At 64.2% G+C, this 115,343-nt stretch carries 73 protein-coding genes and 1 other RNA gene (2 of these 74 cut by a window edge); 33 read left to right on the forward strand and 41 right to left on the reverse strand.

What is annotated here, in order from left to right:
- On the reverse strand, positions 1-379 hold the 5' portion of the coding sequence (locus OIU19_RS10720) for an electron transfer flavoprotein subunit beta/FixA family protein (RefSeq protein ID WP_264234974.1). Its footprint begins 371 nt before the window's first position; 379 of the gene's 750 nt are visible here — the first part of the coding sequence; the start codon lies at positions 377-379; the stop codon falls past the left edge of the window.
- Between the two features lie 543 nt (positions 380-922).
- Between OIU19_RS10720 and OIU19_RS10725 the strand changes: the two genes are divergently transcribed.
- A complete protein-coding gene (locus tag OIU19_RS10725) occupies positions 923-2,587 on the forward strand; it encodes an electron transfer flavoprotein-ubiquinone oxidoreductase (protein ID WP_264234975.1) in 1,665 nt (554 codons plus the stop codon).
- A 123-nt stretch (positions 2,588-2,710) separates the two neighbouring features.
- Here OIU19_RS10725 and OIU19_RS10730 read toward each other — a convergent pair whose 3' ends face one another.
- The 3 genes from OIU19_RS10730 to OIU19_RS10740 all read right to left on the reverse strand — a co-directional run bounded on the left by OIU19_RS10730 (position 2,711) and on the right by OIU19_RS10740 (position 5,235).
- Complete coding sequence (locus OIU19_RS10730) at positions 2,711-4,036, reverse strand: MFS transporter (protein ID WP_186555690.1); 1,326 nt, start codon at positions 4,034-4,036, stop codon at positions 2,711-2,713.
- A 69-nt stretch (positions 4,037-4,105) separates the two neighbouring features.
- Positions 4,106-4,591, reverse strand: a complete 486-nt coding sequence (locus OIU19_RS10735; RefSeq protein WP_264234976.1) for a histidine kinase — start codon at positions 4,589-4,591, stop codon at positions 4,106-4,108.
- Positions 4,592-4,758: 167 nt separating this feature from the next.
- Complete coding sequence (locus OIU19_RS10740; RefSeq protein WP_264234977.1) at positions 4,759-5,235, reverse strand: sigma-70 family RNA polymerase sigma factor; 477 nt, start codon at positions 5,233-5,235, stop codon at positions 4,759-4,761.
- Between the two features lie 208 nt (positions 5,236-5,443).
- Between OIU19_RS10740 and OIU19_RS10745 the strand changes: the two genes are divergently transcribed.
- The 3 genes from OIU19_RS10745 to OIU19_RS10755 are packed head-to-tail and all read left to right on the forward strand — an operon-like array spanning position 5,444 to position 10,003.
- A complete protein-coding gene (locus OIU19_RS10745) occupies positions 5,444-6,622 on the forward strand; it encodes an efflux RND transporter periplasmic adaptor subunit (RefSeq protein ID WP_264234978.1) in 1,179 nt (392 codons plus the stop codon).
- Complete coding sequence (locus tag OIU19_RS10750) at positions 6,623-8,587, forward strand: MacB family efflux pump subunit (RefSeq protein WP_264234979.1); 1,965 nt, start codon at positions 6,623-6,625, stop codon at positions 8,585-8,587.
- A gap of 3 nt (positions 8,588-8,590) precedes the next feature.
- On the forward strand, positions 8,591-10,003 hold the full coding sequence (locus OIU19_RS10755) for an efflux transporter outer membrane subunit (RefSeq protein ID WP_264234980.1): 1,413 nt from the start codon (positions 8,591-8,593) through the stop codon (positions 10,001-10,003).
- 29 nt (positions 10,004-10,032) lie between these two features.
- Here the strand turns inward: OIU19_RS10755 and OIU19_RS10760 are convergent, their stop codons facing one another.
- Positions 10,033-11,661, reverse strand: coding sequence for a PvdJ/PvdD/PvdP-like protein (locus OIU19_RS10760; protein WP_264234981.1), 1,629 nt, complete (start codon positions 11,659-11,661; stop codon positions 10,033-10,035).
- A gap of 221 nt (positions 11,662-11,882) precedes the next feature.
- Between OIU19_RS10760 and pvdM the strand changes: the two genes are divergently transcribed.
- The 5 genes from pvdM to OIU19_RS10785 all read left to right on the forward strand — a co-directional run bounded on the left by pvdM (position 11,883) and on the right by OIU19_RS10785 (position 19,704).
- On the forward strand, positions 11,883-13,226 hold the full coding sequence (gene pvdM, locus OIU19_RS10765) for a pyoverdine-tailoring dipeptidase-like protein PvdM (protein WP_186555683.1): 1,344 nt from the start codon (positions 11,883-11,885) through the stop codon (positions 13,224-13,226).
- A 14-nt stretch (positions 13,227-13,240) separates the two neighbouring features.
- The gene (locus tag OIU19_RS10770) at positions 13,241-14,527 is read left to right on the forward strand and encodes an aminotransferase class V-fold PLP-dependent enzyme (protein ID WP_264234982.1); all 1,287 of its coding nucleotides are present in this window, start codon (positions 13,241-13,243) and stop codon (positions 14,525-14,527) included.
- A 47-nt stretch (positions 14,528-14,574) separates the two neighbouring features.
- On the forward strand, positions 14,575-15,474 hold the full coding sequence (locus OIU19_RS10775; RefSeq protein WP_264234983.1) for a formylglycine-generating enzyme family protein: 900 nt from the start codon (positions 14,575-14,577) through the stop codon (positions 15,472-15,474).
- Between the two features lie 34 nt (positions 15,475-15,508).
- On the forward strand, positions 15,509-17,167 hold the full coding sequence (locus tag OIU19_RS10780) for a cyclic peptide export ABC transporter (RefSeq protein WP_264234984.1): 1,659 nt from the start codon (positions 15,509-15,511) through the stop codon (positions 17,165-17,167).
- A gap of 89 nt (positions 17,168-17,256) precedes the next feature.
- Positions 17,257-19,704: a TonB-dependent receptor gene (locus OIU19_RS10785; RefSeq protein WP_264234985.1), complete on the forward strand. Its 2,448-nt coding sequence runs from the start codon at positions 17,257-17,259 to the stop codon at positions 19,702-19,704.
- Positions 19,705-19,777: 73 nt separating this feature from the next.
- Here the strand turns inward: OIU19_RS10785 and OIU19_RS10790 are convergent, their stop codons facing one another.
- The 7 genes from OIU19_RS10790 to OIU19_RS10820 form a co-directional block, all read right to left on the reverse strand.
- The gene (locus OIU19_RS10790; RefSeq protein ID WP_264234986.1) at positions 19,778-20,734 is read right to left on the reverse strand and encodes an alpha/beta hydrolase; all 957 of its coding nucleotides are present in this window, start codon (positions 20,732-20,734) and stop codon (positions 19,778-19,780) included.
- 60 nt (positions 20,735-20,794) lie between these two features.
- The gene (locus tag OIU19_RS10795) at positions 20,795-31,198 is read right to left on the reverse strand and encodes a non-ribosomal peptide synthetase (protein ID WP_264234987.1); all 10,404 of its coding nucleotides are present in this window, start codon (positions 31,196-31,198) and stop codon (positions 20,795-20,797) included.
- A 170-nt stretch (positions 31,199-31,368) separates the two neighbouring features.
- Positions 31,369-39,255, reverse strand: coding sequence for a non-ribosomal peptide synthetase (locus OIU19_RS10800; RefSeq protein WP_264234988.1), 7,887 nt, complete (start codon positions 39,253-39,255; stop codon positions 31,369-31,371).
- Positions 39,256-39,257: 2 nt separating this feature from the next.
- Positions 39,258-45,794: a non-ribosomal peptide synthetase gene (locus OIU19_RS10805; protein ID WP_264234989.1), complete on the reverse strand. Its 6,537-nt coding sequence runs from the start codon at positions 45,792-45,794 to the stop codon at positions 39,258-39,260.
- Positions 45,795-45,959: 165 nt separating this feature from the next.
- Positions 45,960-46,943: a TauD/TfdA family dioxygenase gene (locus tag OIU19_RS10810; protein WP_264234990.1), complete on the reverse strand. Its 984-nt coding sequence runs from the start codon at positions 46,941-46,943 to the stop codon at positions 45,960-45,962.
- 112 nt (positions 46,944-47,055) lie between these two features.
- A complete protein-coding gene (locus OIU19_RS10815; protein WP_264234991.1) occupies positions 47,056-48,456 on the reverse strand; it encodes an aspartate aminotransferase family protein in 1,401 nt (466 codons plus the stop codon).
- 299 nt (positions 48,457-48,755) lie between these two features.
- Positions 48,756-61,709, reverse strand: coding sequence for a non-ribosomal peptide synthetase (locus tag OIU19_RS10820; protein ID WP_264234992.1), 12,954 nt, complete (start codon positions 61,707-61,709; stop codon positions 48,756-48,758).
- Positions 61,710-62,026: 317 nt separating this feature from the next.
- Between OIU19_RS10820 and OIU19_RS10825 the strand changes: the two genes are divergently transcribed.
- A complete protein-coding gene (locus OIU19_RS10825; RefSeq protein ID WP_186555671.1) occupies positions 62,027-62,554 on the forward strand; it encodes an RNA polymerase factor sigma-70 in 528 nt (175 codons plus the stop codon).
- Positions 62,555-62,642: 88 nt separating this feature from the next.
- Here the strand turns inward: OIU19_RS10825 and OIU19_RS10830 are convergent, their stop codons facing one another.
- Together OIU19_RS10830 and OIU19_RS10835 are read right to left on the reverse strand one after the other, a co-directional pair.
- The gene (locus OIU19_RS10830) at positions 62,643-63,656 is read right to left on the reverse strand and encodes a GNAT family N-acetyltransferase (protein ID WP_264234993.1); all 1,014 of its coding nucleotides are present in this window, start codon (positions 63,654-63,656) and stop codon (positions 62,643-62,645) included.
- Positions 63,657-63,719: 63 nt separating this feature from the next.
- On the reverse strand, positions 63,720-64,517 hold the full coding sequence (locus OIU19_RS10835; protein ID WP_264234994.1) for an ABC transporter substrate-binding protein: 798 nt from the start codon (positions 64,515-64,517) through the stop codon (positions 63,720-63,722).
- Positions 64,518-64,669: 152 nt separating this feature from the next.
- On the opposite strand from OIU19_RS10835, the gene OIU19_RS10840 reads away from it, so the two are divergent.
- Together OIU19_RS10840 and OIU19_RS10845 are read left to right on the forward strand one after the other, a co-directional pair.
- Positions 64,670-65,221: an exonuclease domain-containing protein gene (locus OIU19_RS10840; RefSeq protein ID WP_264234995.1), complete on the forward strand. Its 552-nt coding sequence runs from the start codon at positions 64,670-64,672 to the stop codon at positions 65,219-65,221.
- A gap of 74 nt (positions 65,222-65,295) precedes the next feature.
- A complete protein-coding gene (locus OIU19_RS10845) occupies positions 65,296-65,580 on the forward strand; it encodes a pyrimidine/purine nucleoside phosphorylase (RefSeq protein WP_186555667.1) in 285 nt (94 codons plus the stop codon).
- A gap of 119 nt (positions 65,581-65,699) precedes the next feature.
- On the opposite strand, the gene OIU19_RS10850 is transcribed toward OIU19_RS10845, so the two are convergent.
- Positions 65,700-66,389: an alpha/beta family hydrolase gene (locus tag OIU19_RS10850; RefSeq protein ID WP_264234996.1), complete on the reverse strand. Its 690-nt coding sequence runs from the start codon at positions 66,387-66,389 to the stop codon at positions 65,700-65,702.
- A 49-nt stretch (positions 66,390-66,438) separates the two neighbouring features.
- Between OIU19_RS10850 and ccoN (OIU19_RS10855) the strand changes: the two genes are divergently transcribed.
- The 17 genes from ccoN (OIU19_RS10855) (at position 66,439) to OIU19_RS10935 (ending at position 83,199) form a co-directional block, all read left to right on the forward strand.
- Positions 66,439-67,863 (forward strand): cytochrome-c oxidase, cbb3-type subunit I, encoded by a 1,425-nt coding sequence (gene ccoN, locus OIU19_RS10855; protein WP_186555666.1) that lies wholly within the window; start codon positions 66,439-66,441, stop codon positions 67,861-67,863.
- Between the two features lie 13 nt (positions 67,864-67,876).
- A complete protein-coding gene (gene ccoO, locus OIU19_RS10860; RefSeq protein ID WP_186555665.1) occupies positions 67,877-68,485 on the forward strand; it encodes a cytochrome-c oxidase, cbb3-type subunit II in 609 nt (202 codons plus the stop codon).
- A 9-nt stretch (positions 68,486-68,494) separates the two neighbouring features.
- Complete coding sequence (locus OIU19_RS10865; protein WP_186555787.1) at positions 68,495-68,686, forward strand: cbb3-type cytochrome c oxidase subunit 3; 192 nt, start codon at positions 68,495-68,497, stop codon at positions 68,684-68,686.
- On the forward strand, positions 68,683-69,624 hold the full coding sequence (gene ccoP / locus OIU19_RS10870; RefSeq protein WP_264234997.1) for a cytochrome-c oxidase, cbb3-type subunit III: 942 nt from the start codon (positions 68,683-68,685) through the stop codon (positions 69,622-69,624). The genes OIU19_RS10865 and ccoP (OIU19_RS10870) overlap by 4 nt, the downstream gene beginning before the upstream one ends.
- Positions 69,625-70,084: 460 nt before the next feature.
- The gene (gene ccoN, locus OIU19_RS10875; RefSeq protein ID WP_186555663.1) at positions 70,085-71,527 is read left to right on the forward strand and encodes a cytochrome-c oxidase, cbb3-type subunit I; all 1,443 of its coding nucleotides are present in this window, start codon (positions 70,085-70,087) and stop codon (positions 71,525-71,527) included.
- Complete coding sequence (gene ccoO / locus OIU19_RS10880; RefSeq protein WP_186555662.1) at positions 71,527-72,135, forward strand: cytochrome-c oxidase, cbb3-type subunit II; 609 nt, start codon at positions 71,527-71,529, stop codon at positions 72,133-72,135. The genes ccoN (OIU19_RS10875) and ccoO (OIU19_RS10880) overlap by 1 nt, the downstream gene beginning before the upstream one ends.
- Before the next feature lie 5 nt (positions 72,136-72,140).
- Entirely contained in the window at positions 72,141-72,350 is a 210-nt protein-coding gene (locus OIU19_RS10885) for a cbb3-type cytochrome c oxidase subunit 3 (RefSeq protein ID WP_264235134.1), read from the forward strand.
- On the forward strand, positions 72,347-73,327 hold the full coding sequence (gene ccoP, locus OIU19_RS10890; protein ID WP_186555661.1) for a cytochrome-c oxidase, cbb3-type subunit III: 981 nt from the start codon (positions 72,347-72,349) through the stop codon (positions 73,325-73,327). The genes OIU19_RS10885 and ccoP (OIU19_RS10890) overlap by 4 nt, the downstream gene beginning before the upstream one ends.
- 167 nt (positions 73,328-73,494) lie before the next feature.
- The gene (locus tag OIU19_RS10895) at positions 73,495-74,502 is read left to right on the forward strand and encodes a metallophosphoesterase (RefSeq protein WP_264234998.1); all 1,008 of its coding nucleotides are present in this window, start codon (positions 73,495-73,497) and stop codon (positions 74,500-74,502) included.
- Positions 74,503-74,719: 217 nt separating this feature from the next.
- Positions 74,720-76,135: a cytochrome c oxidase accessory protein CcoG gene (gene ccoG, locus OIU19_RS10900; RefSeq protein WP_264234999.1), complete on the forward strand. Its 1,416-nt coding sequence runs from the start codon at positions 74,720-74,722 to the stop codon at positions 76,133-76,135.
- 11 nt (positions 76,136-76,146) lie between these two features.
- Positions 76,147-76,674: a FixH family protein gene (locus tag OIU19_RS10905; protein ID WP_264235000.1), complete on the forward strand. Its 528-nt coding sequence runs from the start codon at positions 76,147-76,149 to the stop codon at positions 76,672-76,674.
- A gap of 121 nt (positions 76,675-76,795) precedes the next feature.
- The gene (locus OIU19_RS10910; protein ID WP_264235001.1) at positions 76,796-79,249 is read left to right on the forward strand and encodes a heavy metal translocating P-type ATPase; all 2,454 of its coding nucleotides are present in this window, start codon (positions 76,796-76,798) and stop codon (positions 79,247-79,249) included.
- 36 nt (positions 79,250-79,285) lie between these two features.
- Positions 79,286-79,498 (forward strand): cbb3-type cytochrome oxidase assembly protein CcoS, encoded by a 213-nt coding sequence (gene ccoS, locus OIU19_RS10915; RefSeq protein WP_264235002.1) that lies wholly within the window; start codon positions 79,286-79,288, stop codon positions 79,496-79,498.
- Entirely contained in the window at positions 79,491-80,174 is a 684-nt protein-coding gene (locus OIU19_RS10920; protein ID WP_264235003.1) for a sulfite exporter TauE/SafE family protein, read from the forward strand. The genes ccoS and OIU19_RS10920 overlap by 8 nt, the downstream gene beginning before the upstream one ends.
- 119 nt (positions 80,175-80,293) lie before the next feature.
- Entirely contained in the window at positions 80,294-81,676 is a 1,383-nt protein-coding gene (hemN, locus tag OIU19_RS10925; protein WP_264235004.1) for an oxygen-independent coproporphyrinogen III oxidase, read from the forward strand.
- Positions 81,677-81,863: 187 nt separating this feature from the next.
- Positions 81,864-82,598 (forward strand): Crp/Fnr family transcriptional regulator FnrA, encoded by a 735-nt coding sequence (fnrA, locus tag OIU19_RS10930; RefSeq protein ID WP_186556035.1) that lies wholly within the window; start codon positions 81,864-81,866, stop codon positions 82,596-82,598.
- A gap of 52 nt (positions 82,599-82,650) precedes the next feature.
- Complete coding sequence (locus OIU19_RS10935; protein WP_186556034.1) at positions 82,651-83,199, forward strand: adenine phosphoribosyltransferase; 549 nt, start codon at positions 82,651-82,653, stop codon at positions 83,197-83,199.
- Between the two features lie 174 nt (positions 83,200-83,373).
- Here the strand turns inward: OIU19_RS10935 and OIU19_RS10940 are convergent, their stop codons facing one another.
- Genes OIU19_RS10940 through OIU19_RS10960 form a run of 5 tightly spaced genes read right to left on the reverse strand, consistent with a single transcriptional unit; the run spans position 83,374 to position 88,707 of the window.
- Positions 83,374-84,438, reverse strand: a complete 1,065-nt coding sequence (locus tag OIU19_RS10940; protein WP_264235135.1) for a 2,3-butanediol dehydrogenase — start codon at positions 84,436-84,438, stop codon at positions 83,374-83,376.
- 54 nt (positions 84,439-84,492) lie between these two features.
- Positions 84,493-85,599, reverse strand: a complete 1,107-nt coding sequence (locus tag OIU19_RS10945; RefSeq protein ID WP_264235005.1) for an acetoin dehydrogenase dihydrolipoyllysine-residue acetyltransferase subunit — start codon at positions 85,597-85,599, stop codon at positions 84,493-84,495.
- Entirely contained in the window at positions 85,596-86,618 is a 1,023-nt protein-coding gene (locus OIU19_RS10950) for an alpha-ketoacid dehydrogenase subunit beta (RefSeq protein WP_186556031.1), read from the reverse strand. Before OIU19_RS10950 ends, OIU19_RS10945 begins: the two co-directional genes overlap by 4 nt.
- Before the next feature lie 33 nt (positions 86,619-86,651).
- On the reverse strand, positions 86,652-87,629 hold the full coding sequence (locus tag OIU19_RS10955; RefSeq protein ID WP_264235006.1) for a thiamine pyrophosphate-dependent dehydrogenase E1 component subunit alpha: 978 nt from the start codon (positions 87,627-87,629) through the stop codon (positions 86,652-86,654).
- A gap of 22 nt (positions 87,630-87,651) precedes the next feature.
- Positions 87,652-88,707: an ATP-NAD kinase family protein gene (locus OIU19_RS10960; RefSeq protein WP_264235007.1), complete on the reverse strand. Its 1,056-nt coding sequence runs from the start codon at positions 88,705-88,707 to the stop codon at positions 87,652-87,654.
- 278 nt (positions 88,708-88,985) lie between these two features.
- Here OIU19_RS10960 and OIU19_RS10965 point away from each other — a divergent pair, with 278 nt between their 5' ends.
- Positions 88,986-90,839, forward strand: a complete 1,854-nt coding sequence (locus tag OIU19_RS10965; protein ID WP_264235008.1) for a sigma-54-dependent Fis family transcriptional regulator — start codon at positions 88,986-88,988, stop codon at positions 90,837-90,839.
- 297 nt (positions 90,840-91,136) lie between these two features.
- On the opposite strand, the gene recR is transcribed toward OIU19_RS10965, so the two are convergent.
- Together recR and OIU19_RS10975 are read right to left on the reverse strand one after the other, a co-directional pair.
- Positions 91,137-91,739 (reverse strand): recombination mediator RecR, encoded by a 603-nt coding sequence (recR, locus tag OIU19_RS10970; protein WP_264235009.1) that lies wholly within the window; start codon positions 91,737-91,739, stop codon positions 91,137-91,139.
- A gap of 163 nt (positions 91,740-91,902) precedes the next feature.
- Entirely contained in the window at positions 91,903-93,231 is a 1,329-nt protein-coding gene (locus OIU19_RS10975; protein ID WP_264235010.1) for an MFS transporter, read from the reverse strand.
- Positions 93,232-93,590: 359 nt separating this feature from the next.
- Here OIU19_RS10975 and proC point away from each other — a divergent pair, with 359 nt between their 5' ends.
- Positions 93,591-94,382 carry a pyrroline-5-carboxylate reductase gene (gene proC / locus OIU19_RS10980; RefSeq protein ID WP_264235011.1) on the forward strand — a complete coding sequence of 264 codons (792 nt, stop codon included), beginning with the start codon at positions 93,591-93,593 and terminating at the stop codon, positions 94,380-94,382.
- Between the two features lie 197 nt (positions 94,383-94,579).
- Here the strand turns inward: proC and OIU19_RS10985 are convergent, their stop codons facing one another.
- On the reverse strand, positions 94,580-94,906 hold the full coding sequence (locus tag OIU19_RS10985; protein ID WP_186556024.1) for a YbaB/EbfC family nucleoid-associated protein: 327 nt from the start codon (positions 94,904-94,906) through the stop codon (positions 94,580-94,582).
- 64 nt (positions 94,907-94,970) lie between these two features.
- On the reverse strand, positions 94,971-97,028 hold the full coding sequence (dnaX, locus tag OIU19_RS10990) for a DNA polymerase III subunit gamma/tau (protein ID WP_264235012.1): 2,058 nt from the start codon (positions 97,026-97,028) through the stop codon (positions 94,971-94,973).
- Positions 97,029-97,169: 141 nt separating this feature from the next.
- Between dnaX and OIU19_RS10995 the strand changes: the two genes are divergently transcribed.
- Positions 97,170-97,940, forward strand: a complete 771-nt coding sequence (locus OIU19_RS10995; protein WP_264235013.1) for an ABC transporter substrate-binding protein — start codon at positions 97,170-97,172, stop codon at positions 97,938-97,940.
- Here the strand turns inward: OIU19_RS10995 and OIU19_RS11000 are convergent.
- Complete coding sequence (locus OIU19_RS11000) at positions 97,929-98,417, reverse strand: DUF2938 domain-containing protein (protein ID WP_264235014.1); 489 nt, start codon at positions 98,415-98,417, stop codon at positions 97,929-97,931. The two genes, OIU19_RS10995 and OIU19_RS11000, sit on opposite strands and share 12 nt — an antisense overlap.
- 84 nt (positions 98,418-98,501) lie before the next feature.
- Here OIU19_RS11000 and OIU19_RS11005 point away from each other — a divergent pair, with 84 nt between their 5' ends.
- Entirely contained in the window at positions 98,502-98,909 is a 408-nt protein-coding gene (locus OIU19_RS11005) for a helix-turn-helix domain-containing protein (RefSeq protein ID WP_264235015.1), read from the forward strand.
- 174 nt (positions 98,910-99,083) lie between these two features.
- On the opposite strand, the gene ffs is transcribed toward OIU19_RS11005, so the two are convergent.
- The 16 genes from ffs to ccmB all read right to left on the reverse strand — a co-directional run.
- Positions 99,084-99,180: signal recognition particle sRNA small type (gene ffs / locus OIU19_RS11010), an RNA gene on the reverse strand.
- A 121-nt stretch (positions 99,181-99,301) separates the two neighbouring features.
- Positions 99,302-101,632 carry an NAD-dependent DNA ligase LigA gene (gene ligA, locus OIU19_RS11015; RefSeq protein ID WP_264235016.1) on the reverse strand — a complete coding sequence of 777 codons (2,331 nt, stop codon included), beginning with the start codon at positions 101,630-101,632 and terminating at the stop codon, positions 99,302-99,304.
- A gap of 115 nt (positions 101,633-101,747) precedes the next feature.
- On the reverse strand, positions 101,748-102,644 hold the full coding sequence (gene zipA, locus OIU19_RS11020) for a cell division protein ZipA (RefSeq protein ID WP_264235017.1): 897 nt from the start codon (positions 102,642-102,644) through the stop codon (positions 101,748-101,750).
- 205 nt (positions 102,645-102,849) lie between these two features.
- Positions 102,850-106,338, reverse strand: coding sequence for a chromosome segregation protein SMC (gene smc, locus OIU19_RS11025; RefSeq protein WP_264235018.1), 3,489 nt, complete (start codon positions 106,336-106,338; stop codon positions 102,850-102,852).
- Positions 106,339-106,341: 3 nt separating this feature from the next.
- Positions 106,342-107,001 carry a GntR family transcriptional regulator gene (locus tag OIU19_RS11030; protein ID WP_264235019.1) on the reverse strand — a complete coding sequence of 220 codons (660 nt, stop codon included), beginning with the start codon at positions 106,999-107,001 and terminating at the stop codon, positions 106,342-106,344.
- Positions 107,002-107,164: 163 nt separating this feature from the next.
- The gene (locus OIU19_RS11035) at positions 107,165-107,953 is read right to left on the reverse strand and encodes a PhzF family phenazine biosynthesis protein (RefSeq protein ID WP_264235020.1); all 789 of its coding nucleotides are present in this window, start codon (positions 107,951-107,953) and stop codon (positions 107,165-107,167) included.
- A gap of 33 nt (positions 107,954-107,986) precedes the next feature.
- Positions 107,987-108,925 carry a 2-hydroxyacid dehydrogenase gene (locus OIU19_RS11040; RefSeq protein WP_264235021.1) on the reverse strand — a complete coding sequence of 313 codons (939 nt, stop codon included), beginning with the start codon at positions 108,923-108,925 and terminating at the stop codon, positions 107,987-107,989.
- Positions 108,926-109,114: 189 nt separating this feature from the next.
- The gene (locus tag OIU19_RS11045) at positions 109,115-109,522 is read right to left on the reverse strand and encodes a hypothetical protein (protein ID WP_264235022.1); all 408 of its coding nucleotides are present in this window, start codon (positions 109,520-109,522) and stop codon (positions 109,115-109,117) included.
- Between the two features lie 12 nt (positions 109,523-109,534).
- The gene (gene ccmI, locus OIU19_RS11050) at positions 109,535-110,728 is read right to left on the reverse strand and encodes a c-type cytochrome biogenesis protein CcmI (RefSeq protein ID WP_264235023.1); all 1,194 of its coding nucleotides are present in this window, start codon (positions 110,726-110,728) and stop codon (positions 109,535-109,537) included.
- Entirely contained in the window at positions 110,721-111,209 is a 489-nt protein-coding gene (locus tag OIU19_RS11055; protein ID WP_264235024.1) for a cytochrome c-type biogenesis protein, read from the reverse strand. Before OIU19_RS11055 ends, ccmI begins: the two co-directional genes overlap by 8 nt.
- Positions 111,206-111,742, reverse strand: coding sequence for a DsbE family thiol:disulfide interchange protein (locus OIU19_RS11060; protein WP_264235025.1), 537 nt, complete (start codon positions 111,740-111,742; stop codon positions 111,206-111,208). Before OIU19_RS11060 ends, OIU19_RS11055 begins: the two co-directional genes overlap by 4 nt.
- Complete coding sequence (locus tag OIU19_RS11065) at positions 111,739-113,727, reverse strand: heme lyase CcmF/NrfE family subunit (RefSeq protein ID WP_264235026.1); 1,989 nt, start codon at positions 113,725-113,727, stop codon at positions 111,739-111,741. The genes OIU19_RS11060 and OIU19_RS11065 overlap by 4 nt, the downstream gene beginning before the upstream one ends.
- Positions 113,724-114,179, reverse strand: coding sequence for a cytochrome c maturation protein CcmE (gene ccmE, locus OIU19_RS11070; RefSeq protein ID WP_264235027.1), 456 nt, complete (start codon positions 114,177-114,179; stop codon positions 113,724-113,726). The genes OIU19_RS11065 and ccmE overlap by 4 nt, the downstream gene beginning before the upstream one ends.
- A complete protein-coding gene (gene ccmD / locus OIU19_RS11075) occupies positions 114,176-114,352 on the reverse strand; it encodes a heme exporter protein CcmD (protein ID WP_084858204.1) in 177 nt (58 codons plus the stop codon). Before ccmD ends, ccmE begins: the two co-directional genes overlap by 4 nt.
- Positions 114,349-115,116 (reverse strand): heme ABC transporter permease, encoded by a 768-nt coding sequence (locus OIU19_RS11080; RefSeq protein WP_264235029.1) that lies wholly within the window; start codon positions 115,114-115,116, stop codon positions 114,349-114,351. The genes ccmD and OIU19_RS11080 overlap by 4 nt, the downstream gene beginning before the upstream one ends.
- A gap of 57 nt (positions 115,117-115,173) precedes the next feature.
- On the reverse strand, positions 115,174-115,343 hold the end of the coding sequence (ccmB, locus tag OIU19_RS11085) for a heme exporter protein CcmB (RefSeq protein ID WP_264235030.1). 499 nt of this gene lie beyond the right edge of the window; 170 of the gene's 669 nt are visible here — the last part of the coding sequence; its start codon lies beyond the right edge, outside the window; it ends in the stop codon at positions 115,174-115,176.

The following is a 115,343-nucleotide window of genomic DNA, read 5'->3' on the forward strand; positions in this document are numbered from 1 at the left end:
TCTGGTTGTTGTCACTGTCGATGGCCTGCTTGCCGAGGATCACCAGCTGTGGCTGCTCCTTGTCTACCAGGGCCTTGAGCGCCTTGGCCACGGCCAGCGAGTTCAGCTCGTCGCTGGTCTCGACCAGGATGGCGCGATCAGCACCCAGCGCCAGCGCGGTGCGCAGTTGCTCTTGGGCTGCGGTCGGGCCGACGGCGACGGCGACGATCTCGGTCACAACGCCCTTCTCTTTCAGGCGCACGGCTTCTTCCACGGCGATTTCGCAGAAGGGGTTCATGGACATCTTGACGTTTGCAAGGTCGACGCCGGAGTTGTCCGCCTTGACGCGAACCTTGACGTTGTAGTCGACCACTCGTTTGACAGCTACAAGAACCTTCATGGATTCCTCGTTACTCTCCGGTGAAAAGAATGTCGCCTGGGGCTGGCCCGGCGATTGCGCGTGGGTACAAGGGCACCTCTAAAAACGTTGCGGGGCGAGCGATCTTCACAGTGACCAATCAGTCTTGTTCAGACCCTGCCGGCAAAACCCGCGAGTCATTTTCTGTCGTGGCGTGTAAACTCCACTACACAACGGGTTTTAGCTTCAAAACCCTGCTCTACGCCTGATCTTTAGGGGTGCACCTGCGCTCGACGGTCAGCCTACGGCGAGCGTAAAACCGCTCGTATCTTGACCGTAACACCCATCCCGGTCAATACGGCAAATCGGCCAGCCTCCAGCCGCGTCCCTGTGATTTTACTGGGCTGCGGCAAATTCAAACAAACGTTTGTATTGGACCCGCCGAGTGGTGTAGATATAATGCGCGCCAAGACAAAACGGTGTAGTCCGCCATCCGCAAAGCTACAGCATAGATAGCTGCGAGTGACCCACCGATAAAACCCACAAGACAAGCAACAGCGATGAGCCTTGAGTAGGAGAGAACCAGTGGAACGCGAATACATGGAATTCGACGTGGTCATTGTCGGCGCCGGGCCGGCAGGCCTGTCCGCCGCCTGCCGCCTGAAGCAGAAGGCCGCCGAAGCCGGTAGCGAGATCAGCGTCTGCGTGGTCGAGAAAGGCTCCGAAGTCGGTGCGCACATCCTCTCCGGTGCGGTGTTCGAGCCGCGCGCGCTCAACGAGCTGTTCCCAGACTGGAAAGAACTCGGCGCGCCACTGAACACCGAGGTCAAGCGCGACGATATCTATGTGCTCAAGGACCAGGGCAGTTCGGTCAAGGTACCCGACCTGTTCGTGCCCAAGACCATGCACAACCAAGGCAACTACATCATCTCGCTGGGTAACCTGTGCCGCTGGCTGGCCCAGCAGGCCGAGAACCTGGGCGTGGAAATCTACCCAGGCTTCGCTGCTCAAGAAGCCCTGTTCGATGAAAACGGCGTGGTTCGCGGCATCGTCACCGGCGACTTGGGCGTCGACCGCGAAGGCAACCCCAAAGACGGCCTGTACACCCCAGGCATGGAGCTGCGCGCCAAGTACACCCTGTTTGCCGAAGGCTGCCGTGGCCACATCGGCAAGCAGCTGATCAAGCGCTTCAACCTCGACAGCGAATCCGACGTCCAGCACTACGGCATCGGCATCAAGGAAATCTGGGAAATCGACGCGGCCAAGCATGAGCAAGGCCTGGTGGTGCACACCGCCGGCTGGCCGCTGGATGTGGTCAGCAGCGAAAACACCGGTGGCTCGTTCCTGTACCACCTGGAAAACAACCAGGTGGTGGTCGGTTTGATCGTCGACCTGTCCTACGCCAACCCGTACCTGTCGCCGTTCGACGAGTTCCAGCGGCTCAAGCACCACCCGGTGATCAGCCAGTACCTCGAAGGCGGCAAGCGCATCAGCTACGGCGCCCGCGCCATCTGCAAGGGCGGCTACAATTCGCTGCCCAAGATGGTCTTCAACGGTGGCGCGCTGATCGGTTGCGACCTGGGCACGCTGAACTTCGCCAAGATCAAAGGCAGCCACACGGCGATGAAATCCGGCATGCTCGCCGCCGATGCAGTGGCCGACGCGTTGATCGCCGGTAGCGAGGGCGGCGATGCGCTGAACGCTTACGTTGACGCCTTCAAAGCCAGCTGGCTGCATGACGAGCTGTTCGCCAGCCGTAACTTCGGCCCGGCCATGCACAAGTTCGGCCCGCTGTTTGGCGCAGCCTTCAACTATGTCGACCAGAACTGGTTCGGCGGCAAGCTGCCGTTCACCCTGCGCGACACCAAGCCCGATTACGCTTGCCTGAAGCTTGCGGCCGACTCGAAGAAGATCGACTACCCCAAACCCGACGGCAAGCTCAGTTTCGACAAGCTCAGCTCGGTATTCCTCTCCAGCACCAACCATGAAGAGGAACAACCCTGCCACCTGAAGCTGAGCGACCCGAACATCCCGATCGCCAGCAACCTGCCGCTGTACGACGAGCCGGCCCAGCGCTATTGCCCGGCCGGGGTCTACGAGGTGGTCACCCAGGAAGACGGCGCCAAGCGCTTCCAGATCAACGCGCAGAACTGCGTGCACTGCAAGACCTGCGACATCAAGGACCCGGCCCAGAACATTACTTGGGTCACCCCTGAAGGCGCTGGTGGGCCGAACTACCCGAACATGTAAGTGCATCGCGCTGTATGAAAAAGCCCCCTGGCCGCGAGGTCAGGGGGCTTTTTTGTCCGACTGGCGGTGGTCCGAGACGCATGCCCAAGTGTCTGCGTCGCGTGAGCGCGAGCGCCACCCGCTTTATTTTTCAGCACACATGACCGGCACCGCCTGCGAATCGAACACCAACCGCTCCCGCCCCTTGAAATAAAGAGCCGTAAGCAAGCCAACCATGCCCATCAGCAGACAAAAGCCGACACACACCCACGGGCTCCACGGCATCAAGGCAATCAGCGCCAACGGCGTGGTACTGGCCCACAAGGCGTAGGCGACGTTGTAGGTGAAGGAAATACCCGACACGCGGATCTGCGCCGGAAACAGCCCGACCATCACCGACGGCACCACGCCCACCACCCCACAGCACAGTCCGGCCAGGGCATAGGCCGGCCAGATCAGGCTCCACTGCCCCACCAGGCTGGCATACAGCGCGCCAATCCCAACAGGCAGCAACAGGCTGTAGATCTTCAGCGCCCGCCAGGCGCCCAGGCGGTCGACCAGCAACCCGGCCAACACGCAGCCGATATTCAAGAACACGATGCCGACGCTGCTCAAGGCAAAGGTCTGCCCGGCCGCAATGCCAAAGCGTTGCTGCATCACGGTCGGGGTGATCACCACCAGCACCACCACCGCCGAGGTCAATACACAGGTCAGCAACGCCGCCGGCAGCAACGCCCGGCGATGCTCGCGCAACACCTGGCGCAGCGGGAACGCCACCGGCTGCTCGCGACGCTCGCGCAAGGCGAGAAATACCGGCGTCTCGCTCAGCCAGCGGCGCAGCCACACCCCGATCACCCCGAACACCCCGCCCAGCAGGAACGGATAGCGCCAGGCGTAATCGAGAATCTCCTGCGGGCTGAACAGTTGCGCCAGCAAGGTCGCCGTCAGCGCGCCAAGCAGGTAACCGAAGGTCAGCCCCGCCTGCAGAAAGCCCAAGGCATAGCCGCGCCGCCCTTCGGGTGCATGCTCGGCGACGAAGGTCCAGGCACTGGGCACCTCCCCGCCCACGGCTGCGCCCTGCAAGATACGCAACGCCAACAGAATCAGCGGCGCCGCATAGCCGATGTCGGCATAGGTCGGCATCACTCCGATCAACAGGCATGGCAGGGCCATCATCAGGATGCTCAGGCTGAACACCCGCTTGCGCCCCAGATGATCGGCAAAGTGCGCCATGAGGATGCCGCCCAATGGGCGCGCAAGATAACCGGTGACGAAAATCCCGAAACTCTGCAGCAGGCGCAGCCACTCGGGCATCTCAGGCGGGAAGAACAATTGGCTGAGGGTCAGGGCGAAGAACACGAAGATGATGAAATCGTAGATCTCCAACGCCCCGCCCAACGCCGCCAGGCCCAGGGTCCGGTGGTCGCCACGGGTAAACCGGGGCTGGCGAGCGGTATCGATGGCAGTCATGACAGGGGTCCGCAGATCGGCAAAGGGCAAGAGGATAGCAAATGCCCGCGGCCTGTTGCCGCATGCCGTTCAGCTTGAGCGACTGAATACCGTCTGGGCGAAGTTCAGCCGCTGGCGCGGATAGGCCGAATGACCGGTCAGCCCCGGCGGCAGGGCCACCTGCCCGACCACCACCGGCAAGTCGATGATCGACATGAACGACTCCAGCGCCTCGCTATCTGGCACCTTGGGCAGGCTGATGCTCACCGCCTTGCGCTCGTTCTGCGCCACCGCCGGTACTTTCAGGTGTTGCGAGTGATATAGCAAGGCGTGCTGGATCTGCGTGCTGACCCGACAAAAGCGCGCCAGGTCGACACCGGCATGGCTGGCCAGCTCGATATTGCCAATCAGCAGGTTGAACGGCTGCAATGCGCATTGCACCAGGCGCTGCAGGTCATCGAAGTTGTCTACCGGGGCGATCCGGTAATAACCCAGGGCATTGAGCATCTTCTCCAGCTGCAAGCGTTGGCTGGGGTGCTCGTCGGCGATGAGGATGCGCATGCATTTGTTTGGCATCGATCGAACCTGGGCAGCAAGGTGATGGGAACTCCCTGACCATACTGCGCCAGTACAGGCAATCGCCAGGGCGATGCCTGGAGAGGGTCTTCATTGATAGTTGTCCTGAAACCCGGAGAAATCAAGTCGCCAGCACCGGGATTTGTCGCCCATCGCCCAGGTTTTGCTCAGGATTCCCACTGACGCATGCGCACCCGGCAGTGCTTCATGGCATTGACGATGTGCTTTTCCACGAGACTGCGCGAAATACCCAGGTGTTCGGCGATCTGCTGGTGCGACATGCCGTCGAGTTTACGTAACAGAAAACTGTCACGACACGGTGCACTGAGCTCATCCAAGGCGCGCTGCATCAGCGCCAGGCGCTGGTTCATTTGCATGCTCTGGGACGGGGCCGGGCTGTGCCAGCGCTCGTCAAGGTCGAGCACCTCCAGCGGTTCGGCCTTGCGTACCAGGTGGCGCCGATGGCGATCGATCACCAGGTTCATCGCCGTGCGATAGAGGAAGGCACGCGGGTTCTCGATCTGCTCAGGCTCGTTACGCTCCAGCACCCGCACGTAGGCATCATGGATGACATCTTCCGCCGCCTGACGATTACCCAGACGCGCACTGAGGAAGCTCACCAACTCGCGATAGTAATGTTCCACGACGGCACCTGGCATGTCCCTGCACAACGGCGAAGGAGGAAAAGCTCGAAGGAGTGATATCAAGCTGGAATCTTACAAATTATAATGATTCTCAGCAACAGACCGGCACTCGCCTAGGCTAAATCATCTGCGCTGCGCTTCGTTTATCTGGGACCTCCGTGCGCGTCCACTTGGCAGCGCGTGGCCATCCTTCTGGCTGGAAGTCCACATGAGTCGCACATCCAATACCCGCCGTCGTATCCTCCTCGGCGGCCTGGGCCTGCTTGGTCTGGGCAGCCTGCTGGCGTGGCAGGCGCTGCCCTTCGGCGCCCTGCCCGTCAGCACCGTCGCCGTGACCCGCGCCGACATAGAGAGCAGCGTCACCGCCCTTGGCACCTTGCAACCCAGGCGCTATGTCGATGTCGGCGCGCAGGCATCCGGGCAAATCCGCAAGCTGCACGTAGAAGCCGGGGATGAGGTGCGCCAAGGCCAGCTACTGGTCGAGATCGATCCTTCCACCCAGCAGGCGAAATTCGACGCCGCCCGTTTTGCGATCGACAATCTCAAGGCGCAACTGGCCGAGCAACGCGCCCAGTTCCAGCTGGCTCGCCAGCAGTACCAGCGCCAGCGCAGCCTCGCCGCAGCCGGCGCCAGCCGCGATGAAGACCTGCAGATCGCCGATGCCCAGCTCAAGGTGACGCAAGCGCGAATCGACATGTACCAGGCGCAGATCCACCAGGCCCAGGCCAGCGTGCGCAGCGATGAGGCCGAACTTGGCTACACCCGCATCTATGCCCCCATGGACGGAACCGTGGTCGCAGTGGATGCCCGCGAGGGCCAGACCCTCAACGCCCAACAGCAGACACCCCTGATCCTGCGCATAGCCAAGCTCTCGCCAATGACCGTCTGGGCCCAGGTGTCCGAGGCCGACATCGGCAAGGTCAAACCCGGCATGACCGCCTACTTCACCACCCTTGCCGGCGGCAAGCGGCGCTGGACCAGCACGGTCAGGCAGATCTTGCCGATCCCGCCCAAGCCGCTCGAACAGACCAGCCAAGGCGGCGGTAGCCCGATCAGTGCTAGCTCCGGAGGCAGCGCCAGCCAGGTAGTCCAGTACACCGTGCTGTTGGACGTGGACAACCCCGATGGCGCCCTGATGGCTGAGATGACGACCCAGGTGTTCTTTGTCGCAGGTCACGCCAGCCAGGTCCTCACGGCGCCGTTGGCCGCCCTCGACGACAGTGATGGCGACGGCCTGCGCCTGGCCCAGGTGCTCAACCGCCAGGGCAAGATCGAACAACGGCAGGTGCGCACCGGCCTTAGCGACCGGCTGCGGGTGCAGATCCTCGATGGCTTGAGCGAAGGCGAGCAACTGGTCATTGGCGCGCCTCGCGCCAGTGGAGGATAAATGTCAATTCCCCTGATCGAGCTGAGCGACATCCGCAAATCCTATGGCGGCCTCGACACCCCCACCGTCGAGGTGCTGCGCGGGGTCAGCCTGAGCATCTACCCTGGCGAGTTCGTCGCCATTGTCGGTGCGTCGGGCTCCGGCAAGTCGACCCTGATGAACATCCTTGGCTGCCTCGACCGGCCCACCAGCGGCACCTATCGCTTTGCCGGCAAGGATGTTGCCGAGCTGGGCAGCGACGAATTGGCCTGGCTCAGGCGCGAAGCCTTCGGCTTCGTGTTCCAGGGGTATCACCTGATCCCCTCGGGATCAGCCCAGGAAAATGTCGAGATGCCTGCCATCTATGCCGGCATCCCACCGGCCCAACGTCACAGCCGAGCCAGCGCCCTGCTCGAACGCCTGGGCCTGGCCAGCCGCACCGGCAACCGCCCCCACCAGCTCTCCGGCGGCCAGCAACAGCGCGTGTCGATTGCCCGGGCCTTGATGAACGGCGGCCACATCATCCTCGCCGACGAACCCACCGGCGCCCTGGACAGCCAGAGCGGCGCCGAAGTCATGGCCCTGCTGGACGAATTGGCCAGCCAAGGCCATGTGATCATCCTGATCACCCACGACCGCGAGGTGGCGGCCCGTGCACACCGGGTGATCGAGATCCGAGACGGCCTGATACTCAGTGATTCGGCCGCAGATCGGCTGCCCGACGCGCTCCACCCCGGCCTGCAAGCGCAGGAGCTACGCCAGCGCCTGGACCGCGGCGCGACCTTGCGCGGCGCCTGGAAGGGCGAACTGCTCGAAGCCCTGCAAGCCGCCTGGCGGGTGATGTGGATCAATCGCTTTCGCACCGCCCTGACCCTGCTCGGCATCGTCATCGGCGTTGCCTCGGTGGTGGTGATGCTGGCCGTCGGCGAAGGCAGCAAGCGCCAAGTCATGGCGCAAATGGCCGCGTTCGGCTCGAACATCCTCTACCTCAATGGCGCACCGGCCACCCTGCGCGAGCCCGCCGGCACCATCACCCTGGACGATGTCGCCGCCATCGGGGAACTGCCCCAGGTCAAGCACATCATGCCGGTCACCGGCGAGAAGATGATGGTCCGCCACGGCAACAACAGCCAGCAGTTCTACGTGGGGGGCAACAACACCTGGTTTCCCGAGATCTTCAACTGGCCGGTGGCCGAGGGCGCTTTCTTCAGCGAAGCCGACGAAGCCAGCGGCGCCGCTGTTGCAGTGATCGGGCAGAAAGTCCGGGAAAAAATGCTCGACCCCCAGGCCAACCCGCTGGGTCAGTACCTGCTGATCGGTAACGTGCCGTTCCAGGTAGTCGGCATTCTCGCCGGCAAGGGCGCCAGCTCCGGTGACCAGGATAGCGACGGGCGAATCGTCATACCCTACTCGTCGGCGGCCATGCGCCTGTTGGGTCATCGTGACCCGGACTACATCACCATCGCGGCAGCCGACTCCAGCCGGGTAAGCGAAACCGAGCGCGCCATCGATCACCTGCTGCGCCAGCGCCACCAAGGCAAGCACGACTTCGAACTGACCAACGACGCCGCCCTGATCCAGGCCGAGGCCCGTACCCAGAACAGCCTGTCGCTGATGCTCGGCGCCATTGCCGCCATCTCCCTGTTGGTGGGCGGAATCGGCGTGATGAACATCATGCTCATGACGGTGCGCGAACGCACCCGCGAGATCGGTATCCGCATGGCCACCGGCGCACGCCAGCGCGACATCTTGCGCCAGTTCCTCAGTGAGGCGGTGATGCTGTCGATGGTCGGCGGCGTGACCGGTATCGTCCTGGCGCTGAGCGTCGGCGCCGGCCTGATGCTGGCCGGCATCCCGGTGGCGTTCGCCCTGCCCTCGATCCTCGGCGCCTTTGCCTGCGCCGTGATTACCGGCGTGCTGTTCGGTTTCATGCCTGCCCGCAAGGCCGCCCGCCTCGACCCGGTCAAAGCCCTTACCAGCGAATAACCTATGACATTGCCAAGCCGCATCAGTCTGCTGACCCTGAGCCTGTCCCTGGCCGCCTGCAACAGCTCCCCTGCCCCCAGCGCCGCCATCGAGCCGCCCGCCACCTGGCAGGCGGCCACTGACCAGACGGCAGTCGGGCTTGTCGATGCCCAGTGGTGGCAAGCCTTTGCCAGTAGCGAGCTGGATCAGCTGATCGAACGCGCCCGGCGTGACAGTCACGACCTGGCCGCCGCCGCCGCCAGGGTGCGGCAAGCCCAAGCGCGGGCGACGATCGCCGGCGCACCGCTGCTGCCAGAACTGCAAGTGGGCCTGGACAGCAGCCGCCAACACCTGCTGCATGGCCAAGGCTACGAACAGCTCGATGTCGATAGCAGCGAGCGCACCAGCACCTCGTTCGATGCCCGCCTGAGCGCCAGCTACGAGATCGACTTCTGGGGCGGTGTACGCGCCGCCCGCGACAGCGCGCTGCGTAGCCTTGATGCCAGCCGCTTCGATCGCCAGACCGTCGAGCTGACCCTGCTCAGCTCGGTCGCCAACAGCTACCTGAGCGCCCTGGCGCTGCAGGAGCAACTGCGCATCGCCCGGCTGAACCTGGACAACGCGCGCAACGTCCTGCGCTTGGTCCAAGCCCGGCACAATTCAGGCTCGGCCACCCGCCTGGAACTTGCCCAGCAGCGCAGCCTGGTGGCGGCACAAGAACGCCAACTGCCCCTGTTGGAGCAACAGTGGCAAGACAGCCGCGTCACCCTGGCCACCTTGCTCGGCCAACCGGTTCAGCAACTGGGGCCAAGCCAAGCGTCGATCAACGCGCTGCGCTGGCCCCGGATCGGCAGCGGCGTGCCTAGCGAGTTGCTGGCGCGGCGCCCAGATATCGCCGCCGCCGAAGCGCGCCTGGCCGCCGCCAGCGCCAATGTGCAGGTCGCCAGGGCAGCCATGCTGCCCAAGTTGACCTTGGGTGCAGACCTGGGCAGCGGCGCACGAACGCTGGTCGATGTCTTCAGCAGCCCCTACTACACCTTGACTGCCGGTCTTGCCGCACCCATTTTCAACAACGGCCGGCTGCGCGCCTCGCATCAATTGGCGCAGGCCGAGCAAGCAGAACTGCTCGAAGATTATCGCGCCAGCATTGTCGCCGCCTTCGCCGATGTGGAAAAAGCCCTCAATGCCACCCATGGCGTCGAGCGCCAGAGGCAGTGGCAGGATCAAGAAGTGGAGCAATCGCGCATTGCCTTCGACCTGGCCCAGCAGCGTTACGCTGCCGGCGCCGAAACCCTGCTGACAGTGCTGGAAAGCCAACGCACCCTGTATCAGGCCCAGGACCAGCAGGCGCGGTTGCAGCTGAGCCAACTGCAAGCCAGCGTGGCCCTGTACAAAGCCCTCGGCGGCGGCTGGCAGGCCGCCCAGGCACCACGCTAGCGCGCGCCTATCAGTGGCTGTCGCCTGGGTCAGAGCGAGCGTTGCCTGACCTTCAGGTGCCGCGCATACCAAGGACGGCGCGGCACCTTGCGCAGCAGGCCGTCAAAGCGCTCTTCGTCGGCGTAGATGATGCGCAGGGCCAGCTTCATGGTTTCCGGGTCCATCTCCACGCTGCGCCCTGGGCGCAAGCCTGGGACGCTGCTGCAGCCATGGGTGTCGGGGCCCAACCAGGGGTCGGCCACCTGTACCCAGCGCCCCGCGGCGAACCAAGGCACGCCATTGACCTGCACGCGCACCACCTCCCCCGGGTGGAAACGTTCATGGGCGCGAAACCAGTCCTCGATGCGATCGTCGATCCAGCCATGGAAGCGCCAAAACACCGGGTTTACATGGGACGAGAACGGGTCGCCAAGAAAGTCGTTTTCAGCGCCGTACCAGCGCCCTGCGAAATCATCCGGCGTGCGCGCCATCGGCACCGGCATGCCGTTGACCGGGTCGCGCGGCACCGAAGCCCAGCGCATGTGCAACCAGTCATGCAGACCAAGCTCAAGCTCCGAGCCGAACTGCCCCAAGGTCAGTTTGGACAGGTATTGAGGGTCCGAGTAACGCGACTCCCAGACCTCGAAGTTGCCATGAAAGGTCTCGGCGCTCTTGATGTCCCTGACCCACTGGGTGTACTCGTCATCGTCCGAGGCCAGCCAGGTCGGGGGCAAGGCATTGCCATCATGGTTGTCGAAGTAACGCGCGAACCCCTGTCGATCACGCTCAAGCTCAGGCTGGGGTAGCGGGAAGCGGGTCCACGATGGCAGGTCCTGGATGGCCCGCGCCGCGCCGAGCATGTGCCGGTGCATGAACAGGAAATCTTCCCCCGAGCCATTGCGGTCTTTATGTCGACCACGGGCGTCGCGCTCGCGCTCACGTGGACCCGGCTGCCAGCCCAGGCCACGTAGCGCCTGATGCTTATCCTTGGCCAGCTTGTGCCACTTGTCTCGTGATGCATGCCATAGCTGGTGGAACAGTCGATGCTCAGGCGTGATCAGCCACTCGACCAGTGATGCAGACAGCGCCGTGCGCTCGCGCGCCTCGGGAAACACCTGCTTGCTGGCCAGGAAGCGGTTGTCCTGCTCGGGCAACGCCAGTGGACGATCCAGGCGCAGGATCCGCCCATTGAGGGTCGCCGGGCCGGCATTGCCGAACTCGCCCCAGACCTCATCCAGCACCACCTGGCACTCATAGCGTGGCAGCTGCCCCCCATCGTCGAGGGCAAACAGGCGCCAGCGCAGGGTCCCCGGCTTGTCTGCAGACAGGTCCCCGACGACCCGGTAGCGCGGCTGCTGATCACTGCGCAAGCGCTCGGGCGTGTCCAGGAAGCCACGAATGGCCCGGCCGCGCTGGGCAACATCGAGAAACAACTCCAACGGCTGATGCTCAAGACCCTCAAGGCCTGCATCGCTGCCCTTCAAGGTCCAGCGCCAGATCCCGCGCAAGGTATCGCCCAATTGCTGACCCGGCGTATCGGCAAGCTCCACGACCGCCTCACCGGCTGTTTCGGGAAACTCATCATCAGCTGTGAGCTGGCGCTGCGCGTACCACGCTCCAGGTACCGCCACACCTGCCAGCGCCACACTTGCGATGAAGCCTCGTCGAGAAATCGTCATTGAACTACCTGTGCCAGTCGTTATGGCCGCAAGCACGGCCCATCGAAGGCTAAAACGTTGTGCGCAGGGGAAAATTTAACCCTGCCCGGCCTCTGCACAGGCACACGCGCACGCGCGCCCAGCCCGCCGCCGAGCGCTAAATTTCTTGCCTTTGCGCTCGTTCTCTCCAGGTAGCAATGGCCTCGAGCCCGAACCTCTGCGGCGAACCTACTGAGACCGAGATGACGACACCACGCTGGAAAAAAGCCCTGTACATCAGCCTGGCCACTACCCTGACCGTAAGTGCCGGGCTTGCCGCCTGGTACTACCTGGACAAGGACGGTTACCCCAAGGAGGTGGTGCGCCAGGCCAATGATCTGCAGGAGCGGATTATTTCGTTTGATAGCCACATCACCCTGCCGCTGAGCTTCGGCACCGAAGGCAATGAAGCCGACCAGGACGGGCCGGGGCGCTTCGACCTGGTCAAGGCTGCCCGTGGGCGGCTGTCCGGCGCTGCACTGACGATATTCGCCTGGCCGGAATCCTGGACCGGCAACAATGGCCCGCACCGCCCTACCGACGGTTTTGTCGACGCCGCCCGGCACACCCAGGAGGTGCGCTACAACGCCATCACCGCCATGGTCCGCGACTTCCCCAACCAGGTTGGCATCGCCTATACCCCGCAGGACATGCGCCGGCTGCATGGCGAAGGCAAGTTCGCGGTATTCATCAGCATGCTCAATGCCTACGCCCTGGGCGATGACATCGACCTGCTGGACAAGTGGGCCGCACGCGGTGTGCGCATGTTCGGCTTCAGCTATGTCGGCAACAACAGCTGGGCTGACTCTTCGCGCCCGCTGCCGTTCTTCAATGACACGGTCGACGCGCTGGGAGGCCTGTCCCCCTTGGGTCGCCAGGCGGTTCAACGGCTCAATGACCTGGGCGTGATCATCGACGTGTCCCAGATGTCGGACCAGGCCCTGAGCCAGGTCGCCCAGCTCAGCCGCGCCCCGCTGGTCGCCTCGCACTCGGCGCCCAGGGCCGCGGTGGATATCCCACGCAACCTCAGCGACAAGGACATGCAACTGATCAAGGACAGCGGCGGCGTGGTGCAAATCGTCGCCTTCGGCACTTACCTGAAGCCGCTGAGCGAAAAATCCCAGGATCGGCTCAACGCCCTGCGGGCACGCTTCAGCCTGCCGCCATTGCCTAACCAGGCCTACGCACTGATGCCCGGCGACCCGATCATCGCCGGCTGGCCGGAGCAGAAAGTCGGCGAATATGCCGAAGCGCTGTACGCCATCCTCGATGAGGAACCGCAGGCAACCCTCAAGGACTATGGCGACGCCATCGACTACGCGGTGCGCAAGATCGGTATCGACCATGTCGGCCTCAGCTCCGACTTCAACGAAGGTGGCGGGATCGCCGGCTGGAACGATGCCAGCCAGGCGCGCAACGTCACTGCGGAGCTGATCGCCCGTGGCTACTCGGAGGCCGACATCACCAAGCTCTGGGGTGGCAACTTCCTGAGGGTCTGGGAGCAGGTGCAACACGCTGCCCGTCCGACCACCACCTCCTCCCGTTGAACTGCGAGCCTTGCATGAACGATCGCCGTACTTTTCTCAAGCATGCCGGACTGCTGGCGGCCAGTTTGCCCTTGGCCAGCCAGTTGCTGGGCTCGGCCCAGGCCAATCCAAGGCCGACCACCGGCAGCGACCTATGGGCCGCTTTTCGCCAGCTGTTCGACCTCGACCCTGACTACGCCCACTTCGCCAATTTCCTCATCACCTCACACCCCAAGCCTGTGCGCGAGGCCATCGAGGGCTACCGGGCCAAGCTCGATCGCCATCCGGCGCGCTGGGTGGACTGGGACACCCAGGAAGACTGGAAGCGCGAAGCCGAGGTCCGCGACTGGGCCGCTCGCTACCTGGAGGTCAAGCCGCGCCAGATCGCCCTCACCGGCAGCACCACCGAGGGCCTGGGGCTGATCTACGGCGGCCTGCGCCTGGCGCCTGGGCAAGAGATCCTGACCACCGAGCACGAACACTATTCAACCCGCAACATCCTCGCCTACCGGAGCCAGCGCGAAGGCACGCCGGTGCGCAAGGTGCGCCTGTTCCAGGATCCGACCAAGGTCTCCGACGACGAAGTGCTCGGCACCATTGCCGCAGCGATCCGCCCGCAGACCCGGGTGCTGGGCATGACCTGGGTGCACTCAGGCAGCGGCGTGAAACTGCCGGTGGGCGAAATCGGCGCACTGGTGCGCGAGCTCAACGGCAAGCGTGACGATAACCAGCGCATCCTCTACGTGATCGATGGCGTGCACGGCTTTGGCGTCGAAGACATGCGCTTCGCTGACCTGCAGTGCGACTACTTCATCTCCGGCACCCACAAGTGGATGTTCGGCCCCCGTGGCACCGGGATCATCTGCGCCGCCTCCACCGAGCTCAAGCACCTGACGCCGACCTTCGCGACCTTCTCGGAAAACGAAGACTTCGCCACCACCATGACCCCCGGTGGCTACCACGCCTTCGAACACCGCTGGGCGCTGGGCAAGGCATTCGAGCTGCACCTGCAACACGGCAAGGCCGCGATTGAGGCGCGCATCCACGGCTTGAACGACTACCTCAAGGAGCGCCTGGCCGAATTCCCCGCCATTGAGCTGGTGACGCCACGTAGCGCCCGGCATTCGGCGGGGTTCACCTTCTTCCGGATCAAGGGCCAGGACGCCGACGCCGTGGCCGCCGAGCTCAACCGCCAGCGCATCGTGGTCGATGCGGTTGATCGCGATGTCGGCCCGGTCGTGCGCACCGCCCCTGGTTTGCTCAATACCGAGACAGAAATCGATCGCCTGATCGAGGCGCTGCGCCAACGCCTGCGCAGCTGACTTTTCCACCCTTTTTCTTGTAGCCAAACGCTGACGGAAACCACTCCATGTCCGACGAACGCTTCACGTCATTGCCCTCTCCCGCGCGAACCTTGCGCCAGCTCAGCTGTTGCGCCGTCCTCGGCCTTGCCGCCAGCGCCCAGGCGGCGGACAGCCCCAAGCCGGGTAGCGTGTTCCAGGACTGCAAGAGCGCCTGCCCGCAAATGGTCGTGCTGCCTGCCGGCAGCTTCCTGATGGGCACTCCAGAGGATGAGCTCGGCCGCGAAGGCGATGAAGGCCCACAGCACACCGTGACCTTTGCCAAACCCTTTGCCATCAGCCGCTACCACGTCACTGCCGGCGAGCTGGATGCCTACATCCGCGAAAGCGGGGTAAAAATCGCCGACGGCGATACCCGCCCTGGGCGCTTCTGCGCAGCCAGCAAACCGACCTACAAGCAGGGCCCGCGTCAGCCCGCGGTGTGCGTCAGTTGGTTCGATGTACAGGATTACGCCAAATGGCTGTCGAAAAAGACCGGGCATCGCTACCGCATGGTCAGCGAAGCGCAGCGCGAATACGCCGCACGCGCAGGCTCCAGCGGCCCGTTCCCATTCCCCTTCGATGACAACGATCCGAGCAAATACAGCATCGCCCAGCACGCCAACACCTACGGCCCCACCGACGGCTACTCCTACACCGCTCCCGTAGGCAGCTACCCGGCCAATGCGTTCGGCGTCCATGACATGCACGGCAACGTCTACGAGTGGGTCGCCGATTGCTGGAACGATGGTTACCAGGGCGCGCCGACCGATGGCAGTGCCTGGACCACCGGTGACTGCAGCGTGCGGGTCATGCGCGGCAACGACTGGGGCGAAGCGCCGGTGTTCTCGCGTTCCGGCAACCGCAACAACCGCGCCCCTGACGTGCGCGGTGATTTCCTGGGCTTTCGGGTCGTTCGCGAACTCTGATGACCCTTAACCCCGTGTGATTCAGGAGATACCAATGACCCGCAAACCTCGTGGCGCCGTCAGGGAACTGTTCGGCCTGCTCAAACCCTTCTGGCCCCTGGTGACGGTATCGATCGCGCTGGGCATGGTCGGCGGCCTCAGTGTCACCGCGCTGCTCGCCACCATCAACAGCGCCTTGCACAGCGACAGCGGCCTTACCCAGGGCGTGGTCCTGGGTTTTGCCGGGCTGTGCGTGCTGGCGCTGTTCAGTTCGATCTTCTCCGACATCGGCACCAACTATGTCGGCCAGCACATCATCGCCAGGCTACGCCGCGAGCTTGGCGAAAAAGTCCTGGCCGCGCCCATCGACCAGATCGAGCGCTATCGCAGCCACCGGCTGATCCCGGTGCTGACCCACGACGTCGACACCATCAGCGACTTCGCCTTCGTCTTCGCGCCGCTGGCGGTCTCGCTGACCGTGACCCTGGGCTGCCTGGGCTACCTGGCGAGCCTGTCGTGGCCGATGTTCCTGGTCATCGTCGTGGCGATCGGCCTGGGTTCGGTCATGCAGTTCATCGCCCGCTCGTGGGGCGTGCGTGGCTTCGAGAGCGCGCGCGAGGCCGAGGACGACCTGCAAAAACACTACAGCGCCATTGCCGAAGGCGCCAAGGAGCTGCGCATCCATCGCCCGCGACGCAAGCGCATGTTCAGCCATGGCATCCAGGACACCGCCAACCGCATCTGCGCCACCCAGGTGCGTTCGATCAACATCTTCGTGGTCGCCAAGGCCCTTGGCTCGATGCTGTTCTTCGTGGTGATTGCCGTGGCCCTGGCCATGCAATCGTTGTGGCCCAGCGGCGACAAGAGCGTCACCAGTGGCTTCGTGCTGGTGTTGCTGTATATGAAAGGCCCGCTGGAACACCTGATTAGCACCCTGCCAATCATCAGCAAGGCGCAGATCGCCTTTCGCCGCATCGCCGAGCTATCGCGCCAATTCTCCTCGCCCGAACCGCACCTGCTGCTGGACGATAGCCGCCCTTCGGCAAAAACCCTCGACAGCCTGCAACTCAAGGACGTCAGTTATACCTTCCCACGGGTAGAAGGCTGCGAGCCGTTCCAGCTAGGCCCGGTGAACCTGACCATCAAGCAGGGCGAAATCGTCTTCGTGGTGGGTGAGAACGGCTGCGGCAAGACCACCCTGATCAAGCTGCTGCTGGGCCTGTATGCGCCGCAATCGGGCAGCGTCGTGGTCGATGGCCAGCCAGTGAGCGCGCAGAGCCGGGACGACTACCGCCAGCTGTTCACCACCATCTTCGCCGACTACTACCTGTTCGACGACGTCATCCAGGGCGACCAACCGGTGCCAGAGGATGCCACGCGCTATCTCAAGCGCCTGGAGATCGATCACAAGGTCAGTATCCGCGACGGCGTGTTCAGCACCACCGACCTCTCCACCGGCCAACGCAAACGCCTGGCCCTGGTCAGCGCCTGGCTCGAAGAGCGGCCGGTATTGGTGTTCGACGAGTGGGCGGCCGATCAGGACCCGACCTTCCGCCGGATCTTCTACACCGAGCTGCTACCTGACCTCAAACGCCTGGGCAAGACCATCATCGTGATCAGCCACGACGACCGTTACTTCGATGTCGCCGACCAGCTGATCCACATGGCCAATGGCAAGGTCAAGCTCGAATCACGGGTTGCCGATTGCATTTAGTTTTCCGGTTTTAGCCGATGGGTGCGTCCTAATCAATAACAAGAACCACTCACACTTAACACCAGACTCCTACATAGAGCTTTCGATAAATGCCAACACAACGCCTTCGTCCCCAGGCCTTGGCCCTGGTCATCCGCCGCACCCTGCGTCAAGCGGCGCCCGCCGCCCTGGGCCTGAGCGCCCTGATGCCGCTATCGGCCATGGTCCAGGCCCAGCAGGTGCAATTCAACATTCCGGCGCAGTCGCTGGCCAGCGCGCTGCTGGCGTTCGGCTCGCAATCGAACCTGCAGGTGCTCTATAGCCCGCAGGACGTCGAAGGCAAGCGCAGTGCCGCCATCTCCGGCGCCATGGAGCCAGCCCAAGCGCTGCCCAAGTTGCTCCAGGGCACCGGCGTCAGCTACCAGATCGAAGGCAACCAGGCCACCATCCATGCCCGGGAGGGGGGCAATGCGGTGGAACTGGGGGCGACCAACATCAACAGCCAAGGGCTGGGGCAAACCACCGAGAACACCGGTTCCTACACCACTGGCGCCATGCAGACCGCGACCAAACTGCCGCTGACACTGCGCGAAACGCCGCAGGCGGTCACAGTGATTACCCGCCAACGCATGGATGATCAGTCGATGCGCAGCCTCGACGACGTGGTCCAGGCCGCCCCTGGCCTGCGTATGTCGGCGGCGCGCCCGGCCAACAGCGAGTACTTTTCGCGCGGTTTCCCCATCAGCAACCTGATGTTCGATGGCCTGCCGACCACCTACAACGCCGACTGGGTCGCGGCGGCCGACATGGCCCCCTACGACCGCGTCGAGATCGTCCGTGGGGCAACCGGCATGATGCAGGGTGCCGGCAACCCGTCGGCGGCCATCAACATGGTGCGCAAGCGGCCCACCAAGGAGTTCCAGGGCAGCGTCACAGGCTCCGCGGGCAGCTGGGACAACTACCGTGGCGAGCTGGACCTGAGCGGCCCGCTCAATGACAGCGGCAGCGTGCGTGGCCGTTTCGTCGGCGCCTACAACGACAAGGACAGCTTCCAGGACTATGCCGGCCGCGAGCGAGGCTTGTTCTACGGCATCACCGAGTTCGACCTGACCGACGACACCACCCTCACCGTGGGTGCGTCGAACCAGAACGACAACAACAACATCAACTGGGGTGGCCTGCCGGTCAACCGTGATGGCAGCCATGTCGGCTACTCGCGCTCCACCAACGTCGGCTACGACTGGAGCTATCAGGACATCAACAACACCACGCTGTTCGCCGAGATCGATCATCACTTTGCCAATGACTGGCGCTTGCATGTGGCGGCGTCCAAGAACTGGTCCGATTTCGCTCTGCAAGGCGCCGTGTTCGAGCGCACCGGCTCACCGTCCGCCGAAGCATTCCGCCAGCGCGTGTTCAACCAGCGCCGGGACTACGACCAGTCCAGCTACGACATCTACGCAAACGGCCCTTTCAAGCTGTTCGACCGCCAGCATGAACTGGTGGTCGGTGCCAGCAAACGTGAAGTCAAGACATCCGCACACGGCGGTACCGTGTTCATCCCGGTCGACAACCTGTTTGCCGTCAACCCAAGCGGTATCGCCCGACCCAATGTCCCCGACGAGTACGACCTGAGCGAGCATGTCGAGCAGGAAGGTGTCTACGTCACCACGCGGCTGAACATCGCCGACCCTCTGAAGGTGATCATCGGCGCGCGCCTGGACTGGTATGACAATCAGTCAACCTACAACGCAATCGCCGACGGCTACTACACCAATAGCGATTACAAGATCACCCGTAACGTTACCCGTTACGCCGGGGTGATCTACGACCTGGATGACAACCACTCGGTGTATGCCAGCTACACCGACATCTTCATGCCGCAATCGGAGCAGGGCCAGGGCCGCTCCATCATTCGCCCGATCGAGGGCAAGAACTACGAGATCGGCATCAAGGGCGAGTATTTCGACGGTGCCCTCAATGCCAGCGCGGCGATCTTCCAAATCGACCAGGAAAACCGTGCAGCGGAGTCTGCCAATCAGCAAGGCTGCACCGACTACATCTGCTACGAGGCCTCCGGCAAGGTCAGGACCCAGGGTATCGACCTGGAGTTGATGGGCGCGCTGACGCCAAACTGGCAAGTGGGTGCCGGCTATACCTATTCGCAAACCAAGTTCTTGAAAGATGCCAACAAGGCCAAGGAAGGCAGCAAGTTCGACAGCGACCTGCCCGAGCACCTGTTCAAGCTCAGCACCACCTATACCCTGCCGGGTGAGCTGAACCAGTGGCGTGTCGGCGGTAACGTCTACGGCCAGAGCGGCATCTTCAACAAAGGTAGCAATGCCTTCGGTAACTACCGGATCGACCAGGGCTCGTACGCCGTGGTTGGGCTGATGGTGGGCTACAAGGTCAACAAGAATCTCGATACCCGCCTCAACCTCAACAACATCTTCGACCGCAAGTACTACCAGGGCATCGCCAGCAACAATACCTGGAGCCCATACGACGTATACGGCGACCCACGCAACTTCACCCTCACTGCCAAGTACAGCTTCTAAGCAGCGCCTGGGGTAAAAAAAATCCGCATCCCTCACAGGATGCGGATTTTTCATTTGCGCTTCGTGGGCGATCTCACAGCCTGTCGCGCAACGCCTCCACCACCAGCGCCAGCCCCTCTTCAGCCTCCTCGATGATCAAGCCCATGCGCATGAAGTCATGGGTCACGCCCGCCATCACCTGCAAGTTCACCGGCACCCCGCCCTCCTCCAGGTGACGCGCATAAGCCACGCCTTCGTCATGCAACGGATCGCACTCGGCCACCAGCAGCAAGGCCGGCGCCGCCTGTGGCGATACCGCGCCGAGCAACGGCGAGAAGCGCGGGTCGAGACGGTCCGCAGGTTGCCGGGCGTACTGTCGATAGAACCATTCGAGGGTCTGTTGTTCGAGCAGATAGCCGCTGGCATAGCGCTGCATCGAATCGCGGCTGCGGCTCGCATCGGTCACCGGGTAGACCAGCACCTGCAGCCGTGGCGCGGGCAGTTGCGCCTGCTCAGCCAACTGGCTTGCCAGCACGGTGGCCAGGCTGCCGCCGACACTGTCGCCCATCACCGCCAGACGGTTGCGGTCGATGCCCAGCTCAGCGGCGTGGTCGACCAGCCAGCGCCAGCCATCCAGCGCATCGTCGACCGCCGTCGGGAAACGCCACTGTGGCGCCAGGCGATAACCCACCGACAGCACGGGCACGCCCGCCTCTTGGGCCAGGTTCCAGCACAAGGCATCGTGGGAGTCGAGGCTGCCTACCACGTAGCCGCCACCATGCAGGTACATCACAGCCGCGCCCAACAGGTGCGGATCGGCCTCCGGTGGCCGGTAGAGGCGCGCCTGCAAGGCATGGCCATCGCGCGCGAGCAGGGTCAGGTCGTCGATCTGCTCGGGCTCCTCGGCCTTCGGCGCCATCAGCGCCGACGACTGCTCGAATTGCTCACGGGCTTGATCTGGAGTCAGCGCATGCATCGGCAACACCTTGCCAGTCGTGCGGCCCTCCTCCACCAATTTCAGGTAGGCAGCCAGGTCAGGGTTCAGCGACATCGGTATTCTCCAAAAGGGGCTGCACCCGGCAGCCCCGTCAGCTCAAGTAACAGCAACAGTTCAGGCCTGGCCAGTGCTCGGCAAGCGCCCAAGGGCCTGTTCCAGCGCGTCCAGCACGGCGGCGTCATGAGGAACCTGGAAGTGCCCGCAGGACAGCATCGGTGCCTGGTCCAGCGACTGCCCGAGCTGGGCGGCCAGCGCCGCACGCTCATCCTCACGGCCCGCGACCCACCAGCTGCGGGGCAGTACCTTGACCCCCTCGCACACCTGCAGCTCACGTGACAGGCGCTTGAGGGTGCGCGCGGTAAGGAACACTTGAAGCAGCTCCTCGACCCCCAAACCTGCGCCTTCGGGCACATCGCCAAGCGCCTGGACGATCAACTCACGGGCGCCAACCGCGCTCTCTTGACGCGGATCGCCGCGATCTACCGTACGCGCTGCCGGTAGCGTGGCCTGGAGCAGCTCGTTCAAGTCATCCAGCCAGTGATCCGCGTGCTGGGCGGATTGGCGGCTCGGCACGAAGCTGTCCAACAGCGCCAGCAACTGCACCTGTTCACCTTCGCGCTCCAGCTGCGCCGCCATCAACGCCGCCAAGGTGCCACCGAGCGACCACCCCAGCAGCCGGTAGGGCCCTTGCGCCTGGCGCTCGCGCAGGCAGGCCACGTAGTCACTCGCCAGGGCCTGCAACGATGCCGCCTGCCAGCTTGCATCGAGCAACTGCCGGGCCTGGATGCCGATCACCTGGCAGCGGCCGTTGAGTCGGCGTGCCAGTGGCTCGTAGTCGAACACCGTACCGAAGCCGGCATGCACGCAGAACAGCGGTGCCTGCCCGGCGACTTCGCCATTGAGCGACAACAGCGGCGTCTGCTTGGCAGATGCGGCGGTGAGCTGGGCGATGCTTGGCTTTTGCATCAAGTCACGCAGACGCAGGCTGAAGCCATGTTTCTTCAAGGCCCGCGACTTGGCCACCACCTGCATGCTGAGGATCGAGTCGCCACCGAGCTCGAAGAAGTTATCGGTGATACCGACCTGCTCGACCTTCAGCACTTGCTGCCAGATCTGCGCGATGGCCCGCTCCAGGTCGTTGCGCGGCGGGACATGCTCGCTGCGCGCCTCGATAGCCGGCAGTGCGTTGCGGTCGAGCTTGCCATTGGGGCTCAGTGGCAACTGCTCCAGTACCATCAGCTGGGCCGGCACCATGTACTCGGGCAACTCCCGCTTCAGCCGCTCGCGCAACTGCTCGGCAAGGTTGCCTTGCGCGTTGCCGACCAAGGTCACATAGCCCACCAACTGTTTACCGCCCGGGCCCTCCCTGACCACCACTGCGGCCTGGCGCACCTCCTCCATCTCGCTCAGGCGTGCCTCGATCTCACCCAGCTCGATGCGAAAACCCCGCACCTTGACCTGATTGTCCAAGCGCCCGAGGTAGTCGAAGGTGCCGTCAGGGCGCTGGCGCACCAGATCGCCAGTGCGGTACAGGCGTTGCCCCGGGCTGTTCGGGTCGGCCACGAATCGCTCTGCGGTAAGCCCTGGACGATTCAGGTAACCCCGTGCCACGCCCACTCCGCCCAGATACAGCTCTCCGGCCACACCGGGCGGCAGTGGATTGAGATCGGCATCCATGACATAGCCGCTGCGCTGGCCGACCAGGTGGCCAATGGGCGCGTAGACTGCGCCGCAGGGTTGCTCGGGGCCGGCTTTCCAGATCAGCGGGGTGACCACGGTCTCGGTCGGCCCGTAGCCGTTGATGATGTAGCGCGGCCGGAGGAACTGGTGGGCCTGCTCATAGCTGGCCTGCGGCACCGCATCGCCACCGAAACAGTAGATGCGCATCGCGGGCGGGTTGCCATCCTGGCGCACCTGCTCGATCAACTGCTGCAAATACACCGGCGGGAAGGCCGCTACGGTGACGCCATGGCGATGCATGGCCTGGCAGGTCTGCTCCGGCGTCCATAGCTCATCACCGCGCAGCAGCACGCTGGCACCGTGGGTCAAGGCGGTCAGCCAGCGTTCATGGGCGCCATCGAAGGCAAACGACATGAACAATAGCTCGCAGTCCGCCGGCGTCATCTCGTAACGCTCGCCCACTGCCTGGCAGTGCATGGCCAACGCCCCCTGGCTGACCACCACGCCCTTGGGCATACCGGTAGAGCCGGAGGTATAGATCACGTAGGCCAGGTTCTCGGGATCGACCGTGACCTGCGGCGCATGCTCCGGCCATTGCTCAGCCGCGAAAACGTCCAGATCAAGCGTGTGCAGGGTCGCCACTTTCGGCAAGTGGGCGATGGCCGCAGACTCGCAAAGCAACAGGGCGATACCCGAATCCTGCATCAGGTAGCTCAGGCGCTCCTTGGGGTAGGCGGTGTCGATCGGCACATAGGCCGCACCGGCCTTGAGCACCGCCAGCAACGCCACGATCAGTCGTTCACTGCGCTGCAAGGCAACCCCGACGCGAACCTCCGGGCCGACCCCTTCGGCGATCAAGGCATGGGCCAATTGGTTCGCCGCGCGATCGAGCTCGGCAAAGCTCAGGCTGCGCTGATCGACTTTGACCGCGGTGGCAGCGCCGTGCTGGGCTGCCCACTCCGCGATGCGCTGATGCACCAACTGCGCCGGCTGCGCGTGCTCGACCGGGGCCGGGTTCGCAGGTGCCTGAGCCAGCAACCCCAGGTTGCCCAGCGGCGCTTGCGCATCGAGGGTCAGCGCCTGCAACAGCGCCTCCATGTTCGCCCGGATACCTTCGACCGCCTCATCGCTGAAGCACTGGCGCAGGTACATGTACTCGATGATCAGCTGCTGCTCGACAATCACCATCAGGTCCATCGGGAAGTCAGTCAGGCCTGATCCGCCGACATCGCCGAACTGCAAGGTATCGTCCTGCCAATCACGCAGGGTGCGATCAAGCGGCTGGTTCTCGAAGACGATGATGCTGTCGAACAATGCCTGGCCACTGCGGCCCGACCAGCGCTGCAGATCGCCCAGCGGCGTGTACTCGTGATCGCGCAGCTCCAGGTTGATCCGCTGCAGCTCTTGCAGCCACTGGCCGACCCGAGCTTGCGGGTCGACCTGGTGAATCACGGGCAAGGTGTTGATGAACAGCCCGAGCATGCTCTGCGCCCCTGGCAAGGCAGCAGGGCGTCCCGCCACGGTGGCGCCGAAGGTGACGCTGCGCTGGCCACTGTAGCGACTGAGCAGCAACAGCCAAGCGCCTTGCACCAGGGTGTTGAGGGTAATCCGCTGATCCTGGGCGAACGCCTTCAACGCCTCGGTCTGCTGCTGGCTGAACCGGCTGTAGAGGGCTTGGTGTCCGCTGCCACGCTCACCACTTGCGAAGGCGTCCGCCAGGTAGGTTGGTTCCTGCAGAGCGGCCAGTTGCTGGCGCCAGAACACCTCGCTGTGGCGCGGGTCCTGCTGGCGCAACCAACCGATGTAGTCGCGGTAGGGCACCACCTCGCCCAACGCCTGCCCCGAGTAGCAGGCGAGCACTTCGCCCATCAACTGCGAGGTGCTCCAGCCATCGAGCAGGATGTGGTGATAGGTCCAGATCAGTTGCTGACGATCCTCGCCCAGGCGCACCAGCAACAGGCGCTGCAGCGGCGGCTGGTCAAGATCGAAACCACGCTGGCGCTCTTGCTCGGCCAGGGCTTTGAGGGCGTGCTCGGTATCGTCGCGCCCGCGCCAGTCCAGTTCGCGCAGCGGCACTGGCAGCTCGCGCAGGACGAACTGCAGCGGCTCGTCCAGGTCCTGCCAGAGGAAGCCGGTGCGCAGGATATCGTGGCGCGCCATCACCTGCTGCCACGCCTTTAGCAGACGCTCTGCCACCAACCCTTGCACCGGTACGCTCAGCTGGTTGACGTAAAGCTCATCCTCGCGACTGGCGTTGAGGCTCAGGAACAGCATGCCCTGCTGCATCGGCGACAGGCTGTACAGCCCATCCACCTGCGCATGCTCGAGCGCCAGTGCTTGCACCTGGGCCTCGCTCAAGCCATGCAGGGCCACCGGTTGCTGGGCAACCTCGCGCCATTGGCTGACGCTGTCGGCCAACTGCTCGATGGTCTGCTTCAGGAACAGGTCGCGGGGGGCGATGTCCAGGCCCAATTGACGGGCATGGCTGACCACCTGGATGGCGATGATCGAGTCACCGCCCAGGGCGAAGAAGTTGTCCTGGATACCGACTTGCGGCAGATCCAGCACCGTTTGCCAGATGTCCACCAGTTGCTGCTCCAGCGGCGTACGCGGCGCCACGTGAGCGGCCCTGGCAGCACTGAAGTCCGCTGCCGGCAGCAGATTGCGCGCCAACTTGCCATTGGCCGTCACTGGCATGCTAGCCAGCAGCAACAGGTGCGCCGGCACCATGTAGTCGGGCAAGCCCTGAGCGAGGAACTGGCGCAGCGCCTCGCGCCATTGCCGCCCAGTCTCGCCGTCATCGGCGACCCGCTGCGGATCGACCGGCACCAGGTAGGCGACCAACTGCTTGCCGCTCGGCCCGTCCTGAGCCAGCACCACCGCCTCGCGCACCTGCTCGTGCTCCATCAGGCGTGCCTCGATTTCCCCCAGTTCGATGCGCAGGCCACGGATCTTCACCTGGTGGTCGATCCGCCCCACGTAGTCGATCACGCCGCCCTCGCGGTAGCGCGCCAGATCGCCAGTACGGTACAGGCGGCCACCCTGGGCGTCGAAGGGGTTGGGGACAAAGCGCTCGGCGGTCAACGCCGCACGCCCATGATAACCGCGCGCCAGCCCCACACCGGCCAGGTACAACTCACCATTGACCCCACGCGCTGCCGGGCACAGGTCGGGTTCGAGGATGTGCGTGCGCAGGTTATCGATCGGTTGGCCGATCGGCACGCTCACGCCCTGCTTGCCGGCGCAGGTCCAGTGGGTCACATCGATTGCCGCCTCGGTCGGACCGTACAGGTTGTACAGGCCAGCTTGCGGCAAGCGCTCCAGGCATTGCTGGGCCAGCGGCGCCGACAACGCCTCGCCGCTGCAGACCACCCGGCGCACGCTCCGGCACTGCTCCACGCCTGTGCTGGCCATGAACGCCTGGAGCATCGACGGTACGAAGTGCAGGGTAGTGACTCGATGCTCGATGATGGTCTGGCACAACCGCTGCGGATCACGGTGATCACCCGGCAGCGCAATGGCCAGGCGAGCACCGGTCATCAGCGGCCAGAAGAACTCCCAGACCGAAACATCGAAGCTGAACGGGGTTTTCTGCAGCACCGTGTCGCTGGCATCCAGGCCATAGGCGCGCTGCATCCACTGCAAACGGTTGAGCAAGGCCTCGTGGGTATTGCCAGCGCCCTTCGGCCGCCCGGTCGAACCCGAGGTGTAGATCACATAGGCCAGGTTGCCCGGCGCTAGCGTCAGCTGCGGTGAGCTGTCGGCATAGGCCGCCAGCCAGCCTGACGGCTGGTCCAGGCACAGGCTACGTACCGTGCTCGGAATGGGCAGGCGCGCGACCAGCGCCTGCTGGGTCAGCAGCAGGCCGATGCCACTGTCCTGCATCATGTACGCCAGACGATCAGCAGGGTAATCCGGGTCCAGCGGCACATAGGCGCCGCCCGCCTTGAGCACGGCCAGCAAGCCGATCACCAACTCCAGGCTGCGCTCCAGCGCAACCCCCACCAGCACTTCCGGGCCAACCCCTTGTTCGCGCAGCTTGTGTGCCAGGCGGTTGGCGCGCTGATCCAGCTCGGCGTAGCTCAGGGTCTGTTCTGCGAAGACCAGCGCGGGCGCATGGGGATGGCGCTGGGCGTGGTCCTCGAACAGCTGATGGACCCAGCGCTCACCAGGATAGGCCACTTGGGTTCGATTCCACTCGCCGACGATGCGCAGCTGTTCGGCCTCATCGAGCATCGGCAGTTGCACCACCGGCAGGTGCGGGTCGCGGCTCACCGCCTGCAGCAGGTTGCGCCAATGCCGCGCCATCTGCTCGATGGTCTGGCGATCGTACAGTTCGGTGGCAAAGGTAAACGCCGCAGCAATGCCTGCGGCATGTTCGACGGTGTCCAGGGTCAGGTCGAACTGGGTGCTGTGCAGCGCCCAGTCCACCGCCTCGATACGCAGCCCACTGACCTCACGCGGCGCGCCCTTGGCCTCGGTCTGGTGGTTGAACATCACCTGGAACAATGGGCTGTGGTTGAGGCTGCGCTCCGGTTGCAGGGCATTGACCAACTGCTCGAAGGGCAGGTCCTGATGAGACTGGGCATCCAGGGCCGTCTGGCGCACCTGTTCGAGCAGCTCGCTGAAGCGCTGGCGCAGGTGGAACTGGGCCTTGAGCACCTGGGTGTTGACGAAGAAGCCGACCACCCCCTCGGTTTCGCCCCGGGTGCGGTTGGCCACAGGCACGCCCACGCGGATATCCTGCTGCGCCGAATAGCGGTGCAACAAGGCCTGGAAGCTGGCCAGCAACAGCATGAACACCGTCACGCCTTGGGCGCGCGCCTGGGCCTTGAGTGCCTGCACCAGTTCATCGTCGAGCACCAGCCGCACCTGGTCGCCCGCTCGACTCGGTTGCGCCGGGCGTGGACGGTCGGTCGGCAGTTCCAGCACCGGCTGCTGGTCACCCAACTGGCCCAGCCAGTAGTCCAGCTGCCGGGCCTGCTCGCCGGCCTCCATCCACTGGCGCTGCCAGGCGGCGTAGTCGGCGTACTGTACCGCCAGCGCGGGCAAGCTGACCTCGCGGCCCTGGCTATAGCCCTGGTACAGGCTGACCAGTTCGTCGACCAGTACCGCCATCGACCAACCGTCCGTGATGATGTGGTGCAGGTTGAGCACCAGCACGTGCTCCTGCGCACCCAGACGCAGCAGGTCGACCCGCAGCAGCGGACCGCGCTCCAGGTCGAACGGCTGGCGGGTCAGCGTTTCCACTGCCTCGCGCAATCCATCGGCGCAGACCTGCGCGTGGCCGATCTTCCACTCCAACGCCTGTGCTGCATGGATGACCTGGCGCACTTCGCCGGCCTCCTGGGCGAAGGTGGTGCGCAGGCTTTCGTGGCGCGCCAGCAGGGTCTGGAAGGCACGGCTGAGCGCAGCAACGTCCAGCGCCCCTTGCAGGCGCAAGGCCGAGGCGATGTTGTAGGCGCTACTGTGCGGTTCCAACTGCCAGAGCACCCACTGCCGTTGCTGGGCGTAGGACAGCGCCAGCGGCGCACCGCGCTCGAGCACGACCATCGCCGGCTGCGTTTGCCTGCCAGCGGCGCGGGCGACCCGCTCGGCGAAGCCGGCCAGGTCCTGGGCCTCGAACAGGCTGCGCAGCGGCACTTCGATGGACAGTTGCTGACGCACCCGGCCGACCATCTGCGAGGCCAGCAGCGAATGGCCACCCAGTTCGAAGAAATTATCGCCTAGCCCGACCTGCTCAACCTTGAGCACACTGGCCCAGATCGCTGCCAGCTGCTGCTCAAGGGGTGTACGCGGCGCCTGGTGCACGCGCTGCTGACGACTGAGGTCGACCGCCGGCAGCGCCTTGCGGTCGAGCTTGCCGTTGGGCGTCAGCGGCATGCATTCGAGGAATGTCAGGTAAGTCGGCACCATGTAGTCCGGCATCTGCCCCAGCGCATGGGTTCTGAGTGCCTGGCGCAAGGCCTCCAGTTGCGCATCCTCCAACCGCAAGGTGGCCGGATCATGCGCGACGATGTAGGCCGCCAGTTGCTTGCCCAGCGGTCCATCGACATCGATCACGGCAATCTCGCGCACGGCCTCATGCCCCTGCAGGCAGGCCTCGATTTCGCCAAGCTCGATGCGGAACCCGCGAATCTTCAACTGATGGTCGATACGCCCCATGTACTCGAGCACACCGTCATCACGATAACGCACCAGATCACCCGTGCGGTACAGACGTCCGGCACCGAACGGATCCGGGATGAACCGCTCGGCGGTAAGGCCTGGGCGGTTCAGATAACCCCGTGCCAAGCCATCGCCAGCGATGAACAGCTCGCCGCTGACCCCCACCGGAACCGCCTCGAACTGGGCATCGAGGACATGGAAGGCGGTATTGCCGATCGGCCGTCCCAGCCACACCTGGTGGCTGTCGCTGACCCGTTCGAGCCCCGACCAGATGGTGGTTTCGGTCGGGCCGTAGAGGTTCCACACATGCCCGGCCTGGTCGATCAGGCGCTGGGCCAGTTCGCCGGTCAATGCCTCGCCGCCGCTGAGCAGCTTCTTGCCGCGCAGCGCTTGCGCCGGGGCGTTGTCCAAGAGCATGCGCCAGGTCGAGGGCGTCGCCTGGATGACGCTGACCGCCTGCTGCTCGATAACCTTGAGCAGGGCGAAAGGGTCCTTGTTCTGCTGCTCGGCCAGTAGCACCACGCTGGCCCCATGCAGCAACGGCAGGTACAGCTCCAACCCGGCAATGTCGAACGACAGCGAGGTCAGCGACAGCACGCGATCGCTGGCGTCGATGCCGGGTTGCTCGGCCATGGTCCAGAGGAAGTTGACCAGCGCGCCATGCCGCACACTGACGCCCTTGGGCCGGCCGGTGGAGCCGGAGGTGTAGATGACGTAGGCCGGATGATCCGCGGCTACCTCAATGGCCAGGTTGTCGACCGGGTTGTGCGCGAACTGCTCTGCCTGGCTGTCCAGGCACAGGCAGGCCACCTGCGCCGGTACCTGTAGCCTCGCCACCACGGCGCTTTCGCTGAGCAGCAAGGCCAGGCCGCTGTCCTCCATCATGTAGGCCAGGCGTTCGCTCGGGTAATCGGGATCGAGCGGCACATAGGCGCCGCCTGCCTTGAAGATCGCCAGCAGGCCGATGATCATCCGCGGGCCGCGGGGCATCGCCACCCCCACCAGCACCTCAGGCCCCACGCCCTGCTCGCGCAGGGTGTGGGCCAACTGATTAGCGCGCAGGTTCAGCTCGGCGTAGCTCAGCGTCTGCTCGCCCCAGCGCAACGCCGTGGCATCCGGGGTGCGCTGCACCTGCTGCTCGAACAGGCGATAGACACTTTGCCCGGCCGGGTAGTCCATCGCCGTCTGGTTCCATTGCGCCGAGATCCGCTGGCGCTCGTGGTCTTCGAGCAGGGCCAACTCGATGACCCGCTGCGCCGGGTCACGACATACCGCCAGCAGCAGGTTGCGCCAGTGGCGGCCCAACTGTTCGATGCGCGAGGCATCGAACAAGTCGGTGGCATAGGTCACGGATGCAAACAGGCCGTCGGCATGCTCGCGGGTGTCCAGGGTCAGGTCGAACTGGGTGGTGCGTGAGTCCCACTCCAAGCCCGCCACATCAAGGCCGCTGACCTGCGCCTGGACGGCGCTGCTGCGCGTCTGGTGATTGAACATGACCTGGAACAGCGGGCTGTGGCTCATGCTGCGCTCGGGCTGCAACGCCTCGACCAACTGCTCGAACGGCAGGTCTTGATGGCTCTGGGCCTGCAGGGCGGTCTCGCGCACCTGCTGCAGGACATCGACAAAGCGGCTGTGCACGTCGAAGTCGGCCTTGAGCACCTGGGTATTGACGAAAAAGCCGATCAGCCCCTGGATCTCGCTGCGGTTGCGGTTAGCCACTGGCACCCCGACACGCACCTGCGGCTGGCCGCTGTAACGGTGCAGGAGGGTCTGGAACGAGGCCAGCAGGAGCATGAACAAGGTCACCCCCTGCGCTTTGGCCAAGGCCTTGAGCGCCCGCAGCAGGTCGGCATCGATGTCGAGCGTGATCCGCTCGCCGCGGCCACTGGGCACGACCGGGCGGCTGCGGTTGGTGGGCAGGCTCAGTACCGGTTGCTCACCGCCGAGGGTGTCCTTCCAATAGGCAAGCTGGCGCTCCTGCTCGCCAGCTTCCATCCAGTTGCGCTGCCAGATGGCGTAGTCGGCATACTGCACCGCCAGCGCCGGCAGGTTGACCGCCCGGCCCTGGCTGAAGCCCTCGTAGAACTGCACCAGATCGTTGATCAGGATGGGCATCGACCAGCCATCGGCGGCGATGTGATGCACGCTCAGCACCAGCACATGCAGGTTGGCGGCCCGTGGCAGCAGATGCATACGCAGCAACGGCCCCTGCTCAAGGTCGAACGGCTGGCCGATGCACGCCTCGACCTGCTGCCTGAGCCCTTCGTCGGCAGCCTCAGGCGCAGCCGGCTGCAGTGGCTCGAGCTGCAGTTGGAAAGGCATCTGAGGATGGATGACCTGCACCACCCGTTCGCCGTCCTGGCGGAACGTCGTGCGCAACACCTCATGACGCTCGATCAGCGCCTGACAAGCGCGTTGCAAGGCTTGAGGGTCCAGTTCACCGGCCAGTTGCAGCGCCGCACCAATGTTGTAGGCGCCACTGCTCGGGTCCAGTTGCCAGAGAAACCATTGCCGTTCCTGGGCGTAGGACAACGGCGTAGCGTCGGCACTGTCACGGGCGAAGATGCGCGTGACCCCATAGAGGTTGACACCCTGCCGCTTGAGCAAGGCGGCCAGGGCCTTGCGCTCCCGTGACGACAATGACTCTACGGAATCGAGCAATGCTTGCACTAGAACATCTCCTACCAGGGCACCGGTCCCCGCCTGCGAGCCAACCAGCCCGCGACATGCCGACGATGCTGCCGAACAAATGAAAGAGCCGGACAGGAGCCGGCTCTGGGTGTACTGAAGTTGACGAGCCAGGCCAGGCCCAGGGTGGTTCCTGGGCCTGGCCAACCGCGCTACAGGGTCAACTCGTCGATCTCCTCTGCAGTAAGACGTTTCAAGGCTGCCAAGGATTTAGCCAACTCGTCCTGAATCACCTCGCCATGTCCCTGCCGGGCCGCAACGACCTCGCTGAACGCCGCCAGCGTCGGCTGCTCGAACAACTCGCGCAGGCTGACTTCGGTACTCATCTGGTTGCCCACCCGGGCCACCACCTGCACCACCAGCAGCGAATGCCCGCCCAGCTCGAAGAAGTCGTCGTCAAGGCCGATGCGCTCGACCCCCAGCACCTCGCTCCAGATCTGTGCCAACTGCTGCTGCACGGCGGTGACCGGCGCCTGGTACTGCTGCTGCGAAGTGCTTGCATCCGGGGCTGGCAAGGCCTTGCGGTCAAGCTTGCCGTTGGCAGTCAGCGGCAGGCTGTCGAGCATCACCCACAAGCCGGGGACCATGTAGCCCGGCAGGCTGCTGCGCAAGTGCTCGGCGAGCACGGCGCGCAGCTCAATCGCCTGCGCGCTCACCTGCCGGGGCACCCAATAGGCGACCAACTGCTTGCTGCCGGCCACCTGCACATCCACCACCACGGCGCTGTGCACCGCCTCGTGGGCCAGCAGTCGCGACTCGATCTCGCCCAGCTCGATCCGGTAACCGCGAATCTTCACCTGGAAGTCGGCCCGCCCTACGTACTCCAGCACCTGGCCATCGGCGCGCACCCGCGCCAGATCGCCGGTGCGATACAAGCGCTCACCCGGGCTGTGGCTGAACGGATCAGGCACGAAGCTCAAGGCCGTGCGCACCGGGTCGCCCAGGTAGCCGCGCCCTACCCCCACGCCAGCCACATGCAGCTCGCCGGTAGCACGCGCCGGCATGGGTTCGAGCAGGTCGTTGAGCACGTACAGACGGTTGTGATCGGTGGCCGTGCCGATCGGCAGATGCACGGACGGGGCATCATCGAGCACGCGGTACAGCGCCACGTCATCGGAACACTCGGCCGGCCCATAGGCATTGACCAATTCGATCTGCGGATAGCGCTCGCGCCAGCGCCGGGCCAGGGCCGGTGGCATGGCCTCGCCCGTGGTCAGCAGGTAGCGCAAGTTGGGCAGCGCACGGGCCGGCAGTTCCAGCATCGCCTGGATCATCGCCGGGACGCACTCAAGCACCGTCACCCCCGTGGCCTCGACCTGCTGCAACAATGCCTGTGGGTCCTGGGCGACAGCGTCGGGGAAGATCTCCACACGACAACCGCACAGCGCTGCCGTGAGCAACTGCCACACGCAGATGTCAAAACTCTGCGAGGCCGTCTGGGCGATGACGTCATGCTCTTGCAGCCCCAGATAGGGCAGCTTGCTCAACTGGTTGTTGAGCATGCCGGCCTGCTCCACCATCACCCCCTTGGGCACACCGGTCGAGCCGGAGGTGAAGATCACGTACGCCAGCAACTTGCCGGCTGCCTCGGGCAATGGCTTGAGCGGTGCACGCGAGGCGAGCGTCTGCACCTGCTCCCACACCAGCAGCGCCGGTGGCTGGTCCAGCTCGGCGAGCAGCGCTTGGGCCAACGGCGCGCAGCGCTGGTCGCAGACCAACAGCGCCGCGCCACTGAGGCCGAGCACCTCGCTCAGGCGCCGCAGCGGCAGCGACGGGTCCAGCGACAGGTAGCCCGCGCCGGCCTTGAATACACCGACGATCATGCCCAGCAGCGACAGGTCGCGCTCGCCCAACACCGCAACCAGGCCATCGGCGCCGACCCCAGCGGCCTGCAACCTCAGCGCCAGGCGGCTGGCCTGCACATCCAGCTCCTCATAGCTCCACTGGCGCCCACTGCAACGGGCCGCTGGCAGCTGCGGCACCCGCGCCACGGTGGCATCGAAGAGCCGCGCATAGCCCTGCTGCAGCGCTTGCGGCAAGGCCTCTGGGGTCACCGGGGCCCGCTCCTGGAGCCGCGCTGCTACCTGGTGGAAGTCCGCATCGAGCTGCTCGCTCAAGGCCAGCAACAGGGCCTGGAAGTCGGCCAGCAATACCGCGATGGTGTCGCCATCGAACAGGCGCTGGTCATATGAAAGGTGCAGGCCCAGCACTTCTCCTGGATAGACCACCACCGTGATCGGGTAGTTGGTGTGGGTGCGCGAGCTGCCCGCCTTGACCTTCATGCTCGACGCCTGCGCACCGACGCTGGACTCCACCGGCGCGTTCTCGAACACGAACAGGCTGTCGAACAACGCCTGTCCACTGCCGATCTCGCTGCACGCCTGGATGTCGACCAGCGGCAAATGCTCGTGCTCACGCAGGTTCAGGTTGTATTCGAGCAGCGACTTGAGCCAAGCCTTGGCGCTCAGGCCTGCTTGCGCCCCTGGCAGTTTCACCCTGAGCGGGATGCTGTTGATGAACAGCCCGACCGTGGTCTGCATCTCTGGGAACTCGACCGGTCGGCCCGCCACGGTGACCCCGAACAGCACATCCCGATCACCGCTGTAGCGCTGCAGCAACAGCGCCCAGGCGCCTTGCACCAGGGTATTGACCGTCAGTTGCGCCGCCTGGGCGCGCTGCGCCAGCTGGGCACTTTGCTCACGGCTCAGGTACACCAGTTGGTCAGCGACGCTGCCCTTAGCCTGCTCGCGCGACGGCGCACGGTCGAACGGCAGCGCGGTGGGACGCTCGAAGCCCGCCAGCTCCTGGCGCCAGAAACCGCGCGAAGCGTCACGGTCCCAACGCTGCAACCAGGCGATGAAATCGCGGTAACGCGGCGGCGTCGGCAAGTGCACCGTCTGCCCGCCCAGCAAGCCCTGGTAGACCTTGAAGAACTCATCGACCACCCCCATCCGGCACCAGGCATCGAGCAGCACGTGATGGTTGCTGAAGACAAAGCCGAAGCGGTCCGCCGCCAGCTGGATCAGGCGCAGGCGGAACGGCACTTCTTTGTCCATGGCAAAGCCGTGCTGCAACTCTTGTTCAAGCTCGGCCTGCAGCGCCGGCTCGTACTCGGCGGGCGACAGGTGGCGCCAATCGAGCACCCGCAAGGCAGGCTCGGTATGCCGATGGACAATCTGCACCATGCGCTCGCCCAGGTCCCAGCAGAACGAGGTACGCAGGACATCATGGCGGGCGATGACTGTCTTCCAGGCCTGGTTGAAGGCGTCGATGTCGATTGCATGGTCGACTTGGTAGCAGTACTGCATCAGGTAGATACCCGACCCCGGTTCCAGCAGGGTGTGCATCAACAGCCCTTCCTGCATGGGTGACAGGGGGTAGATGTCTTCGATGTCGCGCGCCGCCACCGGCAGGCGATCGAGTTGTTCCTGGGTCAGGCCGGCCAACGGGAAATCAGCCGGGGTCACGCCCTGGGCGCCATCCTCCAGGCAGTGCATGATCACCTCTTCCAGCGCCTGCTCAAGGGCGCGGGCCAAGCCCTGGATGGTCTCTGCGCGGTACATGGCGCGGCTATAGGTCCAGTCCAGACGCAGTTCGCCGTCATAGACCTGGCCGTTGACGCTGAGCCAGTTGCCCAGTGGTGCATCCTCGCCCTGGCTGCGCCCGGCGCTTTCCCCGGCAGGCACGAACAGCGCACCAGAGTCCTCGCTGAAGCTGCGGTCGAACTGCCCCAGGTAGTTGAAGGTTATGCGTGGCTGGGCGACGCCGGCCAGCTGGCGAGCGAACTCGGCATCCCCCAGGTAACGCAGCACCCCATAGCCAATCCCTTTGTTGGGCACCTGCCAGAGTTGCTGCTTGATGCGCTTGATGCTGTCGCCGACACTGCCTTGCGGGCTCAGGCGCACCGGGAACAAGCTGGTGAACCAGCCGACCGTGCGGCTCAGGTCCAGGTCGTCGAACAAGTCCTCACGGCCGTGGCCTTCGAGCTGAATGCTCACCGCTGGCTGTCCGCTCCATTGGCACAGTACGCGGGCCAAGGCGGTGAGCAGCAGGTCATTGACCTGGGTGCGATAGGCCGCCGGGGCAACCTTTAGCAGCTTGTGGGTCATGGCCTTGTCCAGCCGCGAACTGGCATGGGCTGCTTCACGCAAAGTGGCAGCTGCGCCCGGGATGTCGCAGGGGAACTGCGCATCCTCTTCACTCAAGGCTTGCAACCAATAGGTGCGTTCGGCCAGCAACGCATCGCTGCGCGCATACTCGGTCAGCCGCTGCGCCCACTGCCTGCAACTGGCAGAGCGCCCCGCCAGGCTGATCGGCTGGCCTTGGCTGGCCTGCTGATAGGCGCTTTGCAGGTCCTCGAGGAGGATCCTCCAGGACACCCCATCGACCACCAGGTGATGGATCGCCAGCAGCAGCCGCTGCTGACCGCCAGGCAGTTCGAACAGCACGGCCCTGACCAATTCGCCACGCTCCAGGCTGAGGCTGGCTTGGATCTGGGTGGCATGCGCTTCGAGCGCCGACGGCTGGTTCAGCGTGACCACTTGCAACACGGCCTCGATAGCCTGCCGACGTGGCTCGACCTGCCACTGGCGGTCATTGCAGGTGAAGCTCAGGCGCAAGGCTTCATGCTCGTTGAGCACTGCCGTCAGGGCCTGGTCCAGCGCCTCGGGCTGCAAGCGCTGCAACGGCTTGAGCAACACGGCCTGATTCCAGTGGTGGCGCTGTTCGATGGCGGTGTCGAAGAAGCGCGCCTGGATCGGCAACAGGGCGAGCGCCCCGCCCGCCTCTGGCGTCGCGACAGCGGCGGGCTTGGGTTTGTCTTGCACCAGCTTGGCCACCTGGGCCAACGCGGCGATGTTCTGCTTCTCGAACAATTGCTTGGGCGACAGCTTGATCCCCTGGCGCTTGGCCCGGGCGATGATCTGCAGGCTGAGGATGGAGTCGCCACCCAGTTCGAAGAAGTTATCGCCCGTGCCGACTTGTTCCAGCTTGAGCACATCGGCCCAGATCGCGGCGAGCTTTTCTTCTATTTCACCGACCGGTGCCACGTAAGCCTTGCTGGCAGTTTCCGGCTTGGGCAAGACGCGTTTGTCGAGCTTGCCGTTGGCGGTCAGCGGCAGACGCTCGAGCATTACGACGTGGGCGGGCACCATGTAGTCAGGCAGGCGCGCTTGCAGTTGGCTGAGCAACTCAGTTGGCGAGCTCGCGGGGGCTACCACATAGGCGAGCAGTTGCAGGCGCTCCGGGTCGCCCTCCAGCGCCATCGGCACGACCACCGCGTCCTGCACGCCGGGCAGGCCACGCAGCAACTCGCCGATCTCGCCAGGCTCGACGCGATAGCCACGGATCTTCACCTGCTCATCGGCGCGGCCAAGAAACTCCACCTTGCCCTGCTGCAAACGGGCCCGGTCGCCAGCACGGTACAAGCGCGCGCCAACGCCGGTCGGGTCCGGGACGAATCGCTCGGCAGTCATCGCCGGCCGGCCCAGGTAGCCCTGAGCCACGCCCTTGCCGCCCAGATACAGCTCACCGGCAACCCGCTCGGCAACCGGGTTCAGCGCCGAATCGAGCAAGCACACATGGCTGTTGGGCAAGGGCTTGCCGACCGGCACGGTGCGCGTACCGGACTCAAGCGTGGTGACCTCGTGGCTGAGAATGCCGACGGTGGTTTCGGTAGGGCCATAGTGGTTGACCACCCGGCAGTCAGGCCTGAGCTGAGCGACCTTTTCCACCAACGACCATGGACAGGCCTCTCCCCCGACGATCAACAGCTGGCGCGGCAGCACTTTCTGCGGCTCGCTTGCTTGCAGAAGCCCTTGCAGGTGGCTTGGGACGATTTTCAGCACATCGACCTGGTGCTCGGCCATGTAGCCGGCAAACGCGTCCGGATCGAACGCGTGCTCGCGCGACAGCAAATGCAGCAGACGGCCACCCGCCAGCGCCCCGAACAGCACGGTATGGCCCAGGTCGGCGGCCACGGTGGAAACCATCGCCATGCTGGCGCCAGCTGGCAGCTGCAAGCGCTGCTCGATGCCCTGCACATAGTTGGCCAGGGTGCCATGCGCCACCACCACGCCCTTGGGCTGGCCGGTGGAGCCTGAGGTGTAGATCACATAGGCCGGCTGGGCAGGCACCACGGCGGTATCGAGCGGCGAATCCGGGCAATGCCGCCAGGCGTCAGGAGCGAATGGCAACGCAGGGCAAGCCTCAAAACCGCTCAGGGCAACCTGCGGATCTCGCAGCAGCAGGACCGCACCACTGTCGCCGACCAGCTGCGCCAGCCGTTCGACTGGCTGGGCGCTGTCCAGCGGCAGGAACGCGGCGCCGACCTTGAGCACCGCCAGCAAGCTGATCACCCATTCGACCGAGCGCTCCTGGCACAGGGCAACCAGGTCACCCGGTGCCACCCCCAGGGTTTGCAGATGGTGGGCCAGCTGGTTGGACTGCCGGTCAAGCTCGCTGTAGCTCAGTTGCTGGGCGCCAGCACGCACTGCGGGTTGCTCGCCAGCGCCCTGCACGGCCTGGCGCCACAGGGCCAGGAAGTCTTCACAGGGGAACTCGGCCTGCTCACCTGGCAGCAGTGCCCGCTGGCCTTCGCTATGAGCCAGCAAGCGGCTGGAGGGGGTATCGACCAGGCGCTGCAGCAGCGCATGCAGCGCGCCGACCATGCGTTCGATCGTACTGGCCTTGAACAGGTCAGTGGCATAGGTGAAGTACGCCTGGATCTGTTCGCCGCTGTCGGTAAAGTCGAAGGCCAGGTCGAACCGGGCGTCGGCGCCGCTCAGTGGATACTCCGCCACGCTCAGGCCGCTGAGGGTCTTACTCTGCTCGCTGCCAGCCGCCTCGCCAGCGACATTCTGGTTGAGCTTGAACTGGAACAGCGGGTTATGGCTCAGGTTACGCTCAGGGGCCAGCGCATCGACCAACTGCTCGAAAGGCAGCTCCTGGTGCGACTGGGCCTCGGCTACCACTTGCCGGACCTGCTCGAGCAGGCTGTCGAAGGTCGCCTGTTCATCGACCTGGACCCGCAGCACTTGGGTATTGATGAAAAAGCCAATCAGGCCTTCGAGGTCTTTGCGATTACGCCCAGCGTTGGGCACGCCGATGCGAATGTCGTCCTGACCGCTGTAACGCGACAGCACCACCGCCAGCGCCCCGAGCAGGACCATGAACACCGTCTGCCCTTTGCTCTGAGCCAGGCTGCGCAGCGCGCTGGAGAGTGCCGGCGGCAGGTCGGCGCGGACCACGGCGCCTTGATAGCTGGGCTGAGCCGGGCGTGGAAAGTCCAGCGGCAGGTCCAACAGCGGCTGTTCGCTGCCCAGCTGCGCCTGCCAGTACTGCAACTGCCGTTCGCCTTCGCCCGCTTCGAGCCAGGCGCGCTGCCAGATCGCATAGTCGGCGTACTGAATCGCCAGCGGCTCAGGGTTGACCGGCTGGCCGGCGACCAAGGCATCGTAGAACGAGACGAAGGTCTGCACCATCAGTTCGCTGGACCAGCCGTCACTGATGATGTGATGCATGCACACCGTCAATACATGATGGCTGGGGTCGACCTGGAACAGCTTGACCCGCAGCAAGGGCTCATTGAACAGATCGAACGGACGGCGCAGCTCGTCGCGTACCATAGTATCCAGGTCAGCCTCGGCCACCTTGACCTGCGCCAGGGCCACCGGCGACTGATCGAGGATCTGCTGGTAGCATTCGCCCTCCTCCATTACCAGGCGGGTGCGCAGGGTCTCATGGCGCTGCACCAGCAACTCCAGGGCCTTGGCCATGGCCGCAACATCCAGCTCACCTTCCAGGCGAACCGCCATCGGCACATTGTAGAACGCACTGGTCGGCTCCAGTTGCCAGAGGAACATCAGCCGCTGCTGGGCATACGACAGCGGGATCCGCGCGACCTCGTGGCGGGTGGCAGCGATCGGCAGCAGCTTGAAGCTCTGGCCACTGGCGCTCATCTTGTCGAGCACCTGGCGACGTTGTTCCAGCGGCAGTGCGACGAAGCGCTTGGCAATTCGTTCAGCAGTTGTCTTGTCCATGTTCAAGCCTCCGTCAATTCATTCATCAGTTGCTCGATATCGGCGAGGCCTTCTTCGCTCAGGGACTGGCCCGCGCTTTCCAGCGCCAGGGCAAATGCCCCCAGTAGCGGGGTTTCGAAGATGAGGCGGATCGGCATATCGATGCCCAATTGGCTGTTGATACGTGAGATGGCCTGGGCAGCCAGCAGCGAATGGCCGCCCAGTTCGAAGAAGTTGTCGTCGAGCCCGACGCGCTCGACGCGCAGCACATCGGCCCAGATCGCCGCCACCTGCTGTTCGGTGGCGGTCTGCGGGGGCACATAGCGCGCCTGCCGCTGGGTCAGGTCGGGGCGCGGCAAGGCCTTGCGGTCAAGCTTGCCATTCGGGCTCAGCGGCAGTTCTGCCAGCCACATCAGGCAGGCCGGGATCATGTAGTCCGGCAAGCTGCCCTGCAGCTGCGCGCGCAACTCTGCCAGCAGCACCTGCTGGGTCTGCGCGTCGGCCTGGGCCACGGCAGGGTCGGCAGGCACCAGATAGGCGACCAGTTGCTTGCCCAGGGCACCCTCGATGTCGATGACCAGCGCGTCGCGCACACGTTCATGCTCGATCAGGCGCGCGCCCACCTCGCCCAGCTCGATGCGAAAACCGCGGATCTTGACTTGATGATCGATGCGCCCGGCGTATTCGATGCTGCCCTGCTCCAGGTAGCGAGACAGATCACCGGAGCGGTACAAACGGCTGCCGTCGGCGCCGAATGGATCAGGAATGAAGCGCTCGGCAGTCAGTGCGGGGCGACGGTGATAACCCCTTGCCAGCAGATCGCCGCCAATCATCAACTCACCAATGGCGCCGTTGAGTACCGTGCCGCCACTGTTGTCCAGCAGGTGGATGGAGCGTCCGGCCAGTACCGCACCGATCGGCATGACCGACGGCAACGCAGGCGCCGGATCACCCAGATAAGGCGTGCAGTCGTGGGCGGTGACCGTGACCGTTGCCTCGGTCGGGCCATAGGTGTTGAGCAGGTGCACATGCCCCAGGCCTGCCGCTTTCCACGCCGCCAGCCCCTCTGGCGGCATCGCTTCGCCACCGGCATGGAACTGATGCAGCCGCCCGTAATCGCGCGGCCCTCGCTCGGCGAAGTCTTTGGCAAGCATGAACCAGTAAGCCGTGGTGACGTCCACCACGCTGATGTCGTTGGCGATCAGCTCGCGGTAGAAGCGCTCGCTGTCCCACAGCTCAGGACCGCGAATAACCACCGAGGCGCCACAGATCAGCGCCGGATACAACTGCTCGACGAAGCCGTCGAAGTTGAACGTGGCGAACTGCAGGATCCGATCGCGGGCTGTGAGATTGAAAAAGCCCAACGACACCTGCGCATGCTGGCTCAACGCACCCTGGCTGATCGCCACGCCTTTGGGGCGGCCGGTGGAGCCTGAGGTGTACATCACATAGGCCAGCGAAGCCGGCTCGATCAGCACGCTCGGGTTGGTTTCGATGGCGCCCTCGAAGGGCTGATCCAGGCACAGTCGAGTGACCCCAGCAGGCACCGGCAAACGCTCGCTCAGGCCAGTTTGGGTGAGCAGCAAGGCCAGGCCACTGTCTTCGATCATGTAGCCCAGGCGCTCGGCCGGGTAATCAGGATCCAGCGGCACATAGGCCGCGCCGACCTTGAGGATCGCCAGCAGTCCGGCGACCATCTCCAGGCCCCGCTCCAGCGCCACCCCGACCAGCACCTCAGGGCCTGCGCCCAAGGCCTGCAGGCGGTGGGCCAGGCGGTTGGCGCGCCGGTTGAGTTCGGCATAGCTCCAGTGCTGGCCATCATGCAGCACGGCGATGGCGTCGGGGGTCTGCGCGACCTGCGCCTGGAAGCGGTGCGCCAACGCGGTGTCGAGCAAGGGCCCGGCCGGCCCCTGCGACCACTGTTGCTCAACCACCCGGCGCTCCTGCGGCGAAGCCAGGGCCAAGCGGTCCAGACTCGCCTGAGGCGCGACCACCAGGGCCTGCAGCAGGTTCAGCCAGTGCTCGCCCATCCGCTCGATACGCGCCCGGTCGAACAAGTCGCAGGCATAGGTGAAGGTTGCCAGCACGCCGTCGGATCGTTCCACGGTATCGAGCGATACATCGAACTGCGAACTGCCCTCGTCCAGGTCGACCTCCTCGACCACCAGGCCATCCAGGCTCTGGCCGGTGACCTGCTCGCCGAGGTCGCGCAGGTGGTTGTACATCACCTGGAACAAGGGGTTGTGGCCCAGCCCACGCTCAGGCTGCAAGGCTTCGACCAGCGCATCGAACGGTACGTCCTTGTTGGCCTGGGCTTGCAGGCTGGCTTCTTTGGTCTGGGCCAGCAACTGCTCGAAGCTGGTGCTGTAGTCCACCTCCAGGCGCAATACCAGGGTGTTGACGAAGAAGCCGATCAAGCCCTCGAGCTCCAGCCGGTTACGGTTGGTCATCGGCACGCCGATGTTGATCTTCTCACTGGCACTGTAACGGGCCAGCAGCAGCGCGAACGAAGCCAGGAAGACATGGAACAAGGTGGCATTGCCGGCCACCGCCAGCTGACGCAAGCCTGCGGTCAATGCGGCGGGCAGGTGAATGTCCAACCGCCCGCCCCGATAGCTCTGCACCGCCGGGCGCGGTCGGTCTGCCGGCAGCTGCAACACGCTGAAGTCATCCTCCAGGCGTGCCTTCCAGTAACCCAGCTGATCCTCCATCTGCCCTTCGCCAAGCCGCTCGCGCTGCCAGCTGGCATAGTCGGCATACTGCACCGGTAGGGCTGCGAACAGCGGCAGCGGCGCGCCCTTGGCATGGTGGTTGTAGAGTGCAATACACTCGCGGACCATGATGCCCATCGACCAGCCGTCAGAAACGATATGATGCAAGGTCAGTAGCAACAGGTGCTCATCGGCGTCGACTTGATAGAGCTTGACCCGTATTAGCGGCCCTGCGGCCAGGTCGAACGGGCGCTGGATCTCGGCCTGCAAGAGCGCGGTCAGCGCCTCGTCCGGCAACTGGCCAAGCCACTGCTGCTCAAGCTTGACCTCAAGTTGCTCGCTGATGCGCAGGCCCGGCACCCCTTGGCGCTCTTCGAAGCGGGTGCGCAGGGCTTCATGGCGCTGCACCAGCGCATTGATGGCAGCGCTCAACGCGCCTTGGTCCAAGGCGCCGCGAATGCGCACCACCATGGGGGTGTGATACGCCGAGCTGTGCGGATGAATTTTCCAGAACAGCCACTGCCGGTACTGGGCATGGGACACCGGCAGCACCTGGTCGCGCGCCAAGCTGATGATCGGCGCATCGCTGACTTGGCCGAGTGCTGCGACCGCCTCGCTGAAGCGGCGCAGATCGCCAGTGTCGAACAACAGCCGCAACGGGATATCGATCCCCAGCTGGCGCCGGGCACGGGAGACGATCTGCGTGGCCATCAACGAATGGCCGCCCAAGGCGAAGAAATTGTCGCCCAGCCCAACCTGCTCGACCGCCAATACCTCCCGCCACAGACCTGCCAGACCGATCTGCAATGGGCTGACGGGCGGGTCATAGTGTGGCGCCCGGCATTCCTGCTCCGGCTGTGGCAAACGGGCCAGGTCGACCTTGCCATTGGCGGTCAGCGGCAGGCTGTCGAGAAACAGCACGCGCGCGGGAACCATGTGCTCCGGCACGGTCGCCTTGAGCGCCCGCTGCAGGGTGTCCTGCGCCGTGGCCTGATCGGCGCTGCGCTGCACCAGCAAAGGCGCGACCACGTAGGCGATCAGTTGCAACTCATTGGCCTGGGCCCGCGGTCGAACCAGGGCTTTTTCGACGCCTTCAAGCCCCTGCAGACAGGCCTCGACTTCACCCGGCTCGACCCGATAGCCACGGATCTTGATTTGCTGATCACGCCGGCCGACGTACAACAAGCGCCCCTCGCGATCACGGCTGACCGCATCACCACTGCGGTACATGCGCGCCCCTGGCGCGCCCGACGGATCTGGCACGAAGCGTTCCGCAGTCAAGCCCGGGCGGCCGATGTAACCACGGGCAAGACCGGCCCCGGAAATGCACAGCTCGCCTTTGGCTTGACCCGGTGCGGTCTGCAGCGATGCATCGAGGACCTGTACGCGGCTGTTGAGCAACGGCGTGCCCAGCTGGGCGACCTGCCCCGGCACTAGTTCGGCGGTCAGCACACCGACGGTGGTTTCGGTCGGACCATAGTGATTGATGATCTTCAGCTCAGGGCGCAACGCGGCGATCCGCGACAACAGCGCCGCTGGGCAGGCCTCACCCCCCAGCACCAGGCAGCGGCGCGGCAGTACCCGCGCATCGCCACAGGCATCGAGCAATGCCCCCAGGTGCGAGGGCACGATTTTCAGGGCGTCGATGGCTTGATCATCGAGGTAGCTGGCAAAACCATCGGCGTCCAGCACCGCATCACGTTGCAACAGGTGCAGGGTCTTACCCGTGCTCAATGCGCCAAACAGCATGGTATGGCCGAGGTCGGCGGCGGGGGTAGAGATCATCGCCAGCTGTTCGAGCGCAGCCAAGGGCAGGCGCTCGGCCAAGCCATCGAGGTAATTGGCCAAGGCCGCATGGGACACGCCCACGCCCTTCGGCGTGCCCGTGGTGCCTGAGGTGTAGATGATGTAGGCAAGGTTGTCGCCCTGCACCGACGCCGGCGCCTGCAGCGCAGGCGCCTGATCTGGGCAAGGCGCATCGAACGCCACTTGCTGCACCTGTGGGCCAAGGTTGTCCATGCCGCCCTGCGGCCCGACGACCAGGGATATGCCAGCGTCATCGAGCATGAACGCCAGACGCTGCCCAGGCTGGCCCGGCTCCAGCGGCACATACGCAGCGCCCGCCTTGAGAATCGCCAGCAGGCCAACCAGCATGTCGACCGAGCGATCAGCCCACAGCCCCACCGCCTGCTCGCTACCGACCCCCAATGCCTGGAGTTCAAGGCGCAGCGCTTCGGCGCGCAGCTCCAACTGCTGATAGCTCAGCGAGCCGTGACTGCTGACGGCCGCGAGGCGATCCGGGTTCGCCGCCGCCGCTTGGGCAAAGCGCTGATGAACCGGCAGCGGCGCGACTCGCTCGATCGACGGCAGCGGCACTGGCGTAGCGGCCAGTGGCCAATCGCCAAGTGCCGAGCCGTCATCCTGGCTGAGCGCGGCCAGCAGGCGCAGCCAGTCCTGGCTCATGCCGGCGATGGTTGCCTGGTCGAACAGGTCAAGGGCATAACTGAAGGCCGCGCGCAGCTCCCCAGCCACTTCCACAGTGTCCAGCGTCAGGTCGAAACGGGCGATGTTCTTGCGCAGGTCGAGCTTCTCCAGAACCAGGCCGGAGCCGGTCTGGATGGCGCCTACGTCGGCCACCTGCGCTTGATGGTTGAACAGCACCTGGAACAACGGGCCATGGGCCGAGTTGCGCTCCACCCCCAGCACTTCGACCAACTTGTCGAACGGCACGTCCTGGTGGGCCTGGGCCTGGGTCGCGCATTGGCGAACCTGGCCCAGCAGCTGGGCGGTGTCATAGGTCGGATCCATGCGGGTCTGCAGGACCTGAGTATTGATGAAGCAGCCGATCAGCCCTTCCACTTCGCTGCGATTGCGGTTGGCGATCGGCACCCCGACGCGCACCGTGTCATGCCCGCCGTAGCGATACAGCAAGGTCTTGAAGGCTGCCAGCAGCACCACGAACAAGGTGACGTTGTGGCGCTTGGCGAGGGTCTTGAGGCGCTCGGCCAGGTCCGCTTCGATCGCCACCTCCAAGCGCTCGCCACGATGACTGGGGCGGGCTGGCCGCGGACGATCGCTGGGCAGTTGCAGGACGGGGTGCTCGTCGCCAAGGTGCGCCAGCCAATAGCCCAGCTGACGCTCCTGCTCACCGGCCTCCAGCCAGCTGCGCTGCCACAGGGCAAAGTCGCGGTACTGGATGTCCAGCGCGGCCAGGGCCGGTGCGGTCCCGGCGCTAGCCGCATCGTACAGCTTGACCAATTCGTCGATCAGGATGCCCAGCGACCAGCCATCGGCAATGATGTGGTGCAGGGTGATCAGCAACAAATGCTCCTGCTCGCCGATGCGCAGCAGACGCACGCGCATCAGCGGCCCATTGACCAGGTCGAATGGCGCTGCCGATTCTTCCGCGCAGGTCGACTCGATGCGCTGTTGCTGCGCCTGGCCTTGCAGGTGGCCAAGGTCCAGCAGCTGAACCGCGACCTTCAGATGCGCCTGTACGCACTGGCGCACCTGGTCATCGGCTTCGCGAAACACCGTGCGCAGCGCCTCGTGGCGCTGGACCAGGGTGTCGATGGCGCTTTGCAGGGCGGGCACGTCAAGCACGCCGCGCAGCTTGACCGCCAGGGGCAGGTTGTAGGCGCCGCTGTGCGGATCGAGCTGCCAGGCGAACCACATGCGCTGCTGGGCGTAGGACAGGCTGTCGCGGGCCGGCACCTGGACCCCCGCCGCGATCGGCAGGAGGGCAAAATCCACCCCCTCGCCCTTCATCGCATCCAGGAACAGACGACGCTTGCCAGCGGGCAGCTCGATGAAGCGTCGAGCCAGTTTGAGTGAATCTTGGGCATTCATACTGTCGGTCCTTACTGATCTGCGGCTCGGCCTTGGGCAAAGCGTTTTCAGTAGAACGAGCAGATGAGAAGTGAATTTAGCGGCGTGGCCCAGGCCTGTGTGCAAGCGCCAGGTTGTACGCCACCTGACACGGTGGCGTACGGCGGGAGCCGTGCGAATGAGCGCTTAGCGCGCTTTCTCGCTGTAGCCCTGCGCCATGGCGACGACGACTTTGCGCGGGCCGGTGAAAGGCGCCCGAGCGTGAGCGGCGAGCATGTTGTCGAGCATCAGCACGTCGCCCTCCTGCCACGGGAAGCTGATCGCACACTCGTCGAGTACAGCGCGAATGCGCTCGAGCAGTTCATGCTCGATGGGCGTGCCGTCACCGTAGTAGACATTGCGTGGCAAGTCCTCCTCGTCGACGATCTCAAGCAGGCTTTCGCGCACCTCGGCCGGTAGATTGGAAACGTGGAACAAGTGCGCCTGGTTGAACCAGACCTGATCGCCGGTCCACGGATGAGTGGCCACCGCCTGACAGACCTGACGGGTGCGCAGTTCGCCGTCGTCTTTCCACTCCCACTCGATGTGGTGGGCACGGCAGTAGGCTTCGACCACACTGCGATCTTCGGTATTGAACACCTGCTCCCAGCCCACATCCAGGCCATTGCCATAGTTGCGTACATACATCAGGCGCTTGCTGGCAAAGCGTTCGAGGATGTCGGCCGGCATCCGCCGGTAGACTTCGCGGCTGTCGGCGATCGGCGTTTGCCCGCCGGTCTGGGCGGCGATCACGCTGTAGAACCAGATACGCATCGGCCAGTCGAGGCTGTAGGCCTGTTCGTTGTGCAGCGGGATACTCTGGTGCGCCGGGTACTCGGTGGAGGTATACACCCCTTGGGTCACATTGCTGCGTGGGGTGGAACCGAACTCGTAATTGAGCAGCGGATGACCGAACGCCTGGGCGAACTCGCGAAACGCCGCGACCTCACCCACTTCGAAACCGCGAAACAATATCCCTGCGCAGTGATCCAGGTGCTGCGCCACGATCTCCTTGAGCTCGTCGAAGCTCTCCAGCAGCCCAAGCCCTGGCTCAGGTGCTTCGACCAGCAGCGGCAGCGAGCCGCGCTCAGGCATCAATGGCCGCATCTTGATATCGGCAAGTTCACTCATCTGTGTCTCCCCATCCGCGTCACACGCCACGGCTAAGGTGGCGTGCGCCGCGCATTGGCGTTAATCGTCTTCATCACGGGCAGGCCGCCCGCGTTACTTGGGCAAAACCTGTTCAGGCACTGCGCACCGCTACTGCCAGCGCCGCGGCAAATCGTTCTGCGACCTCGTCGATCTGCTCGGCACTGATGATCAACGGCGGCAGGAAGCGCACCACCGCGCCATGGCGACCACCCAGCTCAAGGATCAAGCCGCGCTTGAGGCACTCGCGCTGCACCTTGGGGGCCAGCTCGCGCGCTGCCGGCGGATGGCCCAAGCTATCCAGGGCGCCTTGCGGGTCGACCAGCTCGACCCCAAGCATCAAGCCGCGCCCGCGAATATCGCCCAGCTGTGGGTACTGGCGTTGCAGATGCTGCAAGTGGCCGCGCAGACGCTGGCCCATGGCCTCGGCGTGCTCGGCCAGGCGATGCTCGACCAGGTAATCGATCACCGCGGAACCTGCGGCCATGGCCATCTGGTTGCCGCGGAAGGTGCCGGCATGGGCGCCTGGGGTCCATTGGTCCAGCCACTCGCGGTACACCACCACCGCCAGCGGCAGGCTGCCACCAATGGCTTTGGACAAGGTCACCACATCCGGGACGATGCCGGCGTGCTCGAAGGCGAACATCCGCCCGGTGCGGGCAAAGCCGCTCTGGATTTCGTCGACGATCAGCGCCACCCCGGCCTGCTCGGTGATCCGCCGTACGCCGCGTAGCCATTCGATGTCAGCCGGTATCACCCCGCCTTCGCCCTGCACCACTTCGAGAATGACCGCCGCTGGCAGCGGCACCCCGCCCTCCGGGTCGAGCAGCAGGTTTTCCAGGTAGTGCAGGTTGGCCCGCACACCCGCCTCACCGCCCAGGCCGAACGGGCAGCGGTAGTCGTAGGGGTACGGCATGAACTGCACGCCATTGCCGAGCAACGCGCCCAGGGGTTTCTTCGGCCCGTGGCTGCCCATCAGGCTCAATGCGCCCTGGGACATGCCGTGGTAGGCACCCTGGAATGCCAGCACCGTGCTGCGCCCGGTGGCGGTGCGCACCAGTTTCAGCGCAGCTTCCACCGCATCGGTGCCGGTCGGGCCGCAGAACTGGATCTTCGCCTCGCGGCGCAAGGCTTCAGGCAGGATACCGAACAGGTCCTGGACGAAGCGGTCCTTGACCGGCGTGGTCAGGTCGAGGGTATGCAGCGGCAGTTCGTCCGCCAGCACGCGCTGAATCGCCTCGACCACCACCGGATGATTGTGCCCCAAGGCAAGGGTGCCAGCACCGGCCAGGCAGTCGATGAACTGGCGGCCTTCGACGTCTTCGACATACAAGCCACGGGCGCGCTTGAGTGCCAGGGGCAGGCGTCGTGGGTAGCTGCGGGCGTTGGATTCCTGTTGTTGCTGGCGCACCAGCAGCGGCGAATCGGTGAACTCATACAGCGGTTGCGGCGCTGCGCTTGGCAGGATCTGGGCAAGGCTGGTAGCGGTCGACATCGGAGAATCCCTCGCAAATGAATGGTGGGCCCGCCACGTCCCTGTAACCAGATATGTGTCGGGTGAGCATCGTTTGGAGAACGCTTCAGCGCAGGGAGGATTTAGTGATTGGCTAGCAAGTTTTGTCGCTTCCACGGGCCTCTTCGCGGGCAAGCCCGCTCCCACAGGTACCGCGCTGGCTTCGAGGTCAACGGGGTGCCTGTGGGAGCGGGCTTGCCCGCGAAGAGGCCAGTTGTGACACCACAAAACCGGGCTGGCGGCCGATCTCGACAACCAGCCTTCATCTCAGGCGCCGGCAGTCAAAGCGCCTCCAGCTCGGCCATCAGGTCACTGAGCCGGTCGACCTTGTCGTCATCCAGCGCCGTGTCCTGCAAGCCCTGCACGTAGCTGGCCAGCTCCTCTACCGTGCTGCACTCGAACATCGCCCGCAGCGGCACGTTGAGCTGCAGCTGCTTCTGCACCCGCGAGGCAATCTGGGTCGCCAGCAACGAATGCCCGCCCAACTCGAAGAAGTTGTCGTGCACCCCTACCCGCTCGGCCTTGAGCACATCGGCCCAGATCCCGGCCAGGGTCTGCTCCAGCTCGTTGCGCGGCGCCAGGTAGGCCTGGCTGTGCTGGCTAGCGATGTCGATCGCCGGCAGCGCCTTGCGGTCGAGCTTACCGTTGGCGTTGTGCGGCAGGCTGTCGAACCAGCCCCAATGCAGCGGCACCATGTACTCCGGAAGATCGGCGCGCAGGCGTTGCTTGACCTGTTCGAGCAGCGCGGCGTCGGCGACGATGCCCTGATGCGCGACCAGATAGCCCACCAGGTGCTTGCCGTTGACGCCCTCCTGCACGCCTACCGCCGCATCGCGGATCTCGCCCTGCTCGTGCAGACGGGCTTCGATTTCGCCCAGCTCGATGCGATAACCGCGAATCTTCACCTGATGGTCAATGCGCCCAACGTACTCGAGCACGCCATCCGGCCGGCGCCGCGCCAGGTCGCCGGTACGATACAGGCGCTCACCCGGCGCGCCATAGGGATGCGGGATGAACGCCAGTGCCGTACGCACGGGATCGCCGACATACCCACGGCCAACCCCGGTACCTGCGACGCACAACTCGCCCACCGCGCCCAAGGGCACCAGCGCCTGGTCCTCGTTCAACAGGTACAGGCGGTTGTTGTCGGTTGGCGTGCCAATCGGCAGGTAGCTGCCCTGGGTCGATTGCGCATCGACGCGGAAGAACGCCACGTCATCCGAGCATTCCGCCGGGCCATAGGCGTTGACCAGGCCAATCGCCGGATAGCGCTGCAGCCACTGTGCGGCCAGCTCAGGCGGCATGGCCTCGCCGGTCGGCAACATCCAGCGCAGGCCATCCAGGTGCTGGTGCTCGTTGGCGAGCATGCCCTGGATCAGCGACGGCACGCTTTCCAGCACGGTGATGCCGCTGGCCTGGACATGCGCCAACAAACCATGCGGATCATGGGCGATGGCATTGGGCACGATCTCTATCCGGGCGCCGAACAAAGGCGCGGCGAGGAACTGCCAGACCGAAATGTCGAAACTCTGCGAGGCGGTCTGGGCGATCACGTCCTGCTCATCGAGCACCAGGTACGGTACCTTGCTCAACTGGTTGTTGAGCATGCCGCGCTGCTCGACCATCACCCCCTTGGGCAGGCCGGTGGAGCCGGAGGTGTAGATCACGTAGGCCAGGTTGTCTGGCCCACTGTGAATGCCCAGGTCATGGCTGGCCACAGCGCTGCCCTGGACGTCTTCCCACACCAGCAGTTTCGGCCGCACCGCACCCGCCACTTCATCGAGCAATTGACGCGCCTGATCGGCTTGCGCGGCGCTGCACACCAGCACTGGCGTGCGGCTCAATTCGACGATGCGCAGCAGGCGCGCCGCCGGCAAGCCCGGGTCTAGCGGCAGGTAGCCGGCGCCGGCCTTGAAGCTACCGACGATCATCCCCAGCAAGGGCAGGCCACGCTCGGCCAGCAGTGCCACCGGTTGATCGAGGGTCACCCCCGCCGCGACCAGGGCATGGCCCAGGCGGTTGGCCGCCAGGTTCAGCCCGGCATAGTCGAACGAGGCCTCCAGGCAGCGCGCGACGATCCGCTCGGGATGCGCGGCAACCCGCGCCTCGAACAGCTCGACATAGCTCTGCTCCAGGCTGTAGGGATGCTCGGTGCGGTTGCACTCTTCGAGCAGCAAGCGTTGCTCCTCGGCCCCCAGCAATGGCAGCTCTGCGACATCGCCGTCGAAGCCTTCGACCAGCGCCAGCAGTAGGCGCTTGAACTCACCCAGCAGACGCTCGACGGTTGGGTAGTCGAAGTAGCGCTGGTCGAACGACAGGTGCAGGCCCAGGTCATCACCCGGGTAGCACACCGCCGTCAGCGGGAAGTTGGTGTGGGTGCGCCCCGAGTCGGAACTGGCGTTGAGGTGCTGGGCGTGGTCGAGCACGGCGGTTTCCACCGGCGCGTTCTCGAACACGAACAGGCTGTCGAACAGCGCCTGGCCCTTGGGCAGCTCGCTACGCTCCTGGATCGCCACCAACGGCAGGTACTCGTACTCGCGCAGTTCCATGTTGCGCTCCAGCAGGCCTTGCAGCCACTGGCGCACGCTCTGGCGCTGGCCGGGTGCTGGCAACTGCACGCGCAGGGCGACGCTGTTGATGAACAGGCCAACCGTGCGCTGCATCTGCGGCAGGCTGACCGGACGCCCGGCCACCGTCACTCCGAACACCACGTCACGCTCACCGCTGTAGCGCGCCAGGAGCAAGGCCCAGGCCGCCTGGGCGAAGGTGTTGATGGTCAGCTGGTGAGCCTGGGCCAGCTCGCGCAGACGCACCCCTTGCGGCACGTCCAGGCGGGTGTAGCAGTCGCCAACGATCATGCCGTCGCCGGCATGCTCATGGCGCAGCGGACGGTCACTGGGGAGCGCCGTGGCGCGCTCGAAACCGGCCAGGTTGGCCTGCCACCACTGGCGCGCCTCGTCGAGATCCTGGCGTTGCAGCCAGCCGATATAGTCGCGGTAGCGCGGCGGCACCGGCAGTTGCGCCTGACGGCCTTCGCCGAGGGCCTGGTAGATCTCGAAGAAGTCGTTCATCAACAGCGAGCGGCACCAGGCATCGATCAGGATGTGGTGGTTGCTCATCATGAACCAGTAGCGCTCATCGGCCACACGCACTAGGCGCAGATGGAACGGCGCCTGGCTCAACAGGGCAAAGCCGGCTTCGCGTTCTTCTTTATGCAGGGCCTGCAGGCGCGCCTCCTGGGCCTGCTCGTCGAGGCCGCGCCAATCCTGGTAATCCACCGGGGTCTTGCCCGGTTTGTGGATGATCTGCAGCATCGCTTCGCCAGCGTTCCAGCTGAACGAGGCGCGCAGGGCTTCGTGGCGTGCCACCACCGCTTGCCAGGCCTGGGCGAAGCGCTGCGGGTCGAGCGCGCTGTTGATTCGGTAGCGGTCCTGCATGTAGTAGATGCCGGTGCCCGGCTCGAGCAGGGTGTGCAGCAACATGCCTTCTTGCATCGGCGTCAGTGGGTAGACGTCTTCGATCTCGGCTGCGGCGATGGGCAGGCTGTCGATCTGCTCCTGGCTCAGTTGCGCCAGGGGGAAGTCTGACGGGGTGAAGCTGCCATTGCCCTCTGCCAGGCAATGCTCGACCAGCGCCAGCAGTTCGCGTCGATAGGCCTCGGCCAGCTCGGCGATGGTGCGCTCGTTATACCGCTGGTTGCTGAAGGTCCAGCGCAGCTGCAAGGCGCCGCCATAGACCTGGCCATCGACGCTGAGCCAGTTGGGCAGCGGCGCGTCCAGATCATGGGCCAGGCCTGCTGGCGCATCCAGCGGCTGGAACAACGCCGCCGCATCGAACTGCTGGTCGAACTGGCCCAGGTAGTTGAAGGTGATCCGCGCCTGGGGCAAGGCCGCCATGCGCTCGCGCCCGGCGTCATCGGCCAGGTAGCGCAGCACGCCGTAGCCGAGGCCCTTGTGCGGCACCTGGCGCAGTTGCTCCTTGATGCGCTTGATCGAGCCTGCGCGGGCTTGCTCGCCCTCGCCCAGCTCGGGGCTCAGGGCCAAGGGATAGGCATTGGTGAACCAACCGACGCTGCGGGTCAGGTCGAGATCTTCGAACAAGCCTTCACGACCATGGCCTTCGAGCTGCACCAGCACTTCGCTGTCACCGCTCCAGCGGCACAGGGTACGCGCCAGGGCAGTCAGCAACAGGTCATTGACCTGGGTGTGATAAGCGGCCGGGGCCTGTTGCAGCAGCTGACGGGTCTGCTCGACATCCAGGCTGATCGCCAGGGTCTGGGCATGACGGTGCAGGTTGGCGCCTTGCGGATGATCACACGGCAGCTCGTGGCGGACACTGGCCAACTGGCCTTGCCACCAATCGAGCTCATCACGCACCGAATCGCTACCGGCATAGGCCGCCAGGCGCGCCGCCCAGTCGCCCACCGCATGGGTCTTGGCCGCCAGCGCCTCACCGCGGTACAACGCCTGCAAGTCTTCCAGCAGCACCCGCCAGGACACACCGTCGACCACCAGGTGGTGGATCGCCAACAGCAGGCGTTGGCCGCCCTGCCCGTCGCTGACCAGCAAGGCGCGCAGCAGCGGCCCCTGCTCCAGGTCGAGGCTGCGCTGCACATCGCTGTACAGCGCCTGGCAGTCGTCGAGATTTGCCACGGTGGCGGTCCACAGCAAGGGCTGGGCGCTTGGCTGGGCGTAATGCCCCTGCCAGCGACCGTTCACCTGGGTGAAATTCAGCCGCAGGCTATCGTGGTGAGTGAGCAAGCCCGCCAAGGCCTGCTCCAGGGTTTGCGCCTGCAACGGTTGGCGCACCTGCAACAGCACGGCTTGGTTCCAGTGCTGCGGCTCGGGCACTTGGCAGTCGAAGAACCAGTGCTGGATCGGCGTCAGCGCAGTGCTGCCCTGGCGCGGGCCCTGCTCGATGTCGCTTGGCGCCGCGCTGTGGCTGACTACTGCCGCCAGGGTCTGGATGGTCTGGTGCTGGAACAGGTCACGCGGGGTGAACTGCAGGCCCAGCTGCCGCGCGCGGCTGACCACCTGGATCGACAGGATCGAATCGCCGCCCAGTTCGAAGAAGTTGTGCTGTACGCCCACCCGCGCGACGTTGAGCACCTCGCACCAAACCTGCGCCAGCTGCACTTCCAACGCGTTGGCCGGGGCCTGGTAGTGCTGCTGCGCCTGCTCCAGGTCCGGCGCTGGCAGTGCGCGGCGATCGAGCTTGCCGTTGCCCATCAATGGCAACTGATCAAGCAGTACCAGGTGCGCGGGCACCATGTAGTCCGGCAGGTGGCGGCGGGCATGCGCCTTGACCGCTTCGCGCAGGCTGGCCTGGGCTTGGCTGTCGGCATTGGCCTGCTCACAGAGCAGATAGCCGACCAACTGCTTGCCGCCCGCCAGGTCGAGCGCCAGCACCACCGCCTCATCGACCTCGGCATGTTCTTGCAGGCGGCTTTCGATCTCGCCCAGCTCGATGCGAAAACCGCGGATCTTCACCTGCTGGTCGGCGCGGCCAACGTACTCCACCAGACCGTCAGCGCGCAGGCGAACCAAGTCGCCCGTGCGGTACAAACGCCCACCGTCATGGCTGAACGGATCTGCGACGAAGCGCTCGGCAGACAGCCCCGGCCGGTCATGATAACCCTGAGCCAAGCCGGCACCGCCGACATACAGCTCGCCGATGCCACCTTGCGCCAGCAGCGCCAGGTCTTCATCGAGAATGTACGCGGTACGCGCGCCGATCACCCGGCCAATCGGCACACTGCCGGCATCGGCGGGCAGCGTCTGCGGGGCCACACAGGCCAGCGGCATGACCACGGTTTCAGTCGGCCCATAGGCATTGAAGAACTGTTCTGGGGTGAACGCCTGGCGGATGCGTTGCAGGTGCTCGCCCGTCAATGCTTCGCCACCGGTAATGACCAGGCGCACCGGCAATTGCTCGCCAACACTTGCCAGGTACTGGGCGAGCTGGCTGCCGTAGCTTGGGGTGAAGCCGAGGATGCTCACCTGCTGCTCGCGCACCAGTTGGCAGATGTCCTCGGCGCCCCACTGGCCTTGGGCGCGGATCACCACCCGCGCACCACAAAGCAACGGCACCAGCAAACGCTCGGTGGCAGCGTCGAAGTTGATCGAATAGAAGTGCAGCTCGCAATCGTCGCTGCGCATGCCGAAGGCGGCGATTACCGCCTGGCAGTGCATGCCGATTTCCCCATGGCTGACCACCACGCCCTTGGGCTTGCCGGTGGAGCCAGAGGTGTAGATCAGGTAGGCCTGGTGCTGCGGCAGGTTGAGGTTAGCCAACGGCCCATCGCTGTAGCTGGGCAGTGACGCTGCGTCATCTTCCAGGCACCAGCGCGCTACGCCCGCAGGCAACTGGCCGATACTGTCGAACAGCGCACGCTGGCCCAACAGCAAGCCGATGCGGCTGTCCTCGATCATGTAGTGCAAGCGATCGAGTGGGTATTCCGGGTCCAACGGCACGTAGGCGCCCCCAGCCTTGAGGATCGCCAACAGACCAACGACCATTTCCAGCGAACGCTCCAGGGCCAGGCCGACGCGTACCTGCGGCCCGACACCACGCTCGCGCAGGGCACGCGCCAGGCGGTTGGCTTGCTGGTCGAGCTGGGCATAGCTCAGGTGCTGGCCAGCGAAGGTCAGCGCACGGGCGTGCGGCGTGCGCTCGGCCTGGGCGGCGAACAGGCCGTGCAGGGTGTGGCCCAGGTCGAAGTCATGCTCGCCCTGCAATTGGCCGACCAGCACTTGCTGCTCGGCGCCGCTGAGCATCGGCAGTTCGCACAGGCGTTGCTGCGGGTTGTCGATCAGGCCGATCAACAGCTGCTGCCAGTGCTCGGCCATGCGCGCGATGCGTGGCTCGTCGAACAGGTCGCGGCTGTAGGTCAGGCAGCAGCCCAGGCGACCGTCGAGGTCGGTGACTTCCAGATACAGGTCGAACTTGGTCGCGCTGGCGTCGTTGACCAGGTAGTCGACCTGCATGCCGGCCAGCTCGCGGCTCTGCTGGAAGGCCCAACGCTGAACGTTGCACATCACCTGGAACAGCGGGTTGTAGGCACTGCTGCGCGGTGGCTGCAGGGCTTCGACCAATTGATCGAACGGCAGGTCCTGGTGCGACTGGCCAGCAACGATGGTCTGGCGCACCTGTTCGAGCAGCTCGGCACCGCGCATCTGGCCATCGAGCTCGCAGCGCAGCACCTGGGTATTGAGGAAGGCGCCGATCAGGCCTTCGCTTTCCGGGCGAATGCGGTTGGCCACCGGCGCGCCGATGCGCAGGTCACGTTGGCCGCTGTAGCGGTGCAGCAAGGTCGCCAGGGTCGCGGTCATGGTCATGAACAGGGTAAGGCCACGTTCGCTGTTGAAGGCGCGCACGCGGGCGGCCAGAGCGGGATCGAGGTCGAAGCGATACAGCGCGCCCTGGTGACTCTGCACCGCCGGGCGCGGGCGGTCCGTCGGCAGCTCCAGCACCGGGTGTTCATCGCCCAGGCGCTGTTGCCAGTAGGCCAGTTGCCGTGCGCCTTCGCCCCCTTCCAGCCACTGGCGCTGCCACACGCTGTAGTCCAGGTACTGCACCGGCAACGGCGCCAGTGGCGATTCGCGGTCGTCGACGAAGGCCTCGTACAACTCGCCCAGTTCGCGGGCGAAGATGTCCATGGCCCAGCCTTCGGTGACGATGTGATGCAGGGTCAGCACGAAGTAGTGCTCACGCTCCTGGGCCTTGACCAGGCAGGCACGCAGCAATGGGCCACGCTCCAGGTCGAACGGCTGGTGGGCCTGGGCGTCGGCCAATGCCTGCAGACGTTGTTGGCGCTGCGGCGCTGGGGTGGCGCTGAAGTCATGCCATTGCACCTTGAGCGCGCTGTGCTCGGCCACGCACTGGTACGGCACGCCATCGATGCTGGGGAAGGTGGTGCGCAGGGTCTCGTGCCGGGCGATCAGTGCATGCAGGGCGCGCTCGAAGGCATCCACGTGCAAGGTGCCGCGCAGGCGGGCCATGCCACCGACATTGTAGGCGGGGCTATCGGGCTCCATCTGCCAGAGGAACCACATGCGTTGCTGGGAATACGACAGCGGCACCGCCTGACGACGGTCGACCCGGGCGATCTCGCCCTGCTGGTTACGTTCGCCACGTTCGCGGATGCTGGCGATTGCGGCGCAGAACGCTGCCAGCTCACTGGCCTCGAACAGCACCTTCAGCGGCAGCTCGACATCCAGTGCCTGGCGGGTCCGCGAGACGATCTGGGTGGCCAGCAACGAGTGGCCACCGAGGGCGAAGAAATCATCCTGCAGGCCGACTTGTTCCAGGTTGAGCACCTCACGCCAGATGGCCGCGACCTGCTGTTGCAGCTCGGTCTGCGGCTCGACATGCTCACGCTGCTGCCAAACCGGTGCCGGCAGGGCTTTGCGCTCGACCTTGCCGCTTGGGCCCAACGGCATCTGCGCCAGATGGATCAGTTGCGCCGGGACCATGTACGCCGGCAAGCGCTCGGCCAAGGCAGCCAGCAGCGCAGCGCTTTGCTCGACGCCGCTGTAGTAGCCGACCAACTGGGCGCCGACGGCATCCTGGTGGATCAGCACCACCGCCTGTTCGACACCTGCCTGGGCCAGCAGGCTCGCCTGCACTTCTTCGGGCTCGACGCGAAAACCACGCACCTTGACCTGCTGATCGAGACGCCCGAGGTATTCCAGGGCACCCTGCTCAACCCACCAGCGGGCGCGGTCGCCACTGCGGTACAGACGCTCGCCGTTACCATCGGCTTGCGGCACGAAGCGCTCGGCGGTCAGCCCAGGGCGGCCCAAATAACCGCGGGCCAGGCCCACCCCACCCAGATACAGCTCGCCGGCGACACCCGGCGCGCTCAGCTCCAACTGCTCATCGAGGACCCGGCACAGCACATTGGCCAGCGGCCGGCCAATCGGCGAGCGCTCACCGTCCGCGCTCTGGCAATGCCAGTGGCTGACGTTGATGGCGGTCTCGGTCGGGCCATAGCGGTTATGCAACTGCACCTGGGGCAGCAGTTGCAGGACGCGCTCGCGCAGGTTGGCCGACAACGCCTCACCGCCAGAGAACAGCCGACGCAGGCTGGTGCAGTTGGCGGCCAGTGGTTCCTGGACGAACACCTGCAACAGCGGCGGCACGAAGTGCAGCGTGGTCACCCCATGCTGCTGGATCAATTGGGCGATGCGCTGCGGGTCGCGATGCTCGCCAGGGCCTGCAAGGACCAGCGTGCAGCCGGTGATCAGCGGCCAGAAGCACTCCCACACCGACACATCGAAGCTGATCGGCGCTTTTTGCATCAGCACATCGCTGTCATCGAGCGCGTACGTGGCTTGCATCCACTGCAAGCGCTCAGCCAAGGCCGCGTGGGTATTGCCGACGCCCTTGGGCTGGCCGGTGGAGCCGGAGGTGTAGATCACATAGGCGAGGTTGTCGCCGTCCAGGTGCAGGCCCGGCGCCTGGCTTGGCCAGCTGTCCAGGTGCAGTTGATCGAGGGCGATGGTACTGACCCCGGCCACCTGCGGCAGGCGCTCGAGCAGGTTGCTATGGCTCAGCAGCAGGCTGGCCTGGCAGTCGCCGAGCATGTAGGCCAGGCGCTCTGGCGGATAGTCGACATCCAGCGGCACGTAGGCGCCACCGGCCTTGACGATCGCCAGCAGGCCGACCAGCAACAGCGGCGAACGCTCCACGGCGATGGCCACGCAGGTGTCGGGGCCGACGCCCTTGTCGCGCAGGTAATGCGCCAGGCGGTTGGCCTGCTGGTGCAGGCTGGCGTAGTCGAGGCTGCCACCCTCCCACACCAGCGCGGTGCGTTCAGGCGTCAGCCGCGCCTGTTCGTTGAGTTGCTCGACCAGCAGGCGCTGCGCCACGGGCGCGGGCGCCTGGCCCCAGCCCAACAATTGTGCGCGGGCCTGCTCATCGAGCAACTGCACCTCGCCCAAGGCCAACTGCGGCTGCGCGCTGACCTGTTCGAGCAACGCCAGCAGGTGATTGGCCAGGCGCTTGATGGTGCTGGCTTCGAACAGCTCGGCGGCATAGTCGAAGGCCAGGCTCAGGCGGCCCTGATGATCTTCTTCACTGTGCAACTGCAGGTCGAACTTGGCTTCGCGGCTGTGCCATGGCAGCTCTTCGGCGAGCAAGCCAGGCAGGCGGCGCAGCGCCGCCAGGTCGCGTTGCTGGTGGTTGAACATGACTTGGAACAGGCCCTGCTCGCGGGCCTGCGGCAAGGCTTCGAGCAGTTGCTCGAACGGCAAGTCCTGATTGGCCTGGGCGTGCAGGGTCGCCTGGCGCACCTGGGCCAACAGCTGGGCGAACGGCTGACGGCCATCGAGCTGGGCGCGCAGCACCTGGGTATTGATGAAGAAGCCGATCATGCCCTGGGTTTCCAGGCGTGGGCGGTTGGCATTGGGCACGCCGACGCGGATGTCGCCCTGGCCGGTATAGCGGTGTAGCAGGCCTTGCCAGGCGGCCAGCAGGACCATGAACAGACTCGCCTGCTGCTCGCGGGCCAAGCCCTTGAGCGCGTCGGCAAGCTTGGCCGGGACTTTCACACTCAGGCGTGCGGCGCGCTTGTCGCGTTGGCTGGAACGGGGGTGGTCGCTGCCCAGGTCGAGCACCGGCAGCTCATCGCCCAGCTGCTGTTGCCAGTGTTCGAGCTGGCGCGCGGCCTCGCCTTCAGCCAACCACTGGCGCTGCCAGATAGCGTAGTCGGCATACCCCAGCGGCAGCGCCGCCAGGCTCGCCTGCTGGCCCTGGCAGCGGGCCGCGTACAGGCGGGCGAACTCGTCGAGCAGAATATTCAGCGACCAACCGTCGGCGATGATGTGGTGCAGGGTCACCCACAGCTGATGATCCTCGTCATCCAGTCGCGCCAGGGTCACCCGCAGCAACGGTCCTTCGATCAGGTCGAACGGCTGCTGCGCCTCGGCTTCACGCCGGGCAGCGACTTCAGTCGCCTCCAGCCCATGCAGATCGACCTGCTGTAGAACCAACCGCTGCTCAAGCAGCACCCGTTGCAGGGCCTGGCCATCGACCTCGCTGAACACCGTGCGCAACGATTCGTGGCGGGCCACCAATGCCTGGAAGCTGTGCTCCAGGGCGGCAACATCCAACGCGCCGCGCAGGTGCAAGCCAGCCGGGATGTTGTAGGCAGCCGACGTCGGCTCCAGTTGCCACAGCAGCCACAGGCGATTTTGCGCCAGCGATTGCGCCAATGCCTGGCCACGGCCCAGCGTGTCGATGCGGCCATTGCCCTGTCCGCCCTCGGCGAGCAGCGCGGCCACGGCTGCGCTGTAGTCGGCCAGCAGCGGCGCCTCGAACAGCGTGCGCAGGCTCAGGTTGATGCCCAACTCGTCGGCCAGGCGCGCAGTGACTTGGGTGGCGGCAATAGAGTTGCCGCCCAGCAGCAGGAAGTGATCGTCTGGCGCAACCGCCTCGACCTTGAGCAGCTCGCGCCAAATGGCGGCGATGCGGGTTTGCAGCTCATCAGCCGGCGCAGCGACCAGCGCCTGCTCGGCGACGGCCGGGAAGCGTGCGTAGCAATCCAGGCTGCCATCGTCCATGCGCAGGCGACAGGCCGAGCGTTGCAGTTTGCCGCTGGAGGTCTTGGGCAAGGCACCCGGGTTGAGCAGCAGCACCACTGCCGGGGCCTGGCGGCAGGCGTCGGCGATGACCTGACGCAGGGTCTTGATCAGCTCTTGCGGCGTGTGCGCCTTTTGCACATTGCGGCTGATCTCCACGGCAACGCCAATGCCCTCCTCGCCCTGGTCATCGACGGCGAACACCGCCACACGGCCCTTGCGCAGCACATCGACCTCGCGCTCCAAGGTCTGTTCCAGGTCCTGCGGGTAGAGGTTCTGCCCGCGCACGATGAGCATGTCTTTCAGGCGCCCAGTGACGAATACCTCGCCCTCGCGCATGAAGCCCAAATCGCCGGTACGCAGCCAGGTCTGGCCGTCCAGTTCGACGAAGGTGCGCGCGCTGGCCTCGGGGTTGCGCCAGTAGCCCAGGGCGATGCTCGGGCCATTGGCCCAGATTTCACCGACCAGGTTGTCGCCCAGCACGCATTGGCGCTGCGGGTCGACGATGCATACCGCATGGCCTGGTTGGGGGTAGCCGCAGCTCATCAGCACGCTGCCTTTGCCGGGCTCGGCGCGGTGGCTGGCGAACGCTTGGGCGTCGATCTCCAGCGCGGCAATGCCCTGGCCACGACGGCTGCCGCTGACGAACAGGGTCGCCTCGGCCAGGCCATAGCTGGCGAAGTAGCTCTGCGGGTCGAAACCGCACACCTGGAACTTGCTGGCGAAGGTCTCCAGGCTGTCCTGGCGGATTGGCTCGGAGCCGGAATACGCCACGCGCCAGCGGCTCAAGTCGAGCCCCGCCAAGGCCGCCTCGCTGACCCGCTCGCTGCACAAGCGGTAGGCGAAATCGGGACCGCCGCTGATGGTGCCGCCATATTCGCTGATCGCCTGCAACCAGCGCTGCGGCCGCGCCAGGAAATACCCCGGCGACATCAGCACGCACGGCACGCCGCTGAAGATCGGTTGCAGCAGGCCGCCAATCAGGCCCATGTCGTGGTACAGCGGCAACCAGCTGACGATCACATCGTCCGGGTTCAGGTCGATGCCAAAGCCGTGGCGAATCAGTTGCTCGTTGGCCACCAGGTTGCCGTGGCTGACTTGCACGCCCTTGGGTAGCGCGGTGGAGCCGGAGGTGTACTGCAAAAAGGCGATGTCATTGCCGGCCAGCTGCGGCTGGCGCCATTGATCGGCCAGGGCTGGGGCCAGAGGGTCGACGGCCAGCAGCTCAGGCGCGGCGTCACCGGCCAGAGCCTCAAGGTCCTGCAAACTGTCGCACAGCGCCTCTACCGTCAGCAGCAAACGCGGCTCGGCATCGTCGATGATCGACAGCAGGCGCTCCTGGTGATGACGGCGCGACGACTCTGGCGGATAAGCCGGCACCGCGATCACCCCGGCATACAGGCAGCCGAAGAATGCCGCGACGTAGTCCGGACCACTGGGGAACAGCAACACCGCCCGATCGCCGAACTCGGCGCGCTGTTGCAGCGCCGCGGCGATGGTTCGCGCACGCAGGTCGAGGTCCCGATAACTGAGTACGGCCTGCTCGCGAGGATCATCGGTCAGAAAGCGCAAGGCGATCCGGTCCGGGGTCTGCGCGGCGCGTTGGGCCAAGGCCTGGACCAGCGAGTGCGGGAGTTCGAAGGCGTCCGTCATGGGGTGTTCCTGCCAGTGTCTGGGTGAGTCGCACCGAACGCCGCCACGCAAGGATGGAGGGCAGGGTTCGGCAGCTGGATGTACACAGGGGAACGGATGGGCGAGGCAAATAATTAACTGCCCAGAGCGCGGAACAGCGCGTCGCGCGGTTAGCGCGAAGTGAACCGGTTCACGCGGGTGAGCTTAGAACCAATCCGAATGGAGTCTCATTAACTTTCGTATTTGACAATCATTATCATTGGGAATAGCTTGTCGACCGTCGTTGGAAGCATGCAGTTACAGGTTGCTTCCTTTCCTCAGAGAACAAGGTGATTTCCATGGCGGAACAACTATCCACAAGTAAGTGCGATTCACCATTACTCCAAGCATTCGTCGACAACCGCAACATCCTGGTCAAAATTGCCGCGCGCATCACCGGCTGCCGTTCGCGTGCCGAAGATGTGGTGCAGGATGCGTTCTTCCGGCTCAGCGCAGCGCCGCAGATCACCTCCTCGTTCAAGGCCCAGTTGAGCTATCTGTTCCAGATCGTGCGCAACCTGGCGATCGATCACTACCGCAAGCAGGCGATGGAGCTGAAGTACTCCGGCAGTGAGGAAGAAGGCCTCAACGTGGTGATCCAGAACGCCTCGCCGGAAGCCACCCATATCAACCTGGCGGCCCTCGAACACATTGCCGAGGCGCTCAACGAGCTGCCGCAGCGCACCCGCTACGCCTTCGAGATGTACCGCTTGCACGGTGTACCGCAGAAAGACATCGCCAAAGAGCTCGGCGTCTCGCCGACCCTGGTCAACTTCATGATCCGCGATGCCCTGATCCACTGCCGCAAGACCGCTACCCGTCACTGAGCTGCGGCAAGCACAAGCTGCAAGAAAAAGCCGCACACCGCACCGCTTCTCCTTGCAGCTTGCCGCTCCAAACTTGCAGCTCGAGCCGCTAGGCGAGCGTGCAGTGATCGAAGAAACGCTCGCGCCCCAGGATCATCAGTGCCGCGCGCTTGTGCGGAAAATCGAACTCCTTCTCGCAGTGAAAGCACTGATCGTGCATGTAGCCGATCATCTTGGCGTTGTCCGCCCGCGGCTCGGCGACCACCCGTTGGGTGCGCGGATCATCCAGGAACAGGTAATGCACCAGCGCCGACATCCAGCTGGCGACCTTGTGCGGCCCGCGATGGCTTTCTTCACCGACCAGCATGTGAATGCCACGGTCATAGTCATCGGCCGGGTAGAACGGCGCGATGCGGTCTTCCTTGGCCCAGTAGGCTTCGAAGTAGGCGAACGGCTGATCATCGAAGCAGCCGATCAGGGTGAGGGTATGGGGATCGGCTTGAAGCTTGCTCAAGTACTCGCGGTGCTGCTCGAGGCTGCCCTGCTCCTGCCAGAAGTGCGCCACTCGCGGGTTGTTCTGCCAGCGGTTGTAACGCTCAAGATCGTGCTCGATCTCAAGCGTGCGCAGTGACACCCAGGCCCCCAGGCGAGCATCGAAACGTCGATACACTTCACCGCGTGGCTTGGGTGCGCGTAGCGGGTGGCGCTTGCCGTTGCTGATGTGCATTTGCTGGGGATAGACGCCGTCATGTGACTCGCCCAACCACGGCTGGGGCAACTGCCAGAACAACGTGCGTTCGCTGCGGTACACGCCGGCGTGTTCGGTCGCCAGCAACAGGCCGCTGGCTTGGGCTTGCGCCACCGGATCGCTCAGGTGCCATTGCAGGCGCTGGCATGCAGGGTCGCGCGCAAACAACCAGTAGCAGGCAGCCCACAGCGCCTGCTGGCGGCGCTCGGCACAGATCGCTTGCACGTGCACCTCAAGCACCTCGCCGGGCACCAGCCGGAGCTGGATCAGCGGGCGTCCTTCAAGGGTCAAACTCAGCCGACAGTCGCCCTCATCGGCACTCAAACTGCGCCAACGTGGCAAGGACAGCGGCTGTGAAGCGGCATCGAACGGCATGGTCTTGGCTCACCGGAAATGAAAGAGAGGCTCACTCCTGAAACGTGGCCACTACCGGCTAATTTAGTCGACGGGGGCTGCGACGGTGATTCGGTAGGGCTGAAAGATGCGCAATAGCTCGCCATTTTCACGCAGGCGCCGCATGAGTTGCGCGAAGGCCTGGGGGCTGATCGGCGCTTGCGGTCGCAGCAAGGCATAGTGATGGTAGACCTGGTCGACCCGCTCGGAAGCCATCAATTGGCTGCGGCTGTCGGGATTACGTGCCAGGAAATCGCTGAAGAACGAGCGCGTGACCAAGGCAATATCGGCCCGCCCGCGCTGGACCATCGACAGGTTGCTGTCATGCGAATAGGTCAGCGTCGCGCCGTAGGTCTGGCGCAGGTAATGCGGATCGGAGTTGAACTCAGCGAATGCGTAGTGATAGCCGTTGTAGAGTGCCAGACGCTTGCCGCGCAGGTCCTGGAAATACTGCTGATCGCGGTTGCCTTGCTGGTGGGCGACGAAGATCTCGGCATCTTCAAGGCCCATGTCTACCGCCTGGTAGGCAATCTGCTGCCAACCCCATTGGGGGTTCTCGAAGATCGCCATGTCGGTGCGGCCTTGCTGAAAATCACCAAAGCGGCGCTGGATCGAGGTGGGCACCAGGACGAAGCGATAATCGCTTTGCAGCGCGTTGAGCGCCTCGGCCAGTTGTGTCAGCAAGCCACTTTCGCCGCCCTGCTCGGGGCGCACGGTATAAGGCGGGAAATGCGCCGCACCGATCCTCACCTCGACCACCGCCGCCGCTTGGCCTGCTGCGCCCAGGCACAACGCGGCCAAGCTCAGCAAGCAGGACACGGCCTTGAGGGGGGCTGGAGTCAAGACGAGACACTCATCACGGTATGCAACCTTAATGCGCCTAAGCTAGGCGTTTTCACCGGCGTACACAACCGACGGATATGCCAAAGTGCCAGGGGATGTCGGACGCCGCAGACTTTGGCTACTCTCTAGCGAGACTTGCGAGGGAGCCTGGCATGGGCCATTGGTTGGTGATCGACCTGGAGGCTACCACCGACGACGGTGGTTGGCCGGTCACGGAGATGGAAATCATTGAAATCGGCGCGAGCCTGGTAACCCGTGAAGGCCGCGAGGTTGACCACTTCCAGTGCTTCGTCAAACCGAAACGGCGACCGCAATTAACGCCCTTTTGCCGTGAGCTGACCCATATCAGCCAAGCTGATGTGGATGCTGCTGCGTGCTTCAAACAGGCCTGGGCGCAGTTCGAAGGCTGGCTTGGCCAGCAGACGCAAGAACTGCAAGCCTGGGTCAGCTGGGGTGACTATGACCGCAGGCAACTGCTACAGGAGTGGCATGACTACAAAGTGCGCAGCATTCTCCAGGAACTGCCGCACATCAACCTCAAGCAGCGCTTTGCCAAGGCTCGGCACTTGCAGCGCCCGGCTGGCCTGAACAGTGCCCTGCAACTGGCTGGCCTGCAGTTCACTGGCCAGCAGCATCGCGCCCTGGAAGATGCGCGCAATACCGCGCGTTTGCTACCGCTGAGCTTGCCTGTCGAAGGCACCTGAAAGCAGATGACGACGGGGCAGGCCTTGGGCATACTGGCCAGCCCTTTTTTCCATCGCTTTTTCAGGAGTCGCCCATGTTCAAGGTCAATGAATACTTTGATGGCACCGTCAAGTCGATCGCCTTCACCGGTAGCGAAGGCCCGGCCACTGTTGGCGTCATGGCCCCGGGCGAATACGAGTTCGGTACTGCCAAGCGCGAGATCATGCATGTGGTTTCCGGCGCTCTGAACGTCAAGCTGCCAGGCAGCGACAACTGGGAAAACTTCACCGCTGGCAGCCAGTTCAATGTGCCGGCCGACAGCAAGTTCCAGCTCAAGGTAGCGGTTGAGACCGCTTACCTGTGCGAGTACCGCGACTGATTTGTAGTCATAGGCGCTGCTTTGCAGCCCATCGCAGGTGAGCCAGCGCCTACAGGGATCGTGCAGTCCTGTAGGCGCTGGCTCACCTGCGATGGGACGCAAAGCGGCCGCAAAATGCGCTAACCAAGAAACGCCGCAATTCGCTCAGCCGCCGTCTGCAAATGCCCCTCATGGGTCAAGCCCGAAGCCTTCAATGGCTTCAGGTCATGGTCCGCCGCCCCCAGCCAGCACACCTCGATCGCTGGCGACAGCTCATACCCCTCGACCGCCTCGCGGTTACCCAAGGCATCGCGCTCGCCCTGAATGATCAAGGTCGGCGTGCGCAGCCCGGGCAAATGCTCGACCCGCGGCTTCTCCGGTTTGCCCACCGCATAGAACGGATAACCCAGGCACACCAATGCATCGGCCTCAAGCTCATCGGCCAGCAAACTGGCCATCCGCCCGCCCATCGACTTGCCGCCAATGGCCAGCTTGCCCGTGACCAAAGGTCGCACCTGCCGGTACACCTCGCGCCAGCATTCCAATAACACCTTCTGCGGGTTGGGCGGGCGTTTGCCGCCCGTTAGCCGCCGCTCGGCCATGTAGGGGAATTCGAAGCGCACCACCGCTACCCCTTGTGCCGCCAGCCTTTGCGCGATGTCCTGCATAAACCCGCTGTCCATCGGCGCGCCCGCGCCATGGGCCAGGATCAGCCCCCCCACATAGCCCTGTTCGCCGCCAATTTGCGCAGGATCGCAGCGCAAGCCTGGGACATTTGCCACTTGCGCCCATTGATCCCCGTCAATACCGGCACTTTGCCCATTAATCATGCTTGCCTCGCTGTTTAGCCTGCCTATAACCGTGGATGGGAACCCATACATGAACACAACAACCAGTACCGCCTATAACTACAAGGTGGTCCGCCAATTCGCCATTATGACGGTGGTGTGGGGAATCGTCGGGATGGGGCTCGGCGTTTTCATCGCCGCTCAACTCGCCTGGCCCGCCCTCAACTTCGACCTACCATGGACCAGCTTCGGCCGCCTGCGACCGCTGCATACCAATGCGGTGATCTTCGCCTTCGGTGGCTGCGCGCTGTTTGCCACCTCCTATTATTCGGTGCAGCGCACCTGCCAGACCACCTTGTTCGCACCAAAACTGGCGGCGTTCTCGTTCTGGGGCTGGCAGCTGGTGATTGTGCTGGCGGCCATCAGCCTGCCGTTGGGCTATACCAGCTCCAAGGAATACGCTGAGCTGGAATGGCCGATCGACATCCTGATCACCATTGTCTGGGTGGCCTATGCGATCGTGTTCTTCGGTACGCTGATCAAGCGCAATACCAAGCACATCTACGTCGGTAACTGGTTCTTCGGTGCGTTCATCCTCACCGTGGCGCTGCTGCACATCGTCAACAACCTGGAAATCCCGGTCAGCCTGACCAAGTCCTACTCGGTGTATGCCGGGGCCACGGACGCCATGGTCCAGTGGTGGTACGGCCACAACGCGGTGGGCTTCTTCCTGACCGCAGGCTTCCTGGGGATGATGTACTACTACGTGCCCAAGCAGGCCGAACGCCCGGTGTACTCCTATCGCCTGTCGATCGTCCACTTCTGGGCGCTGATCACCCTGTACATCTGGGCAGGCCCGCACCACCTGCACTACACCGCCCTGCCCGATTGGGCGCAGTCGTTGGGCATGGTCATGTCGCTGATTCTCCTGGCCCCGAGCTGGGGCGGCATGATCAACGGCATGATGACCCTGTCGGGGGCCTGGCACAAACTGCGCAGCGACCCGATCCTGCGCTTTTTGGTGGTGTCCCTGGCGTTCTACGGCATGTCGACCTTCGAAGGGCCGATGATGGCGATCAAGACGGTCAACGCCCTGTCGCACTACACCGACTGGACCATCGGCCACGTCCACGCTGGCGCCCTGGGCTGGGTTGCGATGATCTCGATCGGCGCGCTGTACCACACCATTCCCAAGATCTACGGCAAAGAGCGCATGTACAGCCTGGGCCTGATCAACGCGCACTTCTGGCTGGCGACCATCGGCACCGTGCTGTACATCGCCTCGATGTGGGTCAACGGCATCGCCCAGGGCCTGATGTGGCGCGCGGTCAACAGCGACGGCACGCTCACCTACTCGTTCGTCGAGACCCTGGTGGCCAGCCACCCAGGCTTCATCGTGCGCTTCGTCGGTGGTGCGATCTTCCTCAGCGGCATGTTCCTGATGGCCTGGAACACCTGGCGCACGGTGCGCGCACCGGCCGCCGTCGCCGCCCCTGCGAACGCCCAGCTGGCCTGAGGAGACAAGCCTGATGAAACATGAAGTCATCGAGAAAAACGTCGGCCTGCTGGCACTGTTGATGGTGTTCGCCGTCAGCATCGGCGGCCTGACCCAGATCGTCCCGCTGTTCTTCCAGGACGTCACCAACAAGCCGGTCGAAGGCATGAAGCCCTACACCGCGTTGCAGCTCGAAGGGCGCGACATCTACATCCGCGAAGGCTGCGTGGGCTGCCACTCGCAGATGATCCGCCCATTCCGTGCCGAGACCGAGCGTTACGGCCACTACTCGGTGGCCGGTGAAAGCGTCTGGGATCACCCGTTCCTGTGGGGCTCCAAGCGCACCGGCCCGGACTTGGCCCGGGTGGGTGGACGCTACTCGGACGACTGGCACCGCGCGCACTTGTACAACCCGCGCAACGTGGTGCCGGAGTCGAAGATGCCGTCCTATCCGTGGCTGGTCGCGCACCAGGTCGACAACAGCCATACCGACACCAAGATGCGTGCCCTACGCACCCTCGGCGTGCCTTACAGCGACGCCGACATCGCTGGCGCCCGGGACGCGGTCAAGGGCCACACCGAGATGGACGCGTTGGTGGCGTACCTGCAGGTGCTCGGCACCGCGATCAAGAACAAGAGGTAAGCGATGGAACTGTCAATCGACATCGGCATGATCCGCGGCCTGGGCACCCTGGTGGTGATGATCGCCTTCATCGGCCTGAGCCTATGGGTTTTCAACCGTCGCCGCGACCGTGATTTCGCCGAAGCGCGCCTGCTGCCCTTCGACGATGACCGCCTGCCCCCCGCCGGGCAGGAACCTGCCATGAGGAGCACCCAGCAATGACCACCTTCTGGAGTACGTACATCAGCGTACTGACCCTCGGCAGCCTGATCGGCCTGACCTGGCTGCTGCTCGGCACCCGCAAGGGCCAGAGCAAGGACACCACCGACCAGACCATGGGCCACGCCTTCGATGGCATCGAGGAGTACGACAACCCGTTGCCCAAATGGTGGTTCTGGCTGTTCGTCGGCACCCTGGCCTTTGGCGTCGGCTACCTGATCCTGTATCCGGGCCTGGGCAACTGGAAAGGCGTACTGCCCGGCTATCAGGACGGCTGGACGCAAGTGAAGGAATGGCAGAAGGAAATGGACAAGGCCGACGCCCGCTTCGGCCCGATCTTCGCCAAGTTCGCCGCCATGCCGGTGGAGGAAGTGGCCAAGGATCCGCAGGCGCTGAAAATGGGCAGCCGGCTGTTCGCCTCCAACTGCTCGGTGTGCCACGGCTCGGATGCCAAAGGCGCTTACGGCTTTCCCAACCTGACCGACAAGGATTGGCGCTGGGGTGGCGAGCCGGAAACCATCAAGGCCTCGATCATGGGCGGCCGCCATGGCGTCATGCCAGCGTGGTCGGAAGTGATCGGTGAGCAGGGCGTGGCCGATGTGGCGGCGTTCGTGCTGACCCGCATGGATGGCCGCAGCCTGCCGCAAGGGGTCAAGGCCGATCCGCTCAAGGGCCAGGAGATCTTTGCCGCCAACTGCGTGGCGTGTCATGGGCCTGAAGGCAAGGGCACTCCAGCGATGGGCGCGCCTGACCTGACCCACCCACAGGCGTTCATCTATGGGTCGAGCTTTGCCCAGCTGCAACAGACCATCCGCTATGGTCGCCAGGGGCAGATGCCGGCCCAGGAAGAGATTCAGGGGCATGACAAGGTGCATCTGCTGGCCGCTTATGTGTATAGCCTGTCGCAGGAGGAGCCTGCTGAGACCGTAACCGCCAAGTAATCGCTGCAAGCCTTATCGCGGGGCAAGCCCGCTCTCACGTACAACGTGGGAGCAGGCTTGCCCCGCGATGCGTTTCCCCCCTCCCCTTGCACCCCCTTCGAACAGAACTAAGCTTGTTGCCCAAGTGACCACGCATCGTGCGCCGGTCTGCGACGCGGCGCATGGCCTGACGCTGCGCAGAACTTTGGAACGCTTTACCTACGGCTTTGGGATGATGTCTTGCGTGCCCTGGCCCTCGAAAAAAAGCTTGACCGATCGATCAGAAAAAGGTGAAAAACGGTACACATTACAAATATTTATTTGTGTACAATCCTCCGAACCCGACAACCGCGGGACGGCGGTGAGAGGGCCTGGACACGGGTCGGCGCAAGGATCCTTGCGTTGCCATAACCCTAGGGGTTACCGATACTGGCGCCGATTTTTCAACCAACAAGAACTACCCAAACCGTGGAACCTTAGAATGAGCACAGCAATCAGTCCGACTGCTTATAACTATAAGGTCGTCCGCCAGTTCGCCATCATGACGGTGGTCTGGGGGATCCTTGGCATGGGCCTGGGCGTCTTCATCGCCTCGCAACTGGTATGGCCGCAGCTTAACCTGGACCTGCCATGGACGAGCTTCGGACGCCTGCGCCCACTGCACACCAACCTGGTGATCTTCGCCTTCGGAGGCTGTGCACTGTTTGCCACCTCCTACTATGTAGTGCAGCGCACCTGCCAGACCCGGCTGATCTCCGACAGCATGGCCGCTTTCACCTTCTGGGGTTGGCAGGCGGTGATCGTCGGTGCGCTGATCACCCTGCCGATGGGCTACACCACCACCAAGGAATATGCCGAGCTCGAGTGGCCGATCGCGATCCTGCTGGCCATCGTCTGGGTCACCTACGCGCTGGTGTTCTTCGGCACCATCGTCAAGCGCAAGACCAAGCACATTTATGTCGGTAACTGGTTCTATGGCGCGTTCATCGTGGTCACCGCGATGCTGCACATCGTCAACCATATCTCGCTGCCGGTCAGCCTGTTCAAGTCGTATTCGGCCTATGCCGGCGCAACCGACGCGATGATCCAGTGGTGGTACGGGCACAACGCCGTGGGCTTCTTCCTGACCACCGGCTTCCTGGGCATGATGTACTACTTCGTACCCAAGCAGGCCGAGCGGCCGATCTACTCCTATCGCCTGTCGATCGTCCACTTCTGGGCACTGATCACCCTGTACATCTGGGCCGGCCCGCACCACCTGCACTACACCGCCCTGCCTGACTGGGCGCAGTCGCTGGGCATGGTCATGTCGATCATCCTCCTGGCGCCCAGCTGGGGCGGCATGATCAACGGCATGATGACCCTGTCGGGAGCCTGGCACAAACTGCGCACCGACCCGATCCTGCGCTTTTTGGTGGTGTCCCTGGCGTTCTACGGCATGTCGACCTTCGAAGGGCCGATGATGGCGATCAAGACGGTCAACTCGCTGTCGCACTACACCGATTGGACCATCGGCCACGTCCACGCTGGCGCCCTCGGTTGGGTTGCGATGATCTCGATTGGCGCTGTGTATCACATGATTCCCAAGCTCTACGGCCGGGCGCAAATGCACAGCGTCGGGCTGATCAACGCGCACTTCTGGCTGGCGACCATCGGCACTGTGCTGTACATCGCCTCGATGTGGGTCAACGGCATCACCCAAGGCCTGATGTGGCGCGCGATCAACGATGACGGCACGCTCACCTACTCGTTCGTCGAGGCGCTGCAGGCCAGCCATCCAGGCTATATCGTTCGCGCCCTGGGCGGTGCGTTCTTCGCCTCGGGGATGTTGCTGATGGCCTACAACGTGTTGCGCACGGTACGTGCCGCTGATGCCACGCAAGCGGAAGAAGCCGCCAAGATCGTCGTCGTGGGAGCCCACTGATGAAGCATGAAGCAGTCGAGAAGAATATCGGCCTGTTGGCCTTCTTCATGGTCATTGCCGTGAGCATTGGCGGCCTGACCCAGATCGTCCCGCTGTTTTTCCAGGACGTCACCAACAAGCCGGTCGAAGGCATGAAGCCGCGCACTGCGCTGGAACTGGAAGGGCGCGATATCTATATCCGCGAAGGTTGCGTGGGTTGTCACTCGCAGATGATTCGCCCGTTCCGCGCCGAAACCGAGCGTTATGGCCACTATTCGGTGGCCGGTGAAAGCGTCTGGGATCATCCGTTCCTGTGGGGTTCCAAGCGTACCGGTCCGGACTTGGCCCGGGTGGGTGGGCGCTACTCCGATGACTGGCACCGCGCGCATCTGTACAACCCGCGCAACGTGGTGCCGGAATCGAAGATGCCGTCCTACCCGTGGCTGGTCGAGCACAAGCTCGATGGCAAGGACACCGCGAAGAAGCTCGAAGTACTGCGCACCCTGGGCGTGCCGTACACCGACGCCGACATTGCCGGCGCCGCCGACGCGGTCAAGGGCAAGACCGAGATGGACGCCCTGGTGGCGTACCTGCAAGGCCTTGGCACCATCATCAAGAGCAAACGGTGACGCTGATGGATATCGGAATGATCCGCGGCCTGGGCACCGTTGTGGTGATGGTGGCCTTTGTCGGCCTGGCCCTGTGGGTGTTCAACCCACGGCGCAAGAAGGAATTCGACGAAGCCACCCAACTGCCCTTCGCCGACGATCCCGAGGCCAGCCGGCACGTCGAGCAAGCGCACGCTAAAGCGCAAGAGAAAGCTTCTGGGAGCAAACAAGAATGACAACCTTCTGGAGTCTGTACGTCACAGTCCTGACGTTGGGCACTATCTTCGCCCTGACCTGGCTGTTGCTGTCGACCCGCAAGGGCCAGCGCGAAGAGGTCACCGACGAGACCGTCGGGCATGCCTTCGACGGGATCGAGGAATACGACAACCCGCTGCCCAAGTGGTGGTTCTGGCTGTTCGTCGGCACCATCATCTTCGCCCTCGGCTACCTGGTGCTGTACCCCGGCCTGGGCAACTGGAAAGGCGTGCTACCAGGCTACAGCTACCTGGATACCGACAAGCAGACCGAATTCGCCAACGGCGAGCCAGGCTGGACCGGCGTGCATGAGTGGGAAAAAGAAATGGCCAAGGCCGATGCCCGCTTCGGGCCGATCTTCGCCAAATTCGCCGCCATGCCGATCGAAGAGGTGGCCAAGGACCCTCAAGCGCTGAAAATGGGCGGACGGCTGTTCGCCTCCAACTGCTCGGTGTGCCACGGCTCCGACGCCAAGGGCTCGTATGGCTTCCCCAACCTGACCGACAAGGATTGGCGCTGGGGTGGCGAGCCGGAGACCATCAAGACCACCATCATGAATGGTCGTCACGGGGTGATGCCGGCCTGGGCCGAGGTCATTGGCGAGCAAGGCGTGGCCGATGTCGCCGCCTACGTACTGACCAATCTGGACGGGCGCAAGCTGCCGGAAGGGATCAAGGCCGATGCTGCCAATGGCCAGAAGATCTTCGCCGCCAACTGCGTCGCCTGCCACGGACCTGAAGCCAAGGGTACGCCGGCCATGGGTGCGCCTGACCTGACCCATCCGCAGGCGTTCATCTACGGCTCAAGCTTCGCCCAGTTGCAGCAGACCATCCGCTATGGCCGCCAAGGCCAAATGCCGGCCCAGGCCGAGCTGCAGGGCAATGACAAGGTGCACCTGCTGGCGGCCTACGTCTACAGCCTGTCGCACCAGGAGCAAACCACCGAGCAAGCCGAGTGATCTTGCGCAACGGCCCTGCCGCTTCCAACCGGAAGGGCCGTTGCGGATTCGACCGAGCCCGGCACTCGCCCAGCTACAGGAACAGCTTCCGGCTTCTGCCCCGCCACTCGCCTCTCAACACTCCCTCCAGCCAGGCGTATCGCCTGACTTACCAAGAGGGAGCTTGCATGACTACATCTGATCTGGATCGACGCTTCGAAACCGTTCTGCCGCCCAAGCGGCCCGGCCCCGCTGGCAAGCGCGCTACACCGCGCGCGTTCGTCTTCGCCTCCGATCCTCAGTACCCCTGGACCCCAGCTTCGGATTTGAACCTGGAGCAAAGCGCTGCCGACCGGGACCAGGAATCGGCGCAGCTGATCAACCAGCAGTACGCCAATATTGCCGACTACCGCGCGCACATGGGGGGCACGGCAATACCGGTGATGATCAACGGCGACATGACGGCCTATGGGCACGCCTGGCAGCGCAGGGTGCTGTATCCGATCCTTGAGCGGCACTTGCAGGACAATTACTACTTCGGCCTGGGCAACCACGATTACGAGAACAACACGACCTTCAACAACGGTGCCGCCCGCGACAGCATCCTGGACCTGATCGACCACCACCGTGAGCGGGTCGACACCATGGACATCAGCGCCATTACAGATCGTCGGCAGACCCATTACAGCGGCAGCCTGGCCTACAGCAAGAATTTCGGCAGGGTGCGCCTGATCCAGCTCAATAACGAACCCACCTATGAGCTGGGCTTCCAAAGCGGTTGGGCCTGGCCGCTCGAGCATCGCCATCGCTTCGATATCAGTGGCTCTTTACAGTGGCTCGAAGGTCAATTACAGGAAGCCTACGACAGTGGGCAGATCATCCTGCTGAACCTGCATAAGCCCAATGACTGGCACGGAAGCTGGCAAGAGCGGGCGAATTTTCGCAACCTGATCAATCACTTTCGCGTCGACGCGGTATTCGCAGGGCATGTGCATCGCGAGCCAGGTCGCTGGTACCGCGACTTGAACTCGTTCGGCAACGCCATTCCCGTTTATCTAAGCGGCTCGGCCTCGCAGAGCACCTACCTGATCGCAGAACTGAACGACAGCGCCGACAGCCTGAGCGTACGCCTGGTGCGGGGCAACGACTGGCGCTCAGCCGAGGAGATCGACCAGTTGCAACTGTATAAGCCATGAAGGCAGCAACTAAACGCAATGTTCATGTGGACTGTCAATTGATCCACATCAAATGAACATCGCATACACCAACCCAACGCTTTACCCAATGCGACCAAAAGTCGCAGGGTGAACCTAGGCGCCATGACGGGCGTATCATGCTCGCAGGCGCCTACTACACCTGACCGCGGCCGGCATGCACTGGCCGCGGCATTTACCACTGCCGTGGGACTTGATGATGAGCAAGCAAATTCCGGTACATGATGTCACCCCGCCTGCCAAACAAGGAAAGGACTCTGTCGACCTCTACGCTGCCCGTGAAAAAATCTACACCCGTGCCTTCACCGGGGTGTTCCGCCGCCTGCGCATGGTCGGCGGCGCTGTCCTGTTCCTGCTCTACTTCGGCACCGTGTGGCTGAACTGGGGCGGTCACCAGGCGGTCTGGTGGAACCTGCCTGAGCGCAAGTTCTACATCTTTGGCGCGACCATCTGGCCGCAAGACTTCATCCTGCTCTCCGGGATCCTCATCGTCGCCGCCTTCGGCCTGTTCTTCATCACCGTGTTCGCCGGCCGCGTCTGGTGCGGTTACACCTGCCCGCAGAGCGTCTGGACCTGGATCTTCATGTGGTGCGAAAAGGTCACCGAAGGCGACCGCAACCAACGCATGAAACTCGACCGCGCACCGATGAGCGCCAACAAGCTGCTGCGCAAGACGGCCAAGCACAGCATGTGGCTGCTGATCGGTTTCGTCACCGGGGTGACGTTCGTCGGCTACTTCTCGCCCATCCGCGAACTGGTGACCGAGTTTTTCACCGGCCAAGCTGACGGCTGGGCCTACTTCTGGGTCGGTTTCTTCACCCTGGCCACCTATGGCAATGCCGGCTGGTTGCGCGAGCAAGTGTGCGTGTACATGTGCCCGTATGCGCGTTTCCAGAGCGTGATGTTCGACAAGGATACGCTGATCGTCTCCTACGACCCGCGCCGCGGCGAAACCCGTGGCCCACGCAAGAAAGACCTCGACTACAAGGCCAAGGGCCTGGGCGACTGTATCGACTGCACCATGTGCGTGCAGGTCTGCCCGACTGGCATCGACATCCGCGACGGCCTGCAGATCGAGTGCATCGGCTGCGCGGCGTGCATCGACGCCTGTGACAGCATCATGGACAAGATGAACTACCCCCGGGGCCTGATCAGCTATACCACCGAACACAACCTGTCGGGCCAGAAGACCCACCTGGCCCGCCCGCGCCTGATCGGCTATGCGCTGGTGTTGCTGGTGATGATCGGCGTCCTGGGCACAGCCTTCGCCACCCGCTCGCTGGTCGGTTTCGATGTCAGCAAGGACCGCGTGCTGTACCGCGAGAACGCCCAGGGACGGATCGAAAACGTCTACAGCCTCAAGGTGATGAACAAGGATCAGCGCGACCACGTCTACGTGCTCGACGCCACTGGCCTGCCGGACCTGAAGCTTGAAGGCCACCGCGAGATTCGCGTTGCCGCCGGTGATATCGTCAGCCTGCCGGTGCAGTTGTCGGTTGCCCCCGAGCAGTTGCCCTCGACCACCAACGAAGTCATGTTCATCCTCAGGGACGCCGACGACAACGGCACCCAGGTTGAAGCCAAGAGCCGTTTCATCGGCCCGCAAATACGCTAAGGAATCGCTGCATGCCTGCCACCGCCACCAGCCCCTGGTACAAGCACCTCTGGCCCTGGATCATCATCGCTATCCTGACCACCTCGGTGTGCCTGAGCCTGACCATGGTCAGCATTGCCGTGCGCAACCCGGACAACCTGGTCAACGACAACTACTACGAAGCCGGCAAAGGCATCAACCGCTCACTGGACCGCGAGCTGCTGGCGCAGACCCTCAACCTCAAGGCGCGGGTGTACCTGGACGAGCTGACCGGCGAAGTCGAGCTGCGCCTGACCGGTAACAGCGATCCGCAGACGCTGGAATTGAACCTGATCTCGCCGACCCAGCCGGACAAAGACCGCAAGGTAACGCTGGCCCGCAGCGAGCCGGGGCGTTATGTCGGCCAACTGGATGACAAGGTCGAGGGGCGGCGCTTCGTCGAACTGCTGGGCAGCCAGGATGGTCATGTCTGGCGCTTGTTCGAGGAGGAAAAGGTCGAGCATGGGCTGACCCTGGAGCTGGGTGACGAGGCCCTGCAAGGGGCTGAGCGTCAGCAGTGAGTAATGCCATGAGTTTGGCTTGCGTATATCACCGCGTGGGCACGGGACACGTGGGAGCTGGACACGTGGGAGCGGGCTGCATGCGCGTTCTCCAAAGCAAATTGTGCAAGGCAGTAGACCTGTGACCCAGCCCACCCCCTGCTACCACTGCGCCCTGCCCGTCCCTGCCGGCAGTCGCTTTAGCGCCGTGGTCCTTGGTGAACCCCGCGCATTCTGCTGCCCCGGTTGCCAGGCGGTGGCCGAATCCATCGTTGCCGGTGGCCTTGAGCACTATTACCAACACCGCAGCCAGACCAGCGCCAACCCCGAAGCCCTGCCGCAACAGTTGCAGGATGAACTGGCGCTGTACGACCGCAGCGATGTACAGCAGACCTTCGTGCACCATGCCGATGACCTCGCCGAAGCGACGCTGATGGTCGAAGGCATCAGCTGCGCCGCCTGTGGCTGGCTGATCGAAAAGCACCTGCGCAACCTGGACGGGGTCGCCGATGCGCGACTCAACCTGTCCAACCATCGTTTGCTGATCAGCTGGGACGACCGCCAACTGCCCCTGTCCAAGCTGATGGCCGAGCTGCGCCACATCGGCTATGCCGCCCACCCGTACCAGCCCGACCAGGCCGCCGAGCAACTGGCCCGGGAAAACCGCAGCGCCCTGCGCCGCCTGGGCGTGGCTGGCCTGCTGTGGTTCCAGGCGATGATGGCGACCATGGCTACCTGGCCCGAATTCAACATCGACCTGAGCGCTGAACTGCACACCATCCTGCGCTGGATCGCGCTGTTTCTCACCACGCCGATCGTCTTCTACAGCTGCGCACCGTTCTTCAAGGGCGCTGCTCGCGACCTGCGCACCCGCCACCTGACCATGGACGTTTCGGTCTCACTGGCCATCGCCCTGGCGTACGGCGCCGGGATCTGGACGGCAATCACTGGCAGTGGCGAGCTGTACTTCGACACCGTCGGCATGTTCGCGCTGTTTCTGCTTACTGGCCGCTACCTGGAGCGCCGCGCCCGCGAACGCACCGCCGCCGCCACCGCGCAACTGGTCAACCTGCTGCCCAGTTCCTGCCTGCGGCTGGACCGCGACGGGCGCAGCGAGCGCATCCTGCTGGCCGAGCTGCAACGGGGCGATCAGGTACAAGTGCTGCCCGGCGCGGTGATTCCCGCCGATGGGCGGATCATCGAAGGCCGCTCGAGCATCGACGAGTCGCTGCTGACCGGCGAGTACCTGCCGCTGGCGCGGCGCGCTGGCGACCGGGTGACGGGGGGCACGCTCAATGTAGAAAGCACCCTCACCGTCGAGGTCGAGGCGCTTGGCCAGGAAACACGCCTGTCGGCGATTGTCCGGCTGCTGGAGCGCGCCCAGTCGGAGAAACCGCGGCTGGCGCAGATCGCCGACCGTGCCTCGCAGTGGTTCTTGCTGTTCACCTTGGTCGCCGCAGCCGCTATCGGCCTGCTCTGGTGGCAACTGGACGCGTCGCGGGCGTTCTGGATCGTCCTGGCCATGTTGGTCGCGACCTGCCCCTGCGCGCTGTCGCTGGCCACTCCCACTGCACTGACCGCCGCAACCGGCACCCTGCACAAGCTCGGTCTGCTGGTCACCCGCGGCCATGTGCTGGAAGGGCTGAACCAGATCGACACGGTGATCTTCGACAAGACCGGCACCCTCACCGAAGGCCGCCTGGCGCTGCGCAGCATTCGCCCGCTGGGCGCGCTCGCTGCCGACCGCTGCCTGGCGCTTGCCGCTGCCCTGGAAAACCGCTCCGAACACCCCATCGCCCGCGCCTTCGGCCGCGCTGCGCAGCCTGCCGAGCAGGTACAGAACGTGCCAGGCCTGGGCCTTGAGGGCGCCGTCGACGGCCAGCGCCTGCGCATTGGCCAGGCCAGCTTCGTCTGCGCCCTGAGCGGCGCTGAAATACCTGTCGTACCCGAGCCGCGTGGCCAGTGGCTGCTGCTCGGCGACCGCCAAGGCCCACTGGCCTGGTTCGGCCTGGACGATCGCCTGCGCGAGGATGCCAAGGATCTGCTCGAGGCCTGCAAGGCGCGCGGCTGGCAGACACTGCTGCTGTCAGGCGACAGCTCGCCGATGGTCGCCGAAGTGGCCGCCCAACTGGGCATCGACCAGGCCATTGGCGGCCTGCGTCCGGACGACAAACTGGCACGCCTGCGCGCGCTGCAGGCCGAAGGGCGCAAGGTGCTGATGCTCGGCGACGGGGTCAATGACGTGCCGGTGCTGGCCGCAGCCGACATCAGCATCGCCATGGGCTCGGCCACTGACCTGGCTAAGACCTGCGCCGATGCAGTGCTGCTGTCCAATCGCCTGCAAGCGTTGGCGCAAGCCTTCGACCTGGCCCGCCGGACCCGGCGTAATATCCTCGAGAACCTGCTGTGGGCGACGCTGTATAATGGCCTGATGTTGCCGTTTGCCGCCCTGGGCTGGATCACCCCGGTCTGGGCTGCCATCGGCATGTCGCTCAGTTCGTTGATCGTGGTGCTCAATGCCCTGCGCCTGACCCGGCTCAAAGACGACGCCTTATCGCCGGGCAAGCCCGCTGCCACGCTGCAATCGCTGGCCTGAACCGCCCCGCGATGACAGTTACTGAAGGATGACCGTATGCCTGCCCTCTACATCATGATCCCCGCAGCCCTGCTGATCGTTGGTGTGGCCGTGTACATCTTCTTCTGGGCGGTGGACAGCGGCCAGTACGACGACCTCGACAGCCCCGCGCACAGCATCCTGTTCGACGACCAGGACCCACAGCACCAGGCCGCGGTCAAAGCCGATGGCGACAAGCCCAAAGACGAGGACCAACCCCCTCGTGGCTGACCTGCTGCCTCTGCTTGGCTCAGCCCTGGTACTCGGCCTGCTCGGTGGCGGCCACTGCCTGGGCATGTGCGGCGGCCTGATGGGCGCCTTGACGCTGGCCATCCCCCCAGAGCAACGCGGGCGGCGCCTGCGCCTGCTGCTGGCCTACAACCTCGGCCGTATCCTTAGCTACACCTGCGCAGGCCTGCTGCTCGGCCTGGCCGGTTGGGCCGTGGCCAGCAGCCCGGCGGCCCAGGGGCTGCGGGTGGCGGCGGCGTTGCTGTTGATCGCCATGGGCCTGTACCTGGCCGGTTGGTGGAGCGGGCTGACCCGCATCGAAGCTCTTGGGCGCGGGCTGTGGCGGCATATTCAGCCGCTGGCCACGCGATTGTTGCCGGTATCGAGCTTGCCCCGAGCGCTGCTGCTCGGCGCACTGTGGGGCTGGCTACCCTGTGGACTGGTGTACAGCACCCTGCTGTGGGCGGCGAGTCAAGGCAATGCCGGCTACAGCGCGGCGCTGATGCTGGCGTTTGGCCTGGGCACCTGGCCGGTGTTGCTGGCCACAGGGCTCGCCGCAGAGCGGGTCAATGCCCTGCTACGCCGACGCAGCGTACGCATGGCCGGTGGCTTGCTGGTGATCATGTTTGGTTTGTGGACACTGCCAGGGCCGCACCAGCACTGGCTCATGGGCCACTGAGCAAGCCAGGCGGCTGCACAGCGCCCATGCCCCAACGCCCGTTGATACAAATCAACATGAATTGTTACCGCCCCCCCTAGACTCCGGACACTGCTGCTCCTATACCGGGGACTACCCTCATGCTCGACGACCTGCGTTGGGATGCCGACCTGATCCGCCGCTACGACCTGGCCGGCCCTCGCTACACCTCTTACCCAACCGCGGTGCAACTGCACAGCGAGGTGGGCTCGTTCGACCTGCTCCACGCCCTGCGCGAGAGCCGGCGGGCGGTGCGGCCGTTGTCGCTGTACGTGCACGTGCCGTTCTGCGCCAACATCTGCTACTACTGCGCCTGCAACAAGGTGATCACCAAGGACCGTGCGCGGGCCCTGCCCTACCTGCAACGCCTGGAGCAGGAGATCCAACTGATCGCCTGCCACCTGGACCCCAAGCAAAAGGTTGAGCAACTGCACTTTGGCGGCGGCACGCCAACCTTCCTCAGTCACGTCGAGCTGCGCCAGCTGATGGCCAGCCTGCGCCAGCACTTCCACCTGCTCGACGACGATTCTGGCGACTACGGCATCGAGATCGACCCGCGTGAAGCCGACTGGTCGACCATGGGCCTGCTGCGCGAACTGGGCTTCAATCGGGTCAGCCTCGGCGTGCAGGATCTCGATCCGGTCGTGCAGCGTGCGGTCAACCGCCTGCAGAGCCTGGAGCAGACCCGCGCGCTGATCGAGGCGGCGCGCACCTTGCAGTTCCGCTCGGTCAACCTCGACCTGATCTACGGCCTGCCCAAGCAGACCCCGGAAGGCTTTGCCCGCACCGTCGAAGAGGTGATCCGCCTGCAGCCAGATCGGCTGTCGGTGTTCAACTACGCGCACCTGCCTGAACGCTTCATGCCCCAGCGGCGCATCGACAGCAACGATTTGCCGGCCCCGGCAGCGAAGCTTGAGATGCTCCACGCCACCATCGAGCAACTGACTAACGCGGGTTATCGCTACATCGGCATGGACCACTTCGCCCTGCCGGACGACGAGTTGGCCATCGCCCAGGAAGAAGGCACCCTGCAACGCAACTTCCAGGGCTACACCACCCATGGTCACTGCGATCTGATCGGCCTGGGGGTTTCGGCGATCAGCCAGATCGGCGATTTGTACTGCCAGAACAGCAGCGACCTGAACACCTACAAAGAGACCCTGTCCAGCGCGCAATTGGCGACCCAGCGCGGGTTGCTGTGCAATCAGGACGATCGTATTCGGCGGGCGGTGATCCAGCAGTTGATCTGCCACTTCGAGCTGGAGTTCGAGCAGATCGAGCGGCAGTTCACGCTGGATTTTCGCGGCTATTTCAATGCGCTGTGGCCTGAACTGCAGGCCATGCACCGCGACGGCTTGATCAGCCTGGACAGCAAGCGCATCAAGGTCCTGCCGGCTGGGCGGCTGCTGGTACGCTCGGTGTGCATGGTGTTCGATGCCTACCTGGGGCTGCACAATCGTCAGCGCTTTTCGCGGGTGATCTGACGTACAGCGAGACGATCAACCGCATGGACATCCTCGCGTGGCGAGCACACTATTGGCCAGTGACAGGCTGCGGCCAACCAGAATCGCAGCTCGGTCAGCGCGCACCAAAATAGCGCAAGCTGGCCTACAGCCTATGCCGTCGGTTATCCTTACGGCTTATGTGTGCTTTCCCACAAGGATCGAAGAAATGTCCGAGCCAGTTAAACTGCGCCCACACAACCAGGCCCACTGCAAGGATTGCAGCCTGGCCCCCCTGTGCCTGCCCCTGTCCCTTAACCTTGAAGACATGGATGCACTGGATGAAATCGTCAAGCGCGGCCGCCCGCTGAAGAAGGGCGAGTTCCTGTTCCGCCAGGGTGACAATTTCGGCTCGGTCTATGCAGTACGCTCCGGCGCCCTGAAGACGTTCAGCCTGAGCGACAGCGGCGAAGAGCAGATCACCGGCTTCCATCTGCCCAGCGAGCTGGTCGGCCTGTCCGGCATGGACACCGAAGCCTATCCGGTCTCGGCCCAGGCCCAGGAGACCACTTCGGTCTGCGAGATCCCCTTCGAGCGCCTCGATGAGCTGTCGGTGCAACTGCCGCAGTTGCGTCGCCAGCTGATGCGGGTGATGAGCCGGGAAATCCGCGACGACCAGCAAATGATGCTGCTGTTGTCGAAAAAAACCGCCGACGAGCGCATCGCCACCTTCCTGGTCAACCTGTCGGCGCGCTTCCGCGCCCGCGGTTATTCGGCCAACCAGTTCCGCCTGAGCATGTCGCGCAACGAGATTGGCAATTACCTAGGCCTGGCGGTAGAAACCGTTTCGCGAGTGTTCACCCGCTTCCAGCAAAACGGTCTGATCACTGCCGAAGGCAAGGAAGTGCATATCCTCGACCCGATCCAGCTGTGTGCATTGGCGGGCGGTGCAATCGAAGTCTGAAGCTAACGGTTCGGGGTATACTTGCTGCTTGGTTTTTCAGGATACCCCTTCCATGCACAGCGACACCTTCGACCTCAAAGCCCTGATCCGCCCGGTAGTGGACTTTCCCAAACCGGGGGTGATCTTCCGCGATATCACGCCGTTGTTCCAGTCGCCGCGCGGCTTGCGCTATGTGGCCGACCAGTTCATCGAGCGTTATGTCGAGGCCGAATTCAGCCATATCGGCGCCATGGATGCGCGCGGCTTTCTGATTGGCTCGATCATCGCCCACCAACTGAACAAGCCGCTGATCCTGTTCCGCAAGCAGGGCAAGCTGCCGGCTGACGTGCTCTCTGAGGGCTACCAGACCGAATATGGCGAGGCCTTCCTGGAAGTGCATGCCGACAGCCTGTGCGAAGGCGATTCGGTGCTGATCTTCGATGACTTGATCGCCACCGGCGGCACCTTGCTGGCAGCTGCCAATCTGGTGCGTCGCACGGGTGCTGAAGTGTTCGAGGCGGCGGCGATCATCGATCTGCCGGAGCTGGAAGGTTCGCGTCGGCTGCAGGCGGCGGGTGTGCCGACGTTCTGCCTGACTGAGTTTTCGCTGAGCGAATACTGAGTGCGTTCAGTTGATTGATGGGCCAGCCTGGCTGGCCTGATCGCGGGGCAAGCCCGCTCCCACGATAGCGCTGCCACAATAGTGCTGCCAAGTGGCTATTACAGGTTGGCGCTAGACACAGATTGGCGTGGGAGCGGGCTTGCCCCGCGATGAGGCCCTATCAAACGCCAGAGATCAGCGCCCGCCCGGCGAAACGATGATCTTCACATTCTCCTCCTTGTTGTTGACCAACTCCTCGAACCCCAGCTCGACAATCTGCTCCAGGCCAATGCGCCCCGTCACCAGCGGGCGGATATCCAGACGCCCATCGGCAATGAAGGCAATCACATCGGCAAATTCGCCGTTGTAGGCCAACGCCCCAAGCACCTGTTTCTCGGTCGAGACCAGATCGAAGAAGTTGAACGCACTGGGCTCCTCGAAGATCCCCACCAGCACGCACTTGCCCGCTTTGCGAATGGCATCGATGGCAAGCTTGGCGGTGTGCTTGTTGCCGATACACTCAAAACTCACATCCGCGCCCAGCCCCGCCGTTAGCCCGCGGATCTCGGCCAGGGCATCGCATTGGCTGGGGTCGAGCACGGCACTGGCGCCCACTTGCAGGGCCTTGGCCTTACGTGCCGAGGACATTTCCAGGGCGATCACCTGCGCCGCGCCCGCCGCCTTGGCACACATGATGGTACAGAGGCCGATGGTGCCCGCACCGACCACCACCACGTTCTGCCCCAGCAGGCTGCCGGCCTTCTTCACTGCATGCATGCCCACCGCCAGTGGCTCGATCAACGCCCCCGCCTCACGCGGGAAACCTTCTGGCAAGCGGTACAGCAGGTTGGCCGGTACATTCACTCGCTCGGCAAAGGCACCGTTGTTCATCAGCCCGGTAAAAGCCAGCTTTTCGCAGATGTTGTACAAGCCATGGGTGCAGTAATAGCAGCTGCCGCAATGCTGGCAGGCATCGGCCGCCACTGCATCGCCGACGGCGTAGCCGCTGACACCCTCGCCGAGCTTGGCGATCTCGCCGCAGAACTCATGACCCAGGATGCATTGCCCCTGGATCCCGGTCAGCGGATGCGGCGCCTCGACCGGTATGAACACCGGGCCTGCGACGTATTCGTGCAGGTCCGAGCCGCAGATCCCGCACCAATCCACCTTGATCTGCACCCAGCCAGGCGGCGGATCGTCCGGCAGCGGTACCTGTTCGACGCGAATATCGTGGCGGCCATGCCAGACGGCGGCGCGCATATGGGTGTGGCTCAGGTCGTTCATTATTGTTGTCTCCAGGCTCACGTAAGTGACTCAGTGTTTGCGCAGGAACGCCTGCAAGGCTTGGTTGACCTGCTCGGCAGCCTCCATCTGGACCATGTGCCCAACCCCGTCGATCAGCAGCACTTCGGCTTCCACGCCTTGGCTGTGGCTGGCGGGGATGATCGCGTCCTGGCTGCCCCAAACCACCAGGGCCGGATGTTGCCCAAGCACCCCGCGCAAGTCGTGACGCTGGCGATCGCCCTCGGCGATGCTCGCCGCCAGTTGCCGCAGGGCGCTGTCGACGCCTTCCAGGCGCTTGAACTTGAGCATGTCCTCGAGCATCTGCCGGGTTACCAGGCCCTGATCGGCAAACAGCGTGCTCATGTGTGGCTTGAGCGCATTGCGATTGCCCGCCTCGACGAAGCCCTGCAGGTACTGGCCATTGATCTGCGCGCCTAAGCCGGCGCTGGCAATCAGGCTCAGGCTGGCCACCCGCTGGGGTGCCAGGCGCGCCAGGTTGAGGCTGACCGCGCCGCCCATCGAGTGCCCTGCCAGGTGGGCGCGGGGAATGTCGAGGTGATCGAGCAGCGCCAGCAGCGCGTCACTCAATTCATCCAGATCGCCCCGTTGCAGAGCCTTGGCCGACTCACCATGACCGGGCAGATCGAGCGCGATGACCCGACGCTCGGCCGCCAGCGCCGGATGATTGAACAGCCAATTGTTCAGGTCGCCAGCAAAGCCATGCACCAGCACCAGCGGCGTGCCGCCCTCGCCCAGCTCGAACCAGCGCAACAGCCGGCCGCCGACCTCAGCCTTCTGCGACGTCGGCCCCTGGGCTTGATCGGCACCGCCGTCGGCCACGAACTCGGCCTGAAAGCGCTGTACCACCGCATCGATCTCAGCCTCCTGCGCCTCGCCCTCGACCACCACTGCCAGCAGCGCACCGACCGGCAAGGTCTCGTCAGGCTTGGCCACCTGCCGGCGCAGCACGCCACTGAACGGCGCCTCGACGCTACTGCTGATCTTATCGGTCTCGACATCCAGCACTTCATCGCCTTTGTTGATCTGCTCGCCTTCCTGCTTGAGCCAGGTGTCGACCCGGCCCTCGGTCATCGACAGGCCCCATTTGGGCATGGTCAGGGTATGGATCTGGCTCATGCGGCGCTCCTTGCAGCTTCGATGACCTTGCGCACGGCAGCCTCGATCTTCGCCGCAGTGGGGATGTACAGGTCTTCCAGGGCATCGGAGAACGGCACCGGGGTGTGCGGCGCGGTGACCATCTCGATCGGCCCCTTGAGCGATGAGAAGGCTTTCTGTGCCACCAGCGCGCTGATGTCGGTGGCCATCGAGCAGCGTGGATTGGCCTCGTCGATCACTACCAGCCGACCGGTTTTTTCCACGCTTTCCAGGATGCTGTCTTCATCCAGCGGGCTGGTGGTGCGCAAGTCCAGCACTTCGCAGTCGATGCCCTGGCGCGCGAGGTTGTTGGCCGCCTCCATGGCCAGGTGGACCATGCGCCCGTAGGTCACCAGGGTCACGTCGTCGCCGTCGCGCAGGTAGTTGGCTTCTCCGAAGGGCACGGTGTAGAGCTCCTCGGGGACCTCGCCTTGCATGCTGTAGAGCAGTTTGTGCTCGCAGAAGATGACCGGGTCGTTGTCGCGAATCGCCTGGATCAGCAAGCCCTTGGCGTCATACGGCGAAGAGGGGCAGACCACTTTCAGGCCGGGGATGTGGGTCCACAGCGAGGTGAGCATCTGCGAATGCTGGGCGGCGGCGCGCAGGCCGGCGCCGACCATGGTGCGCATCACCAGCGGGGTCACCGCCTTGCCGCCGAACATGTAGCGGAACTTGGCCGCCTGGTTGAGGATCTGGTCCAGGCAGCAACCCGCGAAGTCGACGAACATCAGTTCGCACACCGGACGCAGGCCCTGGGTGGCCGCGCCCACTGCAGCCCCGACGTAGCCGATCTCCGACAAAGGTGCATCCAGCACCCGACCGGGGAACTGGTGGTAAAGACCCTTGGTCACCCCTAACACACCGCCCCAGGCATCGTCCTCGCCAGGCGCACCGGCTCCGCCGGCCACGTCCTCACCAATGATGAACACGCTCGTGTCGCGGCGCATTTCCTGGGCCAGGGCCTCGTTGATGGCCTGCTGGTAGCTGATCTTTCTTGCCATGATGATTCTCCTGTCGTTGTTGTTGTGCCGGAGTCAGGGATAGGCGACGTAGACGTCGGTGAGCAGGTCGGCCGGTTGCGGCTTGGGGTCGGCTTTGGCGCGGCGCACGGCGTCCTCGATCAGGTCTTCGACCTGGGCATCGATGGCATCGAGTTGCTCGGCGCTGAGCACGCCGCTACGGGTGGTCTTGTTACGGAACAGCAGCAGGCAGTCGCGGGTTTCGCGCAGGTTCTTCACTTCATCCGGGGCGCGGTAGGTTTGTGCATCGCCCTCGAAGTGGCCGTAATAGCGGGTCAGCTTGACCTCGATCAGCGACGGGCCTTGGCCGGCACGGGCGCGCTCGATGGCAGCGCCAGCGGCTTCGTGCACGGCGAAGAAGTCGAAGCCATCGATGGTGACCCCGGGCATGCCAAAGCCTGCCGCGCGGTCGGCGATATGGTCACAGGCCACCGACCAGTTCGACGCGGTAGCCTCGGCGTAGCCGTTGTTCTCGGCCACGAAGATGCACGGCAGGTTCATGATCGAGGCCATGTTCATCGCCTCGAACACCGCGCCCTCGTTGGAGCCGCCATCGCCGAAGAAGGCCACCGAAACGTCATCGCGGCCCTTGAGCTTGGCCGCCAGGGCTGCGCCCGCGACCAGCGGCGCACCGGCCCCGACGATGCCATTGGCGCCGAGCATGCCCTTCTCCAGGTCAGCGATGTGCATCGAGCCGCCCTTGCCGCCACACACGCCGGTCTTCTTGCCGTAGATTTCGGCCATCATCCCGTACACATCGACGCCCTTGGCGATGCAATGGCCGTGGCCACGGTGGTTGGAGGCAATACAGTCGGAATCGCGCAGATGCGCCATGACGCCGGCCGCCGACGCTTCTTCGCCGGCGTACAGATGAACGAAACCGGGGATTTCGCCGGTGGCAAACTCCACATGCAGACGCTCTTCGAAGGCACGGATCGTGCGCATCACTTGATAGGCGTGGAGCAATTGCTCGGAACTGAGGTGAGTGGACATCTTGTTGTTCTCCAGGGTTGTCTCAACACAGGTTTGCAGGGAGCTGCCGGTGACCGCGCGGTACCGCCAGCAGGTGATGACGGGCGGCATGCGCCAGCACGGCCTCGACGTCGATGGTCAGCGGGCCTCGATGGTCGAGGGTGATGGTGGGGGTGTCGTGCTCGGCGAACTCGATCTCGCGTTCGCCATCCAGGGCCAGGGTGCCGGTGGATAGGCTCAATGAGTAGGCGACGCCGGGCGTGAGTGCGCCGCTGGCGGTGATCCCGCAGCCTTGCAGCAGGCCGGGGGCCAGCGGCGCCAACAGGGCCTGCTCAGCGCCGGGATGCAGGCGCACCCAGGCGCCTTCCGCGGCCTGGCGCGACACCGGGCACCACAGCCCGCAGAGCGCCGACAGGCCAATCGCGTGGGGTTCGGCGAAGCAGGCGAACACTTCTGCCAAGTCTTCGCTGCGGCTCAATGCGCGCGCGCCGACGAAACGCTGTGGGGAGACGGCCACTTCGACCAAGGCCCATTCGCACAGGCCTTGCTCGGGCACGCGCACCAGCAGGCGCTTGTTGCGACGCAGGCCGATGCTGGAGGGAATGCGACCACTGGCCACCAGGCCACCCGCAAGGCCGGCGCTGGTCGCCTCGCGCAGCTCCGGGAAGGCATTGTTGGTGCCGGTGGAAAGGGTCAACAGCGGCACGTCACCGGCCTCGGCTGCCACCGCCTTATGCGTGCCATCGCCGCCCAGTACCGCGATCAGGCTGGCGCCGCGCTCGACCATCCAGCGCGCGGCCAGACGGGTATCGGCGACCGTCTGGGTCAGTGGCAGATCGAGCACCTGCAGCGCCGGCCAATGCTGGTCGCGGGCAACTGGGCCGCCGCTGGCCTTGAGCACAGCGGCGGCGATCCCGGTCATATCGGTTGGCAACAGCACCTGGGCGATGCCGGTGGCGCCGAAGGCTGCGAGCAGACGCTGGATGGCCGAAGCCTTGTCGGTACTGGAATAGAGCCCTGCGTTAGCGGTCAGGCGACGCAGGTCGCGGCCCGAAGCTGGGTTGGCAATGATCCCGACGATTGGCGCGGGTTGCGGCATGGCGCACCTCATTTTCTTGTTTGCCAGGGCTAGAGCAAGGGCGGTGCCAGCTTTGCAACTACACGCGCCAGATGCCGAGCTAGAGCGCTTCCAGCGCGACAAGACAGGCCCCTGCGCCAGCCGCTGCGAGACGCTGCGTACCGGTCAGGCCAGGCGCTGGGCGAGACGCTGAGACGCAGCGTCTCAGCGCCACCGGCAAGCACATGGCGCTTGTCGCCGCTCGCCCACAAGCGCTTAATGGCCGCATAACGACAAGAACACGAGAACCGGAGGCCCCAATGCTTGCCGCGAACTCCCGAGCCCATGTCGACTGTGTCAGCCGGGTAGTGAAGAACGCCGATCGCCTGCCCCAGGCGCCGGTGCCTGCGCTGATCCTCGACTCCTGGCGCCGGTCCATGGATCTGTACCGTCTCGATCCCGGCTCCCAACAGGGGCCACGCATCCTTTCGCAGAACCTGCTCAACGAATGCCGCGAGCGCGCCGAACTGTTCCTGCGTATCGCCAGCGACGCAGTGGCGCGCCTGCATGGCCGGGTGAGCGGCGCCGACTACTGCGTACTGCTCACCGACGCCCAAGGGCGGACCATCGACTACCGGGTGGAAGCGGCGATTCGCAACGACTGCCGCAAGGCTGGGCTATACCTGGGCACCTGCTGGTCGGAAGGCGAGGAAGGCACCTGCGGGGTAGCGGCAGTGCTGACCAACAAGGCGCCGGTCACCGTGCACAAGCGCGATCACTTTCGCGCCGCCTTCATTGGCCTGACCTGCACCGCAGCACCGGTTTTCGACCCGCAGGGCGAGTTGCTCGGGGTGGTCGATGTGTCGGCCCTGCAATCGCCAGATGACCGCCGCAGCCAACATCTGATTCGCCAATTGGTGGAGCAGACCGCGCGGGAGATCGAAAACGCCTTCTTCATGCACAGCAGCCAGGGCCACTGGGTGATGCGCGCCCATGGCACGCCCGGCTATGTCGAGAGCCAGCCAGACTACCTGCTGGCCTGGGATGGCGATGGCCGCCTGCAGGCGCTCAACAGCCTGGCACGCCAGCACTTGCTCGAGCGCCACGGGCGGTTGCCGGAACATATCGGCGAGCTGTTCGACCTCGATCAGCTACGTCGCGCCAGTGACGCCAGTGCCCAGCGCCTGCCCGGCTGGCAACTGTATGGCCGAGTCAGTGCGCCGCGTTGCCTGCGTCCCCGCGCCCAGGCGCCGCAACACACCCAGGACCCACGCATCGAGCAGCACCTGCGCCTGGCCACTCGGGTCAAGGACTGCAACCTGGCGGTGCTGGTGCAAGGAGAGACCGGCGCCGGCAAGGAGGTGTTTGCCCGCCAGCTACATGGACAAAGCCAACGCCGCACAGGCCCCTTCGTTACCCTCAACTGCGCAGCGATTCCAGAAAGCCTGATCGAAAGCGAGCTGTTCGGTTATGTCGCCGGCGCCTTCACCGGGGCATCGAGCAAAGGCATGCAAGGGCTGCTGCAACAGGCCGATGGCGGCACGCTGTTTCTCGACGAGATTGGTGATATGCCGCTGAGCCTGCAGACCCGCCTGCTGCGCGTATTGGCCGAGGGCGAAGTAGCGCCCCTGGGGGCGGCGCGGCGTGAGCGGGTGGATATCCAGGTGATTTGCGCCACCCACCGGGATTTGGCAGCGATGGTCAGCGAGGGGCGTTTCCGCGAGGACCTGTACTTTCGCCTGGCCAATGCCCGCTTCGAGCTGCCACCCCTGCGTGAGCGGGCGGACCGGCTCGGGCTGATTCATCGCATGCTGGCTGAAGAGGCGCAGGCCTGCGGCGTTGAAGTGATGTTGGCCGATGCCGCGTTGGAAGCGCTGCTGACTTATCGCTGGCCAGGTAATCTCAGGCAATTGCGCCAGGTCCTACGCTATGCCTGTGCGGTGTGTGATGGCGGCCAGCTGCGGCTTGAGGATTTACCGCAAGAGGTGCGTGGAGAGGTCGAACCTGCTGCCCAGGCCAGTGTTTCCAGCCCGGCGCGACAGATGCTGCTCGATGCGTTGATTCGCCATCGCTGGAAGCCGGCGGAGGCGGCCCGGGCACTGGGGATTTCACGAGCGACCCTGTATCGGCGGGTGCATGAGCACCGGATCGAGATGCCACGGATGAAGGTTTGACGGGTGTCAGTTCCGGCCTCTTCGCGGGCAAGCCCGCTCCCACAGGGATTGCACAAAGCTCAAGGTCTGCGCGGTACCTGTGGCAAATCACTCGACGCCCAGCCCACAGACACAGCGCAAAGCTAAAGGTCTGCGCGGTACCTGTGGGAGCGGGCTTGCCCGCGAAGAGGCCGCTACAGCCTCACAGCGAAATCGGCCGACACCCTGCAAAGGCTTGCCCCACAGACACAGCGCAAAGCTATAGATCTACGCGGTACCTGTGGGAGCGGGCTTGCCCGCGAAAAGGCCGCTACAGACTCACAGCGAAATCGGCCGACGCCCAGCGAAGGCATGGGCCAAGGTGCCGCCATCCACCAGCTCCAGCTCGCCGCCCAGCGGCACGCCATGGGCGATCCGCGAGGCGACCAGGCCCTTCTCATTGAGCAACTGGGCGATGTAGTGCGCGGTCGCCTCGCCCTCCACTGTCGGGTTGGTCGCCAGGATCACTTCGCTGAAACTGCCCTGCTCCTCGATCCGCGCCATCAACTGCGGAATGCCGATCGCCTCCGGCCCCAAGCCATCGAGCGGCGACAGATGCCCCTTCAACACGAAGTAACGCCCGCGATAGCCCGTCTGCTCGACCGCATAGACATCCATCGGCCCTTCCACCACGCACAACTGGGTATCGTCGCGGCGCGGGTCGGCGCACTGCGGGCACAGCTCCTGCTCGGTCAGGGTCCGGCATTGGCGGCAATGGCCAACGCCTTCCATCGCCTGGGTCAGGCTCTGCGCCAGGCGCAGGCCGCCGCTGCGGTCGCGCTCGAGCAATTGCAAGGCCATACGCTGGGCAGTTTTCTGACCAACGCCCGGCAGAATGCGCAGGGCGTCGATCAGTTGGCGGATGAGGGGGCTGAAGCTCATGGGAAAGGCCTGACAGTTCAATGAGAGGCGGTTTATACCGGCCAAGGCAGGCAGCGTCAAATCAGCTACAGCGCAGCGGCAACTGTCCTACCTGGTGTTGCAATTGACACTGGCTGCCCGGCCCGCGTTCACGCCAGGCCGGGCCTTTACCAACGGCCGTCACTCAGGTCGACTTGACCGCCCCGCGCAGGGCGGGGTCTTGGTCGTCGCGCTTGGGTGAGCGCACGGCCAGCACCGCAATCAGCGAGATAGTGACAGTGCCCAACAGATACAGGGCCACCGGTTGCCAGTCACCGTTGTAGCGGCTGAGCAGGTAGGTGGCGATCAACGGTGCAGTGCCGCCAGCCAGTGCCGCGCCTAACTGGTAGCCGAGGGTGATGCCGGTGTAGCGCACGCGGGTGGAGAAGATCTCCGAGCTCATGGTGCCCAACACCGCAGTGATCGGCGCCCAGAGCACGCCGAAGGCGATGATCGTGGCGACCATCAGGCCCCAGGTGCTGCGCGTATCGAGCAGTTTGAAGTACGGCACGATGAACGCCGCCATCAGCAATATGCCACCGATGTAGACGGCCTTGCGCCCAACCTTGTCCGACAGCCAGCCCATCAGCGGAATCATCAGCGAAGCCACGGCCGCGGCGATCATCACCGCATTCAGGGTGCTGACCTTGTCATAGCCCAGGGTACTTACCGCGTAGCTGACCACGAAGGTCGAGAAGATATAGAAAGGCGCCGTTTCCACCACCTTGAGGCCAGCGGCGATCAGCACTTCACGCCAGTGGTCGCGCAGGGTTTCCACCAGGGGCATCTTGGCGACGTTACCCGACTCCTTGGCCTTCTTGAAGTCCGGAGTTTCATCCAGGCCGTGACGAATCCACAAACCGAGGAACACCAAGCCAGCGCTCAGCACGAACGGCACTCGCCAGCCCCAGCTGAGGAACTGCTCTTCAGGCAACATGGCCATCAGGCTGACCGCCATGGTCGCCAGCAGCATGCCGACGGTAACCCCCACCTGCGGCACGCTGCCGAACAGACCCTTACGCTTGGCCGGGGCGTATTCGTAGGCCAACAGCAGCGCCCCGCCCCACTCCCCGCCAATGCCCAAGCCCTGTACTACCCGCAGTGCGATCAGCAGGATCGGAGCCCAGACGCCGATGTGCTCGTAGGTTGGCAAGCAGCCGATCAGCACCGTGGCACCGCCCATCAGAGACAGGGTGATGACCAGGGTTTTCTTGCGCCCGATACGGTCGCCGATGTGGGCGAAAATCACCCCGCCGATGGGCCGTACGAAAAAAGTCAGAGAAAACGATAGGTAAGCCAGCAACAACCCGACCACCGGATCGAAGTTGGGGAAGAACAGCTTGTTGAATACCAGCGCGGCGGCGGTGCCGTAGAGGAAGTAGTCGAACCATTCGATGGAACTGCCGGTAAGGCTGGCGACCAAAGCGCGGCCGCGCCCCTGGGTCGCGGTGTGGGTTGCACTGGACGGCGTCATGCGAGTCTCCGTTTTTTTGATGTTATGTCGGCGAGCACAGGGTGGAGCAAGGCAAAGAGCAACCAGGTTGCACCCATGCCAGCGGATCTTAGTGAAAGTTATAAAAAAGGTACAACCCAGATTAAACGTTTAACCCGTAATTATTTTCAAAACACAGCAGAAATGCACTGTTTTGGTTCAGGCTTACAGCGGAAATTGCTTTAAAGGCCATAGTGGTGCATCCGACTGCGCAGTCACCAAGTTGGTATTGCTCAGCACTTTTTCGTTTTTGGATTTTTGTGGTTGCACCCAGTTGCACCCGGATTTAAAAAGCCCTTACTCTGGAAAAAGATCACAACAACAACCAAGGGGACTTGCCGGTGAAAACGCTGTTTATTGGGTATGGCCGTATGGGCGCTGCGTTGGGCGATGCGTGGCTCAACGCAGGTTTGATCGAGCAGTTGAGCATCGTCGATCCGGGGCTACCTGGCGCTGGCGGCGAAGGTCGTTATACGCGTCTGGCGGATGTGCCCGACGAGGCTTTCGAGCTGATCGTGCTGGCCGTTAAACCGGCTTATGCCAGTGAAGCCCTGGCAGGGCTCAGCGACCGGCAATGTGCGCAAGCCTGCGTGATTTCGGTGGCTGCGGGAGTTACCCAGGCGACCTTGAGTGCAGCCCTGAGGCAGCGCTGCCCGGTAGTGCGAGCCATGCCTAATACTCCAGTGCTGGCCGGCGCCGGTTGCACCGGGCTGTATGCGGGCGATGAGCTGGAGGCGAGTCAGCGCGCCAGGATCGGCCAGTTGTTCGAGGCGGTTGGCTTGGCCTCCTGGGTCGCGACAGAGAGCCAGCTCGATGCGGTTACAGCCATCAGCGGCAGTGGCCCGGCGTATTATCACTTGTTCAGCGAGGCACTGGCGCAAGCAGGAGTCAAACTTGGACTTACTGCTGAATTAGCACGTGCCCTGACGGCGCAAACTGCGTTTGGCGCAGCAACTTTGCAACAGCAGCGGCATGCCGATTTCGCCGAACTTCGTCAGGCAGTTACTTCGCCAAATGGCACGACGGCGGCGGCGATTGAAGTGTTCGAGAACGGGGGAAAGTTGCGCGATTTAGTCGAAGCGGCAACTGCCGCGGCCTGTCGACGATCAGTGGAGTTGTCGCAAAACAGCTAAAGCCATTTTATTAACTAACCGTTCAACTAAAAACGTGCGGCGTTATCTTTTGCCGGCAAGTTGAGCGGGGCATCGTTGTTGGACGTTGTGGCCCTATCGCGGGACAAGCGCGCTCCTACAGAAATTGCGCAATTGTGTAGGAGCGCGCTTGCCCGGCGATGAGGTCAGATCAAACAGCGCATTTGCAAAACGCTGGGTCAGAACGGCATCTTGAAGCCTGGCGGCAACTGCATGCCAGCAGTCATGCCACCCATTTTCTCCTGGCTGTTCTGCTCGACCTTGCGTACCGCGTCGTTGACGGCGGCTGCGATCAGGTCTTCGAGCACTTCCTTGTCTTCCTGCATCAGGCTGTCATCGATGCTGATGCGCTTGACGTCATGACGACCGGTCATCACCACGCTGACCAGGCCCGCGCCCGATTGCCCAGTCACTTCAGCGTTGGCCAGCTCTTCCTGCATCTTGGCCATTTTTTCTTGCATCTGCTGCGCCTGCTTCATCAGGCCGGCCATGCCACCTTTCATCATGGGGTACACCTCGATTGGGTCATGTGATGCGGCCAAGCACGCTGCCGGCCGCACGGATATCGGTTCAATCGCCCTGGCTGACCAGGGCCTCTACAGGCTCAATAGTATCCTGACGCACGGTCGCGCCGAACTGCCGGATCATCTGCTGGATGAGCGGATCGCGCTCGATCGACACTTCAGCCTCATGCTGGCGCTCCGAGCGCTTGCGCGCCGCCGCTTGCGCTGGCGTCTCCTGCTCGGGGCGGATCAGCTCGATGCGCAGCTGCAAGGTGCGGCCCAGGTGCTGGTTGAGCGCCTCGTTGAGGCGCCGCTGCTGGGTCGAGTTGAACAGTGCGCCCTGGGCTGGGTCCAAGTGCAGCAGCCAGTCATCGCCGTCGGCAGCGATCAGGGTACAGTTTGCCGCGATGTTGCCTGTCATGCCGGACACAGGCAACTGCGGGAATAATTCCAGCCATTGCAGCGCAAGGCCGGTGGCCGGCTTGGAGGCTGGCAGGGGCTCGGCAACAGGGACCGACTCGGCCTCATGGACATGCTCAGCCAACTCATCCAGGTAGCTGAAGCCTGCCGGATCAGACTCGGGCGCGTAGTAATCTTCATCCAGCGGCGGCTCGTCGTCCCGATCCATGCCAACAGCGTCATAGGCAGAGGGATCGAACGGCGGCTGGTCATCGCTTGGCGGGCCGGCTTGCGGCGCAGGCTGCGCGACAGGCGCAGGCGCTTGCGGCACCGGCTCGGCCGGCACTGTCGCCTCCTCCCACGGCAGATCGACAACCTCTTCCTCAATTGGCGCAGGCTCTTGGACGGCAACCGGCGCCTCTGGCGCGGGCTCAGGCTCGATAACCGGCTGTGCGGCAACCGGCTCCAGCGCCGCAGGCTGCGCCGTCACAGGCGCTGCAACAGGCTCGTGCGCCTCGACCGGCATTGACATGACAGGCGGTTCAGCGACCGGCGCTGGCGCTGCCACCGGTTTTGCAGAATCAGCTGTGGCCTGGCTGATCCCCACTGGCTTTAGCACCGGGGTCGGCGCGTCGTCGGTATCGGCGGGGCGGAACGCGAGCATGCGCAGCAGGACCATTTCAAAGCCACCGCGCGGATCCGGCGCCAAGGGCAAATCGCGGCGGCCAATCAAGCCCATCTGGTAGTAGAACTGCACATCCTCGGCGGGCAGCGCCGAAGCCAGGCTCAACACCCGCTCGCGGTCGCCCTGGCCGTTGTCCACCGCCTCAGGTAGCGCCTGGGCAATGGCTACGCGGTGCAGCACGTTAAGCATCTCGGCCAGCACGCCACTCCAATCCGGTCCCTGCTCGGCCAGATCACGCACCGCTTGCAGCAGCGCCCGCGCATCACCCTCGAGCAGCGCCTGCAGCACCCCGTACACCTGGCCATGGTCGAGCGTGCCGAGCATCGCCCGGACATCAGCGGCCAATACCTTGCCTTCACCGAAGGCGATGGCCTGGTCGGTCAGGCTCATGGCGTCGCGCATCGAGCCATCGGCCGCACGCCCAAGCAGCCACAGGGCATCTTCTTCGAAGGGGACGTTCTCGGCACCGAGCACATGGCTCAGGTGCTCGACCACTCGCTCCGGACTCATGTTCTTCAAAGAGAACTGCAAGCAGCGCGACAGAATGGTCGCCGGCAGCTTTTGCGGGTCAGTGGTAGCGAGGATGAACTTGACGTAGGGCGGCGGCTCTTCCAGGGTCTTGAGCAGGGCGTTGAACGAGTGCGTGGAAAGCATGTGCACTTCGTCGATCAGGTAGACCTTGAAACGCCCACGGCTCGGCGCGTACTGCACGTTGTCGAGCAGCTCGCGGGTGTCTTCGACCTTGGTGCGGCTGGCGGCGTCGATCTCGATCAGGTCGACAAAACGCCCTTCGTCGATCTCCCGGCACACCGAACAGGTGCCGCAGGGGGTCGAGGTAATACCGGTTTCGCAGTTCAGGCACTTGGCGATGATCCGCGCGATGGTGGTCTTGCCGACCCCGCGCGTGCCGGTGAACAGGTAGGCGTGATGCAGGCGCTGGTTGTCCAGGGCGTTGATCAAAGCCTTGAGCACATGGGTCTGGCCGACCATTTCGCGGAACGAGCGCGGACGCCATTTTCGTGCAAGAACCTGATAACTCATTAAAAAACCATCGCAAACTGAACGAGCGGAAGATCGCTAATGCTAGCGGAGCGGGGGCAAAATTGCACCCGGCCAATCTCGTCTAAGCTAAGCAACGCACGACTAGGCTCAGACCCTAGGTAGTCATCAGGGAGGAAAACCGTGCGGCGAATCCTGGCGATCCTGCTGTTGTGCTCCACTCACAGCCTGGCCGAACAGCCGGTGCTGCGCTTCTCGGTCGCCGAAAGCTGGAGCATGCCACTGATCCGCATCGAGCACCAACAGCCGGTCGAAGGCATTCTGTTCGACCTGATGCAAGCCGCCGCGCGCGAGGCCGGGGTACGCGCCGAGTACCACCTGATGGCTCGCCTGCGCCTGCAACAGGCGCTGGAAGACGGCGATATCGACGTGCGCTGTTATGTCACCACCCACTGGCTGATCGAGCGGCCGGGCAACTACGTCTGGAGCGTGCCGTTGATCCAGCAGCGCGATTTGCTGGTCAGCCGCAGCGCCGACCTGGCCCCCATCAACCCAGAGCAATTGCCAGCGCAGGCCATCGGCACGGTGCTGGGCTATCGCTACCCGACCCTTGATCCGCTGTTCAGCCAGGGCCGGCTGCGCCGCGAAGACAGCCGCAACCAGCAACTCGCCCTGCAAAAACTCGAGGCCGGACGTTACCGCTATGCCGTGAGCAACCAATTGTCATTGCACTGGTTCAACCGCCAACTCCCTGCGGCGCAGCGCTTGCGCGTACAGGGCGTGCTCGAGGAGCAATCGTTGGGCTGCATGGTGCGCAACGATCCAACCCTCCCCACTCAGGCACTGCTCAGGGCGCTGGTGCGGATCAAGCAGTCCGGAGAAGTCGAACGGATAGTCCAGCGCTATACCAGCCAGGACGCTGCGGGTCAGATCGTCAGCGGCTCAAGTCACTGAAAGCCCCAATGCACTGAGGTACAGGCCCAGACCAAACACGCCATGCGTGGCCAGGCTACGCACGCAGTTTCGCAACGGTGTGGGAGTATTGCTGGCAAACAGACCTGCGCCAAACGCCGGCTGCACCACACACAACGGCACCAGCACCGAAGCCAAGCCGAAGCCCAACCCAGGCAGCAGGGACGGCGCGCGTAGCCAGCCCTCCCCGACCAGGCCGACCAGCAGCGCTGCGAACAGCAAGCCAGTCGCGTAGTGCAGCGCCCATCCCCAGGCCAACTCATGCCTGACCGGCGCAGCCTTGGCGATGGCCGGGTGATACACACGCCCCTGCAGCAAATGCCCGGCCCAGCGCCCGACCATGGCGTAGTTGAGCGTGGTCACGCCCAGCCGTTTGAGCAGTAGCGTCCACAGGTCCATGACCAACGTGGCACCGATGCCGATCAGCGCAATACAAGTCATCAAGGTGGTAGCAGTCATGGCGAAACCCTTGGCAGATTGACGGAAAAGCCCAATGCCGCGCAGCATAGAAGTTGAAGTCAACTTCAAGTCAAGGGGCCACGCATGGACATCGCCGATGTCGCCAAACGCACCGGGGTACCAGCTTCAACGCTGCGTTACTACGAGAACAAAGGTTTGCTCAAGTCGCTCGCAGGCAAAGGCCAACGCCGCCAGTTCGCTGCCGACGTGGTGGATCGCCTGGCACTGATCGCCCTGGGTCAGGCAGCCGGGTTTTCGCTCGATGAAGTGGCGAGCATGCTGGTCGATTTGCAGGTGAATCGCGAAATGTTGGTGGCCAAGGCTGACGAGATCGATGCACGGATCACGCGCTTGCAGGCCATGAGCAAGGGGCTGCGCCATGCGGCGGCGTGTCCAGAGCAGGACCATCTGGCGTGCCCGAAATTTCAGCGACTGATGAAACTGTCGGCTACTGGCGTGCTGGCTGTTGAGCGCAGTCGGATGCGGACCTAGACGTTAGGGATGCCGTCGCTTGAACCGGCCACCTCGCCGGCAAACTTGCGAAAAGTCAGACACGATCAGCCACCTACCACGCAGGCAAGTGATGACAATTCTTCGCAAGGAGGCGGCGAAAACACTATCAGGGCAAGGAGGCGGAGCGTTTTCCGACCCCTGAAATGGAGGCGGCCCCACCAGCCACACCCCGGCACTCGATGTCCCCGCCTTGGCTGCTCCCTTCCGGGCCTGACCAGGTAAACGGGTAATCAATGCGGGGGGACCGATGGGGCCACCACTACGCTGCTCGCCGTGTGACGAGCCGCGCCATTGTACCGGTCTGAGGCGAAGTTACAACCTCTGCCTCAAGAAAAAACCATCATTTCTCAATGACTTGTCCCGTCGGGCGGTCAGGCGCTGATGCCCTGCTCGGCCAAGAAGGCGATAAACGCGTCTTCATCCAGCACCTTGACCCCCAGTTCGCTGGCCTTGGCCAGCTTGGAGCCGGCACCCGGGCCTGCGACCACGCAGTGGGTCTTGCCGGAGACCGAACCGGCAACCTTGGCCCCCAGGCTTTCCAGCTTGTCCTTGGCGATATCACGACTCATGCGCTCCAGGCTGCCGGTGAGCACCCAGGTCTGGCCGGCCAGGGGCAACCCTTCGACCACTTTCTTCTCGCTGGCCCAGTGCATGCCGAATGCCTGCAACTGCGCTTCGATAGCACGCGCCAACTGTTGATTGGCCTCGCTCTTGAAGAACTCGCGCACGGCATCGGCTTGCTTGGTATTGAGGGCTTGGCGCAGATCGATGCCATCGGCTTGGATGATCTGGTCCAGGCTACCGAGCTTGGCCACCAGCTTTTCAGCGCCGGTCGGGCCGACCGAGGCGATATCGAGTTTGGCGATCAACCCGGCCAAGGTGGTGCTGGCGGCGAACTCCGCGGCCAGCTCGCCCTCTTCCTGCAACTGCATGCCACTGGCGAGCAACTGCTGGATGACGTCGCGGTTGTGCTGGTCTTCGAAGAAGTTGTGGATCTCGTGGGCGACTTCCAGGCCGATGTCGGGCAGATAGGTCAGCACCTGCGGCAACGCCTGCTGTACGCGCGCCAGACTACCCAGCGAGCGCGCCAGGACCTTGGCAGTCTCCTCGCCGACATCAGGAATGCCAAGGGCATAGATGAAGCGCGCCAGGCTCGGCCGTTTACTGTTCTCAATCGCTTCGAGCAGTTTGTTGCTGGACACCTCGGCAAACCCTTCAAGCTCGACAATTTGCTCGAACTTGAGGCTGTACAGGTCGGCTGGCGAGCGGATCAGGCCTTCGTCGACCAGTTGCTCGACGCTCTTCTCGCCCAAGCCATCGATATCCATGGCGCGGCGCGAAACATAGTGAATGATCGCCTGCTTGAGCTGCGCAGCACAGGCCAGGCGGCCGACGCAGCGATACACCGCGCCTTCGCTGGTGGTTTCCTTGCCCTTGCTGCGCTTGATCAGCTGGGTGCGCTCGACCTGCGAGCCACACACCGGGCATTGGCTGGGCACCTGCACCGGGCGAGCATCCTTGGGGCGGCGCTCGAGCACCACCTGCATCACCTGAGGGATCACGTCGCCGGCCCGGCGAATGATCACCGTGTCACCGATGCGCAGGCCCAGGCGGGCGATTTCGTCCATGTTGTGCAAGGTCGCGTTGGACACCGTCACGCCGGCCACCTTCACCGGCTTCAAGCGCGCGACGGGCGTGACCGCACCGGTACGGCCGACCTGGAACTCGACATCGAGCACTTCGGTAAGCTCTTCCATGGCCGGGAACTTGTGGGCGATCGCCCAACGCGGCTCGCGGGCGCGAAAGCCCAGCTCACGCTGGGAGGCCAGGTTGTTGACCTTGAACACCACGCCATCGATCTCATAGGGCAGATCATTGCGCCGGGCGCCGATGTCGCGGTAGTAGGCCAGGCACTCTTCGATGCCTGCGGCGTGCTTGAGCTCGCGACTGATCGGCAGGCCCCAGGCCTTGAGCTGTTCAAGAATGCCGATATGGCTGTCGCCGATAGTTTCCGACACTTGGCCCAGGCCATAGCAGCAGAACTCCAGCGGGCGGCTGGCGGTAATTTTCGAATCCAGCTGACGCAGGCTGCCAGCGGCAGCATTGCGTGGGTTGGCGAAGGTCTTGCCGCCGCTTTCGGCTTGCGCGGCATTGAGCCGGTCGAAGCCGGCCTTGCTCATGAACACTTCACCACGCACCTCCAGCACCGCCGGCCAACCACTGCCCTGCAGCTTGAGCGGGATGTTGCGCACAGTCCGCACGTTGGCACTGATGTCTTCACCGGTGCTGCCATCGCCACGGGTGGCGCCCTGCACCAACTGGCCATCGCGGTACAGCAGGCTGACCGCCAGGCCATCGAGCTTGGGCTCGCAGCTGTAGTCGACCGCGCCTGGCTGATCGAGACCTTCCACCACCCGCCGATCGAATTCGCGCAGGTCGCTTTCCTCGAAGGCGTTACCCAGGCTGAGCATGGGGATCTCATGACGCACCTGGCTGAATGCCGCCAGCGCCGCACCGCCGACACGCTGGGTTGGCGAGTCGGGGGTTACCAGGTGCGGGTGCTCGGCTTCCAGCGCCTTGAGCTCATTGAACAAGCGGTCGTATTCGGCGTCCGGAACGCTGGGTTCATCGAGCACGTAATAGCGGTAGTTGTGCTGATCGAGCTCGGCACGCAGTTCATGGATTCGGGATTCGGCGTTCATGGTCATCTTCTCTTGCAAAGCAAAAGAGCAGCCCCGGGGCTGCTCTTGCGCTTGAATCATTCGCGGGCGGGATCGAGGCAGGATCCGCCCGCTCGGGTGTTACAGCTTTGAGCGATCAGCGCTTCTGGGTCAGCGCGCGGCGCTCGAACTCGACGATGCGCTGGCGGTAGTGCTCGATGGTCTGCGCGGTCAGCACGCTGCGCTGATCGTCCTTGAGCTCGCCATTGAGCTCATGGGCCAGCTTGCGCGCTGCGGCAACCATCACATCGAAGGCTTGCTTGGGATGACGTGGGCCTGGCAGACCGAGGAAGAAGCTCACCGCCCGGGTGCTGAAATGGTCGATGTCATCCAGGTCGAAGATACCCGGCTTGACCGCGTTGGCCATCGAGAAGAGTACTTCGCCGTGGCCAGCCATGCTTTCGTGGCGGTGGAAAATGTCCATCTCGCCGAAGCGCAGACCGCTCTCGAGAATGTTCTGCAGCAGGGCTGGGCCCTTGAAGCCGCCTTCATCACGGGAGATGACGCTGATCACCAGCACTTCTTCAGCCGGCGGCAACTCTTTGACCGAGCTGGTACTGGACGAAGACGAGCCACTGCTGCGGCTGTTCTCGGCGGCGTAGTCATCGTCGGCCTCGGCGAACAGGTCGGGTTCACGCGAGTCGGCCGCCAGGTTCAGGTCGCCCTGCTGTGGCTCGCTATGGGCACGTTTGCCGCGCTTGGCCGCCTTGGCCGGTTTGGCTTCGCGCTCACGCTCGCGTTCGCGCACCGGGGCGCTCATCGAAGGCAGGTCGGTTTCGTCCAGCTCGGGCTCTTTGTGCTGGCCTTCGAGCACGCGTGCAGGGCCGAGCACCTCGGCGCCGCCCTCTTCATCGGGCAGGTTGGAGTAGCTGCGATCCAGACGGAATTTCAACTTGCCCTTGCCGCCACGCATGCGTCGCCAGCCGTCGAAAAGAATACCGGCGATGACAATGATGCCGATGACGATCAGCCACTCGCGCAGACCGATTTCCATGTAATCCCGTGCCTCTATAAAAAATATGCTTGAAAACAAAGGGTTCAAAGCCCTTTAACACGTGGCGCCAACTCTATGTTCTGACAGGCGTTTTACCCACGCAAAATACACGTGACATTAAGCTAGCACGACCAAAGGCAACTTTACACCGTCTGTCGCACATGACAGGGGGTTTTCCCTACAGAAAACGCCCTATCTTCGCTCATCAGGTATCAACCATGGCCATTGCTTCCTCCACATCAACTGCAACAAGACGTGAACAGCCCGGTTCGTGCATGGTCACCCCCATCAGTTGATCGGCCATTTCCATGGCAATCTTGTTATGGGTGATGTAGATGAACTGCACGGTCTCGCTCATTTCCTTGACCAGCCGGGCGTACCGCCCGACGTTGGCGTCGTCCAGCGGCGCATCGACTTCATCGAGCATGCAGAACGGTGCCGGGTTGAGTTTGAAGATGGCAAATACCAGCGCCAGGGCGGTCAGGGCTTTTTCGCCGCCGGACAGCAAGTGGATCGTGCTGTTTTTCTTGCCCGGCGGGCGCGCCATGATCGTCACCCCAGTATCGAGTAAATCTTCGCCCGTCAGTTCCAAGTAAGCACTGCCGCCACCGAAAACTTTTGGAAAAAGTGCCTGTAAACCGGCATTTATCTGATCAAAGGTATCCTTGAAGCGATTGCGGGTTTCCTTGTCGATCTTGCGAATGACGTTTTCCAGGGTGTCCAACGCCTCGACCAGATCGGCGTCCTGAGCGTCCAGGTAACGCTTGCGCTCGGACTGCTGCTGGTACTCTTCGATGGCCGCCAGGTTGATCGCCCCCAAGCGCTGGATACGTGCCTCGACCTGCTCGAGCTCCTGCTCGGTGCCCTGCTCGCTGGCGTCGGCTTCGAGGGTGGCGAGCACCCCTTGCAGGTCGAAGCCATCGGCGAGCAACTGCTCCTGCAGGGTGGTGCGGCGCAGCACCAGGCCTTGGGATTCCAGGCGCGACTGCTCAAGCTGGCCGCGCAGCAACTGGGCCTGTTGCTCGGCCTGGGTGCGGCGCTTCTCAGCGTCGCGCAATTGCCGGTCGGCTTCGTCCATGTGCAGGCGCGCCAGACGCATTTCTTCATCGACGCTCATGCGCCGTTCGAGCAGCTCTTCGAGCTTAAGGCGCAATTCCTCTTGCGGCGCCTCGCCCTCCTCCAGGTTCAGGCTCAGTTGCTCCTGGCGCTCACTCAGGCGCGCGGCTTGCTGCTCGAGGCGCTCCAGGGCCTGGCGGGTGGAGTCATGCTGGGCGCGCAACGAGCCCAGGCGCACCGCCAGTTGATGGGCGTGATCCTTGTGCTGGCGCGCTTCCTGGCGGACCCGATCGAGGCCTTCGCGCAAGGTATCGCGACGGGCCATCAACTGCTCGCGCTGCTCGGTGTCCTGGGCCATCAGGTCCAGGGCCTCTTGCAGAATCAGCCGCGCCTCACCCAGCTGCTCATGCTCGATGGCGCGTTGTTCGTTTAGCTCGGTGAGCTCTTCTTCGAGACGGCGGCGGCGCAGTTCCAACTGTTCGGCGCGGGCGCGGCCAGCGGACAGGCGGGCCTTGAGCTCACCCTGCTGGCGGTTCTCATCCTGGCTGCGGCGGCGCAATTGCTCGCGCTGCTCTTCCAGCTCGCGCTGTTGCTCGCGCTGGGCCTGGAGCTGCTGCTCCAGCTGTTCGAGCTGGGCCTGCTGCTCCAGCTGCTCCTGGGCCAGGCGCTCGATTTCCTGCCCGCGCGCCAGCACGCCACCTTCGGCCTCGCCGGCGCGGCTGACTCGCAAGAAATGCCGCCCCACCCAGTAGCCATCGCGACTGACCAGGCTCTGCCTTTCGCTTAACCCGGCACGCTGAGCCAGTGCCTGCTCCAGGTTTTCTACCGGACGCACCTGCTCCAGCCATGGGCTCAGGTCAGTGCGCCCCTCGACCTTGTCCAGCAGGCTGCCCGGCAGCCGCGCCGCCTCGCCTTCAGCCAGCAGCAGGCGCAGATCGCCCTGCTCGAGCGCGGCGAAATCAAGCTGGGTGAAGTCATCCACCAGCACCGCTTGCAGGTCGGCGCCCAGCACGGTTTCCACCGCCAGCTCCCAACCCGGCTCAACGCGCAGCCCCTCGGCCAGTCGCGGGCGCTGCTCCAGGCCTTGGCCGCGCAGCCAGTCGGCGGCGCCAGCGGCAGGCTCCAGGGCCGCTTGCTGCAAGGCTTCGAGGGACGCCAGGCGACCACCCAGGCGCTGCTGATCGCCCTGCAACTGCTGATGTGCCTGAGTGGTTTGCTGGAGCTGTTCACGCACCCCTTCCAGCCGCTCGATCACCTCCTGCTCGGCCATCTGCAGCTCTTCGAGCAGCAGCTCGCTGCTGGCAACCTGCTCGGTCAGCTCAAGCGTGGCGGCGTCCTGCGGGTCGGCGCCAAGCTGGTCGCGTTCCTCGCCTAACTTGCGCTGGCGCTCAGAGAGTCGCTCCAGGCTGGATTCGAGTTGCTGCAAGCGCGACTGCTGGACCTCGGCCTGCCGCCGCGGTTCGGCCGAGCGGGTATTGAAGCTGTCCCACTGCTCCTGCCAGTCGTGCATGCCCAGCTCGGCTTCTTCCAGGGTGGCGGCGGCCTCCTCGGCGGCGGCCAGGGTTATTTCCTGCTCCGGCTCGAGCATCGCCAGCTCTTCACCGAGGGTGGCCAGCAAGGTGCGGTCGTGGCCCAGGTGCGACTCGGTTTCCAGGCGGGTGCGCTCGGCCTCTTTCAGATCATCCTGCAACTGACGCAGGCGCTGTTGGCCGTGCTGGATGCTCTGCTCGACGCGGGCAATATCACCGGCCACCGAATAAAAACGCCCCTGCACCTGGTTGAAGCGCTCGGACAGCTCATGATGGCCATCACGCAGGCGCTCGATGCTCGCATCGGCATTGCGTTGTTCGGCCACCAGGGCCTCGAAGGCCACTTCCTGATCGCCGATGATGGTTTCACGCTGGCCCACCCGCTGGTCCAGATCGCGCCAGCGCAGGGCCGAGAGGCGCGCTTTGAGCTGACGCTCGCTGGCCTTGTACTCGCGGTACTTCTCGGCAGCCTGGGCCTGGCGGTGCAGGCGTTCGAGCTGGCGTTCCAGCTCATCGCGCAGGTCGGTCAGGCGCGCCAGGTTCTCTTGGGTGCGGCGAATGCGCGTCTCGGTCTCGCGGCGGCGCTCCTTGTACTTGGAGATGCCCGCTGCTTCCTCGATGAAGTTGCGCAGTTCTTCAGGCTTGGCCTCGATCAGCTTGGAGATCATGCCCTGCTCGATGATCGAATAGCTGCGCGGGCCCAGGCCGGTGCCAAGGAAAATATCGGTGATGTCACGCCGACGGCACTTGGTGCCGTTGAGGTAGTAGGTATTCTGCGCATCGCGCGTCACTTTGCGCCGGATCGAGATCTCGGCGTAGGCGGCGTATTCGCCGACCAGGGTGTTGTCGCTGTTATCGAACACCAGCTCGATGCTGGCCTGGCTGACCGGCTTGCGGCTGGTCGAGCCATTGAAGATGACGTCGGTCATCGACTCGCCACGCAGGTTTTTCGCCGAGCTTTCGCCCATCACCCAGCGCACTGCATCGATGATGTTGGATTTGCCGCAGCCATTGGGCCCGACCACAGCGGCCATATTGCTGGGGAAATTGACCGTGGTCGGGTCGACGAACGACTTGAACCCGGCCAGGCGAATGCACTTGAGGCGCATCGATCAGGTCCGCGCCAACGCCGCCAGCACCAGCTCGCAGCTGCGCTGGCAGTAGGCGACCAGCACCTCGCGGATGCGCGGCAGATCGCGCGCGACCACAGCCTCGAGCAGGCGCGAGAACAGGTCGAGGTAGTCGAGCATGTTCGCCTGGCGCTGATCCAGGGCCAGGTAATAGGCGCGGCTCATGGCCGGCTGCAGGTTTTCTACGGTTTCTTGCAGGTACGGATTGTCGGCGAACGGATAAGCGGCGCGCATCACGGCAAAGCTTTCGGCGACGAAGGTCTTGATGTCGGTACTGCTGTAGGCCTGCTGCAGGCGCTGCTGAATCGCCAGGAACGGCAGCAGGTCGCTGTCAGTCCGCCATTTCTGCGCGACGGCGTTGCCCAGCAGGATATAGAACTCGCCCATCAGCGCGCACAGGCTGCGCACACTGCGCTCGTCGAGCTTGGTCACATGGGCGCCACGACGCGGCAAGATCGCGACCAGATGGCGACGTTCGAGGATCAATAGCGCCTCGCGCACCGAGCCACGGCTGACGTTCAGGGCCTGGGTGACCTTTTGCTCCTGGATGCGTTCGCCCGGCGCCAGCTCGCCGCGGATGATCCGCTCGGCCAGGTAATGGGCGATCTGCTCGGAGAGGCTGTCCGGCGCCTTGAACGTCATGGTTTTCCTTCAAAATCATTGAACTGGGTACAAGGGGCGGATTGTAGCGCACTTGCCTGGAGGGCGAGCAGAGGGGCGTGGCGGTTTATTCGAGTGGTTATTGCCGATGATGGCACGGTAAGCGCATGAACCAGCCAAGCCAAGCGCCTACCCGCCTCAATGGTCAGATGAATACTGTACCGCGCAGATACAACGCGCCCTTGCCACTGATGATCACCCGGCCATTACCAGGCACCTGGCAGTGCAATTGGCCCTTACGCGCGCCACCCTGCTCGCAGCTCAGGCTGCTCTGATCCAGGCGCTCGGCCCAGTATGGCGCCAGCGATGTGTGGGCAGAACCGGTCACCGGGTCTTCATTGACCCCTACGCGCGGCCCGAACCAGCGGGTGACGAAATCAAACCCACGACCCGGCGCAGTCACCGCGATCCCGCGCACGTCAAACCCGGCCAACGCGACAAAGTCCGGCGCCAGGGTCTCGATCAGCGAGGCATCGTCAATCACCACCAAATAATCGTCTGTGCGATAGACCCCGCGGGCGCGGCTCAAGCCGAGCGCTTCGAGCAAGCCCGACGGCGTCTCGACCGCCACCGGCTGTTTGGCCGGGAAGTCCATCGCCAGCAAGCCATCAGCGCCACGGCTGACGCGCAACTCGCCGCTGCGGGTATTGAACCGCAACACCTGCGCCTGCTCCCCCAGCTGCTCGAACAGCACCCAGGCTGCCGCCAAGGTCGCATGCCCACACAGATCGACCTCCACCGTCGGGGTGAACCAGCGCAAGTCATAGCCCGCCTGGTTTTTCACGAAATAGGCGGTCTCGGACAGATTGTTCTCTTCGGCAATGCGTTGCAGCAGCTCATCGGGCAGCCAGTTTTCAAGGGGGATCACCGCTGCCGGGTTGCCACCAAAGGGCTGGGCGGAAAACGCATCTACCTGGAAGATCTCAAGTTGCATGCAAAAAGCTCCACGGTCGAAAAACCAAAATGCTCAAGGACGAACCGGGGTCAATACCGGCTCGCCAGCGAAGAATGCCTGCAGGTTACGCAGCACCAGGGCCACGGTATCGCGTGCAGCCTCCGGCGATTGCCCGGCAACGTGAGGCGTCAGCACGGTATTGCCCAGCGCCTTGAGCGGCTCGGGCACTGACGGCTCGTCATCGAACACATCCAGGGCAGCGCCCGCGATCGTGCCTTGCTGCAAGGCTTCAATCAGCGCCTGGGTGTCGACCACGCTGGCGCGGGCGATATTGACCAGATAGCCCTCGGCGCCCAGCGCCTGAAGCACCTGCGCGTCCACCAGATGGTGGGTGTTGGCACCGCCCGGGGTGGCCACCACCAGAATATCGACCGCCTCGGCCAGGTGTTGCGGGCTGTCGTACCAGCTGTATGCAACGTCTTCACGCGGGGTGCGGCTGTGGTAACTGATGGCCATGTCAAAACCCAGCGAAGCACGCTTGGCAATCGCCAGCCCGACCGCACCCAGGCCGAGAATCCCTAAGCGCTTGCCCGACACCGAGGGGCTGATGACCCGGTTCCATTCACCGCGACGGGTACTGGCATCGGCGCGGGGGATATCGCGCAGCAGGGCCAGCAGCAGGGCCAGGGTGTGGTCGGCGACGGCTGGCGCATTGGCGCCAGCGCCATTGGTCACGGTAATGCCGCGCGCCGCTGCGGCAGGCAAGTCGACCTGCTCGTAGCCCGCGCCGATCACGCAGATGATCTGCAACTTGGGCAGGGCGTCGATTTCGGCGGCGGTCAGGCCCAGTGGCCCGCGGGTAAGGACTGCATCGATCTCGCCGGCATGGCGCACGATGGCGTCGGCGCGCAGTTGTGGCGATGGCGCGCGAATCAGGCGGTAGCCGGCCTGTTCGAGCAATGGCAGGTAATCGTCGACGGTTTCAACCAGTACCAGGACTGTCTTGCTCATGCACCCCTCCGGCTCAATGCGAGGGGGGATTATGCGCGGTTAGTGGCCAGTACAGTCAATTGGAGAATTAGGCGCTGACTGTACTGTATTGGTTAGCGAATTCTAGCAGGCCAATCCCGGCCTCATCGCGGGGCAAGCCCGCTCCCACGCAGATGGCGTGGGAGCGGGCTTGCCCCGCGATGAGGCACCCTATTGGGCGAAGGCACGCCCCAGGCCTCCGGGCACGCCACTGCTATCGGTCTCCTGCCACGGCCCATCCGGGCTCAGCGACCAGCTCCAGCCGCCGTCATAGCGGTAGTAGGTGCGCTGGCGGTAGAAGGTGTTGGTTTTTTTCTCCAGCACATACACGCCCAGCTTCGGATCCCAGTGGCTGGCGCCACCCGGTGGCGGTGCGAAGCTGGCCGAGGTGCGCGGCATCGGCTTGGGAATCGCCGCTGGTTTGCTCGGCTGAGTACCCGGTAGCGGCTTGACTGCCGGACCTGGACGCGGCGGTACGCTTTCGATCGGTGGCAATGGCTGCTCGACCGGCTCGCGCACCGTACACGCAGACAGACCCAGGGCCAGGGTGATCAGGGTCAAGCGGACGGTGCTGTTCATGGAGGGGTTCTCTTAGCGGTCGGGGCTGTCGATGGTCAGGTGCTGAGTGCCGGCAGTGCGGTTGCTCAGCGGTGCGCTCTGGCCAACCCATTCACCTTGGGTCGGCTGGCCGGCGCGCGAGACGCGTGCAACCAGTTGGACTTCGCTGAAATCGGACAGTTTCATCTGCGGCATCATCGCGTCGGCATCGGACAACTCGACGTCGATTGGCAGCTGCGCAATGGTCACCCGCTTGGCCGCGACCGGCATGGGCGGACCATTGCTGGCGCGGGCAAAAATGAACACGGTGTCGCCTGGCTGGACTTTGTCCTTGAGCGCCGCAGCCAGTTCCACCCGCACTTTCAAACGCGCCGCAGGCGCCGCTTGCGCAGGCTTGCCAGGACTAGTGGAAAGTTTCTCGGCGGCGCGATCGATCCCCCCCTGCAACGCCGCTCGTGAGGCATCACCCTCGGGCAATTGCGCCAGCAAGCGCTGCCAATAATCGATAGCCTCCTGATAATGCTCGCCCTCGAACGCAGCGATGCCACGCAGCCCCAGGCTGGTCACTTCTTTTGGATCAGCCTTGAGGGCTTCGTCAGTCAGCGCCTGCACCTGCGCGCTCCACTGCTTATCAGCCGCGAAATACAAGGCTTGCGCCCACTGTCCCAGCAATTCGGGCTGACGGCCTGCCAAGGCTACCGCACGCTCGAAGGTTCGCGCAGCGTCCGCCGGGCGCTGGTCGGCCATATAGGCGCGACCGAGGAAATACAGGCCCTCGGCAGAATCAGGCTGCGCCTGAACCGCGCGCTCCAGACGGCTGGTCATCTCCTGCATGGACTTGGGCGCCTCGGCGAATTCGCGGGTCAGCTCGACCTGCTCGGCAGCGCCAAAATGCAGATACAGCCCCAACCCCATCACCGGCACCAGTACCGCCGCCAGCAGCGGCAGCGCCTTGCCCAGATGGCCCTGGCGCGGCGCTTGGGCCTCTTCGGTATCGGCCAGCAGCTCGCGGGCCGCTTCATCGCGGCCGCTCGCCAGTTGCTCGGCATCGAGCACGCCGGCAGCCTGTTGGGCGGCCAGTTCGGCAACCCGTTCCTGGTACAGGGCCACGTTGAGGGCGGTGCGGTCTTCTTCCTGCTGGCGACGACGGCCACGCAGGATCGGGATCAGTAAAAAACCGAGGGCAGCGAGCAACAGCAGGCCCGCGCTAAGCCAGAATTCAGTCATGGGTACGTTCTTTTTCCAGCAGTTTGGCGAGACGTTCGCGTTGTTCGGCAGACAGCTCCTGGGAGCCAGCCGGCACTGGCCGCCGACGCCGACGGACGATCACCGCCAGCACCACGAAGCCACCGACCAGGAGGATCCCCGGGCCGAACCAGAGCAGCCAAGTGCGCCCGTTCAGCGCCGGTTTGTAGCGCACGAAGTCGCCGTAGCGGTCGACCATGAACTCGACGATCTGCTGATTGCTCTTGCCTTCGCCGAGCATGCGGAAGATCTCCCGCCGCAGGTCGGCGGCGATCGGCGCGTTGGAGTCGGCGATGTCCTGGTTCTGGCACTTGGGGCAGCGCAGTTCCTTGGTCAGTTGCTGATAGCGCTCGCGCTCGGCGTCGTCACGAAACTGATAGGTATCGATGGCCGCCCTGGCCACCCCGGCCAGGCCCAAGCCGAGAAAGAGCCCCAGCACAGCGACTGCCAGCCCCCGCTTCATGGCTTGGCCTCATCGACCAGGCCCTGGTACAGCGGTGCCAACTGCTCGCGCCACACCGTGGCATCGACGACGCCGACATGCTTGTAGCGAATGATGCCCTTGGCATCGATCAGGAAGGTCTCCGGCGCGCCATACACGCCCAAGTCCAGCCCGAGGCTGCCCTGCTCATCGCGGATGTCCAGCTGATAGGGGTTGTGGAATTCGGCCAGCCATTTCAGCGCGGCGGCGTTGTCGTCCTTGTAGTTGACGCCATGAATCACCACGCCCTGCTCGGCCAACTGGTTCAGGTACGGGTGCTCGACCTTGCACGATGGGCACCAGGTGGCCCACACGTTGACCAGCGCCGGGCGGCCCAGCAGATCAGCCTCGCTCAGGGTTCGCTCACCCTGCACCGAGGCCAGGGAGAACGCCGGGAACGGCTTGCCGATCATTGCCGAAGGCAGTTCATCGGGCTTGAGGAACAGCCCCTTGTAGAGAAACACCGCCATCAGCAGGAACACCGCCAATGGCACGACCATGATCCAACGCTTCATGCAGTTGCTCCAGACACGCCCAGGACATCACGGACCCGGGTCTTGACCTTGACGCGGTAGCGCCGGTCGAAGGCCGCCAGCACGCCGCCCAGGCCGGTCAACAGACCGCCCAGCCAGATCCAGCGAACGTAAGGCTTGATGTGCACCCGCACCGCCCAGGCGCCGTTTTCCAACGGCTCGCCGAGGGCGACATACAGGTCTCGGGTGAAGCCGGCATCGATGCCAGCCTCGGTCATCATCGACTGCTGCACGGTGTACAGGCGCTTCTCGGGATGCAGCACCGAGATCTCCCGGCCATCACGCGAGACCCGCACGGTGCCCTTGTCGGAGATGAAGTTGGGCCCCTCGAAGTGCTTGGCGCCTTCGAACAGGAAGTGATAGCCGCCCAGCTCGACACTCTCGCCCGGCGCCATGCGCAGGTCGCGCTCGGCGCTGTTGTTGCTCGACAGCACCACGCCCAGGGCGCACACCGCCAGGCCCAGGTGCGCCAGGTGCATGCCCCAGTAGCTGCGCGACAGGCCGCGCAGGCCCTTGCCCAGGCCTTTGTGGCGGGTCTTGTCGAGGATGTCGCGCAGCCCGGCCAGAACCACCCAGGCCGCGAGGGCGAAGGTCGCCAGCGCCGGCCAGTCGAAATCGTCGGCGATAAAGCCTGCGAGCGGCGCGAGGATCGCGCTGCCAATCAGTACCGGGGTCAGCATGCTTGCCAGCCACTTGCCGGGAGTGTCTTTCCAGCGCACCAGTACGCCGACGCCAAGCACCACCATCAGCAGCGCCATCAACGGCAGGAACAAGGCATCGAAATACGGCGGGCCGACCGACAGCTTGGCGCCGGTCAGGGCATCGAGCACCAGTGGGTAGAGGGTGCCGAGCAAGATCATCGACGCCGCCACCACCAGCACCAGGTTGTTGGCCAGCAGCAGCGTCTCACGCGACCACAGGGCGAAACCTACGTGGCTCTTGACCACTGGCGCGCGCAGGGCGAACAAGGTCAGCGAGCCGCCGACCACGAACAGCAGGAAGATCAGGATGAACACGCCGCGTGAAGGGTCGGCGGCAAACGCGTGTACTGAGGTCAACACCCCGGATCGAACCAGGAAGGTGCCCAGCAGGCTCAGCGAGAAGGCGGCAATCGCCAGCAGCACCGTCCAGCTTTTGAACACTCCGCGTTTTTCCGTGACGGCCAGCGAGTGGATCAGCGCCGTGCCGACCAGCCAGGGCATGAACGAGGCGTTTTCGACCGGGTCCCAGAACCACCAACCGCCCCAGCCCAACTCGTAGTAGGCCCACCACGAGCCCAGCGTGATGCCGACGCCGAGAAAGGCCCAGGCGACGATGGTCCACGGCCGCGACCAGCGCGCCCAGGCCGCATCCAGGCGGCCGCCGAGCAAGGCGGCGATGGCGAAGGCGAAGGCCACCGAGAACCCGACGTAGCCCATGTAGAGCATCGGCGGATGGACGATCAGACCGAAGTCCTGCAACAAGGGGTTAAGGTCTCGACCATCGGTTGGCACCTGCGGCAGCAGGCGCTGGAACGGGTTGGAGGTGATGATCAGGAACGACAGGAAACCGACGCTGATCATGCCCATCACCGCCAGCACCCGGGCCAGCATCACCTGCGGCAACTGGCGCGAGAACACCGATACGGCAAAGGTCCAGCCGCCAAGGATCAAGGCCCACAGCAGCAGCGAGCCCTCGTGCGCGCCCCACACTGCGCTGAACTTGTAGTACCAGGGCAAGGCGCTGTTGGAGTTGCTGGCGACATAGGCGACCGAAAAGTTGTCGGTCATGAAGGCGTGGGTCAGGCAGGCGAAGGCAAAGCTGAGGAAGGCGAACTGGCCGCAGGCCGCGGGGCGCGCCAGGCTCATCCACAGGCTGTCGCCGCGCCAGGCGCCGAGCAGCGGCACACTGGCCTGCACTACGGCAAAGCAGATCGCCAGGATCATCGCCAACTGGCCCAATTCAGGGACTACCAAGGCTGCGTTCATGGTTTGCGCTCCACGCCACTTGCCGCCTGGCCGCTTTCCTTAAGGGCTTTGGTGACCTCTGGCGGCATGTATTTCTCATCGTGCTTGGCCAGTACTTCGTCGGCTACCACCTCGCCTTGGGCATTGAGTTTGCCCAGGGCGACGATGCCCTGCCCTTCGCGGAACAGGTCAGGCAGGATGCCGCGGTAGGTGATTGGCACCGACTTGTTGAAGTCGGTGACCACGAAGCGTACGTCCAGCGAGTCGGTCGAGCGCTGTACCGAGCCTTTCTCGACCATGCCGCCAGCGCGGATGCGGGTGTCCTGCGGCGCTTCGCCGTTGGCGATCTGGGTCGGTGTATAGAACAGGTTGATGTTCTGCTGCAGGGCACTCAGGGCGAAGCCAAGGGCGATGCCGACACCGACCAGCAGGCCGAGGATGAGCAACAGGCGTTTCTTGCGCTGCGGATTCACTGGTTGTTCTCCCGGCGCAGACGGCGCGCCTCTTCTTGCAGGTAGCGACGTCGGGCCAGCAGTGGCGCCGCGACATTGAGCGCCAGCACGGCCAGGCAGATGCCGTAGGCCGACCAGACGTACAGGCCATGGTGGCCCATGGCGAGAAAATCGCCGAACGAGGCAAAGCTCATCGCACCGCCCTCTGACCCAGACTGTTCAACACTTCCTCCCTGACCCAACTGGCGCGCGCCTCGCGCTTGAGCACTTCAAGGCGCATGCGCACGAGCAGCACCGCGCCGAAGAAGCAGTAGAAGCCCAGCACCGTCAGCAGCAGCGGCAGCCACATCTCGACCGGCATGGCGGGCTTTTCGGTGAGGGTGAAGGTCGCGCCCTGATGCAGGGTGTTCCACCACTCCACCGAGTACTTGATGATTGGAATATTGACCACACCGACGATCGCCAGCACCGCGCAGGCCTTGGCCGAGCTGTCACGATTGCTGATCGCCTGGCCCAGCGCAATGATGCCGAAGTACAGGAAAAGCAGGATGAGCATCGACGTAAGGCGGGCGTCCCAGACCCACCAGCTGCCCCAGGTCGGCTTGCCCCAGATCGCCCCGGTCAGCAATGCCACCGCAGTCATCCAGGCGCCAATGGGCGCCGCGCACTGCAGGGCGACATCGGCGATCTTCATCTTCCATACCAGGCCGACGATGCCGGCCACCGCCAGCAGTACGTAGCACGACTGCGCCAGCATGGCAGCAGGCACGTGGATATAGATGATGCGAAAGCTGTTGCCTTGTTGGTAATCCTGCGGGGCGAACGCCAGGCCCCAGGTGATGCCCACCGCCAGCAGCGCGATGGCAGCGATGGTCAGCCACGGCAGCATGCGGCCGCTGATGGCATAGAACCATTTGGGGGAACCGAGCTTATGGAACCACGTCCAGCTTATTTTCATCAGGGTACATCCGGTCTTGTCTGGGCTTTAGGCGTCAATCCGTAGGCCCAGATCTCGTTATTCGCCGACGCTGATCTTCAGGCCGGCCGCGATCGCAAAGGGTGCCAAGGTCACAGCCAGGGCAGTCAGGCTGGCCAGCCACAACAAATGGCCGGTCGCTGGCATATTCTGCAACGCCGCTTGCAAGGCGCCACTGCCCAGGATCAATACTGGGATATACAACGGCA

It is taken from the genome of Pseudomonas sp. BT-42-2 (assembly GCF_025847435.2).
GTDB classification, from domain to species: Bacteria; Pseudomonadota; Gammaproteobacteria; order Pseudomonadales; family Pseudomonadaceae; genus Aquipseudomonas; species Aquipseudomonas urmiensis.

Excerpts from the sequence above, each read along its gene's own strand:
- OIU19_RS10955 (WP_264235006.1), bottom strand. The coding sequence starts at position 87,629 with ATGTCCACTCACCTCAGTTCCGAGCAATTGCTCCACGCCTATCAAGTG.
- OIU19_RS10965 (WP_264235008.1), top strand. The coding sequence starts at position 88,986 with ATGCTTGCCGCGAACTCCCGAGCCCATGTCGACTGTGTCAGCCGGGTA.
- ccoN (WP_186555663.1), top strand. The coding sequence starts at position 70,085 with ATGAGCACAGCAATCAGTCCGACTGCTTATAACTATAAGGTCGTCCGC.
- OIU19_RS11005 (WP_264235015.1), top strand. The coding sequence starts at position 98,502 with ATGGACATCGCCGATGTCGCCAAACGCACCGGGGTACCAGCTTCAACG.
- ccmD (WP_084858204.1), bottom strand. The coding sequence starts at position 114,352 with ATGAGCTTTGCCTCGTTCGGCGATTTTCTCGCCATGGGCCACCATGGC.
- OIU19_RS10820 (WP_264234992.1), bottom strand. The coding sequence starts at position 61,709 with ATGACGGACGCCTTCGAACTCCCGCACTCGCTGGTCCAGGCCTTGGCC.
- OIU19_RS11040 (WP_264235021.1), bottom strand. The coding sequence starts at position 108,925 with ATGAGCAAGACAGTCCTGGTACTGGTTGAAACCGTCGACGATTACCTG.
- OIU19_RS10785 (WP_264234985.1), top strand. The coding sequence starts at position 17,257 with ATGCCAACACAACGCCTTCGTCCCCAGGCCTTGGCCCTGGTCATCCGC.
- OIU19_RS11065 (WP_264235026.1), bottom strand. The coding sequence starts at position 113,727 with ATGAACGCAGCCTTGGTAGTCCCTGAATTGGGCCAGTTGGCGATGATC.
- OIU19_RS10800 (WP_264234988.1), bottom strand. The coding sequence starts at position 39,255 with ATGGACAAGACAACTGCTGAACGAATTGCCAAGCGCTTCGTCGCACTG.
- ligA (WP_264235016.1), bottom strand. The coding sequence starts at position 101,632 with ATGAACGCCGAATCCCGAATCCATGAACTGCGTGCCGAGCTCGATCAG.
- OIU19_RS10730 (WP_186555690.1), bottom strand. The coding sequence starts at position 4,036 with ATGACTGCCATCGATACCGCTCGCCAGCCCCGGTTTACCCGTGGCGAC.
- OIU19_RS10975 (WP_264235010.1), bottom strand. The coding sequence starts at position 93,231 with ATGACGCCGTCCAGTGCAACCCACACCGCGACCCAGGGGCGCGGCCGC.
- hemN (WP_264235004.1), top strand. The coding sequence starts at position 80,294 with ATGCTCGACGACCTGCGTTGGGATGCCGACCTGATCCGCCGCTACGAC.
- OIU19_RS10770 (WP_264234982.1), top strand. The coding sequence starts at position 13,241 with ATGAACGATCGCCGTACTTTTCTCAAGCATGCCGGACTGCTGGCGGCC.
- ccmI (WP_264235023.1), bottom strand. The coding sequence starts at position 110,728 with ATGACTGAATTCTGGCTTAGCGCGGGCCTGCTGTTGCTCGCTGCCCTC.
- OIU19_RS10985 (WP_186556024.1), bottom strand. The coding sequence starts at position 94,906 with ATGATGAAAGGTGGCATGGCCGGCCTGATGAAGCAGGCGCAGCAGATG.
- OIU19_RS10760 (WP_264234981.1), bottom strand. The coding sequence starts at position 11,661 with ATGACGATTTCTCGACGAGGCTTCATCGCAAGTGTGGCGCTGGCAGGT.
- OIU19_RS11030 (WP_264235019.1), bottom strand. The coding sequence starts at position 107,001 with ATGACGTTCAAGGCGCCGGACAGCCTCTCCGAGCAGATCGCCCATTAC.
- OIU19_RS11000 (WP_264235014.1), bottom strand. The coding sequence starts at position 98,417 with ATGACTGCTACCACCTTGATGACTTGTATTGCGCTGATCGGCATCGGT.
- OIU19_RS10840 (WP_264234995.1), top strand. The coding sequence starts at position 64,670 with ATGGGCCATTGGTTGGTGATCGACCTGGAGGCTACCACCGACGACGGT.
- OIU19_RS10755 (WP_264234980.1), top strand. The coding sequence starts at position 8,591 with ATGACATTGCCAAGCCGCATCAGTCTGCTGACCCTGAGCCTGTCCCTG.
- OIU19_RS10935 (WP_186556034.1), top strand. The coding sequence starts at position 82,651 with ATGCACAGCGACACCTTCGACCTCAAAGCCCTGATCCGCCCGGTAGTG.
- ccoP (WP_264234997.1), top strand. The coding sequence starts at position 68,683 with ATGACCACCTTCTGGAGTACGTACATCAGCGTACTGACCCTCGGCAGC.
- OIU19_RS11045 (WP_264235022.1), bottom strand. The coding sequence starts at position 109,522 with ATGAACAGCACCGTCCGCTTGACCCTGATCACCCTGGCCCTGGGTCTG.
- ccoN (WP_186555666.1), top strand. The coding sequence starts at position 66,439 with ATGAACACAACAACCAGTACCGCCTATAACTACAAGGTGGTCCGCCAA.
- OIU19_RS10960 (WP_264235007.1), bottom strand. The coding sequence starts at position 88,707 with ATGCCGCAACCCGCGCCAATCGTCGGGATCATTGCCAACCCAGCTTCG.
- OIU19_RS11060 (WP_264235025.1), bottom strand. The coding sequence starts at position 111,742 with ATGAAGCGTTGGATCATGGTCGTGCCATTGGCGGTGTTCCTGCTGATG.
- OIU19_RS10830 (WP_264234993.1), bottom strand. The coding sequence starts at position 63,656 with ATGCCGTTCGATGCCGCTTCACAGCCGCTGTCCTTGCCACGTTGGCGC.
- smc (WP_264235018.1), bottom strand. The coding sequence starts at position 106,338 with ATGCGCCTCAAGTGCATTCGCCTGGCCGGGTTCAAGTCGTTCGTCGAC.
- OIU19_RS10945 (WP_264235005.1), bottom strand. The coding sequence starts at position 85,599 with ATGAGCCAGATCCATACCCTGACCATGCCCAAATGGGGCCTGTCGATG.
- recR (WP_264235009.1), bottom strand. The coding sequence starts at position 91,739 with ATGAGCTTCAGCCCCCTCATCCGCCAACTGATCGACGCCCTGCGCATT.
- OIU19_RS10810 (WP_264234990.1), bottom strand. The coding sequence starts at position 46,943 with ATGAGTGAACTTGCCGATATCAAGATGCGGCCATTGATGCCTGAGCGC.
- OIU19_RS10780 (WP_264234984.1), top strand. The coding sequence starts at position 15,509 with ATGACCCGCAAACCTCGTGGCGCCGTCAGGGAACTGTTCGGCCTGCTC.
- OIU19_RS10750 (WP_264234979.1), top strand. The coding sequence starts at position 6,623 with ATGTCAATTCCCCTGATCGAGCTGAGCGACATCCGCAAATCCTATGGC.
- OIU19_RS10905 (WP_264235000.1), top strand. The coding sequence starts at position 76,147 with ATGCCTGCCACCGCCACCAGCCCCTGGTACAAGCACCTCTGGCCCTGG.
- OIU19_RS10815 (WP_264234991.1), bottom strand. The coding sequence starts at position 48,456 with ATGTCGACCGCTACCAGCCTTGCCCAGATCCTGCCAAGCGCAGCGCCG.
- OIU19_RS10885 (WP_264235134.1), top strand. The coding sequence starts at position 72,141 with ATGGATATCGGAATGATCCGCGGCCTGGGCACCGTTGTGGTGATGGTG.
- OIU19_RS11055 (WP_264235024.1), bottom strand. The coding sequence starts at position 111,209 with ATGAAGCGGGGGCTGGCAGTCGCTGTGCTGGGGCTCTTTCTCGGCTTG.
- OIU19_RS11080 (WP_264235029.1), bottom strand. The coding sequence starts at position 115,116 with ATGAAAATAAGCTGGACGTGGTTCCATAAGCTCGGTTCCCCCAAATGG.
- OIU19_RS11035 (WP_264235020.1), bottom strand. The coding sequence starts at position 107,953 with ATGCAACTTGAGATCTTCCAGGTAGATGCGTTTTCCGCCCAGCCCTTT.
- ccoO (WP_186555662.1), top strand. The coding sequence starts at position 71,527 with ATGAAGCATGAAGCAGTCGAGAAGAATATCGGCCTGTTGGCCTTCTTC.
- pvdM (WP_186555683.1), top strand. The coding sequence starts at position 11,883 with ATGACGACACCACGCTGGAAAAAAGCCCTGTACATCAGCCTGGCCACT.
- ccoG (WP_264234999.1), top strand. The coding sequence starts at position 74,720 with ATGAGCAAGCAAATTCCGGTACATGATGTCACCCCGCCTGCCAAACAA.
- ccoS (WP_264235002.1), top strand. The coding sequence starts at position 79,286 with ATGCCTGCCCTCTACATCATGATCCCCGCAGCCCTGCTGATCGTTGGT.
- OIU19_RS10790 (WP_264234986.1), bottom strand. The coding sequence starts at position 20,734 with ATGTCGCTGAACCCTGACCTGGCTGCCTACCTGAAATTGGTGGAGGAG.
- OIU19_RS10845 (WP_186555667.1), top strand. The coding sequence starts at position 65,296 with ATGTTCAAGGTCAATGAATACTTTGATGGCACCGTCAAGTCGATCGCC.
- OIU19_RS10745 (WP_264234978.1), top strand. The coding sequence starts at position 5,444 with ATGAGTCGCACATCCAATACCCGCCGTCGTATCCTCCTCGGCGGCCTG.
- OIU19_RS10895 (WP_264234998.1), top strand. The coding sequence starts at position 73,495 with ATGACTACATCTGATCTGGATCGACGCTTCGAAACCGTTCTGCCGCCC.
- OIU19_RS10850 (WP_264234996.1), bottom strand. The coding sequence starts at position 66,389 with ATGATTAATGGGCAAAGTGCCGGTATTGACGGGGATCAATGGGCGCAA.
- OIU19_RS10735 (WP_264234976.1), bottom strand. The coding sequence starts at position 4,591 with ATGCCAAACAAATGCATGCGCATCCTCATCGCCGACGAGCACCCCAGC.
- OIU19_RS10940 (WP_264235135.1), bottom strand. The coding sequence starts at position 84,438 with ATGCGCGCCGCCGTCTGGCATGGCCGCCACGATATTCGCGTCGAACAG.
- OIU19_RS10825 (WP_186555671.1), top strand. The coding sequence starts at position 62,027 with ATGGCGGAACAACTATCCACAAGTAAGTGCGATTCACCATTACTCCAA.
- zipA (WP_264235017.1), bottom strand. The coding sequence starts at position 102,644 with ATGGAAATCGGTCTGCGCGAGTGGCTGATCGTCATCGGCATCATTGTC.
- dnaX (WP_264235012.1), bottom strand. The coding sequence starts at position 97,028 with ATGAGTTATCAGGTTCTTGCACGAAAATGGCGTCCGCGCTCGTTCCGC.
- ccoP (WP_186555661.1), top strand. The coding sequence starts at position 72,347 with ATGACAACCTTCTGGAGTCTGTACGTCACAGTCCTGACGTTGGGCACT.
- OIU19_RS10775 (WP_264234983.1), top strand. The coding sequence starts at position 14,575 with ATGTCCGACGAACGCTTCACGTCATTGCCCTCTCCCGCGCGAACCTTG.
- OIU19_RS10950 (WP_186556031.1), bottom strand. The coding sequence starts at position 86,618 with ATGGCAAGAAAGATCAGCTACCAGCAGGCCATCAACGAGGCCCTGGCC.
- fnrA (WP_186556035.1), top strand. The coding sequence starts at position 81,864 with ATGTCCGAGCCAGTTAAACTGCGCCCACACAACCAGGCCCACTGCAAG.
- ccoO (WP_186555665.1), top strand. The coding sequence starts at position 67,877 with ATGAAACATGAAGTCATCGAGAAAAACGTCGGCCTGCTGGCACTGTTG.
- OIU19_RS10805 (WP_264234989.1), bottom strand. The coding sequence starts at position 45,794 with ATGAATGCCCAAGATTCACTCAAACTGGCTCGACGCTTCATCGAGCTG.